Source organism: Acinetobacter genomosp. 33YU (assembly GCF_001990725.1).
Classification (GTDB): Bacteria; Pseudomonadota; Gammaproteobacteria; order Pseudomonadales; family Moraxellaceae; genus Acinetobacter; species Acinetobacter seifertii.
In genome coordinates, this window is the sequence record NZ_LFZQ01000010.1 from 2,902 (window position 1) to 118,244 (window position 115,343).

Here is a 115,343-nt window from a genome sequence, read left to right on the forward strand (position 1 = left end):
CACCGACTGCACCGACTGCACTAGAGCGTCCTGTAACGGTTAGTGAAGTTCAGAACAATGAAGTTAAAAAGCAAAGTAGTACTGTTAAAGAACAAAGTACTCCAGTTAAAACTCCTCCATCTGTAGCAAGTACTTCACAACCTATTTCTACTCAAAACTCATCAAATGATCCATCTAAGTTTACGACTGTTGATGGCGTAGAGTATGTAAATAATGAGTATTTAGAAGATCAAGAATTTAATCTTGAAGGAAAAAAACGCTTTTATGTGATGCCCGATGGTTTAGGGCGAACAGAGTTTATTGAACGGAAAAAGGGGGTGAGTAAATCCACCTTAGAACAACTCTTCAATAAACAATCTCAAGATGATCAAGCAGCAATTATTTTAGCGCCAACTTATATACGACTATCTCAAAAAGACCTAGAAACGACTTTTGAACAAGATAAGTGTTTTGTTCAAGGCTACAAAAAGTCAATCAAAGTACTTGGTGATAAAAAAGACGTAAATTTATGGCCTCGAAAGCCATTAAAAGAAAAGTTTGAATATGAGTTGGTAAAATTAGATCCATCTGTACAACATTTACAGCTGATGTCTTTTGCAGCGAGTAATTCGACACCTCTATATTATTGGCCTTTAGCTATATTTTTAGATGAAAAAGGTTGCATTTTAGAGGGAGCAAGTGGTTTTAAGAGTAAGTCTTATCCTTCTACAATATTACAACATGCATCAATTCAGGGTACTTTAAAAGTACCACCTCATGCACGTTATATGATGTTAACTCCTTTATCTTCCTCTGTAGATGTAGAGGAACATGAATTATCTAATCAGGGACAGATTCAAATTTCGGTATTACGCTAAAAATTAAGTAAGAATGGGTAGAGTATCTAATGAATAAAAAAATATTATGGCCTTTTGCATTAACTACATTAGCAATCATGCTGAATGGGTGTGGTGGCGGTAGTTCAACAATTAATGAAGATCCTACAACTGGGTCTGGTAGTTCAAATGCAAATGGAAGTTGTGATGTATCAAATAGTGACTGCTTACAGTTTTCACTCGATTATCCGGTTGCTGGCCTGAATTTTACCTGTAGTAGTGTTGCAAATCAGAGTTTTGTCACTAAAGCTTCAGGCAATAGTGTTGTGGGTACATGTAAACTTGGTGATACAGCAAACTTCTTTTTACAAGGTACTCAAACAAAAACTAAAATTGACTTGGGCTCTGTCAGCTTAGATAACATTTCAAAAATTAAGGTAGTTGTTCCACCACGTTTGAAAATTATGGATATGGCAACAGCTTTAACGGGTGTTGCACCAGTTTCATTAAGTCAAGATGATCCAACCATCGGTGTAGCCATGGCTTTGGTTAAACTTTTTCAAAGCGTTGGTTTAGAACGTGGTGATAATGTAATTGGGGATATACAGCCAACTCAAGTTACAGAAGATAAGAAAAACACATTAAATGTTGTACTTCAAAATATTACTGCTACTGAATGGAAAAGTGGAGCATATGCCAGTATTTTGAAACCTTGGTTAGATGTTAGTCAGATTGATAATAATCAAGCTTTTGCTCTAGTAACGCAATTGGCTCATTTAAGTTTAGTTGGTTTATATCAGTCGGATTACTTGACCTTAGCTCAACCAAACTTAATTTCAGAAAATTTTTATGGATGTAATTTAGCTAATTTAGCCGATTGTCCAAAAAATGCTGCTAATACGCAGCATGTTATAGGTAATTTATTCTTACTTTCAGATCGTCAAGGCTATACATTTGGTTATGGCTTACAGTGGAAAGGTACGAGCACGACTACAAATAATTCAACAGTTACGGCTGTAATGGAAGTATTAACTAAATCTAAGCCAGCTCAACTTACAGCAAATGCTCAAACCACATGGCTTGATCCATTACAAGCTGAGATTAAGTCAACACAACCATTCCATTTAAAAGCTTCAGCTAATAGCAGTGAAGATTTACTGATTTATCAAGGTAAATTATTAAATGATTCATTTATTGCTGGTCGTGAAAGTTTGTATTTAGGCGCAATAAATAGTAAAACACCAAATCCTCAGCACTATGCGCTTTGGCGTCAAAGTATTGGGAATCAAAACTATAATGGTTCTCTAGATATCTATAAAGTGACTCCAGCAAGTTATCTTGCAAAAGATATCTTTAGAACTTCTAAAAATGTGAGCGCTGGGCAAACTTATATTTTCCCGTTATATGGTACTTTAAATATTAAATTTGATACCGCTGGAATTTCACCAATCGATTTAGGTATTGTGATTGATGAAAATGGTGATATTCGTACTGATATTAAACCTAATGCAACAGCAACGGATATGTCTGGTCAGTGCGGTGTGGTTTCAGATAATACTTTAATTGATAACAATGGCGTTCAACAGTACCGCATAGGAACAACGGGTGGTACTGAGTCTGCTTCAAATGATAAATCAATTACAGTAAAAATGATTTTTGCTGAACCGAAGCTAGGCAATCTCAATGGTATTTTGGCGGGGTTAAACTCGAACGTTGTTCAAGGTACTACTGCAACTGGTAGTCAAACCTTAATTGTAAGTGGGGCAAAAATTAACGTTGCTAACTTATTACAAGGGCAGGTAAATGGGATTAACCTTACAACTTATGATAACAAGACAGTTTCGTGGTTAAATCCATATGCCTTCTATCAACGAGTCTATAATAATATTAAGGATGTGAGCCCTGCTCCTACAGAAGATGATAAAGCTTTAGCTCAGAGAATGAGTGGGACGATAACGATTCGGACGGCTGATTGTTATCAAATTAAGACAAAATAAGAGCCTGCAAAAAAAGACCGCAAATGCGGTCTTTTTATTATCGAATTTATTAACCTGTATGGTCTAAACGAGTTCCTAACGTTTCTAAATGGGTTGGAAAAACTTGTTTTTTACGATCTTCAAAATAATGTTTGAGTGTGTGCTCGACACTCGGGAAAGCTAGCTCTCCCCATGGAATTTCATGCTCCTCAAACAGACGACTTTCTATACTTTCTTCACCTGCACCAAAAATTCCATCTTTTAACTGTGCTTTAAAAAGTACATAAATTTGCCCAATACGAGGAATATTGTACATACAATAGAGTTGTTCTATTTCTATCTCAGCTTCTGCTTCTTCACGAGTTTCGCGTGCTGCACCTTGTTCCATGGTTTCGAACAATTCCATATAGCCAGCAGGCAAAGTCCATAAACCATAACGAGGTTCAATCGCACGACGACAGAGTAATACTTTGTCTTCCCATAACGCTAAGGCACCGCAGATTACTTTGGGGTTTTCATAGTGAATATTTCCACAATGAGTACAAACACGGCGTACTTTATGATCACCTAAAGGAATTTTTTGTTCGGTTTTATGCCCACACGCTACACAGAAACTCATAATTATCATCGAGTATAGAGATGACTCAGCATAACTGAATTTTTAGACTTACGCATCAACTCTATTCCCTAAGTTTGATTTTCAGATATGATGCAAAGAGAGATAGAATAATAGGTGAATGGTATGGAAGAGCACTTGCTAACACAAAAGTTACAGCAAAGATTGCGCTTTTCCACCCGCATACAAGAAGCACAAGCAGCAGTACTGATTGCAATTACTAATGAAAATGATCCAAAGGTACTGCTTACACGCCGTTCAATACATATGAACAACCATGCGGGGGAAGTTTCTTTTCCGGGTGGAAAGCGTGATCCTAGTGATACCAGCAATATTGTTGTAGCGTTAAGAGAAGCTCAGGAAGAGACAGCTTTAAATCCGTTCGATGTGCAGTTGCTCGGTGATTTGCCGATGCAGCGTGCAAGAAGCGGTTTGTCTGTAAAACCGATCGTTGGGCTTATTCCTCCAGAGGTGACTTTAATACCTCAGCCTACCGAAATTGATCGAATTTTCTTTGTCCCGTTACAGCAACTTATTGAGACGCGTCCAACACCCTATGAAGTTCGATATGCCCATCAGTCTTTATATTTTCCAAGCTTACAGATTGATAATGAAATCATTTGGGGTTTAACTGCTCGTATGTTGGTGGCTCTGTTTAAATATGGATTGGGTTATCAAAAAGATTGGCCATTTTTACTCAACTCGCCAACCTTTGGAATGCCAAAGTTTTCTCATAAAAAATAAAGATCAGGATTGATAAATTATGATGTATAGCTATCAAGGACAGCATCCAAAAGCATTACATGAACCATGGGATGGCTGGATTGCTCCAACGGCAACGCTCATTGGACAAGTAGAATTAGGCCGTCAGGTCAGTATTTGGTTTGGTGCGGTAGTACGTGCTGATAACTGTGTTGTTCGGATTGGTAATTTTTCTAATATTCAAGAAAACTCGGTATTACATACCGATGCAGGCCTTGAGTTGAACATTGGTGAATATGTCACGGTCGGACATAAAGTCATGCTGCATGGTTGTACGATTGGTGATAATAGCCTGATTGGTATGAACGCTGTCATTTTAAATCGAGCTGTAATTGGTAAAAACTGTATTATTGGTGCGAATGCTTTAATTCCTGAAGGGAAGGTGATTCCAGATAATTCAGTGGTGATGGGTTCGCCTGGTAAAATTGTCAAAAGTCTAGATGAAGAAGGCGCTGCAAAAATACGCTTGAGTGCCCTACATTATGCTGAACACTTTAAAAGCTATACAGATTTAAAAGAATTTCACTTTTAAATTTTCAGTAAGATATTTTCAATGCCAAGCACTCGCTTGGCGTTTTTATTTAGACAGGAACAACTCGCCTATCAGCGCCGAGTGGGGTATCATAACTTCCGTTTTTAATCTGATTGAATACTAAGGTTGTGCATGAAACTGCTGGCGTTGGAAACTGCAAATGAGCAATGTTCCATTTCATTAATTGATGAAACCCAAGAACTATTTTTCCAACTCGATACGCGAGCGAAAGCACAAACCCAGACCATTTTGCCAATGATTGAGCAGGGCTTACAGCAAACTGGACTAGAAATTGCTGGTTTAGATGCAATTGCCTTTAGCCGGGGGCCAGGTTCTTTTAGCGGTGTTCGAATTAATGCTGCCGTTACTCAGGCTTTAGCTTGGTCACAAGATTTACCTGTGGTTCCAGTTTCTACCTTGCAAGCTCTCGCGCAAGCAGCTTACCGACTTGAAGGCTTAGAGCAGGTAACTGCAGTACTCGATGCCCGTATGAATGAAGTTTACATTGCAAGTTTTGTTCTAAATGAACAAGGCATAATGGATTGCATTGATGAAGAGAAATTAATGAATTACGAGCAAGCCGCCGCTTATGCAAAGCATTGCTTAATCGGTTCAGGTGCTAAGCTTCTTCAAGCCGATGCAGAGCATCAAACTATCACTGCTACTGCACAAGACATTGCTTCGATTGCACGTGTTTATGCTGCTCAAAAACAGTGGGTTGATGCAGAACATGCTTTACCGGTTTACTTGCGTGATGATGCCTGGAAAAAAATAGCAGATCAGGGTAAAGCAAAGTAAAGTAAAGGCAGTACTCATGCATATATATTTTGAAGTAGATTTTCAGGGGCAAGCACAGCACTACCAAGCTGTGCTTTGTTCTAGAGGCGTGACTACCGACTTACAGCCCATTGAAAAGCTCAATGCTCGTTTTTTACGTTTAAACCCTGACTTAGCACTTTGTGTAAATGAAAATGGGCTTTGGTTGTCTGCAAATGGTATGAAAATGCAGCCTGACTGGAAAGCGGAAATTCCGCGTTTAAAACGTGCCAGTCTTAAATCTGAGATGATTGCTCGAGCTTGTCAGTTGGGCGAAAAACCAGTAATTGTAGATGCTACTGCAGGTTTGGGTCACGACAGCTTACTTATGGCGTATTTAGGTGCTCAAATTCAGCTTGTTGAACGCCATCCGATTTTATTTACTTTACTTGAAGATTCAAAAGCTCAAGCACAGCGTGATCCATTTTTAAATCAGTTTATAGATCGTATTCAACTGGTGTTTGCTGACTCTGCAAGCTATTTACAGCAATTAGATCAAGAAGCAAAAACGGTTGATGTGGTTTATTTAGACCCGATGTTTCCACAGCGTGACCAGAACCAACAAGCGATTAAAAAACAAGCCCAAGTCAAAAAGCAGATGCAGCTTTTGCATTTACTTTTACCAGAAGATGGTGAAATGGATTTAGGTGATAATTTGCTTGAGTTAGCTAAGAAAGTTGCCAAGCGTGTGATTGTGAAACGCCCACGACATGCGATTTTTTTAGCAAATCAAGAGCCAGCCCATCAGTGGCAGGGAGATGCTTGTCGTTTTGATGCTTACTTTCAGTAAGCTTATGTAAGGTTAAGTTTTATTGCTTGAATAATGCACAAATATATGTGATATAGTTCAAAAGCATGATTGCTAAAATTCTTAGCAGGCATACACTTATGGTGCCTGACAAAAACGAAATTTTTGAAACCTTTTTATGATTGATCTCAAACCTTCCATTAACTTTTGGCATGATTTTAAAAGTAACCAGCTTGCCGGAATGTGGTTATTTTTGGGGTCAAGACGTTCCTTACAGATCGTACATCCTTCTATTCTTCAGCTTATTGTTTGGGGAATATTAGGTGGATGTACCAACTCGCTTTATAGCTGGCTTGTTGCTGGTCAAACGGGTGATTTCAACTCGCAAGGTTTAATTGGGTACGCACTTTGGCCTTTTATCGCACTTATTGTTGGTATTTTTCTATCACAGCGTATTAATCAGCCACGTTTGATGTTAGTTCCAGCTTTGCTCTGGCTGGTTTTAGATACCAATATTTTATTAATTCAATGTTTAATTCAATATTTGGGTTCTAACGGTTATCTAAACTTCATTCCCGATGCCATTTATAACGGTATTCTACCGAGTTTGTTCGTGGCACTTTTTGTATGGCAAAGTTTAGCTGTCATTTGGGTTTTCTCACGTGAGTTGAAATGGCCTTGGTGGGAGCGGGCATTGGTTATGGTTGCAACTATTGCGACCATGGTCGTCTGGCAGCTTTCTGTAAAAGATCAGCCTATTTGGAAAGTAGAAGACTCTCCACCTACGTTTGCCGAAGATGCTTTTTATGCACAAAGTAAGTTACTTCATGATGCTTTAGAGCAAGTCCAATATGGTGAGATAGCCAAAAGTCATTGGTATTTCTTGGGTGTTGCGGGCGATAGTTACCAAGACGTTTTTAAATCGGAAGTGGTTCGTATTAAAGAACAATTCGATACGCGTTTTGGTACAGTTGGGCGTTCAATGATGCTGGTCAATAACCCAGATACCCGAACCGAAATCCCGATAGCATCTAAAACCAGTATAGAGTTGGCTCTACGCCGTATGGGCCAACAAATGAACCGCGATAGTGATGTACTATTTTTATATATGACATCGCATGGTGAGCAAAACCATTTTGAAATTGAAAATGCGCCTCTAGATTTGGGACAGGTCGATCCGAAATGGTTACGTGAAACGCTCGATAAAGCTGGTATTCGTTGGCGCGTGATTGTCATTTCTGCTTGTTATTCAGGAAGTTTCATTCCTGCTTTGCAGTCACCAGATACTTTAATTATTACGGCATCTGCGGCAGACAAAACTTCTTTTGGTTGTAATAACGAAGCTGATTACACCTATTTTGGACGAGCTTTCTTTGACTTGGCGATGCGAGAGCAGTCTTCTATGAAAGATTCGTTTAATGCTGCCAAGCAAACTGTGACCAAATGGGAAGTGGCTCAAGGTGTAGACCCTTCAGAACCGCAATGGGTGATTGGTAAGAATATGGAACTTATGCTACCTCAGTTGGAAAAATATCTTTTCCCACAGCAAAGTACAGGTAGTGTAAATATTGCTCAAACACAAACAGAGGCTAAAAACGATGCAACTCCTGCAAAAAAACCGTTGCTTTGAGGGTGAGCAGCGCATTTACCAGTTTGATTCTCAATTATTAAAAGGCTCTACTAAGTTTGGTGTTTATTTACCACCAGCAGCTTTGGAAGGGAAAGCCTGTTCAACTTTGTTTTATCTTGCTGGGTTAACGTGTACTGAGGAAACCTTTGCCATTAAAGCACATGCGCAGCATATGGCAGCCCATCTTGGTCTGATATTGATTACCCCAGACACTTCTCCTCGTGGCGAACAGGTTGCAGTAGGTGACAATTGGGATATAGGACAAGGTGCGGGCTTTTATATTAATGCAACGCAAGCACCTTGGTCTGAACATTATCAGATGGAAAGTTATTTAATTGATGAGTTATATCCACTCATTTTGAAAAGTTTTCCAGTAAATGCTCAACAAGTTGGTATCTTTGGGCATTCTATGGGTGGCCACGGCGCATTAACTTTGGCTTTTAAATATCCTAAAAAGTTTAAGTCAGTTTCTGCTTTTGCACCGATCTGTGCACCAAGCGAATGTGCATGGGGCGAAAAAGCATTTAACCATTATTTAGGCGCAGATCGTGAGAGCTGGTTGGCTCATGATGCCACAGCTTTAGTCTTAAAAAATGGTGCAGTTTTTAGCGAAATTTTGGTTGATCAGGGATTAGATGATCAATTTTATGAACAACTTCACCCTGAAAAATTTAAGCAAGCATGTTTAAAAGTAGGACAGCCTTTAACTTTAAGACAACATGCTGGCTATGATCATGGTTATTACTTTATCCAGACCTTTATGGATGAGCACTTACAGTTCCATGCGATCCAATTAGAAAAGGTCGCTGGCTAATTAGTGTTGCCATTCCACCTCAAATTCTTGTTGAGCCATACGGTTTAGATGATCAAGGACAACTTTTTCCAAGTGGTCGTGGTCATCTAACTGACTATCAATAGCAACATTTAACTGCTCTGTTTGAGGTGCAAGTGTAATGGTTGCTGTAGGCATTAAGATTTTAAAGTCTTGCTCAGTTTCTTGTACTTCAAACTTATGTTTCCAATGATTAACTAGACGTTTTGCAATGCGTTTTCCATCATTTGTTAATAGATGAGTTGTGCTTTTCATTATCAATCCTCACATTGGTTTAATGTACCTTAACAAATTCGTTTCGCCGTTAGCATTCTATTGTTGCAACGTTACGTTGCAAGTTTGAAATGTTATCATTTAAGCAAGGAAGGGCAGGCCAAGTAGGTTCTTTTTTGTTATAATTTTCAGCCTCTCCTTAAATTTTCAGCCAGGTCATCCACCTATGTCCAAGCCTTACTTGATTGCTCCTTCTATTTTATCTGCCGATTTTGCTCGTTTAGGCGAAGATGTAGACAAAGTGTTAGCCGCAGGTGCCGATGTAGTACATTTTGACGTGATGGATAATCACTATGTTCCAAACTTAACTTTTGGTGCTGGTGTATGTAAGGCTCTAAAAAACTATGGTGTTAAAGCTCCAATTGATGTGCATTTAATGGTGTCTCCAGTTGACCGTATTATTGGTGATTTCCTAGAGGCTGGCGCTGATATTATTACTTTCCACCCAGAAGCATCTCACCACATTGATCGTTCATTACAACTTATTAAGTCTGGTGGTGCTAAAGCAGGTTTAGTCTTTAACCCAGCAACGCCGTTACACCATTTAGATTATGTGCTTGATAAAGTTGATCAAATTTTAATAATGAGTGTAAACCCTGGCTTTGGTGGACAAAAGTTCATTCCAATGACTTTAGAGAAATTACGTGCAGCGCGCAAAATTATCGATGCAAGTGGCCGTGATATCCGTTTAGAAGTTGATGGTGGTGTTGGCCCAGCAAATATTCGTGAAATTGCAGAAGCGGGTGCAGATATGTTTGTTGCTGGTTCAGCTATTTTTGGTCAACCAGATTATAAAGTTGTGATTGATCAAATGCGTGCAGAGCTTGCTAAAGTAGGGACGAAAGAGGTTTAACAGCTTTTTTGTGCTTGGATAAGGTGAGAAGTGCTTTTCGCCACTCACAGCATAGCTGTTCGTCTTGCACTCGGGTAGCGATACTTAATCGCTGCTACCCCTCGTTCATGTGGATAACTTTGTTTATAACTGTATGGATAACTGTGTTGATAACCGTATGGATAAGATGTTGGTAAAATAAACAAAACTAGATCAACCGTTTACTCTCTAAACAAAATGTACGAAAAAAGAACGCTTTGGCGTTCTTTTTTTATGCGTATTGAATATTTTATTGTCCGGTTTTTTATTAAGCTTTGCTAAAAAATAACCTGTGCAAAAAACGAAATGAGGCTGTATAAAACTTTTAAAAACTTATAGAGAGAAAACTGTAAAAGTGTCATGAAAAGTAAAGCTAAATTTGCTTTAATAAGATTTTAGTAAGAGACCTAGATCATTAATGACAGTAAAAATTTTAGCGGTAGATATGGATGGGACTTTTCTTAATTCTAAGAAGCAGTACAACAAAGCACGTTTTTTAAAACAGTATGAACAATTAAAACAAAATAATATTCATTTTGTGGTGGCCAGCGGTAACCAACTCGCAAAGCTTGTGACCTATTTTCCAGAAATTAATCATGAAATAGCTTTTATTGCAGAAAATGGCGCACATGTTGTAGATGCTGGACAAGAACTCGCTTTTGCCCATTTAAGCAAAGAACAATTTAGTAATATTATAAAAGCGATTGACTCTGCGTATACCTCGACTATGGTGATCTGTGGGAAACAGAGTGCTTATGTACATAGGAGTATGAATGCAGAGGACTACGCTAAAGTCGCTCGATATTTTGAGAAGCTGACAGTTATTGATGATTTTTATGCACTAGATGACTTGGTGTGTAAAATTACTTTTACTGCTCAGGAAAACGAAAGCTTTGCAATTTTTGAGCATTTTCAGAAGCAAAGTTTTGTAGCAGATAAAGTTTTAGTGCCTGTTTCTAGTGGTTTTGGTTTTATCGATTTAATTCTTCCTGATCAGCATAAAGCGCATGGTTTGAAGCTATTACTACAAAAATGGCAGATTGAGCCTAATCAGGTGGTGGCGATAGGTGATAACAATAATGATATTCAGATGATTAAAGCAGTCGGTTATGGTTTTGCTGTTGAAAATGCTGTTCAAGCTTTAAAAGCAGTGGCACCTTATGCAACTGTAAGTAATGAACAAGAAGGTGCACTAGATGTGATTGATTTAGTCCTTCAGCATCAACCTCCGTTTGCTTAATGACCGTAAAAACAATCAATTAAGATGTAAAATTGTATCTGATTTAAAACTTGGTTATGCTAATACACCATAGATAAATGGATTGCTCAAGGCAATAAATGATGACACTGCAACACTTACGCAAGTATGCTTGGTTTGTGTTCCTAATGACTTTGGTCGTTGGGTGGAGTGGTGTGTCTGTTGCTCAGATGCCTATGCAGCATGATCTTCATACGATGCCATGTCATAATAAGCAAATGACACATCATACTATGCAGGGTCAAGCTGATGATCAGGCGATGTGCCATCAATCTATGGTGAAAGTTTCTCAACATGGTGAACACTGCCAAGACTGTAACCCAGTCCATTGTCAGATGCTGAATCTGGCTTTGCAGCAAGCTGTACCAGACGTTGAAACATCATTTATTCCTATTTCATCTCAATTTAGTAGTGTTTATCAGGCTCAGCATTTAGCCGGATACTGGCAAGAAATTTTACGTCCTCCAAAAGCTTAATCCTTTCTTACTTATTTTTTTAGTTCAAAGGATTACAGCAATGTCTCATAAAACAATTAGCAGCCTCGTCGCTGTATTTGGTCTATTGGTTTCACCATGGACTCTCGCGGCAATTAAGGAATATCACCTTAATATTAATGAACAACAGGTCAATGTTACGGGTCAGCCGCTCAAACGAATTACCGTAAATGGAAAATTTACAGCCCCACTTCTTGAGTTTGAGGAAGGAGATGAGGCTGTTATTCATGTTCATAACCAATTAAAGAATCAAGATACCTCTTTACACTGGCATGGCTTATTGCTGCCAGGGTTAATGGATGGTGTACCGGGTTTCAATGGTTTTAAAGGAATCGCGCCAAACGGAGATTTTGTTTACCGTTTTAAGGTGAAACAAAATGGCACATATTGGTATCACGCCCATAGTAAAGGCCAAGAGCAAGATGGTTTATATGGCCCGCTCGTGATTTATCCAAAAGGAAAAATACCCGTAGCGGCGCATGAAAAAGCTGACCGTGATTATGTGGTGATGCTTTCAGATTTTCATAACTCTTCTAGCGATAGTATTTTAAAGAATTTAAAGAAATCTGCTGAGTATTATCAAAACCGCCGTGAAACCGTATCTGATGTGTGGAAGCAAGTTAAAGCACAAGGCTTAAAGGCAACTTGGCAAGATCGTTCGATGTGGAATCAGATGCGGATGTTAAAAACCGATATGTCTGATGTGACGGGTTATACCTTCTTAGTTAACGGCAAGACACCACAGCAAAACTGGACAGGTAATTTTAAAGCTGGAGATAAGGTCCGATTACGATTTATTAATGCATCAGCAATGTCATTTTTTGATGTCAGAATTCCAAATTTGAAAATGACTGTTGTGAGTGCAGACGGACAGCCAGTTAAGCCTGTAGCAATTGATGAGTTTCGTATTGGTACAGCGGAAACCTACGATGTCATTGTAGAACCTAAACAAGCAAATTATCAGATTGAAGCAGAGTCTATTGACCGTAGTGGTTTCGCTATCGGCACTTTGCACAATGAAAATACAGAGGCTGTGGGGCCAGTCCAAATGCCAACACCACGCCCACTTGCTTTGTTAACCATGGACGATATGGGCATGAGTCATGGTGATGGAAGTGATGATCATGCTGGTCATCAAATGAATATGAAACATGACATGTCATCAATGCCTGAAATGAAAAAAGAAGAGAGCCAGACTAATCATGATCACACAATGATGAGCATGAGCAATGACATGAAAAATATGTCATCTGAAGAACATGATCACTCTATGAGGCAAATGAAGCATCACATGTCAGCGATGCCTGAAATGAAACATGATATGCAGGCAATGTCGTCTAGCGAGCATGACCACGCTATGATGAATATGAAGCATGAGATGCCTGAAATGCCTGCGCAATCTGAAAATAAAACTAAAAATAATGAGCCCGTTTATGGCTGGGCAAATGCTTCGACACCAGCGGGAATGAAAGCGCTGCAATATAGTGATTTGCAATCTTTGACACCTCAGCCAGACACGCGTGCGCCAGAACGAGAGCTTGTTATTCGTTTAGGTGGCAACATGGAGCGTTATATCTGGACCATTAATGGCAAGAAATTTAGCGAAGCTGAGCCATTACAAGTTAAGTATGGCGAACGTATTCGCTTGAAGTTCGTGAATGACAGCATGATGGCTCACCCAATGCATTTACATGGCATGTTCATGCAATTGGAAAATGGTCAGCAAGCTGAAAACTTACCAAATAAACATACCGTTATTGTTCCACCTGGAAAGACAGTTACTGCGTTACTGACAGCCGATGCCTTAGGAGAATGGGCGATTCATTGTCATTTGCTTTATCACATGAGTGCAGGGATGATGAATAAGTTGATTGTGGCTCAAGTGAATGATGGAGTAGTAGATGCATCTCAAGCACCTGTTCAATCTGAAAATGAAAAAGGAGCTAGTCATGCGCATCACTAAGTTGTTTTCTCAAATGATATGTTGCGGTGTTTTCTCTGGTGTATCGGTTCTTGCTTTTGCCCAAGAACCCTTAACCCATGATCATTTACGCGAACATGGTGGACAGGTTTATCAAGCAACAAAAATTGATACTGGCTGGACGCAAAATGAAGAGGGGGAAGGACGTTTTTCGTCTGAATTAGAAACTTGGATGGGGACTGATGAAAATAAATTATTCATCAAAGCCCACGTTGAAAAAGCCGAGTCGGAAGATGCCAATTATGGCGGTTCAGTACTTTATAGCCGAAATATCGCCGACTATTGGGATGTACAGGCAGGGGTAAACTACGAGCGTTTACAGCAGGAAGATGAAAAGCAAGATCGCTGGGCTGGTGTAGTGGGCTTACACGGCATGGCACCTTACTTTTTTGAAACCGATGCATATCTTTATGCAGGTGAAGATCAACTATGGAAGTTAAGTTTAGAAACGGAAAGGGACTTACTCTTTACCCAAAAGTTGATTGGTAAACCCTATTTAAAAGCAGATGTTGTTTTACAAGATGAATCTCGCTATGCCAGTAAAACGGGATTATCGAGTTTGCAGGCAGGTTTTCAAACCCGTTATGAAATCAATAAAAAGGTCATGCCATTTGTTGATGTCGGTTATGGTTATGAAAAAGGCTTAAAACAAACTGCTTGGCAAACTGGAACTGACTCTGAACATGGTTGGTATTATGGAGCTGGGTTAACACTTAAGTTTTAATTGCCGAACAAAAATTAAGCTTAATGACATGCCATTGGTTTATACTGATGGCATTGTTTTTTGTGTCAGTTATGGTGCAAAGATGGCTTTAGAAAAACAAGAGAATCAAATAAATGTCAATAAAAGCTGTTCAAGCTGTGGGTGCTCAAGCGTAGCAACTCAAGACTATTCTATGCCGAGTGAACCTATGACTAATAAAATCCAATGGGTGAGTTATTACCATATTCCTCACATGGATTGCGCAGCAGAAGAGCAAATGGTGCGAATGGCTTTGGTACCTTATGCTGAACATATTCAAGAACTTGAATTTGATTTACCTACTCGTCATTTAGCGGTATATCACAGTAAAGAAGCTGAAAAAATTACTCAAAGCCTGCAACGCCTAGGTTTAGGGGCAGAGTTACAGCAAACCCAGCCTCACTATGAACCCGTTGAAAAGCCTAAAAAGGTACGTGCTAGCTCTTCAAACCATGCAGCACAAAAACAGGTTTTACAATGGTTGTTACTCATTAATGCTGTGATGTTTTTCATCGAATTTATGGCGGGCATCATTGCGTCATCAACAGGATTAATTGCTGACTCACTCGATATGTTTGCCGATGCGGCAATTTATGGCATTGCTTTATTTGTGGTAGGTAAAAACCTCAATGCTCAATTAAAGGCTGCACATATTTCCGGATGGTTTCAATTTGGCTTAGCCATGATTGTGTTAGTTGATGTACTACGTCGTTTTATATACGGCAGTGAACCTGTTTCAATTCTCATGATTTTAATTGGCGGATTAGCGCTTGCAGCCAATATTAGTTGCATTTATTTAATGAGAGACCATAAGGAGAGTGGGGCACATATGAAGGCGAGTTATATATTCTCTGCAAATGATGTCATCGTAAACTTAGGTGTCATTATTGCGGGAATATTGGTTGCAATTACTGGCTCTCGTTATCCTGATCTCATAATTGGGTTAATTATTGTTTTGTTTGTTTTAAATGGTGCTCGGAAAATCTTACAACTCAAAAATGAATAAGATTTATAGATTAAAGGTGAACTTGAGTTCGGGTTTGCCTAGATTTTTTATTTTAAAGTAAACTGAGTCTTCACATAAGGAGGAACGACCTCCCCCATAATGGGTAATCATGTCAGGACGACCTGACACTATAAAAATTAGTGAATGTTATGGCTTGGGCTATTTTAATTTTAGCAGGTGTATTTGAAATCATTTGGGCATATTCTATGAAAATGTCTGAAGGTTTTACACGTTTAACCCCTAGTATTATTACCGTAGTTTTTATGATTTTGAGTGTAGTTCTGCTTTCAATATCAATGAAAACTCTACCCCTTGGTACTGCTTATACGGTTTGGACAGGCATAGGTGCAATTGGATCATTTTTAGTGGGTATATTTTTTCTTCATGAACCTATTGGTGCGATGAGAATGATTGCCGCTGTACTGATTGTATCGGGACTGGTTCTAATGAAAATTTCGTCTCCATCTTAAAAGGATAAAGTATGTTGCTGTCTTATAAGTATATCAATTCGCCTGTTGGGCAATTAAAGCTAGTTGCGAATGAAAATGCTTTGGTGGCAGTACTTTGGGACAATAAAAATCCAAAACGTGTTCGACTAGCAGAGCTGGTCGAACAAACTGAGCATCCAATTTTATTAAAAACTGAGCAACAGTTAAAAGAATACTTTGACGGTACGCGCCGCGAGTTTAGCTTGCCATTAGATTTTGAAGGTACAGCATTTCAAAAGCAGGTGTGGGCGACATTACTCAGTATTCCCTATGGTGAAACAAGAAGTTATAAAGAGATTGCTGTTCAAATTGGCAATGAAAAAGCCGTGCGTGCAGTAGGTGCTGCCAACGGTAAAAACCCGATTTCAATTATTGCACCTTGTCACCGAGTCATTGGGGCAGGCGGCGCCTTGGTCGGTTTTGCGGGTGGTCTTGATAAGAAAGATATTTTATTAAAATTAGAGCAACAATAAGCTATTTTTAGCGCTCGATTTTTTCAGGCTTTTCTAATAAGCTGTCAACAATGATATTTCATGTAAAGCATGTTTTATTACATCGCTATTTTCTGAAATATTAATCTTTTCATAACAAACTCTGGATGTTCTAAAAATGGCTGTCGGCGACGTAACAATGCCACAAATGCATGTGGTAAAAGGTGTAAAAATTGGCTCAACTGAAGCATATGTACGTTACCAAAACCGACGAGATTTAGTCATTTTTGAGTTTGCAGAAGGTTCAAACGTCGCTGGGGTATTTACCCAAAATGCATTCTGTGCAGCACCTGTTCATGTATCGAAAGCTCATCTTGCTCAAGGTAATCCTCGTTATTTAGTAATTAATACAGGTAATGCCAATGCGGGTACTGGACCTACAGGCTTAAAAAATGCCCAAGACACTTGCGCGAAGTTAGCTGAGCTTGCTGGTGTGAACAGTTTTGAAGTACTTCCGTTTTCTACAGGTGTGATTGGTGAGCAGCTTCCAATGGAGCGTTTACTTGCTGGTCTTCAGCCTGCATTAAATAGCGTACAAGAGGCTGCTTGGAATGATGCTGCAACTGGCATTATGACGACAGACACTGTGCCTAAAGGTGCATCTGAAAAATTTGAACTTGATGGCATTACTTATACCATGACAGGTATTAGTAAAGGCGCAGGCATGATCCGTCCAAACATGGCAACCATGCTGAGCTTTGTTGCTACAGATGCGCCTATTAGCCGTGATTTAGTACAAAAGCTATTAAAGACAACAGTTGAGCATTCATTTAACCGTATTACGATTGATGGTGATACTTCAACAAATGACTCTTGTATTTTTGTGGCGACTGGTCAGGCAGGTGGCACTGAAATTACATCAGACAGTGATCCACGCTACGCAAAAGTATTAGAAGTGCTTGCTCGTGTCATGAACCGTTTAGCGCAGTTAATTATTCGTGATGGCGAAGGTGCAACTAAGTTTATTACTGTTGCTGTAGAGGGTGGCGGTAACATTCAGGAGTGTTGTGACATTGCTTATAGCATTGCGCATTCTCCACTCGTTAAAACCGCACTTTTTGCATCAGACCCGAACTGGGGACGTATTTTAGCGGCAATTGGCTATGCTGGAGTGAAAGAATTAGACGTGTCTAAAATTCAGGTATGGCTAGACGACGTACAAATCTGTAAAGATGGTGGTGCAGCCGAGGACTATACCGAAGAAGCTGGTGCGCGCGTTATGGCACAAACCGAAATTACCATTCGTGTTGACTTAGGTCGCGGACAAGCCAAAGATACAGTCTACACATGCGATTTATCTTACGACTACGTCAAGATTAATGCAGATTACCGTTCGTAAATATTCAGTTATAATCAAGCCTCGACAAAGAGGCTTTTTTATTAGCCCCAACTTTTGATATTAAATGATTCAATCTATTAAATCATTTAAGCAGTAACGTTATATGCGAGCAGGTATGCCAGCATAAAGGATAGAGAAGACGTTTTATGAGTGATGCGACTTTAATTGCCAACGATGCAAAAAACATTGTACAAGCGCATTTAGACCGTTTAGGTGAGCCAAAAGACAATCGCTTAAGTGAAGAAGCAAAACAACAAAAGTTTGCACAGATCGAAGCAGAGCTCAAAAAACGTGATGCTGTCCTTGTTGCTCATTACTATTGCGACCCTGAAGTACAAGAGCTTGCTGAAAAAACAGGTGGATGTGTTTCTGATTCTTTAGAAATGGCCCGTTTTGGACGCGATCATGCTGCCTCAACATTAGTCGTTGCTGGTGTTAAATTTATGGGGGAGACAGCTAAAATTCTGTCTCCTGAAAAAACAATTTTAATGCCGACACTTGAAGCAACTTGTTCACTCGACTTGGGCTGTCCAGTTGATGAGTTCACAGCATTTTGTGATCAACACCCTGACCATACTGTAGTTGTTTATGCCAATACATCTGCTGCTGTTAAAGCACGTGCAGATTGGGTCGTAACTTCAAGCTGTGCTGTCGAAATTGTTGAGCATCTAGACAGCTTAGGTGAAAAAATTATTTGGGCACCAGATCAGCATTTAGGTCGCTATATCCAAAAGAAAACCGGTGCAGATATGTTGCTTTGGGATGGTGCATGTATTGTGCATGAAGAATTCCGTGCACGTGGTATTGCCAGCATGAAAGCACTGTATCCAGACGCTGCTGTATTGGTACATCCAGAGTCGCCAGAATCAGTTGTAGAAATTGCAGATGCGGTAGGTAGTACTTCTCAACTCATTAAAGCTGCGCAGACTTTGCCAAATGAAAGACTCATTGTGGCAACAGACCGCGGTATTTTCTACAAAATGCAGCAAGCAGTACCCAATAAGATTTTAGTTGAGGCGCCAACAGCGGGTGAGGGGGCAACTTGTCGTTCATGTGCTCACTGTCCGTGGATGGCAATGAATGAACTTGACGGAATTTTAGAAGTTTTACAAAAAGGTGATCAGGAAATACACGTTGATCCAGCGCTGGCTGAACGTGCCAAAATGCCTTTAGATCGAATGTTAGCCTTTAGTGCATCGTTAAAACGTTAAAAAACCTCAAAATGCTTGTTAAATATACATTTGATAAGGATTTTTAACTTTTTTTTAGAATAGGTGTTGACGTCTGAGGGCGTCGCGCCTAGAATGCACACCGTACCGCACGATGTGCGATACAGCAAAAGCTGAGATAGATCGGAGCATAGCACAGCCTGGTAGTGCACCTGGTTTGGGACCAGGGGGTCGTAGGTTCGAATCCTACTGCTCCGACCACTTAAAATAATATTTTAAGATCGGCGAAGTATCGCATGATAAGCATCATCGGTTAAGCGCCTGTAGCTCAGTTGGATAGAGCATCCGCCTTCTAAGCGGATGGTCACAGGTTCGAATCCTGTCAGGCGCGCCATTTGGTAGCTTGGTACATAGAACTTATTTGATGGTGGATGTAGCTCAGTTGGTAGAGCCCTGGATTGTGATTCCAGTTGTCGCGGGTTCGAATCCCGTCATTCACCCCAATTTCGGAGCATAGCACAGCCTGGTAGTGCACCTGGTTTGGGACCAGGGGGTCGTAGGTTCGAATCCTACTGCTCCGACCATATTTTAAAAGCGTTCAAGCTTTGAAAATATCCCAAATATTGAAAAGAATTTCTTCTAGTCTTAAAGATAGAAGGAATTTTTTTGTTTTTATATATTTAAATTTTAATTCATACATACTCCAATATTTGAACGTATTTATATAAGCTCTGTTCTCTGTTCTCTGTTCTCTGTTATTGATATTTCTGTCTTAACTCATCCTTTTCTTGATCTGACAAAAATGCGATTTTAAGACCATTTTCTTGAGCTGTATAAATTTGCTCAGGGCTTAAACCAGCTAAAGGGGCAGCAGTTAAATATTCATGTTGTATCTCAATACCTTCTACCGCAGGGTCATCCGTATTAATGGTGGCAAGTACGCCATGTTCTAAAAAAGTCTTTAATGGGTGCTCTGCTAAAGAAGGCACTGTGTTGGTTTGAATGTTTGAGGTGAGACAAGACTCAATACCAATCTCATGTTTTGTCAAATAATCTAAAAGTTTTAAATCTTGAACTGCTTTAACACCATGTCCAATTCGTTCAGCACCTAATTCTTCAATAGCTTGCCAAATACTTTCTGGGCCGGCAGCTTCGCCTGCATGTACCGTAATATGCCAACCTGCATCACGCGCTTTTTTAAAGTGATCAATAAATAAATTGCCCGGAAAACCAAGCTCATCACCAGCAAGATCCAGTGCTTTAATATCATTTTTATGGGCGAGTAGGGCATTTAATTCTTTTTCGCAGGCTTCTTGACCAAAAGTACGACTCATAATGCCAATTAGGTTCGCTTTTACACCGTACGCCTGACTGCCTTCTTTGACTCCAGCAATAACCGCTTCAACTACGCCTTCAAGTGGAAGTTGATGTGTCATTCCCATATAACCTGGTGAAAAACGTAGTTCTACATAATCTAGGCCTTGTTGGGCAGCATCCTGTATGTTTTCAAAAGCAATACGTTTGCAGGCATCTAAACTCGCTAATACTTTTACGCCCCAGTCGAGCTTTGATAAAAAACTTAATAAGTCAGGTTGGTTATCCATCACTTGTACGTGTGGTCGTAAAGATTCAATGTCGTAAGCAGGTAAAACTAAATTGTATTGTTGGCCCAATTCTAAAATGGTTTGAATGCGGATGTTGCCATCAAGGTGGCGGTGTATATCTGTAAGCGGGAGCGTTTTTGTAATCATAGATTTCTTCTTATCTGTTCGTCTTAATTCATCATGCCTGTTTAGAGCCACTGATAAAAGTTTGGTTTTGCTATGTTTTTGTGAAAAGCGTTGAGTTGAGTTTTTTGAACTTACTATATTTGTATAAGTTTTAATTTTGATGACATTGTTCTGGCCTAAGAAGATAACGCAGTCTGTGTAAGATACAAGCACCAAGATTTTTATTGTTTTTAATTTCGCTGAGCCTGTTTTTTGTTGACTCTTCAATAGTGGATTGGCTGAAGAATGGTCATTGGTATTTTGCCTTTTAGTTGTAAAGATGAATAAAGGCTTGCTAAAGACCAAACTGATAAAGCGATTAATTTATCTGTAAAAATCTATTTCTGGCAAGTAAATGAAAAAGAAGAAATAGGAAGCACTCAAATGAAGTCGGTACTTTGTCATCAAGCAAAATTACAAGTGGTGGACCAACCGAACTTAACACCTGCAAAAGGGCAGGTTTTATTAGAAGTGGTGCGATGTGGGATCTGTGGTTCAGATTTACATATGCAGCACCACTGCGACCACATGCATGATTTGGCTGCACGTGTCGGGTTTAATGGTTTAGCCAAATCTACAGACCCATTTGTACTTGGACATGAGTTTTGTGGCAAGGTCTTAGACTACGGCCCAAAAACACGTCATAAATTTAAAGCGGACACACTCGTTTGTGCAATGCCGCTTTTAAATGTAGATCAGCATGGTTATTTGTCTACAGGACTTTCCCCAAATGCTTCGGGCGGTTATGCCGAGCAAGTATTGGCTCAATCAAGCTTGATGTTTGAAGTACCCAACGGTCTAGATGCCGATAGTGCTGCTATGACTGAACCTATGGCGGTTGCATTACATGCTGTTCGCCGTAGTCGTGTAAAAACTGGTGAACCTGCGATTGTGATTGGCTGCGGCCCTGTCGGGTTAGGTGTCATATTAATGCTTAAAGCGGCTGGGGTTAAAACTGTAGTTGCCAGCGACTTTTCACCAAACCGCCGTAAGCTTGCCGAGCAATGCGGTGCCGATATTGTGGTAGACCCTAAAGAGACATCGCCATTTGCCAACTGGAAAGAGTTTGGTTTGCTTGGCAATGTTTCTGATGCGATTAATATGGGCATGGGATTGTTTGATAAGTTACAAGCGACACGCTTACCATGGTGGCATGGATGGCGCATGATTGATAAGTTAGGTGCTTTACCAAAACGTCCTGTTATTTTTGAGTGTGTGGGCGTACCGGGTGTCTTGCAGCAAATTATTGAGGGTGCGCCTTTGTTTTCCCGAATTGTCGGGGTGGGTGTGTGCATGCAAAGTGACAAAATAGAACCCGCACTTGCGATTAATAAAGAGTTAGAAATTCAGTTTGTACTAGGATACACGCCGCTTGAGTTCCGAGATGCTCTACACATGATTGCAGAAGGTAAAGTGAACTGCTCACCATTGATTACCGGTGTTGTTGGTCTAGAAGGTGTTACCAGTGCATTTGAGGCATTACGCGACCCTGAACAGCATGCCAAAATCTTGATTGACCCGAAACGTAGTGGTTCAAATATTCAATTGATGAATCATTAATTTCAAAGACATTTATGCTTAACTAAAAGGTTGTGATCTCATTAATCACAATCTTTTTTTATGCGTATAGATCGCACAAAGTGGCTCAGCTAATTTGTACTGCTCTTTAGTTGTTCTAGCTCTTGGTAAATCCACTCAACAAATTTCTGAATGGTTGGGGTTATGTCTTGGCTTGAGTGAATGAGATAGTACTTTCGGCTGCCTTTTAGTTTTTTATTGGAAACAATCACCAGTTCCTTTTTTTGTAGTTCAGACTCAATCAACATTTGTGGAATTAAAGCCATTCCCATGTCATGACTGGCGGCAACCGCAAGCATTGAAAATAACTCATGGCGTTGTCCATCAAAAGGTTTCGGGTGCTGCATCTGATGAGTTAGAAACCATTCTTGCCAAATGCTAGGCCGAGTGGTTTGTTGTAGGAGAGGGATTTTTAATAAATCTTCTGGGCTTAAATCATAGGTATTTTCATTAATTATCACAGCATCTGGAAAATACTTTTCGATTAGCCTTGATGAGCATACAGGTACAATTTCTTCATCCATTAAATAATGTGCTTGTATGCCGGGCCAGTGGTCAATTTGCTGCTGCGTACCTGCAAAAATCGCAGCATCAAAAATGTTATCATTAAATAAAAAAGGTTTAGTACTGGTTTCTAAATGAACGGTAATTTCAGGGTGTTTTTGATTTAAAAGATGGAGCTTGGGTAATAGCCAGCGTGTTGCAAAGGTAGGAACTACGCCTAACTTTAATGTTCCACCTAAACCCTTATGAGAAATCACATCGGCCGTACATTTCTCTAAGCCTAATAAATAGGGCTTAATACTTTTAAAATACTGCTGACCAGCAATCGTGAGTTCAACACCATGCCGAGTACGTATAAAGAGTTCAACGCCCAAGAAATCTTCTAACTGCTGAATTTGGCGAGAGACTGCACTTTGGGTAATACATAACTCTTGTGCAGCATAGGTATAACTTAGATGTTTTGCTGCACTTTCAAAGCAAATCAGGCCCTGAATGGACGGGATACTTCGTCGCATAAATAAATCCTTTTATTTGTCGTCATATTTCAAAACAGCATATGACCTAAATGCAGATATCCGAGTTTAGTATAAAAATAAGCCATTTTTAATGAAATACAACCAATTAAATATCTAAATTTAAACTTTCTTATTTTAAATATGCGTAAGTCGCATATCTGCATGAACATTTATCGTTTGATTACTGCATTTTTCACGCATAACATCGAGTTAAATAAAGAAGATCAAATCAAGCAGAGGATGCGATGAATCACATGGTGACAACAAAAAAAGCAAAAGTTCAATTTAACTGGCAAGACCCATTTTTAATTGAGCAACAGCTTAGTCCAGATGAGCGCATGATTCGTGATGCGGCTTATGCCTATTGCCAAGAACGCTTGCAACCACGTGTACTTGAACAATTTCGTCATGAAACAACAGATCCATCTATTTTTCGTGAAATGGGAGAGCTTGGCTTACTGGGTCCAACTATTCCTGAGCAATATGGTGGCGCGGGTTTGAACTATGTGAGTTATGGCTTGGTTGCGCGTGAAATTGAATATGTCGACTCGGGCTACCGCTCCATGGCGAGTGTGCAAAGCTCATTGGTGATGGTGCCGATTCATGAATTTGGTACTGAAGAACAAAAGCAGAAGTATTTACCTAAACTAGCTACGGGTGAATACATTGGTTGTTTTGGTTTGACTGAACCTGATCATGGCTCAGACCCGGGCAGTATGATTACTCGTGCTAAAAAAGTTGACGGTGGTTACCGTTTAAGTGGCGCAAAAATGTGGATTACCAACAGCCCAATTGCTGATGTATTTGTAGTCTGGGCAAAAGAAGTTTCTGCTGAAGGTAATGTGGGTGATATTCGCGGCTTTATTTTGGAAAAGGGCTGGGAAGGTTTATCTGCGCCTGCCATTCATGGCAAGGTCGGTTTACGTGCATCCATTACGGGTGAAATTGTGATGGATAACGTTTTTGTACCTGAAGAAAATGCATTCCCTGAAATTCGAGGCTTAAAAGGCCCATTTACCTGTCTAAACAGTGCTCGTTATGGCATTGCATGGGGCGCAATGGGTGCTGCCGAGTTCTGCTGGCATACTGCACATCAATACACCATGGACCGTAAACAATTTGGTCGTCCGTTGGCGGCAAATCAATTGATTCAAAAGAAACTCGCAGATATGCAAACTGAAATTGCTTTGGGTTTACAGGCAGCTTTACGTTTTGGTCGTATGAAAGATGAAGGTATTGCCTCAGTTGAAGGCACATCTCTCATTAAGCGTAATAACTGTGGGAAAGCGCTTGATATTGCTCGTATGGCACGAGACATGATGGGTGGAAACGGCATTAGTGACGAGTTTGGTGTGGCACGTCATTTGGTCAATCTTGAAGTCGTAAATACCTATGAAGGAACACATGATGTTCATGCCTTGATTTTAGGTCGTGCACAAACAGGCATTGCCGCATTTAGTAACTAACTCATTAATTTTTTAAAAGATAGAGGTGTTCTTTCGAGAGCACCTTTAGGGATTTTTACGCAAAAATTTATGGAAAATGACAAGATTCATCGTAAGGATACTCATGTAAAGATACGCGTCTGTGTACTTAAAACCAAATGTAAGATGATGAAAATATAGAAGATTAAGTCATACAGAAAACATAAGTAAGCTATCGATGACTCATTTGGGAAAATGAGGAACTAAAGATGAACAATGACGTTCAAGTAATATCGAAAGAATTAAGAAATACATTTCCAAGTAACCTTGGAACATATGAAAAGATTGGCCCTCATACATGGAAATGGGCGTTGTTATTTGCCTATTTTGCGATGGTGGTCGATGGCATTGATATTATGCTGCTGTCTTATAGCTTGACCAGCTTAAAGGCAGAGTTTGGTTTAAGTACCTTTCAGGCAGGCGCATTAGGTAGTGCTTCTTTGGCAGGTATGGGTATTGGCGGTATTTTGGGTGGCTGGGCATGTGACAAGTTTGGTCGCGTAAGAACTATTGCCAACTCTGTAACCTTCTTTTCGGTAGCGACCTGTTTATTAGGCTTTACGCAAAGCTTCGAGCAATTTATGGCTTTACGTTTTATTGGTGCTTTGGGTATTGGAGCACTCTATATGGCCTGTAATACTCTTATGGCTGAATATGTGCCAACCACTTACCGTACAACGGTCTTGGGCACGTTACAGACGGGTCAGACTGTAGGTTATATTGCTGCGACGCTATTAGCAGGGGCAATTATTCCAGATCATGGCTGGCGTGTTTTATTCTTCCTGACCGTAGTGCCTGCTTTTGTTAATATTTTCCTACAACGATTTGTGCCAGAACCAAAATCTTGGCAGCTCACTAAAATTGAAAGCTTGCAAGGCAACAGACAACCTAAAGAAATGGTTGTGGCTGAAAAGCCTAAAAGTGGCAGTATTTATAAGCAAATATTTAATAACTTTAAGCACCGTAAAATGTTTTTGTTGTGGATGACGACAGCATTTTTCTTACAGTTTGGTTATTACGGCATTAACAACTGGATGCCAAGTTATTTAGAAACAGAAGTACATATGAACTTTAAAAATTTAACCAGTTATATGGTGGGTTCATATACAGCAATGATTCTAGGCAAAATTTTAGCGGGTTATCTTGCTGACAAATTTAACCGCCGTGCTGTTTTTGTGTTTGGAACAATAGCCAGCGCCGTGTTCTTGCCAATCATTATTTTCTTTAACACCCCTGACAATATTTTATATTTATTAATTACTTTTGGCTTCTTATATGGCATTCCATATGGTGTGAACGCGACTTATATGGCTGAAAGTTTTTCAACCGATGTACGCGGAACAGCCATTGGCGGTGCCTATAACATTGGTCGTGTTGGGGCTGCGATTGCACCAGCCACGATTGGTTTCTTGGCATCGGGCGGTACGTTTACCATGGCCTTTATTGTGATGGGCGCTGCGTATTTTGTTGCGGGTGTATTGCCGGGATTATTTATTAAAGATCGTCAATACGATCCACAAAAACAATCATAAACAATGACAAGAAGGTGCTTTGAGCACCTTCTAAAAAGATAAGGGTATCGTTATGGGTGCATTACAAGGAATTCGAGTTTTAGATTTAAGCCGTGTGCTTGCAGGGCCGTGGTGCGGACAGATCTTGGCAGATCTTGGCGCGGAAGTGATTAAAATTGAACGTCCTCGAGTAGGTGATGACACCCGTATGTGGGGGCCACCATGGATGCCCGATCAAGATGGAAACATGACTCGTGAATCTGGTTATTTCCAGTGTACCAACCGCAATAAATATTCAGTTGCGGTGGACATTACCACGCCAGAAGGTCAGGCCTTAATTTATGAAATTGCCATGACTGCCGACGTGGTCATTGAAAATTATAAAACAGGGTCTTTGGCTAAATATGGTTTGGACTATGCTTCCTTAAGTGAGCTGAACCCGAACATTGTTTATTGCTCGATTACCGGTTTTGGGCAAGATGGCCCACGTGCAGAAGAACCCGGCTATGATTTTATTATTCAGGGTATGTCAGGTCTGATGAGCATTACTGGCGAGCCTGATGATGTGGCAGGTGGTGGTGCGCAAAAGGTTGGCGTGGCTGTTGTAGATATTCAAACTGGATTGTATTCCACCATCGCGATTCAGGCGGCTTTGATTGCACGCTCGCACACAGGCCGCGGTCAGTATATTGATATGTCGCTCCTTGATGTACAGGTCGCGGCACTGGCAAATCAGGGAATGAACTATTTAGCTTCTGGTAAGGCCCCACAGCGCATGGGTAATCAACACCCGAGTATTGTGCCGTATCAAACTTTTAAGGCCAAAGATAAAGAATTTATTATTGCTTGTGGTAACGATAAACAGTTTAAAGATTTATGTATTGCAATTGGTTATCCAGAGTTACTCGAAAATGAAAAGTTTGTCCGTAACCAAGACCGCGTCAAATATCGAGATGAACTGATTCCTTTATTGTCCGAGCACTTTTTGCAAAAAACTGCCAAAGAATGGGTCGACATGATTCATGCGCTTAAAGTTCCAGTAGGTGTAATCAACTCTATTGAAGATGCCTTGGCTGAACCACAAATTGTGTATCGTAATTTGGTGGTGAATATTCCTCATCGTTTAAATGAAAACTTCCAAACCATTGGCTCACCAATCAAGTTATCTGATACTCCAGTTGAATATCATCATGCACCGCCAGAGTTAGGTGAACATACCGCTCAAATTTTATCGAGATTTAAAACAGCAGAAGAACTGGCTGCGCTAAAAGAGAAAGGCATTATTGATGGAAAAATTGCTTAAGCTATTGCCGTTTTTAATGTGATTCAATTTAAATAAAACTGTGATTTGCCATAAATCACAGTTTTTTATCAAAAAAAGTAAGCGCTTTAATATTTAAAAATAAGTGGCAGCTCTGGTCTAAAATCATGAATCATTCCTTGAGGTTCATGATCAAAACTAATTTCCATTAAATGCTCCGATCCATCAGTCACTTCAAAATTATCAACTGTATTGAACAGTAATGAAGTCGGGTGCTGTTCAAGGTTTGGAACAGAAACTTTAATCGCAGTGATTTCTGATAAATCTTTGCTATGTACAAGCGGTTGTTGTTTTTCTTTTGCAGCAAGGTCTGGTCGTGAAGCAAATGAAAGGAAGAACCACATCGGTTCAGATACAACAGAGTCTTTGGCAACATTTACTTCTAAGCTGGCTGGTAAATAGCTTGGCCTATAAACCCAATTAGGAAATTTTGCGCTGTTATCATCTTTATTTTTAGGGCGAAAACAAATACCAAAAGGGGACACAATATTATTTTGAGTATTTAGTCGCTCAAAAAGCAGAGTAGGTTTGGTGAGATCACTTGAGGCTTCTTCTGGGTTATTTAAAAAGATTAATTCGATAAAGCTATTTTTAAAGAAAAAGCGTCTGTTTTCGGTACCTTGACCCGGGTGCTTGTTGGATGAACCTTCTGTTAGACCGAATTTTTTTAAAGTTTCAGCTTCGGGAGCGCCTGATTGTACACAAATAAAAATATGGTCCACTTCCATTTTAAGCTCTCATACTAATGTTGATGAATATTAAATAATTGATTAATAGAATTTTTCATGTTTATCGCAAGTGTTTCATCGAAACCGTCGACTAAAAAGCGGCTAATTAAGCCTTCAATCACCGTATAGATCAGTTCAGATAAAGCTTCACCATTGGGTATATTGCAGTTTTCCGCAATCAACACTTTAATCCATTGTTTATGGGCTTTAGAAATAGAAATAATGTCTTGATCATCTTGGTTAGATTCAGCGACTGCTCTTACAAATAAACAGCCTTTAAAAAAATCTTGTCTAAACCAATTGGTGTGCCAATCCAGAATCTTATTGATGGCCTCTAACCCTGTTGCATCTCCAACATAACCCAAAAGGCTTTGCTTAAACCGTTCATCACGTGCAACGAGCACAGACTTAACCAGTTGGTTTTTATTTTTATAGTATGTGTACATAGTGGTTTTAGAGCAGCCAGATTCATCGCGAATCAGGTCGACACCCACCCCGACAAAACTATTTTCGTTAAATAACTTCTCGGCTGTATCTAATATTTTTAAGGCAGATTTTGACATAAAACTTTTCCAAAAAATAAAATAGTACAGATCTGTACTATTTGAAATTTTATCTATATGCTTTTTAAAAAGCAATGTCTGTTTGAGGAAAAAACCATGTTCTCGATCTTTTATGGCAAAGAAAAACTGGCTCCATCGCCCAATAAAATTGATATTTTAAGAAGCCTTGTTGGGGGGACGCTCAGTATTTTTATACTTCTGTGGTTGAGTAAGCTCACACATAATATCTTTATCATGGCGCCATTTGGTGCGACCTGTGTATTGCTATATACCGTGTCGCAGTCACCTTTGGCGCAGCCGAGAAATATTATATTTGGGCATCTTATCTCGGCTTTTGTGGGTTTGTTTTTTCTAAAATTTGTCGGTGTTTCTATTTTTACAATTGCTTTATCAGTGGGCTGTGCTATTGCACTCATGCAAGTGTTTAAGTGTGTTCATCCACCTGCTGGGGCCAATCCTTTAGTTATTTTGTTGACCGCGAGTAGCATACACTACCAGTGGAGTTTCTTAATTTTTCCTGTTTTGGTCGGTGCAGTGTCTTTAGTTTTGGTGGCGATGCTGATTAATAATATTAAAGCGAGTACCAAGTGGCCAATTTATGGCTTGGGAATTTTAAATAGTAAAAAGTAGGCAAGCTATGAAGTATTTTGAGCTTAAAAAAATGAAAGTATTCACTACGCCAAGATAGTGAATACTTTTGAATGAAATTATGACTTCTTCGAAATACGTTCTTCGATGGCAAATTTGAGTAGAGAAGCGCTACGGTAAAAACCATGTGCGAACTTTCCAAATGGCATGGTAATAAAGAACGTCATGACTGTAGCTAAATGGAAAATCAGTAAAAGTGCCATGTAAGGGGTATTGCGAAATGCCATAAGTGCTAGCCCTGAAGCACTAACGATAAGTAGAAGGAAGATAAAGCCTCGATCTACTGGTTTTTGCTCGCGGTCACCATGCAACGGATGACGTTTAAGATTTAAATAAAGCAAGCCAGATGGTCCAACAACTAAGCCGATTCCACCCAAAGTTCCTAAAATGACAGGCAAGCTTAGGTAAGGATAAGGTGCATGTAGGTCAAGAAAATAATGATATAAAGTCGCTACACCTGTAGCTGCAAAGCAGAGCATAAAGCCATAAAACGTCAGGTGATGGAACACACGGCGGATTTGTGTGTAACGGTCATCTTGCTCATTACAGCCTTTGCCATGACCGCCATCTAAATATTTAAGTGTTAATACGTTTTGGGTAGCTTGAACTAGGTCTGGTTTCTCAACTTTGCCGTGAATGACTTTAGAGGTTTGTCGCCAGAATTTGCTAATTCCAATACCGAGTAAAACAATCGCAACTGTAAAGGTCGCTCCAAACAATACTGCTAAAAAGTTATGCGGGAAAATCGCATAGAAATTACCTTGGTAACCTGCAAATAAGTCAGTGCCTTTCCACCACACTACGGCTAACATGCAAAAAAAGAAAATAAGTGTTAAAGCTGAGACAAAAGGAATACCCACCGATTTATAAAGTCGACCTAAAGGCTGAGGGGTCGCAAATTCTTGGTAAGTTTCTAAACGTACTTGTGCCATCGCTTTTGGAATATTTACACCAAACTCATGCGGCGGGGCATATTGGCAAGCATGTAAACATGCACCACAGTTATGGCACAGGTTTGCGAGGTAATGAATATCGGCTTGATTAAACTCAAGACGCTTGGTCATAGCCGCAAATACAGCACAAAATGACTCGCAGTAGCGACAAGCATTACAAATTTGTAGCGCTCTTTGAACTTCCTGCTCATGGTCAGAGAGCTGAACAACTGGAATCAGGGCTTTAGTACTAGCATTCATGTTCAACTCCTTGTGAAAGTGCATAGTGGGCTGCATTTTTTCCGGCAATGCGTCCAAACGTTGTGCCAATCGACATGCCGACCCCTGCGGTATAACCCTGACCGAGTACGTTACCTGCCATCATTTCACCAGCGACAAACAGGTTGCGGCTGGCTTTATTGTTAAAACGCACAGCAGCATCGTCTTCGACTTTTAAGCCTAAATAGGTAAAGGTAATGCCGGGTTTAAGCGCATAGGCATAGAACGGTGGTTGATCGAGAGGAACGGCCCAATGGGTTTTGTTGGGAACAATATTTTTGGTGGTGCAGTCATCTAAAACTGTGTGGTTAAAGGTGCCTTGCACACAAGCTTGATTAAACTCTTCTACGGTGTGGCATAAGGTTTTTGCATCTAGTCCGATTTTTTCGGCCAGTTCTTGAATGCTATTTGCTTTCACACCCGCAAACACAGGTGGCATAAAGCGACCAATGGCTTTTGAGTCGATAATCGAATAGGCAATTTGCTGCGGCTGTTTAGCTACAAGACGCCCCCAAATCGCATAACGTTTTGGCCAGAAGTCTTCGCCTTCATCGTAAAAACGTTCGGCTTTGTTATTGACCACAATACCCAAAGAAACGCAGTCAATACGAGTGCAGATGCCGCCGTCATATAATGGTGCGCGTGCATCTACAGCGACGCAATGCGATTGCGACGGGTCGCCAATAATATCGGCGCCTTGATCTATCATAAATTTGAGCAAGTTGCCCTGATTAAAGCGGGTTCCACGAATAATGAAATTATCGGCAGGCCATTCGCCGTTTTCATTTTGTCCCCATGCTTCTCTTAACCATTCCAGATTTGACTCAAAACCACCTGCGGCCAATACACAGCTTTTCGCTTTAAACACACGGCCATCCTCAGCAATTGCAGCTTCAAAATGTCCTTGGTTTAACTTTAGATCTTTAATTTTTGTGTTGTATAAAATCTCAATGCCAAGTTCTTGGGCACTACGGTAATACGCATTAATGAGGGCTTTACCGCCACCCATAAAAAAGGCATTGGTACGTGCAACATGCAAAGCACCCGATAGTGGCGGCTGAAAATTCACACCATGTTTACGCATCCAGTCACGACATGTTGCCGTGCTACGAATGACCAGACGAGCTAAGTGTTCATTGGTTTTTCCAGCAGTGACTTTAAGTAGGTCTTGCCAATATTCTTCTTCCGGATAGGCATCGACCAATACATCTTGAGGAGCATCATGCATGCAACGAAGGTTACGAGTGTGTTGTGAGTTACCACCACGCCATTCTTTAGGCGCTGCTTCTATGACAAGCACAGAAGCTCCGCTTTCTTTTGCTGTGAGTGCGGCACACAGTGCGGCATTCCCACCACCAATTACAATCACATCATGCATGGATTTCTCCCTTTCTCAGCTATGGCTAATTTAGCTTTAAAAGGGAAGATGCAGTGAGAGGCTAAACTTGAATGGGTGTTTAGTAAAAATAAACACTAAACGCTTAAGTGTTTATGAGTTTCGCACCGGGCCAACGCTTTTCATTAATTAGGTTGGTCACACAAGCACGAATCACTACTTTAGTGGCTAAGGTGGCAGGCGAGAGTTCTTCTTCAGACAGACTAATCAAATAGTTAATACGCTCAATAGCAGGTTCTACAACACGCAGTAAACATAGGTCTTGCCTTGAGTTTAACGATGCGCCCGCAGGTTGGATGGTTGCCATTTCGAGTTGGCTAATGCTTTCCATTAACAAATGCAGCCCATCAATTTCATAGGCCACTTTAAGCTGATGAATTTTCTGTTCGAGCAACAAGCGCAGACCATGTCGTTGACTTGGTAAAATTAGCGGAAGTTCTTTAAGCTGTGAATGAGTAATGGTTTGAGTGTCTATGCAGCTTTCAAGGTGGTACTGACTCAGCACTTCTTTAGGCGAGATTAAAAACATCTGTTCTTTGACTAAAGGTTGTATGGCCCACTGTGGGTCGACATCGTCACTAAAGATGATGGCAACATCGAGCTGCCTCGCATTAACTAATGCCTTGAGGTCACCCGATAAGCCTTCAATGAGACGGACTTTAATGTCGGGATAGCGGTTTCTCATGAGTTTTAAAAAGTGCGTGCCAATAACAGACGCAACACTCGGCGAAAAACCGACGGTGACGTGGCCACTTAAACGTGAAGAATGCGCAGAGTCTATGGCATGGTCTAGGTGTCTAAGTGCCAGTTGCACTTGTTGAAAAAAAGCTAAGCCCGCAGGGGTGGGAACCGTACCCAAAGCGGTGCGTTGTAAAAGGCGAATAGAAAGCTCGCTTTCTAATTTTGAGATTTGCTGACTTAATGCAGAAGTTCCAATATCGAGATTTTTTGCAGCTTTACCTAAGCTTCCTGACTCGATCACTGCAATAAAATACTTTAATTGTTTGAGTTCCACGGCAAATACTACATTGTCCTTTGTTCATTATTCTACACTGGTTTATTGCTCTACATTTTGTTCTATTGTGCTGTGTAAACCGCTCAAAGAGTAAAGGCAACATCCTCTCAAAATGCTGCCTTTTAGAGCTTTTATTGTTTAACCTGCTCAAGACCCTGTTCTTCAATAATTTGTGTCGCTTGAGGCGATTTCACGAATTGAATAAGTTCTTTTGCGACTTTTGCATGTTCAGAGTTTTTACCAATGCCTGCCGCAAATACCGTCACTTTTTGATACGGTGCAGGGATTGGGCCGACTAATTCAACTTGACCATATTGGCCGGTAAAAGGTTTGATTTCACTAATTTGCTGGAAACCAATATCAAACTGACCTTCAGCAATACGTTTTGCCACGCGGTCACCGACTACTTTTTCTGCTTTACCAGCAATCACTTTGTACTCGACAGGTGGAAAGCTTGGGAAAACATCTTTTTCAAGATGCGTACCGCTCGCACTTGCCGAATAGCCGATGTGTTTAGCATTTAATAAAACTTTTTCAAACTTTGCCGCAGAGCTAATGTCTGGCTTTGGTACACCTTTAGGTACAGCCATACCAATGCTTGAATTGACTAAAGCACTTTGTGAATTTGGGTCGACATAACCTTTTTCTGCAAGCTTACTGAGTTCAGGAGCAGCCAAGACCACCATGTCAAAACGTTCACCACGATCGAGACGGTTTGGAATTGCAGTTGGCGATGCACCCATTGATGAACCAGACGAGAGATGCACGGTATGACCAGTTTGCTTTTCAAATATTGGAATGAGTTTTTCCATAGATGAATAGAAACCGCCAGAGCTAATCACTTCGAGGGTATCTGCGTTAGCAAGCGTTGAACCTAAGCCTGCACTAGCTAGGCAGATGGTCATGAAGATAGGGGACTTTTTCATAGTATCTCACTTTTAATGACAGGAGAGCACAGTACGGCTGCAACATGCGCCGTACTGTTCATTAAAATTTCAGGTTAAGTAGTTAGTTGTTTTAAGCGCTAACCTTTGCAGGTTCAGCAATCGCGTCAGATTTGTTCTGCTTAGAACCGCGACATAAATACAAGCTTGAGATGAGACTACATACCGCAGCAAGCATGAGCCAGAACGCTGGTGTGCTTGCATTGCCTGTGTTTTCCACAAGGTAAGTACATGCCATTGGCGTCATACCACCAAATATAGCGGCTGCAAGACTGAACGCTAAAGAGAAGCCAACGGTACGAACACGTTTTGGCATTACTTCGGCAAGCGTTGCCACCATAGTCCCGTTGTACATACCAAAGAAGAACGAGAAGTAAGCAAGCGTGATCAGTAAGTTTGAAAAACTAATATCGCTCACCAACCAGCTTAAAACTGGATAACTGGTAAAGATCGCAAGTGTGGTAATACCCACTAACACTGGACGGCGACCAATTTTGTCTGAAAGTAGGCCACCCATTGGTAACCAGAAGAAATTCGATAAACCCACAAACACGGTTGCTAACAGGCTGTCTGTGACCGACATTTCTAAAGTACGTTTTGCATATACTGTGGTGTAAACCGTAATAAAGTAGAACGTGGTGGTGGTCATGGCACTCATCATCATACCTGCAAGTACAATGCGCCAGTTACTCGCCAGTGTGCTAAAAATTTCTTTGGTTGAAGGGTGAGTTTTTTGCGCTTTAAATGCTTCAGTTTCCTCTAAAGTACGACGGAATAAGAAGATTAAAGGAATAATCAAACAACCAATTAAGAAAGGAATACGCCAGCCCCATTCACTCACTTGTGCATGAGTTAAAACGGTGTTGAGCCAATAACCAAATAACGCTGCAAACACGACCGCAATTTGTTGGCTACCAGACTGCCAGCTAGTAATAAAACCACGGTTTTTATCGGTTGCAATTTCTGCAAGGTAAATCGACACGCCGCCAGATTCAACACCTGCCGAGAAGCCCTGTAACAGACGGCCAATAACCACTAAAATAGGGGCCATAATACCGATGGTGTCATAACCCGGTACAAAGGTAATTAAAATCGTACCGATAGCCATCAGGCTTAAAGTCACAATCAAACCCTTACGGCGACCGATTCTGTCGACATAAGCGCCCAAGAAAATAGCGCCGAGAGGACGCATAAGAAAGCCCGCAGCAAACACGGTAAATGTCATCATTAAAGAGACATATTCATTTTCAGAGTGGAAAAATTTTGCTGCGATATAAGTGGCATAGAAACCAAAAAGAAAAAAATCGTACTGTTCTAAAAAGTTGCCACTTGTTACATTTAATATTTTTTTAAAAGTAGCCCTACGGTTATTAACGACATCCATTGGAGACCTCCTTGGCCTGACAAAATGGAAACATTCACGATCTTCAAAGTTTGGACGTAAATTGATTCAATCAATAAACCTAAATAGGAAATGGGTTAGAGATGAGATTTAAAGGTGTCCTTGGTAGAAAATGTGATGCCTTGTTTCCAGTTAAAACTACACATCTATATTTCGATAAACAGAAAACCACTTATCATTCAGATGAAAATGTAATCTTAAAAAGCAGGAAGGAGTGAGAGGCGAAAATTAATTAGGTATTTAGAAAAATTAATGACCCTTTAAACAATAATTTCAGAACATGGCCAAATTTGGTTTTGAATCAACTCTTTCACACATGCCTTAATGGCTGACTTGGCAGCAAGTGCAGCGGGTGATAATTCTTCTTCGGCAAGGCTCACTAAGTAGTTAATTCGTTCCACTTCTGGGTCAATCACCTTAAGCAATTGCAGCTTATGTTTGTACTCTTGCAAGCAAGCACTTCCGGGGCGAACACTAGCAAGGTCAAGGTGAATCAGACTGTCCATAAGTAAGTGTAAGCCATCAATTTCATAGACGACATTAAGCTGTCCAATCTTGTGTTCAAGCAGCTTTCGTAAGCTATGACGCTGACGTGGCAACACTAACGGAATATCGCCAATTTGCTGAGACTGAATAATGCCGCTTTTAATGCAATCTGCTAGACCGTATTTTTCGAGCACTTCTTTGCGCGCCATTAAATACATTTGCTCGCGTACCAAGGGCTGTATCGACCATTGCTTATCAATCTCATTAGTAAAAATAATGGCAATATCAAGCTGACGCGAGTTAATGTACTGAATGAGATTACCTGACAGGGTTTCCACAATCTCTAAGCGAATGTCTGGATAGCGTTCAGACATCAGTTTCATTAAAGGGATACCAATCAAAGCGGTAATGGTCGGTGGAAAACCAAGGCTGACATGACCTGACAAGCGTGCCGAATGCGCAGCATCTATGGCAAAATTTACCTGACGCAAAATAAGTTGCGAGTGCTTTAAAAAGGCAAGGCCAGCAGGTGTTGGGGTCACGCCAAAAGCATTACGCTGTAATAAGCGAATGCTTAGCTCTTGTTCGAGCTTACTAATTTGCTGACTAATCGCCGAAGCACCGACATCGAGTTTTTGGGCAGCTTTACCAATACTGCCCGATTCAACGACTGTCAAAAAATACTTTATTTGCTTGATTTCCATAATAAATGTATTCGCTCATCATCCTTGATTTATAGAGATATGAAGGATTGGAAAATCTATCATGTATTTTTATATTAACAGCAATGCATTAAAAAGGTTCTGAAAAATTAAGCGGCTTTACTGAAACTTAGTAAAAAGCAGAACTACACCCAATACACATAAAATAGAGCCAATCACCTTATTAATCTGTACTTGCTTGGCTAACATTTTTTGTCTCAACAGTATTGAAGAGAAAAGCACTGCCACCAGTGAAAACCATACAAAATGGGCAAAAGACATAAAAAAGCCATAAGCCAAAAGAACGCTTTCAGGTGTGGTTAAACTCACGATTTGCGTATAGGTACTAATTACAAATAGCGTGGTTTTAGGGTTCAGAGCGTTGGTAAAAAAGCCGTATTTTATGGCTTGCAAAGTACCTATAGCGTTTAAAGCAACAGCGTCTAAAACTGGTTTTTGAGTAAAAGTTTTATAGCCAATATAGATCAGGTAAAGCGCGCCAATATACTTAACAATAGTCAAAATTTGTGGCGTATAAGCCATCACAAAGGCAACCGCTATTAGCGTATAAGACACATGTACTAACACGCCAAGCGATATGCCTAGTGAAGTGAACACACCTATTTTTCTGCCATACAGATAACTATTTTTAGTCACAATCGCGAAGTCTGCGCCGGGGCTTACCACTGCCAAAATCGTGATTAAAATAACTGCAATAAACTCTGCCATTATCTTATATCCTCACAGAAAACGAGGGAGTTCATCTGTACTTTTTGGAATGTATGTAAGAGAGCGAAAACACTACTTAAAATTGCTATTCTTTTTGTAAGAGATGCTGGGGCTTCAGGTTTTCGAAGATAGATATCGATATTCAATATGTTTTTCATCATCTAAAATGGGGTTTAACCAAGATGATTTTTATTTTTGAACAGAAACCTACAAATAAAAATCGATAAAAACGACTACATATCTATGAGTTTTTGGAATGATCGAAAGAATATCGCTGAATTCACTAAAATTTTTCTACTTTGTGGCGAAGTATGGCAGCGTGACTTTAGCTGCAAAGAAATTATTTGTGACGCAAAGTGCGGTCAGTAAACAGATTTATAATTTGGAAGAAGCTTTAAATACCACTTTGTTTGACCGTAAAAATAAAACACTTGTGATGACTGAGCAGGGCGAAATTTTATTGAGTTGTTGCCATCAAGTTTTTGGTCAACTCGATGAATGTTTAATAGAACTCAGCCAACCCAAAACTTACAACAAACAACTGGTTTTGTCGTGCGAACCGACTCTTTCCATGAAATGGCTCATACCACGGCTCTCAAAATTTAAAAAGCTCGGTCATGATTTTGAGGTTGTGTTACTTACCGCAGGCGGTGTGGTCGACTTTGAAAAAGATAATATTGATATCGCGATTCGCCGAAATGACTTTGATTGGGGAGCGCATATTTATAGCGAAAAGATTGCCGATGAATATATCGCTTTAGTTCAACCAACTAAACCATCGGAAACCAACGACTTACTCATTTCGACTTCTAGACCAAATTTTTTCAAAAACATGAGTCGTATTGCTGAGTTAAAGCAGAGCTTAAAAGGCTACACCAAAGTTGAGCTTGAACATTTTTATCTATGTTTAGAAGGTTGCTTGGCGGGACTCGGAGCTACAGTCATCTCAATTTATATGATTGAAAAAGAGCTTGAGTGGAACTTACTGCAAAAAATTTCACCTGTTGTGCAAGATAATTCAGCCTATTTTTTACTTTCTCATCGTGCTTTTGAGGAAGACCTACGCAAAACCATATTTTTAGAATGGTTAAAAGCAGAGATGAGAGAGATTCAACATAAATTACTTTAGGTTGAGCAGTTTTATTTAAAGATAAATGGTTAAGTAATTGAAAATAATTATAAATTATAGAAAATGCAGGCATTAAAACGAGAGCGACGTATGTCTCGTTTGTGCTGTCTCAAAACCCCTAAGATGAAAAATATTTAACTTCCTACTTATTTATTAAACCCTAAACATGAATTTCACTCAGTTTTGAATGAGACTAAATCATTTTTATTCATGTTCTGATTGCGGTATAAATCTATCCATGCTCTGAAGCGCTCCAGTAATTCACTTTTGATAAGACCACAAGGCACAAATCTGACAAGTCTGGAAAGTTTAAAAAGAGCAAAAAGTTTTTATTTAGGTTTATCTCAGAAATTAGGGTACTGATCAAAATGAGTAAAGAATTTACATTTACGATTAAGAGTATTTGTTTCGATGAGAACTATCGTCCAGCAGACAATACACGTATTACAACCAACTTTGCTAACTTGGCAAGAGGGATGAGCCGCGAAGAGAATTTGCGCAATACATTGCAGATGATCGACAATCGTTTCAATGCCTTAGCTCATTGGGACAACCCTAAAGGCGACCGCTATGGCGTTGAACTTGAAATCATTTCAGTTGAAATGAATATTGATGCCGAAAACCGTACTAGTGGACTTCCTCTCATCGAAATATTGAAAACCAATATTGTTGATAAGAAAACCAATGAACGCATTGAAGGTATTGTAGGTAACAACTTCTCGTCTTATGTACGTGACTATGACTTTAGTGTGCTTTTGTTAGATCACAACAAAAACAAATCTACGTTTAGTACGCCAGAAAAGTTTGGTGAATTGCACGGCAACTTGTTTAAGAGCTTTATTAACTCTGAAACTTACAAAGCCAACTTTAAAAAGGCACCTGTGATTTGCTTAAGCGTTTCGACGACTAAAGAGTACCACCGTACTGAAAATGAACATCCTGTTTTGGGTGTGGAATATAAGCAAGAAGACTATTCATTAACCGATGAATATTTCCAAAAAATGGGCTTAAAAGTTCGCTACTTCATGCCGCCAAATAGCGTTGCGCCGTTAGCGTTCTATTTTACTGGTGATTTGTTGAGTGATTACACCAACCTTGAGTTGATTAGTACCATCAGTACCATGGAAACATTCCAAAAGATTTACCGTCCTGAAATTTACAACGCAAATTCAGTGGCTGGAAAATCTTATCAACCAAGCTTGAAACACGAAGATTATTCACTTACTCGAATTGTGTATGACCGTGAAGAACGTAGCCGTTTGGCTATAGAGCAGGGGAAGTTTGTTGAAGAGCAATTTATCAAACCATACCAAGCGATTCTTGAGCAGTGGTCTGCTAATTACGCTCCTAATTAATCAACATACGGGTCATTTAACATGAAAAAATTATTACCGACTTCAACTGCTGGCAGCTTACCTAAACCGTCTTGGCTTGCAGAACCTGAAAAGCTTTGGTCGCCGTGGAAACTCGAAAACGAAGGTCTGCTTGAAGGTAAAAAAGATGCGCTACGTTTAGCGTTGCACGAACAGCGTCTTGCTGGCATCGACATTGTCAGCGATGGTGAACAAACTCGCCAACACTTTGTGACTACATTTATTGAACACTTAAATGGCGTAGATTTTGAGAAGCGCGAAACTGTTCGTATTCGTGACCGTTACGATGCAAGTGTACCGTCTGTAGTAGGTGCGGTGTCTCGTCAAAAGCCTGTGTTTGTTGAAGATGCGAAGTTTTTACGTCAGCAAACTGATCAACCAATTAAGTGGGCATTACCTGGCCCAATGACCATGATTGATACACTTTACGATGGTCATTACAAGAGCCGTGAAAAACTTGCTTGGGAATTTGCTAAAATTTTGAACCAAGAAGCGCGTGAGTTAGAAGCTGCTGGTGTAGACATTATTCAGTTTGACGAACCTGCATTTAACGTCTTCTTTGACGAAGTAAATGACTGGGGCGTTGCGACTTTAGAGCGTGCAATTGAAGGTCTAAAATGTGAAACTGCGGTGCACATTTGCTATGGTTACGGCATTAAAGCCAACACTGACTGGAAAAAGACATTAGGTTCGGAATGGCGCCAGTACGAAGAAGCTTTCCCGAAACTGCAAAAATCTAACATCGATATTATCTCGTTAGAATGTCACAACTCACATGTGCCTATCGATTTACTCGAACTCATTCGCGGTAAAAAAGTCATGGTTGGCGCGATTGATGTTGCATCTAACCAAATTGAAACACCAGAAGAAGTGGCGAATACACTTCGTAAAGCGCTTCAGTTTGTAGATGCTGACAAGCTTTACCCTTGCACAAACTGTGGTATGGCACCTCTTTCACGTGAAGTGGCACGTGGCAAGTTAAATGCGTTAACGGCAGGTGCAGAAATCGTTCGCCGAGAACTCACTGGTTTTGAACTTACTGCTTAATACTTACCAATAAGTGGTATAAAGGGTTACTTTTTTGATGGCAGTTGATAATCAAACAAGTAACCCTCATTTTACTTACTACATGTCGCTCTAATCAGAACGCATGTCGATAGTACCTTCCTGATGGAGTTGGGCGGTATAGCAAACACACAGGACAAGGTACGGTTCAATTTAGGAATAATGTCATGGTTCAAGCAACAGACTTTAGAAATGCAATGTCTTTACTCACAAGTGCGGTTAGTGTTGTGACTACGGCAGGCATGTCTGGCCGTTTTGGATTTACTGCCTCTGCTGTTTGTAGTGTGACTGACACACCGCCGACATTATTGGTGTGTATGAACCAATCTGCGAGCTCACATGCACATTTCCTAGATAACAAAATCTTAACTGTGAATGTTTTAGGCGCACACCACGAACATATTTCAAAAGCATTTTCATCTAAACTCACACCAGAAGAGCGCTTTAAACATGGCGCATGGATTGAGTTAGAAACGGGTTCACCTGTGTTAGATGATGCTTTGGTCAGTTTCGATTGTGAGATTGAACAAATTCAACAAGTCGGTACACATACGATTTTTATATGTCCGATTGTGGCGATTAAACAAAGCCAGCATGATCAAAGTTTGGTTTACTTTAACCGCGCTTATCACCAAGTGGGGCAGACCGAGATTGTCTAATCCTACTCGTTTTGTTGTTTCTGAAATAGCGAAATGAGGGCCTAGGAACAAACCTATTTACAAGTTGTTTCACCGGGTTCAGGCTCTCGGATTTCTAGCTTATTGTTCTGTTCTACTACACAAATACGTGTATCGAAAGTTTTGTATATGTCTAAAGTAATGTCATAAGCCACATTCTTTTCAAATGTCTTTAGAGGAATTTTTACACAATCTTTCTCTTCTATTGGCAAAGGAACATTTGAATATTCTTTCTCATAGGTGCTTTTGTAGCCGTTTGTATAGTCAGCTTTCGCCACAAAAATCAAAAATTTATTATCAAAAGAATAATGCGTTTTTTTAGGGTTGTTGGTAAATGCACATACATAATCTTGATGTAGCGTAACTTCTAATGGAAGAGGGCCTTGGCTACAACCATTCAATAAATACCCAGTTGTTAATATTAAAATGGACTTTGAAGATAGTCTTCTCATTTATGTTCTCGTAAAGTTCTAAAAAATATTCAAAATCAAAAAGTAAAATTCATGCGGTTTAGCTTACCGTATCTGGCTCTTTTTAAAAAATGAATAAATACAATTAAATATAATATATAAAATAATAATTAAGTTAATCTAATGAAAAACAATAAGAAATTTAAATACTTGTCATAAAAGCTACATTGACACTTCTAAACTCTCAGATTATGCTTTGCGTGCTGGCCACATTGCCAGCCGGTTTTAGCAGACCGTGCTCAAGAACATTGAAAAAATTCATTTTTTTGATGTAGACTCACTCGTCCCCCTTTTTGTAGCGGTAGGACGGAAGGGGGACACCTTCGGGTGTGCTGGGTCTTGAGCCAGTCTGCTAACCCCCTTTCGTTCTGCCACCATAAGTCCAAAAAAATGCTCTGGCAGAACTCCAATAATCAGGAGTTGGCTATGCACATCCATTATTTTTTGGCACTCCGCGCCAAAAGTTATAACAACACAGCTTAAAAAATTACAGCAGCTTGAACGCCATAGGGTTTTCAGGCTTTAAGTCATTTTTACTTAAAACTTAGCAACAACAAAACTTGAGATGTGCCAAGCACCGTCTTGCGGCTTTGCTGTGCCTTTTTTTCTCCCAAAAAGGGCACAGGCTTTTTATCTCATTTAGACACAACAAGAATTTAAAACGGTAAAACTATGCGAAATTACTTAGAAACCTCTTCCAAAAAATTACTGGCTGTTCAAACCACCATACAACTCATTACGATGCATGGGTTCCACAATGCAGGCATCGACCTGATTGCTAAAGAAACCAAAATCGCCAAAGGTACGCTTTATAACTATTTCCACTCGAAAGAACGCTTAATTGAAATGTGCATCGCCTTTCAAAAGAGTCTGCTGAAAGAAGCAGTGCTCTCCATCATTTACTCAAGCCGTTACTACACTTCAAAAGACAAACTCAAAGCAATTATTGTCTTACATACCAATTTGAGCAGCCTGTATAACCTTTTACTTAAAGCTATTTTTGAAATAAAACTGCTTTATCCGAAGGCTTACTGTATGGCGGTTGAATACCGAAAGTGGCTGCGCCATGAAATTTTTGACTTGATTTTTAGCGGGGAAACTCGTGAGCCAAAATTCGATGCCAATATGGTGGTAAACCTGATCGATGGTTTGCTGTTACAGGTTTTAAGCTCTAACAGTTTGGATGAACGGGATGAGGTGTTGGAGTGGTTTTGGGGGAGGGCTTTTAAAAAGAACGCTTTTGAGTTTTAACTTCTATAAATAATCTAAATTTACTCAGTAAATTAAAAATAGGAAATATAAAAGATGAATTTTATATTCCCTATTTTTCACTATAAAATTTATAAGATAATTATAAATAATTAAAACTCAAATATCTTTTAATAATTTTAACGAATGTGAAAGAATACTAAATTGGGATGTCCTTGTGAGGTACAGCCAGCCAGATAAACATCTACAGTTTTTTTTGCTAAAAAAGCAGATAATAATGAAGCATATGCACGTTTACCATGAGGTGTCTCAACATTTTCAAATCTAAATTCATTTGTTTTAGAAACAGCACAACCTAATGTTTCACCGAAAGGATTACCTGATAAACTAACATAGCATATACTAGAGTCTGCATGGCAGCCAATATCTACGATTCTTCTACCCACTACGCTTTCAGCTGCAAATAAAGTAGTATTAAAACATAATGTTAGAAATACAAAAAATAATAGTTTTTTCATAATTATAAAGGCTCTACTTGTTGTACGGTACAAAAACTAGGATTATTAGAATAATCTCTATCAACATAAACAGTTACACTTCTTTTTTTTTGATACCATTGAGATAGTGTTACGGCAATTATAGTCTTACGGGCCTGAGGAATAAGCATCCAACCATAAGCAGTTTTATTCTTACAAACATCTGGAAGGTTTCCCGGTTCTAATTTTATTAAAAGCCCAGCTGTTACACTTGTTATTCTAGTTATAGTTCCGCTCACGTAATCTTGTTCTGCATTAGCAGTCTGAATACTAGTGAATACAATCGTTAAATATAGTAAAAATTTTTTCATTTAGTTTTCCATTACATTACTAGATGTTTAACTATGCAAAATTTACTGTCTTGTTTTTGTACTATATATTTGAATTTTAATATAAAAACGTTAACTAAAAAACAGACAGTAATAAAGCATTGATTCTAACTCTATTTAGTTGATCTTGAAATTTTGTACTCATTGGTCAATAAAAAAACTATAAAATTATTTAGAGCCTACAATCGTCTTAAATAAATTTATAAGCCAATTTTATCAACGTTAAGAACTCCTATATCTACAGTTGCTTACTCGTTTCCTTTTCGCTTGGATATGTTGATGTACTAAAAGTTATTAGCGAAAAAACTAAAATTTCTATTCCATCATTTTTAAATCCTTAAGTGTGAGTAAATAATGTGGATATTGTAATTTTATTTAATGGAATGTATTTTATGTGTAATTTTAACAAAAAGTAAAGAATTGGAATGAAAAAAATATTTCTAATTATGGTTTTTTTTACTCAAATTTTATTTGTAACTAATGCATTTTCAAGTACCTATATGGGGAAAGTTTCCTCTATTAACATTCGTGAAGTGGATGGTCTAGTCTGGGTAGACATCATAGGTAGTCGTTCTGGCGATTTACCAAGTTGTGCAAAAGACCGCAATTATATGATGATTAAAAATGAAAATAGTACAACGGGTAAAAGACAGTTGGCATTATTAATGATGGCTCAAGCATCAAATAAAACAGTGAAAATTGATGGGATGAATACTTGTACTCGTTGGGGAGATGGCGAGGATATAGGTACGGTTCAGATCCAGAAAAATTAATAAAAAATAAAAGGATATTTTTATGCAATTCGTCATATGCTTTTTTTTAGCGATAATTTGTACAATTACTTATGCTGCACCCATTAATTGGACGATCGCAACCACTTCATTTCCATCTGATCAAAGTATGGGAGATACAGGACAAGAAAAAGTTCCTAATGGTCATATTGATTTAATGAGTGGGCAAATTGTTTTTGATATTCCAGAAGTAACTCTAAAAGGTCATCGTGGTCTTGATTTTACTTTATCTCGCTCTTATGGAAAGGTAAATAATGGGTTTAGGTCTATAGCTAACTGGGAGTTGGAAGTACCACGTTTAGTCATGATGACCGGTGCTTCGACTAGGTTACAGGGGGATTATAATGGACAAGGTATTTGCCAAAGTAATGGTGATTACTCAAATGGAAACAGTAGTATAGGTTCTCCTATTTATCAAACCTCTATTATTGATGCAGGTTATAAAAATGAAACTACTACCTCTTATATCGAATTAACAAATGCTAATTATCTAAGAAATCTTGCTTATGCTTTACAATCAGCTCCGTTAAGTAGAATTGATAATGTTATATCTTCAAGTGATTACGATTATAATAGAACTCAGACACAGAATATTAATAATGGTATAGCCAGTTCTAGTGGTTATATTGCAAAGGTCGCGGCAGATTTTAGAAATTTTACTGATGGCTTAATTGCTAGAAATCAAAATAATATAAATTTACTAACTACTCATTTAGATATTGTAAGTAGGGCCCTTTCTTATCATATAGATAATAATAAAATCACCAGAGTGGACATTACTTATTTTGGTGGAACAAGAACTTATAGTAAGGGATCATATAATACATCAGAATTTGTTAGTAAAATTTTATTGCCAAATTTTAATTATGAAGTTTTACAATCAAACAGTGCTAAAATTAAGTTTTATAATGCTGCTGGAGTTGAAATTCTTCTGAAGAATGCTAATAACCAAGTGGTTGATATGATGCCTCTAGTTTATACGTCTTCATATGCAAATACTTTATTAGCATTATTGCAATTAAAGTGGAATGGACAGTTGTTTTCAGCACCAGAAACTGAGAAATGGAGTCTGAATACTAAACCATCATCTACCACAGATTTTTCTCTTTTTTCTAATGTAGATACACGACAAAGACCAATTAGCCTTTATTTACCAGGTCAAAAAAATATTATTTTTTATCCTATCCAAAATGGTGTAACTGGGTATCCTGCAAGTACGCGATATATCTCACAGGATAACTGGATTATTTCTTGTGAGAATGGCGGAAATAACTTTAGAGTTAGAGCACCTAATGGAGTGAATTATTTATTTCCTATTGAAAACAGAGAAAATCAAACAGGTTTTCCTACAATATTTTCAAGTCAATATATTGCTGGTCGTGTAAGCTTATATGCCTCAAAAATTGAGAACCAGTTTGGTGAATCATATTTAATGAATTATTCTCGAAATGAGAATACTAACCTAACCTATCAGGGATATAATAACTCTTCCAAATTATTCTTAGAAAATGTGCGACATCAGCTAAATGGTAGGGATGTTCTATCCACTCCAGAACTAACTTTAAGTTATGCAAAATATAAAGATGGGGCTGTCATTAGTGAAAATAAAGATGAATTTTCGAATATTAATGGCGACATTATTTTAACTAATATTAAAAGATATATAAATGGAAGGTATGTGGTATGGAAAGCCTATACGTATTACACAGGGGATAAAAGTAATTATTTAAATAATGACCCTATACCGGGAAGTACTAATACGGTTGCTCAAGTTCAAAATAAACAGGCAGCTAGTGTTTATTTAAGAACTGTAGGAGACGTAAGTGGTGATGCTATTGCTTACGAATATGGGGGGCCTTATCGTATTATTGGTAACCATCCAAAGTCGAATAACGGTGTTACTTCACAGGGGTATATGTGGTTTTACAGTGATTTGATGGGAGTTAAATTTTTTAAAGCGTCTTCCAATGGTTTAATTAATGTCAAATCTGTGAATTGGTCATATTCATTAATCAATGCTCCACGCCCGGGATTTGATGAAGCACAGTCTTTCAAAATTACTTACTCAAATTATACGGGTATAAATGCGAACAGTTTGCAAATTAATTATGGATATAGTCGTAATAAAGAGAGCAATGAACTGACGACTACAGTCACGACCAAAGATATGGTAACAGGTTTGAGCAAAGCCTATACCTATGTAATGAATGCATTTGATGGTGGTGTTGCAGAGAGTTTTTTACATGGTTTACTGAAAAAAGTAACTATTGGTGATCGACAAGAAAATTATTCATGGACCACACTTTCTTTAATTGGACAAAATCCTGCAACAGCGAATGATAATTATACAGGGTATAATTCTGTGTATTTAGTTCGACCTAGTAGCAAAACAATCAACCATTTTGGCGAATATAAGACAACTTATAGTAATTTTGACCAATATGGTAATGCGCAAACAGTACAACAAACTGGTTTAAATGGTGGGAGTACAATTCAATTACCAAGCACAACCACGACATATTTTAATGCAAATGTTGGAAGTGAAGCTGTAAATAGCGGAAGTTTACCTTGGATTATTGGATTACCAAAGCAAAAAACATCTGGTAATTTTACAGTACAAACGACTGAATATGACGAGTTAGGTGCTATTCAAAGCCAGACTCAGGCAGGCCGAATTACAAAATATAAATATGAAACCCTTTCATTTTCAACATGTCTTGGCAATTTAGTTGATTTTCAGTGGTCAACTTTTGTAGGGTGTTTTTCTAACTATGTATCAGGAGATCGACATACAGGCTTACCTATTGAAGTAGATGTGGGGAATGGAAAGCAAATTACTCAATTTGCTGCATATCAAAACGGTATTCCAACCCAAATCAAACTTGCAAATGGCGGGCAGGAGTCAAATGTAGTTGATGATTTTGGACATATTCTAAGACATACAGATGCTGATGGCGTTCGTTCTGAAAATCAATATGATGATGCAGGTCGTTTAATTGTCGAAACTCCAATCGCTGGCTTGAGCTATACCACGATAAGTTATGATGGTTTAAATATTCTAAAGACAGCACAAAACGGTGGAAATTATAGTAAAGCTGAAAAATATAATGGTGATGGCCTTCTGATCCATTCTACTGAAAATACAACAAATAAATCCGTTGTGATGACAAATAGTTATGATGCTTTTGGAAATATAACGTTTAGTTCTAATCCATCTTCTAATGGTACGACAACCGGTATTTCTACTGACTATGATGTATTTGATCGTCCGAAAACCGTGAATAATAATGGTGTGACAATTTCTTACTGTTATCAGTCGTGTGCTGGTCGTTCAGGTGCAATTGCTTTAGTGAGCGATGCTTATGGTGTTACTGAATCCAATTATCTGTCAGCTGGTGATTTTAGGCCGGAGTTAAAAACGAGTGTAATTCGAAAAGGTAATGATGGATCAGTTTTTGAAACATTTACAGATTACGATTTAGCATTATTACAACCTGTCACAGCAACATCTGGGGCATCTACACAACGTTATACCTATAACAGCAATGGTTCATTAGCAACTGAAAAAGATAATAGTATTAATGGACAAAAAACCTATGGCTATGATGCTACGGGTAAAATTAATACGATTACTCATCAAGATGGTTCCGTCGAGACAATTGAATATTATCCAATCAATGATTTAATTGCCTCACGTAACTGGCGTGGTGTAACAACAAGTTATGGTTATACTGCTGCAGGCCGTTTAACCTCTACAAGTAATGCCAACACGGCACAAAGTTATGGTCGTGATAGTTTGGGCCGAGTTATTTCACTGACCCAGAGTATTAATTCGCATGATGCAAATTATGCATTTACCCTTAGATTTGGTTATAACAACCTTAATCAGATTGTATCTATTAATTATCCAAATGGAAAAGCTGTCGATTTGTCCAATCAAAATGCATTTGGCGAAATTGGTTCAATACCAAATGTTATTCAGTCACTTAACTATAACGCATTGCATCAACTGATTTTTGTACAGGCAAATTCTGATGTTGCATGGGATTATTCTTATTCAAATAATGGTTTACCTACAGGCGTAAGTTCAACCAGCCTGAATAAATGTGCTGTAAGTATTAGTTATGGCTATGATGCATTAAACCGTATCAATCGAATGGTGGATAACTGCGGTGCAACGTATAACGCTTCAATTGACCGTTATGGTACAGGGTTAATGAAGCAGGTCGAACAAGATCACGCGCGTTATCAATATAGCTATAACAATGATGACATTAATACAGTCAATGTGACTGCAAAAAGTCAATTAGTTGCACCTGCTTCGTATGTCTACCAATATGTAAATGGAACTTCACGTTTGGGTAGCGTGAGTGGCTCTCCTTATCAGTTTAGTTACGATGGAATGGGAAATGTAACTAATGATGGCATTCGAGCAATTGATTATGATGCTTATTACCGTATAAGCAAAAATGGTAATGAAAGCTACATTTACAATGCAGATGGCCTAAGAGTTAGGGCTGTACGGGAAAATGGAATCACTGATTATATTTATGATTTAGCAGGGCGTTTAATTTACGAGATCAACCATAGAGCAGGCTATAGTCAAGCTTATGTTTATGTTGGAGATAAACTGGTTGCAACGCTGGAGAATTATCCAGATGCAAATGATGGCTATGATTTTATCAATAATTTTGAAGCAGCAGAGTTTGGATTACTCAGCTTATTAGATAGCTATCTAGATAGTGATGATGATGGTTTACCAGACTATTTAGAACGTTTTATTGGTTCGGACCCTAATAATCCTGATACAGATGGTGATGGTTATAAAGATGGTTATGAATATAAGCAGTTAGGAGCTAAAGGAGTATTAGACGCAGGAATTCATCCGAGTGAACCTGATCCAGATGAAGATATGGCTGCGTGGTTACCAACTGTTTTAGATCTTATTCTTGAAGATGACTAAGGAGGGTAGCCATGAAAACAATAATGACAAGTGAAATGAAAAATAACGATATGTACTCAAAGAAAATATGGTCATCTGCTGTTCAGCTGGTGCTGTTAAGCTTAATTTTACTTCTTAGTCAGCTCACGCTGGCTAAGGATAGGATTCAATACCATATACAGAACTTTGATGGATCAACCTTAAAGGTAATAAATGAACAAGGTATTGTTAGTCAATCATACCAATATGCACCCTTTGGCCAACAGTTACAGCTAAAGAAACCGAATAACCTAAAAAATCCACAAGCATTTGTAGGGGGAGTACAAGATGCAAATGATCTGGTTTACTTAAAACAAAGGCACTATAACCCAATATTAGGAAGATTTTATCAGCCCGATCCTGTAACGTTTATCAGTGGTGGGCATGGACAAACCAACCGTTATCAGTATGGGTGGAATGATAGTTATACTTTCAGTGATTCGTCAGGTGCTACAGTTACAGAAGCCTTTGGAGGGTTACTAGCAGAAACATGGTATGCTGCAACAGGACAGCCTTATGATTATTCAAATCTAAAAGGTGCATTATTTAATGGCTATAATGGAACAGGTTGGGAATTTACAACTTCATTCCTTTCAGATTGTTTAAATTTCTGTACATTGGGTGCTGGTGGTGCGGCATTTAATGGGATTAAATTAGGGATAAATGAAGCTAAAATATTTGCTGCTTCATCTAAATTTACTTTACCTGCGGTAGAGTTATCTAACAAGTCTGCGTATACATATGCATTAGTAGCTGAACGGAGTGGTTTTTATCCGGTGATGAAATGGGGTTTTAAAGAACCACAAGCAGGAGTTTGGTTGGATGCTGGAGAATTATGGAAAATAGGTGAAACAGTAAACCTATCTAAGAGATATTCAGCATCTTATTTAGTAAACACTGGAAAGGGATTAGAGATGAAAGTTATTACTAAAGAGTTTTCTTCTGCTGATGCTAAAAGGTTGCAAAATCAATGGATTAATAATTACAGAGAAGTATTTGGAAAACTACCACCTGGTAATAAGGGCGTAAAATAAAAATGTTTAAATTTCATTTAATAACAGATACAGATTCATATTCTGGTGTTTTAGAAGCTAAACAACAAATTACTTCTAATAAGTTTTATAAATTAATGGAGTCTGAATTTTATGGTAGTAGTGTTAGTGGTATTGTAATTGTTTTGATGTGCCGTGAGCCAGATATTATTTTTAAACAACGATTACGGTTCTCTAAAAAAGAACAGGTTTTATATATGGATATAATGCTGGATTATCATGAGTTTGTCGCAATGACGCACGAACAACGTGTTACAGCATTGTGTGAAAAATTATTGCAAGAAATGCCACCCATTGTTAAAAAGTATAAGTTTGATGATTTTGATTTAGATAAATTGGTGAGTAATCTTACGACTTGGTTTGTTGAACATGGGTTTATAAGAGCGATTTAAAAGTAATTATGTAAACTAATATGACTATATAATTTTCTAATAAGTGAGTTTTAGTTTTGAAAAAGATATTAATATTATTTATTTTAAATCTATTAATTTGTAGCTCAGTTTCTGCAAATAGTGGTTTTTATAATACAAAAATATCTGCAATTACTGTTCATGATAATTGGAATGTTTTAATTATAGAATTAAAAAGTCCGGTAGCAACAGGCGAAAATTGTGGAATCTCGAATGCAGTTATTTTGCGTAAAGATCACTATATGTTTAAAGAAATGTATGCTGCACTTTTATCCGCATTTCATGCGCAAACAGTGATCAGTGGTTGGGCTAATGGTTGTTTTGGGCAATATCCTGTTATAACTAGGCTAGACTTAAGAAAATGATATGAGTTGATATAAATGGAAATAGCTTATGAATAAAATAATTTTTACTCTATTTTTGAGCCTAATATTTTGCAACTCTGTATTTGCAAATAGCCCTTTCCCACAAACTAAGGTTGGAAAATTAGTTGTTCATGACAGTGGCTCATATGTAATTGTTGTGCTTAAAAGTCCAGTAGCAACTGGTGAGGGGTGTGCATCTTCAAATGAAATAAAACTAAATGCAAACCATCCGCTATTTAAAATTATGTATGCAACGCTTTTATCAGCACTCCATAGTCAAACACTTATAGAGGGATGGGTGAATGGTTGCGATGGTAGAGAACCAATCTTAACTCGTTTAGATATATCCAAATAACAGATCAATAAAATTTGTTTAAAAATATCTTTAGGCATAAAATTTAGTTTCAGCTATCTCAAGCTAAAACCACTTAAAATAATTTTCGGTTAGTTATTTCTTTTGATTTAAAGAGTTTGGTGATTACGACCAGAATAGCTACTGGTCGTGTAACTTAGAGATCATTTATGACTTCTATAAAGAATTTTCATACTCCACATACCCATCTTCAATAGCAGGAATAATCTCTACAAACTCAAAGTAGGGCACCGTACACAACTCAGAGTCTCGAATCGCATCAATCACAAAATAATAATCTTGCAGAGATGTGGCCTCAAACACAGCAATATCACTCGCTTTAGTGCTAAAAGCTTCAACGTCATACCAGCGAACTTTTACAGTCGGGTACTTCTCAAAAATAGGTTCGAGCTTCTGTGCACTAAACTCAGCCCGCTTTTCACGAGCCAAAGCCAACCAAGCAGGCAAAGCTCTTAAATGAATAAAAAAAGTATAGGTTCTAGACATAACCACTCCATGACTGAGGCGAGTTGTAGTTCAACTGAAAAGACAGCATTTGCTTGTCATATCAATATGACTCAGTCAGTATATGAGTGATTGCTCACATTAAATACTCGCATTTCGGCCCATGTCAGAAACACTCCCAGACCCACGCAAACGCCCGCGTCAAACACGCTCAGTGGCTACCTTTGAAGCCATTTTAGAGGCGGCTGCTCGCATTTTAGAGTCTTTAGGCTTTGCTGGATTTAACACAAATGCCGTGGCTGAACTTGCTGGCGTAAGCATTGGTAGCCTATATCAATACTTTCCATCTAAAGATGCTTTAATCGTCGAGTTAATTCGGCGTGAGCGTTCCAAGCTTTCAAATCATATTGTTGAGGCTATACAGCAACATGAAGCCGCAGATTTAAAAGAAAAATTAAAACTCGTGATACATGCCGCTGTGCAACATCAATTGAGCCGTCCGCAGTTAGCACGAACTCTAGAGTTTGCTTCTGAACTTATTGGAAAAGACACCGAGGAAAGTGAACTTCAACACGAACTTGAAGCCATAATTTCTGATCTGTTTATACGCTCTGGCATTTCACATGCGCAGACAGCCGCACAAGATGTGATTGCGTTAAGTAAAGGAATGATTAACGTGGCAGGCATAGCAGGGGAAAGTGATTTAAATCATTTACAACAGCGAGTTGAAAAGGCTGTATTTGGTTATTTAGATTTGAGCTAGCGTATATAAGCTAATGTTACAGAAGAATTTTAGACATTCTTTATCTCTGCGTAATGTTTTTTAACTATGCTATATTTTTGATGCACTTAGAATAATTTAGGAGAAAAAATATGTTTGAAAAAAACTTCTATGGTATTTTTGCTTATGTAGTTATTTCACTAATAAACTCAATTTTTTTTCTCTTAATAGAAGATTTTTTTGATAATATTTTGGAGTTATATAAAATAAACAGTGGTTTAAATAAGTTTCTTATATACATGGTAAGTAATTTTTTAACAAATTTTTGGTTTCAAGATCTATTTAAAGAAAGAATTAGAGAAGCCTGTTTAATAAATTTTCTAACATATAAATTGAATTTTGAAATTTATAGATTTAAGTGATTTCTCTTTAAAATATTTTATAAAAAATAAAAAAGCCCAAGTACTATGAGTTGGGCTTTTTAAAAATAAGACTATGATTTATATCAGATAAAATTAAATTTAATAATCTATAGTATAACTGAGCACAAAAGTACGACCTTCGGCTGGGATTGCTAACAATGAGTTAGCATTGGTTACTGCTGCTTGTTGAGCAAATACAGTTTTATATTGATTTCCCCATAGATTATAGACACCAAAGTCCACACGACCTTTCGCCACAGGGAAATGTGCTAATACATCCATGGTTGTATAACCTTTAATCTCTGCTGCGCTATTACTATCATTCAGTCCAGCTGATTTTAACTCTAGATCGTCTTTATAAGCTTTATCAGTTCCTTTGATTGCAAGCATTTGAGCACGTACACCATAGCCTTCCGTATTATTCCATTCAGCAAACAACGTACCTTTCATTGGTGAAACTGCAAAAGCATTTAACTCATGCCAATTATTGGCCTCATCCTTGTACTGACCTCTTGTATAACCTAAAGTCCCACCTACCTTATAATTTTCCATGAATGGGTAACTTACTGTTGCTTCAGCCCCATAAACTCGCTGGTCGGTATCAACAACATTTACAGAGCGATCCGAGTTAAATTGAACGACTTTATCAGAAGTATTATAAAAACCTGTTAGGCCCAAATTTAAACCTTTATCTTGGTTCAAGCGCCAGCCTAGTTCATAGCTATTCACTGTGATCGGAGCAATACCAGACGTAGTTAAGGTATATGCTGCAACATCACGTAATACACGTTGCACATCTGGATAACTGTAGCCTTGTGAAAAGTTAGCATAGACTTGCTGAGCATCATTGAGTTTATAGACAGCACCTAGGTTAAACAGGAATTTATCTGAATCTGTAGAGTCTGCAGCCATTAATGTATATGGCTTGCGTGCAGTTAAATAGCTGTCTGTGTCAGCTTGAACATATTGGTAACGCACTCCAGCTTGAATATTAAGCTGATCTGTTACTGCATAGTCCCCTTGTATAAAGGTACCAATATTCTGAATTTCAGTATCTGGTCCTGAACCTTGTTTTTCTCCAGTTGGGGTATAAACTAAACCATTATTGCTTGGCATGTAGTAGTCCGCCCACTGATGATCTTTTTCCCAGTCATAGTCTAAGCCATAAGTTAGTTTTAAATCACGGTCAGCAACCACAAGATCAGACTGTAAAGTTGAACGAATACCTGCATAATCCACATTTGATTGACTTTGCTTTACACTAACACCGTCAGCTGAATAACCATAAGGTACAAAGCGTGACTTCTCCTTTCGATAGTAAGCTTCCACATTCAGAACTTGACCTAAGAAATCCTGATTTTGGTACTGTGTATTAAAAGCATAACGTTCAGTAAACGGCTGATTATCTAAGCTCCAACCTTTGACAGCTTTGTAAGAGGGATCTGTTTTTGTGAGTAAATAAGAATAATCAGGCCCATATTCTGTATCTTGCTCATCTTTATAGTACTGAGCACCAAAACTAAGAGTCTGATTATCTGTTAAATTAAAGTTTACACGACCATTCACATCAATGGTGTCAGTATCCATAGTGCTACCCTGCCAAGGGCTTAATGAAATACGATCCCCATTACCATCAAATTGAGAGCCTCGATTGGTATAGTCTATGCCAAGAAAACCGTCGACTTTATCATTTGCAAATGAAGCCGTTTGGCCAACTTGATAAGCTAGGCTGTCACCGCGGAAATTATCGGCCGATGTCACACCTAATTTTGTTTGAAAGCTAACAGGCTTAGACTTGTCAGCACGTTTGGTAATAATATTAATAATTCCGCCAGTCGCACCTGAACCATAGATACTGGTCGCACCTGAAACTACCTCAATATGATCAATCATATTTGGGCTAATACTATTCAACTGACGTGCTACATCACGTGAACCCGTTTGTGATACGCCATCAATCATCACCAGTACATTACGTCCACGCATAGTTTGACCATAATTACTACTCGTTCCACTGCTTGGTGCTAAAGATGGAACTAGTTGTGCCAAAACATCTGCAACTTTACGACTTGGACCAGCCTGTTGCGCAATTTCATCAGCAGAAATGGTTTGGACTGTTCCTGCAATTTCAGCAATGCTTTTGGGTGTACGTGTCGCTGTTATCACAATTGTCGGAAGTTTAGCTTCAGCATTTTGTGATTCGGTAGTTGTTTTAATTGAACCATCGGCATAGAGATGGGTACAAATTGCTGTTGTAAGTAAGCAAAGACTGAAGGGTAACAAGCGCATTTTTACTCCCAATTAGTAAACGTTAATATTAATGCAAATAGTAGTTATTATCATTATGAATGTAAAATCTTTATTGGTTATTTAATATAATGGGTGTTATCTGAAACTATATTTAAAAAGATTTTAAAAATCAAAAGATTAAGAGTTTTTATTTACTAAAAAATTCCGTTTTTGACACAAGTTAGATTTTTTATGAGCAGATTTGATAGTTCTCGGACAAGCCGTTTTAGTTGGCTCAGTTTTGTACTCTGGAAAAGATTGATTATATTTAAGAAATCATGAGATTTTGAGTAATAAAAAATCCGAAATAGAATCGGATTTTTTATAGCTTTAAGTTGCTTTAAAATTAATGTACCACCAGTTTGGGAGTTAGATACTGCATTTTAATTAATATTGAATTTAATTAGGATTTTATTAGTTTTACTAATTAATTGCATGTGTGTTACTCATTTAATTAAAATAAATAATGATTATTTAGCAGAAGTAATACAATTGTAGTATTTCGTATTGCCATACCCATTACTATGATTAAGAAATATAACTTTAATTAATATAGATAACATTTAAAAATGCTAGACAAAACTAAATGCGATGCCTTTTCGGCCGTTGTTGAAACAGGAAGTTTCGAAAAAGCTGGTAAAAAATTATGTGTATCTCAGTCAGCGATTTCTCAAAGAGTTCGATTACTAGAGGAGAGATTAGGAAATGTATTATTAGTGAGAGAAAGACCATGTAAACCAACACCATTTGGAGCTGAGTTATTTGCTTATCTTCAGCGAGTGTCTTTATTAGAGAATGTTTTTTTAAAATCGGTCATCGATAATAATAAATTTAAGCCGTTACCCATTGCTGCGAGTATCGGTACATTTGAGTCATTGCTTTTCCCAATATTGGCCAAATACTGTCTTTCTGAGGCTATTACAATAGATGTAAAGATTGATACACTTTGTAATACCATCGAACTCTTAAAAAGAGGAGAGGTTCAGGCCTGCATTACTTCGGAGTCTGAGATAATTAGAGGGTGTACAAGTGTATATTTAGGTAATATGGTTTATTGCCTAGTTGCCTCAGAAAATTTTATTAATAAATGGTTTAAAAATGGAATTAATAGAGAGAGTCTGCGTTTAGCTCCTTTAGTTTTATTTAATGAAAATGAAAGAATATATTTCGATTTTTTAGAATCTAACTTCGGACTCAAAAAATCAATGATTCCTTTTCATATTATTCCTTCAACTGACTCTTATATTTCTGGGCTTGCTTGTGATATGGGCTATGGAATAATGCCTATATGCAAGATAAATCAGGATTTATCGAATCAGGGCATAAAGGAAATTTCAAAAGAATATAGGATTAAGATTCCATTATACTGGCATCAGCTTTCTTATCTTTCTCCAGCAGTTTCAATAATGAATGATATTATTATTAAGCACTCAACAACAATCTTGGCTACCGTAGGGAATGAAGATGCTTAAGCATGAGGGTCAAAGTCCACTCGAGATATACAACTCTATGATTGATAATGGCGTTGTTCTTGCAGATCCGTCTCAGCGACAAGCTATTGAAACATTAAATGAGATTTGGAATAAAATTGAAAACCAGTCTAGTCATTTCTTTAGTCCCCAGATTAAAGGTCTGTACATGTGGGGAAGTGTAGGAACAGGCAAGACATGGATTATGGATTTATTCTATAACTCTCTTAATTTTAAAAAGAAAATGAGAGTGCATTTTCATCATTTCCTAAAAGATGTTCACAAGCAACTTATTGCCTATCGGGGAAACAAAGATCCTTTAAAGCTGATTGCTAATGACATAGCAAGCAACTATAAGCTCATTTGCTTTGATGAGTTTTTTGTATCAAATGTTGCCGACGCAATGATACTTTCAAATCTATTTAATCTGCTATTTTCAAAGAAAGTGATATTGGTTGCTACCTCGAATATTGATCCGGAAGATCTTTATAAAGATGGTTTAAATCGCGATAGATTTTTAGAGACCATAGATCATATCAATAAGAATTGCACAGTCTTGAAAATCGGTAATCAACTCGATTACAGAACCATCAAAGAAAGCAACGCCAATGACCATTTCTATAGATTTCCATTAAATCAAGAATCAGAACAATGGCTTCATTCGGTTTACCAGCAGCTTACAAATAACCAGAAAGAACTCAAGACGAGCATCATGATCAACCATAGATCAGTCGAGGTTAAATCTTGCTATAAGAATGTGATCTGGTTTGACTTTGAAAACCTTTGCCGAGAAGCCAGAAGCCCAGCTGATTACATTGAGATAGCAACGCAATATGACTATGTGCTCATCAGTGGAATTGGTGATCTAACAGATAGAATTTATGATACCGTGAGACGTTTTATTTATTTGATTGATGAACTTTATGATCAAAAAATCAAACTATACTTTGCTGCTTCACAACCATTAAATCAATTATATAAAGGCGAGAGGCTTAAATTTGAATTTCAAAGAACGTATTCACGATTACAGGAAATGCAAAGCATAAGTTATAACAAGGAACTTCAAGAGCCTGCTTGAATATATAACGATGCTTTGCATGACTAACACGCAGGTGGATTAAGCAAAAAAGTACGATTTTTCTGGAAATTTTGACTTATATCCATTCTGCAAAAATACTTCTAGTGCTTGAATAATGTCTGCTTGTTCCTCGGTACTAATTTCCTTTTTTCTATTGTTTTTAAAGTCTTCAATAATATATTGAATGTCAGCGTTATAGTCTTTAATAAAAATATCTGAACTCAGTCGAGTTTTAGGTTCAATATTGGCAAGTAGTGGTTCTATTTCTTCAATATTTTTAAAAAATTCAATACTAAATTCTCCAATTTGAAGAATGATATAACGGCTTTCAACCTCAATATCTTTATTTGCAAATCTGTGTCTAACATTGGGGGGAATTTGAAAAAAGTCACCCTGATTAACAATATATTTCTGCTTCAAATCTGGTAACTCAACCTGAATAGCGCCTTTTGAGCAGTACACAAGATCTGGGATATGAGTATGCTTATGAAACGGAAACAGGCTATCTTTTAAATTACACAGCACTATCCTAATATCGCGGTCATAACAAAACTGATGCATTTCCATTGATCATTTTCCTCGTCCGATTAACTAATTTTATAAAGTTGTTCTGGCGTAAATATGGGTTCACTGAGATGCTTTTGAAACAATTCAACCCAATCAGTCGAGACAGAATCAGCAGCATCAACAATCGCTTTGGAAAAGTTACGTTCATTCTGCCAGTAGCGGGTAAGCACACCAAAAGAGTAAAAATACTCCGAGGGCTTTATAGTCCCTCTACGGTTTTCCATCAGTTTGTAGGTCTCGAAACCATCCAGCATTAAACCTCCAGTGTTATATTCATCCTCCATATTCGGGACAATATTCTTTTGCTCTAACAATGATTTAACCAATACTGAGGGATGTTTATAGATATCAAAGTCTTGACTAATCGTATTCACCACAAGATCAAAATCAAATGAATGTCCTAGATGATCAATAAGCTGTACATGGCTATCCATTATTTTTAGAGGTTTACTGTTATAGCCAAGTTTGAGTGATTGAAGTAGGCCGGCTTCAAATAGGCATTTCAGCTTTTGTGCATTTTCCAGTGGAATTGGTACGGCAAGACGAATGAATAAGTGATCAAATTCTTGGTCGTAGCGTTTTTTATCATGACTGCTTAAATAGCGATAAAACTTCATTCTTCGTACTTTAAGAATGATCATATTAATTAAGTCATTAAGCTCTTGGTGCTCCAGATCGTATTTCAACTTTTCATAAGCATTGGCAAATTTCAAGTTGCACAAATCATTGAATGACACTTCACCATTAGTTGCATTTTTAAGCTCAAGGTCAAGCAGATGCAGAATATCATCTAGTGATAAAACCTGATTTAAGTGCTGCTGCAACTCAGGGAACGATTCATGAGTGAAATACTTAAAGTCATAGTTAGGTTTATTGCCTCGTACCGCTGGAAAGTATCCTGAACGACTGACAACATAGGCTTTGAAGTTTTTATCTGTCACGGCCTTCTGATAGCTTGAGAAGGCTCCATTTTCATTTACAAACGATCCTTCGCTAAATAGAGTGATGACCGTATCAACACCACTAGGGCCCATACCGCGAACAAGAACATTTGGCTTATGATCTTGTCTCATAATGTCATTAAGTCTGATTAAGACTTTTTGAAAAGGATATGGTTTTACGAATAAACTGTGTTCGGAGTCTAAACGACTTGCAGTCCAGTGTCCGATAGTCAGCAACAGCTTAGAAAACCCTTTTAATTCAATTGTTCGATTTAAGTTTTGATTCTTGATAACTAAATTATAACCGCCTTTAGCCTCGTAGCCATCGATAGCTTCATAGCCATTGTAAACTTCAACTTTTATACGATTTAATTTGGCTAATTCTAGGTATTTTTTGAATCTATCATTGAGATAGATACCAAACAAAGCTCTAGGATAAAAGGCATTAGGATCGGGGAATACTTGCGATTCACCAGCCAAAGATTTCTTATAAACTAGGTGGGGGTAATGAGTCATCAGATGGTTTTTATTTTCTGCCATCCAATCCACAAAGTCGTTATCCCAAAGCGACATTGAATGGGCTGGGTTATTACACAAATGGCCAGCCAATAATTCGTCTTTGTCGTATGGATTCCCATGTCCCATAGATTCACGCATTTCAACAAGAGTAATAGAGCATGACTTATGATCAATCTCTTGATTTAGTAATTTTTTTACAAAGCTGATGAAGGTACACGTACCTGAGAATCCCATTCCAATGATACAGAACTTTTTCAAAGTAATATCGTCCATAAAAATGTAAATTCAGGAAGTTAAAAATTAACTTCCTGAATAATATGAGTTAGTTCAATTTCTGAAGGGCTTCTTTAATACGTGCTGCGGCTGCTTTTAGAGTCACTGGATCACGTCCGCAATTCATGCGTATGTAATGTCGGAGGCTATCGATGTTTTCACCAAAATGCATGCCTCCAATAGAAGCAACTTTTGCTGTTTCCAAAAGATATTGATCGGCTGAATCAAATCCTAGCTTTTGGATTTTGTCGCCATACTTTGACAAGTCTAAGAATAAGAAAAATCCACCTTCAGGCTCAGTCACTTCTAAACCAGTGCAGCTTTTCAAGTCTTCAATGAAGGTCTGCATGTTCTGTCTGGCAACTACCGCACGTTTCTTTGCAACGTCATCCATGTATTCTTGCATTGCTTCATGTGTCGCAATTTGGGCATAAGTCGAAGCAAATGAGTTTAAATTCACCTGTACCTTTTCCATAACTTTAATCAGTTTGTCCGAAGCACAAATATATCCAGATCGGTCGCCGTGCATTCCATAGGTTTTACCGGGACCAGTAATATAAATGGTGTAGTCCCACATAGAGTGTGTTTGGTCTTTAAACTGCTGCGTAATATTTGAAATGTTTGCAGGTTTAGTATTCAAAATATGTGATTCATATGGACAATCAAAAAGCACATAGATTGGGCTTAGACCTTTTGACAAACGTTCTGCATTGGCAGTCAAAATTACTTTTGAAATCGACTCTAATTCATCACGAGTATAAATTTTGCCAGAAGGGTTTAGGCAGTCACCAAGAATGATAATTTTGGTCTTATCTGTAATGGTTTTTTCTAACTCAACTACATCAATCGCTTGGTTATAAAAGTCTTTGACATAGATTGGTTTAGCTTTACCTAAGTGCAATTCAATCATGTCTGCGTAATGAGGCCAATTTGGTACTGGGTAAATCACTTCATCGTCTGGATTTATAAGAGTATGAAATACCACGGTGATAGCACCTTTAATACCACCAGGAGTGACCATGATTTCAGTATCTGGATTGAAACTGATATCACGTAAACGCTTCACACGTTCAGCAATAGACTTTCGTAAGAAAGGGAAGCCTTTAACTGGGGCAAACTCATGGATAATTGCAGCATTATTTGAAATATAACTCTTAACTGCATCATCAATACCGCTATTGGTTTTTTCATCCAAAGTACCAATACTTAAATCAATAACCTGATCATCTGCGCTAGACTTTTTATTTAATTCTAAAATTTTCGCCTTAGTTCCGTGTGTAATTGATTCACGTAAATTCAAGGCTGCTTGTGAAATACCTAAGTTTTGCATTATGAAATCTCAAAATCCGTTTTAATTAAAGTGATACAGCTTGATCAAACATTGCATTCCACATCTTAAGCTGGGCTTTCAATGTTTCATTTGCACCAAACTTAATCTCATCAAGGTCTTCTTGGTTATTACAGTTGTTATGTACACACTGTTTAGCATCTTGAGCGTGACGATCTTCGACGCCATTTTCGATATGGGCGTTAAAATAGACCTCAACTTTCTTAATGAATTCACTTGGATCAAGGTTTTTGTTATTGAATCGGAACGCTTCACGGAATACGGTAAGCATCTTATCAGCATGGTTTTCTAGGGCCATGACTGCCCCCAACATGCGAGGATAACTACCCGTAATCAAACCTTGGATAGTATCTCGATACTGCAATGTCTCTGCGATGATTCGATCACTATTCTTAGCTTGTTGAACCTTCATCTCTGGAAGATTGTATTCTGCGGCGCCAAATACATTCAGCGCATTCTCCATAAAGATTTCATGGCACTTGGCTTTTTCACCCATACCAGTTTCTTCACTTAAGATGTGGGTGAATAGGACTAGAGTGTCCATATCGTTTTCAAAAGCAGATCGCGAACATACATGAGCAATCCCTTTTACGGTTAGCTCGGTACGATAGAAGAAGTTGTCACGAAATAAGATATATGATTCTGGCGTCCATGAAGTAGAAGTCAAATGCTTGAAATAATTGTTTTGGAAAATTTCATGATCATCCATTTTAGTAATGAATTCATCTAACTCAGCACTAATCGTTTCTTTACAATCAACATTTCCATTGATGATTACTTTAGAGTTCATTCTTGAATTATCCTTTTATAATGAAATTTATTTTTTACAGCGAAATTTTTATAACAAAGAAATAATCAAAAAAAATGAGTATTAAATATTTTAATGTTTGATAAAATTATCTAATATTTATGTGATAATTTATATTTTAGTGTAGTTTGGCTTGGTTAAAAATCAAAAATGGAATTTTAAATGTATCTTTTAGAAGATTTTTCAGTACTGCAACTTTCAATAATGTTAATAACAATAGTATGCTCTTATATTATTTTTGGAATGGTGGGTTTTGGAACTGCATTAATTGCGAGTCCTGTATTACTTAACTTTTTACCCCTCTCACAAATTATTCCACTGTTAGCCTTACTAGATATGTTCGCTGCCATTTCAAATGTCATTAAAGATGGTAAGAAGGCAGACTTTTCTGAATTAAAATTTCTAATACCACTTATGTTTGTCGGTAGTTTTCTTGGCTTTATACTGCTGATGAGAGTTAATGCAAGTTACGCACTGTTAGCATTTGGTATATTTACTCTTTTATATGCGATTTACTCATTAAGTGGCTTTAAGCCACAGAAAAAACTAGAGAAAAAATTTGTTTTTCCTTTTGGATTATCTGGTGGTTTCTTAGGGGCCATGTTTGGTAGCGGTGGGTTTTTATATGCAATTTACCTCAATGGACGAATCGAAACTCCAGAAAAAATCCGTGTCACTCAAACAACATTAATTGGATGCAGTACGGTTTTTCGAGTCATTCTATTTACTACAGCAGGTGTGTATTTTTCTGATAATTTATTGTCACTTGCACTTCTGTTTATCCCATCGATGTTGATAGGTGCATTCATTGGCAAGCGAATTACACTTAAATTGTCTAAGCAGCAATTCTTGAAAATTATTAATTTTATTGTACTGCTATCTGGAATATCTATTATTGTTAAATACGCTTTAACAGTATAGATCCATTATTATGGGTACCTAAACTAATTGATTTGGATATTAATAATTTTACTCTTGAATTTATTTTATTTTTTAATAATGAAGGATGAAATACATATACTGCTTTATAGAAAATATTAATCAATACATTGATGTCTGTAGTGGAATAAAATCAATTAATATCAATTTATAAAATTTAATAGAGTGATAGTGGATTCTGAAAAAAGTAACTATAGAATCAGTAAAGTTTTCATTAAACTCATTTAAAATTAATTTGAGTGAAAACGTGGTAAGGAATACATATAGAAGCTGGCAATTTAATAAGATTGCTGAAATTCTGCATATATATGATCAAGATTTAGCATCTTGAAAAAAGTTTAATAAATATAAGCCAAGAAAAAACCGCTAATAGATAGCGGTTTTTTCTTAATTAACTAAGTCGAAACTTACCAGCTTAACGCACCACCAGTTTGGTAGTCAGTTACGCGAGTTTCAAAGAAGTTCTTCTCTTTACGTAAGTCCATCATCTCAGACATCCATGCAAATGGATTCGTTACGCCAGCAAATTGCTCTGGTAAACCTAACTGAGATAAACGACGGTTACAGATGAATTTCAAGTATTCTTCCATCATGCTTGCATTCATACCCAATACACCGCGTGGCATTGTGTCACGTGCATATTCGATTTCAAGCATGGTACCTTCAAGAATCATTTGAATCACTTCTTGTTGGAACTCGGCAGTCCAAAGGTGAGGGTTCTCAATCTTGATTTGGTTAATCATGTCGATACCAAAGTTCAAGTGCATAGACTCATCACGCAAGATGTATTGGAACTGCTCAGCAACACCGTTCATCTTGTTACGACGGCCCATACTCAAAATTTGAGTAAAGCCACAGTAGAAGAAGATACCTTCAAGTACACAGTAGAATGCGATCAAGTTACGAAGTAAACGTTGGTCGTTTTCAGGAGTACCAGTGTGGAAAGTAGGGTCACTTAAAGATTGAGTGTACTTAAGACCCCAAGATGCTTTACGTGCAACAGATGGAATCTCACGGTACATGTTGAAGACTTCGCCTTCGTCCATACCTAAAGATTCGATACAGTATTGGTAAGCGTGAGTGTGAATTGCTTCTTCAAACGCTTGACGCAAGATGTACTGACGGCATTCAGGGTTAGTAATGTGACGGTAAATCGCCAATACTAGGTTGTTTGCAACCAAAGAGTCCGCAGTCGAGAAGAAACCTAAAGAACGCATAACAATAGTACGCTCATCTTCGGTTAAGCCATTTTCAGACTTCCAAAGCGCGATGTCATGGTTCATGTTAACTTCTTGTGGCATCCAGTGGTTTGCACACCCGTCTAGATACTTCTGCCAAGCCCATTCGTATTTAAATGGAACAAGCTGGTTCAAGTCAGCACGACAGTTAATCATGGCTTTATCGTCAACCTGAACGCGTTGCGCGCCCATTTCTAGCTCTTCAAGGCCAGGGGCAACGTCTAAATGTTCTAAGGCTGCAGAGGCTCTAGCCATTGTATCGGAGGCAACTGTTGGTCGCACGGAATGGGTTCCAGTGGATTGTGGAGCTGCCACGCTCGGCGATGATGGCTGCGCAGTAGATACATTCTGCGAATCTGGCGTTTTTTCCGGTTGGATGGCCGCAGACTTGTGTTCAGGTGCAGCCGGTTTTTGCGAATCATCTTCAAAATCGTCCCAACTAAGGATAGACATTTTTGTTCTCTCTTCGTTGTATATATCTATATTTGACATCTCTTAAACGAAGATGTCCCTACTATACGCTTTTAATGTGTAAACAAAATTAAGTTTTATTAATGTATGACCAAATTTTGGGCCTTTGGTCTCTACTCACTACAACTTATTTTGCTTACGCTGTTGCTTACGTATCGTAATGAATGCGTAAACCATCGGCATATAAAAGAAAATAAAGGCAAAGATTAATACTCCAACACCAAGCATATAATTATGGCTGAGATGAGAAAGCATAATCTTTACCTCTTTTAAAATTGCTCTTTAGTGAAAAAGAGCAATTTTATTGAATGTTATTGGCAAGCTTCACAATCAGGGTTGTCGATTGAACAAGCCATTGGTACAGGAGCTGCTTGGGTAAAGCCTTCTTCTTCAACCGCTGCTTCTGGTTTCTTCGCTTCTACAACAGGTGCAGCAACTGGAGCTGCTTCAACAGTCGCAGGTTTAACTGCGTTTAAAGCACCTGTGTTAATTGTAGATTTTTCAGCAGAAGTCGCACCTAAAGCTCGGAGGTAATAAGTTGTCTTAAGACCACGTAACCATGCCATCTTGTATGTGATGTCAAGTTTCTTACCGTTTGCACCAGAGATGTAAAGGTTAAGTGACTGAGCTTGATCAATCCATTTTTGACGACGTGATGCAGCATCAACGATCCAACGTGTATCTACTTCAAACGCAGTAGCAAAGATTGCTTTTAATTCTTCAGGAATACGAGCAATTTTTTGTACTGAACCTTCAAAGTGTTTAAGGTCGTTAACCATTACTGTGTCCCAAAGACCACGATCTTTTAATGCACGAACGAGGTAAGGGTTAATAACAGTGAACTCACCAGACAAGTTAGATTTCACATATAAGTTTTGGAATGTTGGCTCAATAGACTGAGAAACACCACAAATGTTCGAGATGGTTGCAGTAGGAGCAATCGCCATCACGTTTGAGTTACGCATACCGTCTTTTTGAACTTTGGCACGTAAAGTGTCCCAGTCTAAACGTTGAGTACGGTCAACTTCGAACATGCGCTCTGGACGAGATTTCGCAACAATTTCTAAAGAGTCGATTGGAAGGATACCTTGATCCCACAATGAACCTTCAAATGTTGAGTAAGAACCACGTTCAACAGCCAAGTTGCTTGAAGTTTCAATTGCGTAGTAGCTAATCACTTCCATTGATTCATCTGCAAAATCAACAGCAGCGTCTGAACCGTAAGCAATACCCATTTCGTATAGTGCATCTTGGAAGCCCATGATACCCATACCCACAGGACGGTGTTTCAAGTTAGAGTTTTTCGCTTGTGGTACAGCATAGTAGTTAATGTCGATCACGTTATCGAGCATACGTACTGCTGTTTTAATTGTGCGAGCTAACTTCTCACGGTCTAACACACCACCTTGAACGTGTTGTACAAGGTTAATCGAACCCAAGTTACATACTGCAATTTCGTCTTGATTTGTATTCAAGGTAATTTCAGTACATAGGTTAGATGAGTGAACTACACCAACGTGTTGTTGTGGTGAACGTAAGTTACATACATCTTTGAACGTGATCCAAGGGTGACCAGTTTCAAACAACATAGAAAGCATTTTGCGCCATAAATCTTTAGCACGTACTTTCTTGTGTAGCATGTTAGTTTCTTTCGCTACAGACTCATAGTAAGCATAACGCTCAGCAAATTCAGCACCAGTTAAGTCGTGCAAGTCTGGAGTTTCAGAAGGGGTAAAGAGTGTCCATTCACCATCTTCAAATACACGTTGCATAAACAAGTCTGGAACCCAGTTCGCAGTGTTCATGTCGTGTGTACGGCGACGGTCATCACCAGTGTTTTTACGAAGCTCTAAGAACTCTTCGATGTCTAAGTGCCAAGTTTCTAGGTATGCACATACAGCACCTTTACGCTTACCACCTTGGTTTACGGCAACAGCAGTATCGTTCGCAACTTTCAAGAATGGAACAACACCCTGAGACTTACCATTTGTACCTTTAATATAAGAGTTCAAGGCACGTACAGGTGTCCAGTCATTACCTAAACCGCCAGCCCATTTAGAAAGCATCGCGTTATCACGCATCGCGCCATAAATGTCATAAAGGTCATCGCCAATCGTTGTTAAGTAACAACTTGAAAGCTGTGGACGTAATGTACCTGAGTTAAACAGGGTAGGCGTAGAAGCCATATAGTCGAAGCTAGACAATAAGTTATAGAACTCGATTGCACGCTCTTCTTTATCTTGCTCATTGAGTGCAAGACCCATTGACACACGCATGAAGAATAATTGTGGTAATTCGAAGCGAACGCCGTTTGAGTGAATGAAGTAACGGTCAAATAGAGTTTGTAAACCTAAGTAGGTAAACTGATTAGAGCGTTCTGGTTGAATTGCTGCTGCTAGTTTTTCTAGGTCGAAGTCAAGCAAGTCAGGTGAAAGCAAATCAAGCTCTACACCTTTTTTCAAGAATGCTTCGAGTGCATTGTTTTCAGCAGTATCAGTTGGTAGGCCTAAGAAAGCTAAACCTGTGCCCACTAATTCATTACAGAGCAAACGTGCAGTTACGTAAGTATAGTTTGGTTCTTGTTCAATACGGGTACGTGTTGCCATCATCATGGTCGTAGCAATATCGCTTTCTTTTACGCCGTTATATAAGTTTTTAACGGTTTCATCCACGATCGCTTGAACGTCAATACCTTCCAAACCTTCAGCTGCTTTCGCTACAGTTGCTTGTAATGCACTTAAATCAAGTGGCTGAAGCTGACCGTTCGCGTCAGTAACTTGTAAAGTAGGGTGATGGTTTGAGTTTGTTTGCTGACGAGCGTTAGCGCGTTGTTCACGGTAAATCACATAAGCACGGGCAACTTTTTGTTCCCCAGTACGCATTAAAGCAAGTTCTACTTGATCTTGAATTTCTTCAATGTGGATCGTACCGCCCGATGGTAAACGGCGAGTAAATGTATTTAAAACCATTTCCGTCAACTGGGTAATACGGTCGTGAATACGGCTAGAATCCGAACTCTGTTGACCTTCCACAGCAAGAAAAGCTTTACCAATCGCAACAGAAATTTTATCTGCATCAAATGCAGCAACATCTCCAGTGCGTTTAATCACCTGAATTTGACCGGGAGTCGAAGTAATTACGCTCATGCCAGCATAGCTCCATTGTCACTTTTGTTATGTTCATAGACCGTTTGAACCGAGCAAAAAACATGCCACGATATTTGAGGGATAAACACAAGACTTAGTAGTTAAAGTTTATTTTCAACACAAGATACGGGATTTTTTAAGCTAGATCAATCTTGACTTTTTAGTAATTTTTTATCTGTATGATTTGTCGGGAGATAGCATAGCAAAGCTATTAAAAAACGCTTATAGATAACTTTGTGGATAACTCAAAAAACAAGCACTTGAATGAATTTAAATTCCGACAAGAAATAATTTGTTTAATATTCATACATAGGAAATATGAATAGATTATGACTTTTAATAACAATAAACAGATATTAAAAATACTTGGAAATTCAAAGATTAATAAAATGCAACAAAACATGGTTGTCATGTATCAGTTTGGTGAACGCCTACTTGTTTACAATGTAAACGTGTGTATATTGCAAATGATAAACGAATGTATCTGCAAGATTTTTAAGATGCATGTAATGAGATTTATAGGGGCAATGATATGAGCCAAGAAGAAAAGTTACCAAAGATTCTGATCGTTGAAGATGACGAGCGTTTAGCACGATTAACTCAAGAATACTTAATCCGCAACGGCTTGGAAGTTGGTGTGGAAACTGATGGTAACCGTGCAATTCGTCGTATTATTAGTGAACAACCAGATCTTGTGGTCTTGGATGTCATGTTGCCGGGTGCCGATGGTTTAACCGTTTGTCGTGAAGTTCGTCCACATTACCATCAACCTATTTTAATGTTGACTGCACGTACTGAAGACATGGACCAAGTACTTGGTCTGGAAATGGGTGCTGACGATTATGTCGCTAAACCAGTTCAGCCACGTGTATTGTTAGCGCGCATTCGTGCACTATTACGTCGCACAGATAAAACTGTTGAAGATGAAGTTGCACAACGTATTGAGTTTGACGACCTTGTCATCGACAATGGCGGCCGCTCTGTAACGTTAAACGGTGAACTTGTTGACTTTACAAGTGCTGAATATGACTTGTTATGGTTGCTTGCATCAAACGCTGGTCGTATCTTATCGCGCGAAGATATCTTCGAACGTTTACGTGGTATCGAATACGATGGTCAAGACCGTTCAATCGATGTACGTATTTCGCGTATTCGTCCAAAAATTGGCGATGATCCTGAAAATCCAAAACGTATTAAAACTGTACGTAGTAAAGGTTACTTGTTTGTTAAAGAAACCAATGGATTGTAAAATCTGATTAAACTTCCTATAAGGTTGGTCGAGTGTTTAAACACAGTATATTCCTGCGAATATATGCGGGGCTGGTAATTCTTGTTGTTTTGGTGGCTGTTTTTGGGTATTTACTGGTACAAATTATCAACTACCAACGCGCACAAGAATACCGAGAATCTTTAACTGATGGTATTTCTTATGTCATTAGTGAAGGGGTCGCTCGACAACCTGGGAAGCAGCAAAAGATAGATTGGATTTCTGACGCATCTGATTTGCTCGAACTTCCAATTTACTATACCGATGCAAGTAAGGTTGAACTGTCTCGAACCGAGAAAAAGCGGATCGAAGCACAAAAATCTGTAGTTCGTTACGATGCAAGCAATAGTATTGCTTATGTGATTATTGGCTTGCGTGACGACCCGCAGCATTATCTATCTATAAAAGTCGACAAAATTAGTGAACGCCAAATGAAGGCTCTTCCTATTTTTGTACTTGACTATCTCATGTTTTATCCGGGGCAGGAACAAGAGTACCTTGCCAAGATTCAAAAACATTTCTCATATCCAATCAATATTCAAAACATTCAAGATATAAATCTGGATTCTGAACAGATTGGACGTTTACGCCAAGATCAAAGCGTGATGTTGTACAAAGATAGTGCAACAGTTCGTGGTACAACTATTTCGATTGTCTCTCCAATTCCGAACCATCCTACGCAAGTTTTGGTGTTAGGCCCTGTTCCAATGTTTAACTGGATGCCTTTACAGCTTTCCGCGGGTATTACCTTATTTAGCTTGTTCTTATTAAGTTTAGGTGTTTATGGTTTGATTTTGCCGTTAGAGCGCAAAATTCGACAAGTGCGTTATGCATTAAACCGTATGAAATCGGGTGATTTGTCATTGCGTGTTCCTATTGAAGGAAGTGACGAAATGGCAAACTTGGCTTCAAGCTATAACAATATGTCTGATCATATTCAGCGTTTAATTGAAGCTCAACGTGAGTTAATGAGAGCTGTATCTCATGAACTAAGAACGCCAGTAGCACGTATACGCTTTGGTACCGAAATGTTGGCCGAAGAAGATGACTACAATCATCGTATGCATCAGGTCGACATGATTGATAAAGATATTGAAGCACTCAATACCTTGATTGATGAAATCATGACTTATGCAAAACTAGAGCAGGGCACACCTTCGTTAGATTTTGCAGAAATTGTGCTGTTTGAAGTGTTGGATCAGGTTGCTGTTGAAACTGAAGCTTTAAAAACGCAGAAAGAGATTGAACTCGTTCCACCACCTTTATATGTCAAGGTGGATGCAGAGCGTCGTTACCTTCACCGTGTTGTACAAAACTTGGTCGGAAATGCGGTTCGTTATTGTGATAACAAGGTACGTATTACTGGTGGGATTCACAGTGATGGTATGGCTTTTGTTTGTGTTGAAGATGATGGGCCGGGTATTCCTGAACAAGACCGTAAGCGTGTATTTGAAGCCTTTGCGCGTTTAGATGACAGCCGGACGCGTGCCTCTGGTGGTTACGGTTTGGGTCTTTCAATTGTAAGTCGTATTGCTTACTGGTTTGGTGGTGAAATTAAAGTTGATGAAAGCCCAAGTTTGGGTGGGGCACGTTTTATTATGACTTGGCCAGCACATCGATTTAAACAACCCCCATTAAAAGCCAATAAAAAAGCACCTGCATAAGGTGCTTTTTTTATTGGTTGATTTATAGTTGAGTCGCGTCAGGCTCCAAAATCGGTTTACCGCTTCTTAGACTGCTAAGAGCATCTGTATTAAAGTCAATTAACAGCGAATTATTTTTAGCATCAATTTGATATTTTTGAATAAGAGGTTGGTCTCCATTCAAAGTTTCAACTTTATATGAATCCGCAATATGTAAAATGCCTTCTAGGTTTGTCGTGGTTGACGCGAAATCTTGTCTAAAAATTTCATAGACATCTCTCAAGTCAAAAATGGCATTATCTGCATCTGGATGTTTTTGAATATAGCTTTCTATATGTCGCACGAGTAATTGCGCGAACAAGTAATAGTCTGGTTTATGCGTATATTCTAGATTCATACATTTTTCTCCTTATTATCTGTTATTAGCATACATGGCAAAAACAGAAGTTATTGTATAAAATTCATTACACTAGATGATGACTTTAAAATATTACAAAGAAATAAAAACTCGATTACGTCCTTGGCGTTTAGCTTGATAGAGTGCGTCATCGGCTTCTTTAAACAGGCTTTCAATAGACCGATGGTGATTTGGTGAATATAGACTTATACCAATACTGACCTGTACAAAAATAGGTAATTTCCCATAAACATAAATCGGTTGTTGGCTAATCTTGGTACGTATTCTTTCAGCGAGTTCAAAAGCGGCTTCTTTATTAGTATCAGGAATAAAAATTGCGAACTCTTCGCCACCAAAACGTCCTAATAAATCATGAGGGTGCAAAATATTTTGTATAGTGGTTACACAGGTTTGTAAGGCTCTATCTCCAATTAAGTGGCCATAACTATCATTTACTTTTTTAAAATGATCGACATCCAGCATAAAAAAAGCAGATGTTTTATTTTCTTTTTGAACTTTTTCTTGAAGTATACGAACTGATTGTAAAAATTGGCGTCGAGTTAAACTGGATGTGAGCTCATCATGGGCAATAGCATGTTGTAGTTTTTGAATTAAATCAGAATGAAGCGCACTAATACTAGAAACAGTCAGAGGTGCAAGCGTCATCATAATTAAGCCAATACGAATTGAAATGGTATTGCTCAGGTAATTCTCTGGATAAAGTAATAAATAATGACCAGAGACATGGTAAATAATATAAGCACTGGTAAATGAGGTAATTAGGGCGACTACAATAGGTTTGTAGCGTATAGCACACCAAACTAAAGCAGCGATTGGGTAGAGTAAAGAACCTGGCCCAGAGTCGTAATAACTTACTGTAATTGAAATTAATACAGCTAAAAAAGGCAATAAGTCGATAATGCTTATATGTTCCCGATGACCATTAAAGTAACGTTTTATTTGGGAGTAAGCAGGGATGTTGAGCAGTATAGGAAGTAAGAGTAGGGCATTTTGTAGTTCTGATGTCATCCAATAACCAAACTCGGCCCAAAAGCTGCCAAGCATAAATTTGGTATTAAACATAGGCACAAAAGTTGCTGCAAATAAAGCGCCAACTAAACTGCCTATGCCACATAACCCGAATAAAAAAAGGTAGGAATAACCACGATGAGCAGATCTAATGTGTTGACTTAAACATAGATACAGCAATAAAGAAGTAACAACATAAATAAAGTTAGATGTTGTTAGGATAATAGTCAGTAAAAATGGTGTGCCTTGAATAAGGTCGGCAATAACATATCCAGTATATGCGCCAAGAAAAGTACCGAGTTTACGTGTTTGAGGATAGCGAACCAGTAATCCTAATAAAACTGAATTGGCCGGCCAGAAAAAAGCCAGAAAACTAAGGGGCCGAGATGCAATTCCAATAAAGCAGCATATCGAAATAATGATCGTAAATAGAATGAAAAATTTCAGGAAGGAAGAAAATGAAAGTTCACGAAGTGAGTATGGCATCAGCTGCCCTTAATGATAAATACCCTTATCCAAGAGTAATAAATATTATGCATGATTAAACATTCATCATAATTCAGAGCAGAAGATGAATACAATAAAAAACCGCTTAATATTATAAAAAAGTAAGTTGTTTAATTTGACCAAATGAGCGATTGTTCAAATAATATTAAAAATCAAAAAATGAAAAAAATCATCACAAGCATAAAAACTATCAAATAAACCGATTATGAACGGTGAAACCCCCTCTACAAGACATAGATGAATACTTTTGATTAGAAAATCATCCAAAAGACTAAGACGCTTCAACTAGCATGCGAAATTAGAAATCAGGTACAATTGGCGGGATTAATTTTGTGTTTGGTGTATTCAAAGGCCAATACATACATTCTTTGTTAAATAATAGGCCTGCCAGGAGTTATCCCCGCATGAGTGCCATTACTCCATACGACTGGGCGATTATCGCCTTCGTGATCGGCGTTACATTTCTTTGCGTCTTTATGCTCACAGTTCCCTTACTCCTCGGGGGAAAATCGTGGGGACGTGCTAAGCAAGAGCAGTTTGAATCAGGTGTCGTGAGTGCTGGTGGCGCTCGCATTCGCCTGTCTGCAAAGTTCTATTTAGTTGCAATTTTCTTTGTTGTATTCGACTTAGAGGCACTTTACCTCTATGCATGGTCTACTTCTGTGCGTGAAGTAGGGTGGTTGGGATATACCACTGTTGTGATCTTTGTCGTTGATCTATTGATTGCGCTTGTTTATGCCTTCTCTGTAGGTGCCTTAAGTTGGTCACCAGCAGATCGTCGTAAATCAGCAGGTGAAAAGATCAAAGTTGGTTCACCAACAATGAATATTGCTGAAATTACACGCTTTAACTCTATTGAAGAGCTCGTAACTGACCCTACAGGCCAGATTCCAGCCCAATCATCAGGTCGTGTTAAGTCAAAAACTACACCTGCATTGTCATCTGAAAAGGAGTAAGTCGGGATGAAATATACTCTGACCCGCGCGAATCCGGATGCTGATCAATACCCATTGCAAGAACGTCAAATTGTGACTGATCCGCTTGAAGAGGAAGTGAATAAGAATGTATTCATGACTCGTTTAGAGGATGTCTTGCATACAGCAGTAAACTGGGGACGTAAAAACTCTTTGTGGCCATTTAACTTTGGTACCTCATGTTGTTACGTTGAATATGCAACGACTTTAACAGGCGTGCATGACTTGTCCCGTTTCGGTGCAGAGGTTATTCGTGCTTCACCTCGTCAGGCTGACTTGATGATTGTTGCAGGTACCTGCTTTGTCAAAATGGCTCCGGTTATTCAACGTTTGTACGAACAAATGTTAGAACCTAAGTGGGTTATTTCAATGGGTGCTTGTGCAAACTCTGGAGGTATGTACGACATCTATTCAGTAGTACAAGGTGTAGACAAAATTATTCCTGTTGACGTGTACGTCCCAGGTTGTCCACCTCGTCCTGAAGCATTAATTCAAGCATTAATGCTTTTGCAAGACCAGATTCAATTAGAGCGACGCCCGCTTTCTGCCGTGATTGGTGATGATCTTCAGCCAGTGTATAAGCCAAAGATGATGCCAGAACGTGATCGTAAGAATGCGCAGCGTATTGCCGTTAAAAACTTACGCTCTATGGATGAGATTAAATAATTTTTGACGGTGTTTTGACATGTCTGACCGATATGTTCATCGAGAAAATTGACAGAATTTGTATTAAATAGGAAGCCAAGCCAATGGCTGAAACTGACATTGCTATGCCAGAGTCAACACCAGTTGATTCACGCCCAGCATTTGCAATCGTAGAAGAGCTCAAAACCAAATTTGGTGAGAACTTCTATGTGCAGGCGACTTTTGAAGAGTTTCCAACAGTCTGGGTTGAGCGCGCACGCGTGCAAGAAGTCCTCATGTTCCTGCGTAAAGTGGAACGTCCTTATGTAATGCTGTTTGACTTATCAGCGATGGATGAGCGTTTACGTCAACATCGTGATGGTTTACCAGCATCTGACTTCACTGTGTTCTATCATTTATTATCGCTTGAGCGTAATAGTGACATTCGTATCAAGGTTGCCTTGAACGAAAATGATCTTAACCTCCCGACAGCGACAAATATCTGGCCAAATGCCAACTGGTATGAACGTGAAGCTTACGATATGTTCGGTATCAATTTCGAAGGGCATCCAATGCTCCGTCGTATTTTGTTGCCAACTTATTGGGAAGGTCACCCGCTTCGTAAAGAATATTCAGCACGTGCGACAGAATATACGCCGTACATGCAAGACAAAGCGAAGCAAGATTTCGAACAGGAACACTTACGCTTTGTACCTGAAGATTGGGGTCTTAAGCGTGGTAACGCTGACGAAGACTTCATGTTCTTGAACTTGGGTCCTAACCATCCATCTGCGCACGGTGCGTTCCGTGTTGTATTGCAGTTAGATGGCGAAGAAGTGAAGGACTGTGTACCTGATATCGGTTATCACCACCGTGGTGTGGAAAAGATGGCTGAACGTCAAACATGGCATTCTTTCATTCCTTATACTGACCGTGTTGACTACTTAGGTGGTTGTGCTCAAAACATGCCGTATGTCATGGCTGTAGAGCAAATGGCAGGTATTAAAGTTCCTGAACGTGCGCAAGTGATTCGTGTCATGTTGAACGAATTGTTCCGTATTAATAACCACTTGTTATTCTGTGGTACGGCAATTCAGGATGCCGGTGGTATGACACCAGTATTCTATATGTTCGCAGACCGTCAAAAAGTTTACGACATTGTTGAGGCAATCACGGGTTACCGTATGCACCCAGCATGGTTCCGTATTGGTGGTACAGCACACGACCTTCCAAACAACTGGCAAAAACTTGTTAAAGAATTGCTAGAGTGGATGCCTAAACGTTTGAACGAATACTACACGGCTGCACTTAAAAACTCTGTGTTTATTGGTCGTACACGTAATGTTGCTCAATACGATGCAAAATCTGCGCTTGCATGGGGTGTAACTGGTACTGGTTTACGTGCAACAGGTATTGATTTCGACGTACGTAAATATCGTCCATACAGTGGCTATGAAAACTTTGATTTTGATGTGCCAGTTGAGTATGAAGGCGATGCATACGCTCGTGTACTTGTTCACTTCCGTGAAATTACTGAGTCACTCAAAATTATCAAACAGTGTTTGGATAACATGCCTTCTGGTCCATATAAAGCGGATCACCCATTGGCTGTTCCACCACCAAAAGATAAGACATTACAAGACATTGAAACCTTGATTACGCACTTCTTGAGCGTGTCATGGGGTCCTGTTATGCCTGCTGGTGAATCATCATTCATGACCGAAGTTGTGAAAGGTGCAAGTACTTATTACTTGACTTCAGATAAAGCGACCATGAGTTATCGTACTCGTATTCGTACACCGACGTTTACTCACTTACAGCAAATGCCTTCAGTGATTAACGGAAGTTTAGTATCTGACTTAATCATTTATCTGGCGACCATTGACGTGGTTATGGCTGACGTGGATCGCTAAGAGGTAACACATAATGATGATTTTGACTGATAAAAAACCACGTGTGAATGTTGAAGGAATTTTGACTGCGGAAGAAATTCACGACATCGAACATCACATTGGTCACTATCCGTACCCACGTGCAGCCTCTTTGGATGCTTTGAAGTGCGTACAGCGCCGTAATGGTTGGGTAGATGACGCTCAAATGAATGCCATCGCACAGTTGTTGTCGATGAGTGTTGCTGATTTGGAAGGTGTTGCAACATTTTACAACCGTATCTATCGCCATCCGGTAGGTCGTCATGTAATTTTGCTTTGTGACTCAATTGCTTGCTTCTTAATGGGTGCTGAAACACTTGCTGAAGCATTCCAACGTGAATTGGGTATTCAGTATGGTCAGACGACACCAGATGGTCGTTTTACACTGCTACCAATTTGCTGCCTAGGCAACTGTGACAAAGGCCCAACGTTAATGATTGATGAAGATACTCACGGTTTAGTGGAAGTGACATCAATCAAACAGTTATTGGAGAAGTATGTATGAATACCGAACCAAAACCAATTTATGGCGACGGTAATCCGGAAACTCATCCACTGACTTGGCGTTTAAGCAAACAAGAAGCAGTACGTAGCGCTGACGATTACGAAGCACTTGAAGGTTATGCAGGCTTTAAAAAAGCATTAGGTATGAAACCTGCTGAAGTGTTAGATGTCATTAAAGCTGCAACTGTAAAAGGTCGTGGTGGTGCAGGCTTCCCAGCAGGGATCAAATGGTCTCTTATGGCACCAAATGATGGTGGCCCACGTTACTTAATCTGTAACGCCGATGAGATGGAACCGGGTACCTTTAAAGACCGTTTGTTGATGGAAAAACTTCCTCACCAATTGATCGAAGGTATGTTGATTGCAGGTTATACCTTAGAAGCAACTCAAGGTTATATCTTTATTCGTGGCGAATACATCGAGGCTGCACAATACCTAAATGAAGCGCTTGAGCAAATTCGCGCTAAAGGTTACTTAGGTGACAACATTTTAGGTTCTGGCTGGAACTTCGAGTTACACGTGCATACAGGTGCAGGTCGTTATATCTGCGGTGAAGAAACTGCATTGATTAACTCACTTGAAGGCCGCCGTGCTAACCCACGTACGAAACCACCATTCCCGCAAGTTGCTGGTGCATGGGGTCGTCCTACGATTGTGAACAACGTTGAAACTTATAACAACTTGCCAGCAATCATGCTTCGTGGTCCAGAGTGGTATATCGGTTTATCAGCTGGTAAATCAAAAGATCCAGGCACTAAGATTTATGGTGCGTCAGGTAAAGTTAAATTCCCTGGTCTTTGGGAACTTCCATTTGGTACGACTGCTCGTGAAGTAATTGAAGATCATGCCGGCGGTATGCGTGAAGGCTTAAAGCTTAAAGCATGGTTACCAGGTGGTGCGTCTACTGACTTTTTACCTGCAGATACTATTGATTTACCAATGGATGCAGACACTATTATGAAAGCAGGTTCTCGTTTGGGAACATGTTTGTTGATGGTGGTAGATGAAACTCAATGTATGGTATCGCTCACTCGTAACTTAGAAGAGTTCTTTGCGCGCGAATCATGCGGTTTCTGTACACCATGCCGTGATGGTTTGCCATGGGCTGTTAAAGCGCTTAAAGCACTTGAGACAGGTGAAGGTAAGAAAGAAGACATCGATCATTTACAAGAGTTAACTCGTAAATTGTGGATTGGTAAAACTTTCTGTGCCCACGCACCAGGTGCGATGGAGCCGCTTATGGGCGCACTCAAACATTTCCGTGGTGAGTTTGAAGCGAAAGTGACGAATCGTCCTGTCGTGCAAACCAGCAACGTAGAACAAGCTTAAGGAATTCGACTATGGCTACAATTCATGTCGATGGAAAATCGTATGAAGTCAACGGCTCGGAAAACTTGCTACAAGCATGTTTGAGTCTGGGCATCGACATCCCATATTTTTGTTGGCATCCATCCTTAGGTTCGGTTGGTTCTTGCCGTCAATGTGCCGTAACTCAGTATGCAAATCCTGAAGATACGCGCGGACGTCTTGTGATGTCATGCATGACGCCAGCATCTGACAATACCTATATCTCGATTGAAGACAAAGAAGCTACGGATTTCCGTGCGTCTATTGTTGAATTCTTAATGACGAATCACCCACACGACTGTCCAGTATGTGAAGAGGGTGGTCACTGTCATTTACAAGATATGACTGTAATGACAGGTCACGACCGTCGTCGTTATCGTTTTACAAAACGTACACACTACAATCAAGAACTCGGCTCATTCATCGCTCATGAAATGAACCGTTGTATTGCTTGTTACCGTTGTGTTCGTTACTACAAAGACTATGCTGGCGGTACGGACTTTGGTGTATATGCCAATGCGTCACGCGTTTACTTTGGTCGCCCAGAATCAGGTACTTTAGAGTCTGAATTCTCAGGTAACTTGACTGAAGTATGTCCAACAGGTGTATTTACCGATAAGACTCACTCAGAACGCTATAACCGTAAATGGGATATGCAATATGCACCAAGCGTGTGTCATGGCTGTTCTTCGGGTTGTAACATTTCTCCGGGTGAGCGTTATGGTGAAATCCGTCGTGTAGAAAACCGCTTCAATGGTTCGGTTAACCAATATTTCCTTTGTGACAAAGGTCGTTTTGGCACAGGTTATGTCAACCGTGCAGATCGTCCGCGTCAACCTCAATTCCGCAATGGTGAAACAGTAGCAACTGTTTCAGTTGACCAAGCTTTAGATCAGGCAATTGCGAAACTTGAAGGTAAGAAAGTTTTAGGTATTGGTTCACCACGTGCAAGTTTAGAATCAAACTACGCATTACGTGAACTTGTAGGTCAGGCAAACTATTCAACAGGTGTTGCACAAAAAGAGCAAAATCTTGTTGAGCTTGCAGCTTCAATCATGCAAACAGAGGGTATTTACAACCCGAACATGCGTGAAATTGAAGGCTATGATGCAGTATTAATTTTGGGTGAAGATTTAACTCAAACTGCACCTCGTATGGCATTGTCTGTTCGCCAAGCTGCGAAAAACAAAGCTCGCGAAATGGCTGCAAAAACACGTACGCCAGATTGGTTGGCTGAGCCTGTACAACGTATTGGTCAGGAAGCGAAGTCTCCGATCTATATCTTGGCTGCAACTCAAACTCGTCTTGCTGATGTTGCGACTGGTGAAGTGGTTGCATCGCCAAATGACATCGCGCGTTTAGGTTTTGCAGTTGCTGCAGCAGTTAAAGGTGAAGTTGTAAGTGGTTTAGATGACGATGCAAAAGCATTTGCACAAACTATTGCCGATACTTTAAAAGCAGCAAACAAACCGTTAATTATTGCGGGTACGAGCTTGCAAGATGCTTCAATTATGGAAGCTGCGGCAGAGTTAACGCAAAACCTTGGTTCAAAAGCTGGTTTAAGCCTTGTTGTTCCTGAAGTGAACTCTATGGGCTTGGCATTGTTTGGCGGTTTAAGCCTTGAACAAGCATTTGCTCAAGACTACGACACACTTGTTATTGTTGAAAATGACTTGTTCCGTCGCTTACCGGCTGCTCAAGTTAAAGCAGCACTTGATAAAGCTGAAACAGTAATCGTGCTTGATCACAGTGAAACAGAAACTGTGAAACAGGCGGATATTGTACTTTCAGCATCAAGCTTTGCTGAAGGTGATGGTACTGTTGTAAGCCAAGAAGGTCGTGCACAGCGCTTCTACCAAGTTTACGATCCAAGCTACTACAAGCCTGAATACGCGATTAAAGAATCTTGGCGTTGGTTGCATGCCATTGAAACTGGTCTTAAAGGTAAGCCAGTTGATTGGACATTGCTTGATGACGTTATCGAAACTATCGTTAAAAATGTTCCTGTGCTTGAAGCAATTCAAGACGTTGCACCAGATGCAGGCTACCGTGTACATGGTTTGAAAATTGCGCGTGAACCACGTCGTTATTCTGGTCGTACAGCAATTCGTGCACCTTTATCGGTTCATGAACCTAAACAGCCAACAGATCCAGACTCAGCATTAACATTCTCTATGGAAGGTTATGTTGGTCCACAAAATGCATCTTCACTTGTACCATTTGCGTGGGCTCCGGGTTGGAACTCTCCACAATCTTGGAACAAATACCAAGATGAAGTGGGCGGTCACTTAAAAGGTGGTGATTCGGGCGTTCGTTTATTCGATCGTTTAGCAAAACGTCCAGCACGTAGCTATGTTGCTCCAACTGCTGTAGTTGCAAACCCTGAAAGCTTCCGTCTTGTACCAATGCACCACATCTTTGGTTCTGGTGAATTCACGATTAAAACACCTGCAATGGAAACTCGTATTCCAGAAGCTATGTTTGCAGTTGGTGAGCAAGATGCAACGCGTTTGAATTTGCAAGAAGGCCAACGTATTACAGTTAAAGCAGGCGAAACTACAGTGAGTTTGCCTGTACAAGTAATTGAATACTTACCTACAGGTTATATCGGTTACCCAGTTGGTTTAGCACCAACAGTATCGTTAGCTGAGCCTGTTTCAGTGGCTTTAGGAGTGTAATTCATGAATCAAGAAATTATACGTCAAACGCCACTTTGGGCTGAGAACTGGCCAATTGCTTATGCAGTTGTTCAAGCAGTTGTGATTTTGCTTGTTGTTGTTCTTGTTGCTGCGTTGATGTCTTTTATTGAGCGTCGTTTACTTGCTTGGTGGCAAGACCGTTATGGTCCAAACCGTGTTGGTCCTGGTGGTATGTTCCAGATCGTTGCCGACATGCTCAAGATCATGTTCAAAGAAGACTGGACACCAAAATTTGCTGATAAATTAACTTTCCGTTTAGCTCCAGCAGTTGCGATGGCAACTGCGGTGCTTTCGTTCATGGTTATCCCGGTGAGTCCTTCACTGGGTGTTGCCGACATGAGCATTGGTTTGTTGTTCTTTATGGCAATGGCTGGTATTGCAGTCTATGCAGTTTTATTTGGTGGCTGGGCTTCAAATAACAAATACTCATTGCTTGGTGGCTTACGTTCAGCTGCTCAAACCATTTCTTATGAAGTGTTCTTGGGTATCTCGTTAATGGGTGTGGTTGCAATTGCAGGTTCATTCAACCTTCGTGAAATTGTTGAAGCACAACGCGATGTTTGGTTCGTTATTCCACAATTCTTAGGTTTCTTGATTTTTGTGGTTGCTGGTGTTGCGGTAACTCACCGTCATCCATTTGACCAACCAGAAGCAGAACAAGAATTGGCTGAAGGTTACCATGTTGAATATGGCGGTATGAAATGGGGTATGTTCTTCGTTGCTGAATATGTCAACGTTGTACTTATCTCTGCATTAATCGTGACTTTATTCTTTGGTGGCTGGTTAGCGCCATTCAATTTAGAAATTCCATTTGTTCCACCAGTATTCTGGTTTGTGATTAAAACAGCATTCTTTGTAATGATGTTTGTATTGGCACGTGGTTCTTTAATGCGTCCACGTTATGACCAAGTCATGAACTTTGGTTGGAAAATTTGTTTGCCATTGGCGTTGGTCAACTTGTTAGTGACTGGTGCTGTGATTCTGATGAATCAGGCCTAGGACAGCAGGGAGTACAAAATGTATAAATTTCTAGCTGGATTCGGATCAATTGTACGTTCGTTGTTTATGGTATTTAGCCATGCAACGCGTAAACGTGACACGATTTTATATCCAGAAGTACCGGCTGAACAAATTGTGCCGCCACGCTTTCGTGGTCGTATCGTATTAACGCGTGACCCAGATGGGGAAGAACGTTGTGTGGCATGTAACCTTTGTGCGGTTGCATGTCCAGTTGGCTGTATTTCACTACAAAAAGCAGAAAAAGAAGATGGGCGTTGGTATCCGGAGTTTTTCCGTATCAACTTCTCTCGTTGTATTTTCTGCGGTATGTGTGAAGAAGCATGTCCAACGACAGCGATTCAAATGACTCCAGATTTCGAGTTAGGCGAATACGTACGTCAAGACCTTGTATATGAGAAAGAAAACTTACTCATTTCAGGTCCAGGTAAATACCCAGACTACAACTTCTACCGTGTAACTGGTATGGCTGTTAGCGGTAAAGAGAAAGGTCAAGCACAAAAAGAAAGTGCACCAATCGATGTACGGAGTCTATTACCATGATGTGGCCGTTTTACTTGATGGCGCTCGTGGCCATCGTTTCTACGGTTCGTGTAGTTACTAACACGAACCCTGTACATGCATTGCTTAGTCTGATTGTTTCATTACTTGCAGTTGCTGGTATTTTCATGATCGTAGGTGCGCCGTTTGCTGGCGCCCTCGAAATCATTGTTTATGCTGGTGCAATTATGGTCTTGTTCGTATTCGTGGTGATGATGCTTAACTTAGGGCAACACACTGTAGAACAAGAGCGTAAATGGCTTTCTTCAGATGCTTGGGCATATCCAGCACTCATGAGCTTTTTACTTGGCTTACTTTTAGTTTGGATGCTTGGGGGTGAATATACAACCATCTCTGCACCACTTGGAGCACAAGTAATTGGACCAAAAGTTGTTGGTCAAGCGCTCTTTACTCACTACTTATTATTGGTTGAAGTTGCCGCGATGTTATTGCTAGCAGCACTTGTTGCAGCATATCACTTAGGTAAACGTGAACCAGGTGCAGAAGAGGAAAAAGAATAATGGGCCAGATCCCTTTAGAACATGGTTTGATTGTTGCAACCATTCTTTTTGCACTCGGTTTTTACGGTGTAATGGTGCGACGCAACCTACTATTTATGTTAATGAGCCTTGAAATCATGATGAATGCTGCTGCGTTAGCATTCGTTCTTGCGGGTAGCGTATGGGCACAACCAGATGGACAAGTGATGTTCATTCTGATTTTAACCCTTGCTGCGGCAGAGGCGTGTATCGGTCTTGCGATTGTCCTTCAGTTCTATCATCGCTTCCATCATTTGGATGTGGATGCTGCTAGTGAGATGCGCGGATGAGTTATTTATATCTAACAGTATTATTTCCGCTAATCGGTTTTATTTTATTGGCGGCAGGGCGTGATAAGCTCTCTGAAAATGTTGCAGCAATTATTGGTGTGGGTTCTGTAGGTTTATCTGCATTATTTGCATTGATTGCTGGTATGGCATTTACCAACAGCGGCCAACAGGTTTTTGTTCAAAACCTTTGGACATGGTTCAATGTTGGTGGTTTCGCTCCTGGCATTAGCTTACATTTAGATGGCTTATCTTTACTTATGATGGGCATGATCACTGGTGTTGGTTTCCTAATCCACATCTTTGCATCATGGTACATGCGTGGTGAAGAAGGTTATGCGCGTTTCTTTTCTTATTTCAACCTATTCGTTGCAAGCATGCTTGTACTTGTATTGGGTGACAACTTAGCGTTGTTATTCTTAGGTTGGGAAGGCGTAGGTCTTTGCTCTTACTTGCTCATCGGTTTCTATTATGCAAACCCTGCAAATGGTTGGGCAGCGATCAAAGCATTTACAGTTACCCGCGTAGGTGACGTATTCTTACTTATCGCTTTATTCTTGCTTTACCAACAATTTGGTACGCTGAATACTCAGTACATCGTTGAACACGCAGCAGAAGTAATGACGAAGAGTTCGTCACTTACCATCTGGACTGCTTTAATGTTGTTCTTGGGTGCTGCTGGTAAATCTGCTCAAATTCCATTGCAAACATGGTTGGCAGATGCGATGGCAGGTCCAACACCTGTTTCTGCATTAATCCACGCAGCAACAATGGTAACGGCTGGTGTGTACTTATGCTGCCGTTTATTCAGCGTATTTGAGCTTGCACCTGAAGTGATGCAATTCATTTCGGTAACAGGTGCTGTAACTTTATTAGTTGCAGGCTTTGCTGCTCTTGTGCAAACAGACATCAAACGTATTTTGGCTTACTCAACAATGAGTCAGCTTGGTTATATGTTTATGGCTGTTGGTGCAGAAGCTTACCAAGCTGGCTTGTTCCACATGTTGGCTCACGCATTCTTCAAAGCATTATTATTCTTGTCTTCTGGTGCAGTTATTCTTGCTTACCATCACGAACAAAATATTTTCAAAATGGGCGGTTTGTTCTACAAAAACAAATTCCTATTTGCATGTTTCGCGATTGGTGGCGGTGCATTAGCAGCGATTCCATTCTTAACAATCGGCTTCTTCTCAAAAGATGCGATTCTTGGTGAAGTTTGGGTACAAGGTCAATCAGTTGCTCTATACCACACCTTATATTGGGCTGGTGTAGCGGGTGCGTTCCTGACTTCAATCTATACTTTCCGTTTAATTTGGGTTGTATTCTTCGGTAAAGAAAATACACATTACCATGAGATTAAAGGTGCAACTTACTGGGCGCCATTAGGTATCTTGGCTGTATTGTCTACTTTTGTGGGCGCTGCACTAAAAGGTCCTGTAGCTGGTATTTTAAATACAGCGAAAATTCCTGAATTCCACGTTGCTGAACAGTTTGTAGAAGGCATGCATGGAGCAGAGCATTTAGCTGTAGGTATCGCGCTTGTTGGTTTAGCGGTTGGTATTGGTTTGTTTGCATTTGCTTACGGTGCAGTGAAATCGTTTGCTCAAACAAGTCTTGGTGCTGGCTTAGCTCATATCTGTCGTACTGCATTTGGTTTCGATGCGTTGTATGACATCGTTTTTGTTAAACCTTATTTATTCTTCGCCAAACTATTTGGTCGTGATCCAATTGATAGCTTGTGGCTTGTGCTTCCTGCGCTTGTTAAAGGCGGAAACAGTTTTACAAGCTCACGTCAAACAGGTTCATTGCGTGAATACGCATCAAGCATGTCACTCGGTGTAGTGGTGTTATTGATGATCTTGATCGTTATTCAGGTAGTGGGGAAATAAAATGGAAAACAATTTAATTTTACCCGCGCTGATCCTTGTTCCGTTCATTGCAGGTTTTGCTTGTTGGTTAGTCGATAAACTCGACAAAACTTTGCCACGCTGGATTGCCTTAATTGGTATGCTCATTACTTTGGGCTTAGGTCTTGCACTTTGGCAAAGTGGTACTTATACATACGAGTTGGGCTCAAAAGTCCCAACTTGGTCAGCTGAGTTCTATTTACCGTGGATTAAATCTCTCGGTATTGGCATTCACTTAGCAGTGGATGGCTTGTCTTTACTCATGGTGTTGTTAACAGCTTTATTGGGTGTACTTGCTGTTGGTTGTTCATGGGGCGAGATTCAAAAGAACGTTGGTTTCTTCCACTTAAACTTATTATGGAGTTTAGGTGGCGTTATTGGCGTGTTCTTGGCAATTGATTTGTTCCTATTCTTCTTCTTCTGGGAGATGATGCTTGTACCAATCTACTTCTTGATTGCGTTATGGGGTCATAAAGGTTCAAACGGCCGTTCACGTGTTTACGCTGCAACTAAGTTCTTCTTATATACGCAAATCGCTGGTTTAGTGATGTTAATCGGTATCCTTGGCCTTGTGGTCTATGGCTACATGATGACTGGTATGATCGGTTTTGATTACAACTATTTATTAGCTGTAGCGAATCGTTTACCTGCTGGCTTCGCGTATGGTTTCATGATCTGCTTCTTTATTGGTTTTGCAGTGAAGTTACCAGTTTTCCCATTGCACGGCTGGTTACCAGATGCGCATGCTCAAGCTCCTACAGCGGGTTCTGTAGACTTGGCTGGTATCTTGATTAAGACAGCAGCGTACGGTTTGCTCCGTTTTGTAATTCCATTCTTCCCAGCAGCTTCTGCACAGTTTGCAGATATTGCGATTATTTTCGGTTTGATTGGTATTTTCTACGGCGCTTGGTGTGCTTACCAGCAAACTGACATGAAACGTTTACTTGCGTATACGTCGATTTCACACATGGGCTTCATTTTACTTGCAATCTATGCAGGTAATATTTTGACATTCCAAGGTCTAATGATCATGATGTTAGCACATGGTTTGTCATCTGCTGCATTGTTCATTATGTCTGGTCAAATCTACGAGCGCTTGCATACACGTGATTTGCGTTTGATGGGTGGTCTTCGTGGTCAACTCCAATACTTACCATTCTTCTTAATGTTCTTCGTAGCTGCTCTTGTTGGTGTGCCAGGTTTAGGTAACTTTATTGGTGAATTCCTGATTTTGATGGGTTCATTTAATAAATATCCTGCCTTCACGATTCTTGCTTCTATCAGCCTTGTATTTGCAGGTTTATATGGCTTGATCTTGATTCACCGTGCTTTATTTGGTGAGCCAAACCCTGAACAAAAGCAACACTACACTAGTCCATTAAAAGACTTATCTGCTCGTGAAGTTGTTATTTTGATGATTTGTGCGATTGGTCTCGTTTGGCTTGGTATCTTCCCACAAACATTCTTGGATGTATCTCATTCAAGTATGCAGTGGTTGGTCAATAGTTATGTGCCAGTACAAGAAGTCGTTGAAACTGTTCAGCAAACAGCTACTCAACTTGACCATGTGGAGATCCAATAATCATGAACTTCACAGTATCATTCTCTACGATTATGCCATTAGCGCCTGTGATGATTGTTGCGTTGACAACAGTCGTCGTCATGTTGCTTATTTCAATTAAGCGTAACCATAATTTAATCGCAACAACTTCTGTTGTCGGTTTAAACCTTGCTGCACTTTATATCTTGCTAGAACTATTTGGCGGTAAATTTGTACCGGCAAATGTTATGGGCATGTTTATGGTTGATCCATTTACTTTGTTCTATCAGTTCATGATTTTAGTTGCATCATTGGCTTGTTGTACTCTGTCTCATGCTTATATAGAGACTTATAAAGACAACCGTGAAGAACTCTATCTTTTGTTGCTTGCTTCTGTAGCAGGTGCAATGTTGATGGTTGCAAGTTCTCACTATGCATCTTTCTTCATTAGCCTTGAGTTAATGTCGATTCCTGTATACGGCTTACTTGCGTATACATATCAACGTAGCCAATCGCTTGAAGCGGGTATTAAGTACCTTGTACTTTCTGCAACAGCTTCTGCAATGTTGTTGATGGGTATGGCGTATATCTACGCTTACACTGGTTCGCTTTCATTCTATGATTCTGTTCAAGCTTTATTTGGCGCAATCAAACAGCCAATGGTGTTATTAGGTTTAGCACTTATTATCTTTGCTGTTGCATTCAAATTATCGCTTGCACCGTTCCACAAATGGACACCAGACGTATATGCGGGCGCTCCAGCTCCAATGGCAACTTTCTTAGCTACTGCTGCTAAGGTTGCAACTATTGGTTTGTTCGTACGTTATTTGCTAGCTTCTGGCGCAATCATGGTGAACTCGCTAGTGACTGTTTTGACAATCATTGCTGTATTGTCAATTTTAGTCGGTAACTTGCTTGCTGTACGTCAAGTGAACTTAAAACGTATTTTGGGTTATTCATCTATTGCTCACTTTGGTTATTTGTTAATTGCTTTAATTAGCATGACATATGCGAGCTTAGGTAGCGTAACTGTGTATGTGGTGACTTATGTATTAACCACTATTGGTGCCTTTGGTGCGGTAGCGTTAATGTCTAGCCCATATAACAACGTAGATGAAGCTCAAAGCCTTGCAGACTACCGTGGTTTATTCTGGCGCCGTCCAGTACTTACAGCAACATTAACAGTCATGATGTTATCTTTGGCTGGTATTCCATTAACAGCAGGCTTCATTGGTAAGTTCTTGGTTGTTATGGCTGCTGTAACGACTCAACACTGGTTCTTAGCTGCAATGATTATTGTGGGTAGTGGTATTGGTTTGTATTACTACTTACGTGTGATGGTTGTGATGTATATGACTCCACCTGAAACTCCTCGTATTGATGCTGATGCACATTGGGGACAAAAAGTGGGTGGTTTGATGGTATTAGCTGCTGCTGCATTAGTGATTATTTTGGGTGTATATCCAGATCCAATGATTAATTTGGCATTAAAAGCAGAAATTTTATCTCCATTACATTTCATGCTTTCGCAACAACAATAATTCTTGTGTACAAAAAAGCCTCCAAATATGGAGGCTTTTTTTTATTGATAGTTAAAAAAAGATTATAATAAATACGTTTTTATATTTTTAGGTAACATCTGTGGCCATTCAAGAAATTCGTCACCCACTTATTCGTCATAAATTAGGTTTATTACGTCGTGCTGACATCAGTACTAAGAATTTCCGTGAGCTTGCTCAAGAAGTGACTATGTTATTGACATATGAAGCAACGAAAGATTTACCAGTTGTGGATTGCGAAATTGATGGATGGGCTGGAACTGTTACTACTCAGCGTATTGCTGGTAAAAAAATAACGATTGTACCGATTTTACGTGCTGGTATCGGTATGCTTGATGGTGTGCTTAATCTGATTCCAAGTGCAAAAGTAAGTGTGTTAGGTCTTGAGCGTGATGAAGCCACTCTAGAAGTACGTACTTACTATAAAAAACTGGTTCCAGATGTTGCTAACCGTATTGCCATGATTATCGATCCAATGCTTGCAACAGGTAACTCTTTGGTTGCTGCAATTGATGTGTTAAAGGCAAGTGGATGTAAAGATATCCGTGTTATGGTATTGGTTGCAGCTCCTGAAGGAATTGCAAAGGTAGAAGCAGCGCATCCTGATATTGAGCTTTATACTGCATCTATTGATGATGGCTTAAATGAACAAGGTTATATTGTTCCAGGTTTAGGCGATGCTGGTGACAAGATTTTTGGTAGTGTTCAAAAAGATTAATTTTTGACATAACGATAAAAAGAGACTTCATCAAACCGTATGCTTTTAAGGGCGGAATTGAAAGTCTCTTTTTATTTAGTGTGATGATTGGATTGGAAAAGTAGGGGAAAGATCATGAAACAAGAGTTTTATATTGGAAGGGTAAAACAATATAACCCCGATAAGGGTTTTGGTTTTATTTCAACCACTGAAGGAGATATTTTCTTTCATATTTCTGATTTCCCTGCATCAGAAGGTGAACCGAAAAGAAATGAAAAAGTGAGATTTCTTGCGGCAGACAATCAGGGGAAATTTAAAGCGATCAAAATTGAGCGTGTTGACACGAATCCTGCGAAAACCAAAAAAAATAAAATTGCGGATCACAATAAAGCGATCACAAGTGAGTTATTGTCAAATTTCCGACGTTAATAATGAGCTAAATGTAATATATTAAAATACTTAATTAATGAATGTATTAGACAAGTGTTTTGATGCGTTCAGAAAGATTAAGTGATTTAGAATTAAGGGAGATATTAATTTCCCTTAATTTTCTTAAAAATGAATAATAAGATTAAAAAAATGGGGAAGTATGATTCAACGGGGAAAAATTAAACGCAGCAAATTCAAGCTGAGTTCAAGTGAATACATCAGTATATTTATCGTTGGCATGTTGGTTATAGTTGCATGTGTGAGTTTCACCGTATTGCACTATCGTCAGCAGGCTCAGCAACGTGCATCACATGAAAAAGTGCATTTATTAATACAACAACAGAAGACGATTATCGAAGCACAGCGCGCAGCTTTGGGTAATTTACCGGATGTTCAGCTTTCTGAAAAAACGAAAAAGGCTTTAGCACTTACATCTGAAAGAGCCCCAGAACGGGTAAATGATGAAACATCGGCTTTTCATTGTGATGGGCGTGAGCATTGTTCGCAAATGCATTCTTTAGAAGAGGCACGTTGGTTTGTAAGAAATTGCCCGAACACTAAAATGGATGGAGATCATGACGGTGAGCCATGTGAAAATGATTCACGATGGCATTAGAAGATCAGGCTTTAAGCCTGATCTTCATCGCAGAATTTTAAAAATGCTTTAAGACCTGGGCCTTGATATTTTTGGCGATGTACCAGCATATAAAGTGGACGGGTCAGTTGCCAAAATGGTGTATCTAAAATAACGAGTTGACCTTTCTCACTTAAAGGTTCAATCGCTAATCTAGAAATACAAGACATTCCTAAGCCACCTGCCACTATTTTCAAGATTGCTTCATTATGACCAAGCGTTAAGCGAATGTTGGCATCTGGTAGATCTTGCAAAATTGCATTATCAAAGACTTCACGCGTACCAGATCCTTCTTCACGTAAAATCCATTCTACATCATGAAAATCTTGAGGCGTAAGTGGACGATTTAAACGAGTTAAAGGATGATCTGGTGAACAGCATACTGCTAACTCATCATCACGCCAATGAATACACTGGAGTTGAGGTAAGTGACAAGAACCTTCAATTAAAGCTAAATCTAATTGGAACTGATTTACTGCTTCAATCATTTGGCGTGTATTACCCACTTGAAGTTGTAAATGTGCTTGCGGATGACGTTGTAAAAAGTTAGCCATTAAATCAGGCATTAAATAGTCGCTAATGGTTAAAGTCGCACCGATACGTAAATCGATACTTTGTAATTCACCCTTGGCAGCTTGTTCAAATGCTTCACAACGTCCTAATATTTCTAATGCTTGAGGAAGTAAAAAACGTCCAAGATCATTAAGCTGTAAGCGCTTACCTAAACGATCAAATAAAGGAGCACCTAAGCCGTCTTCTAAATCGGCTAAAGCCATACTAGCTGCACTTTGCGTCAGTCTGACCGCATCACTGGCTTTAGTAACGGTTCCTTCTTGGGCGACTGCTACAAAAACAGCCAACTGGCGTAATGTCATCCGCATGTTTAAAAAGCCTTAACGTTTAAAAGTATTCATTATTTCGGCTGTCATGCTAACATGAGCGCACTATTTCATGCCACGTTGAAATCATGTCAATTGAAAAATTTAGCGTAGAAAAAGTTTTATCAGTTCATCGTTGGACCCCAACACTTTTCAGCTTTACCATGACTCGTCCTTCGCATTTTAAATTTACCGCAGGTCAGTTTGCGCGTATAGGTTTAAAGGTAGGTGACGAACTGGTTGTCCGTGCTTATTCGGTGGTGTCTTCTCCATTTGATGAAACGCTAGAGTTCTTCTCAATTGTTGTACCAGACGGTGCTTTCACTTCGAATCTACAGCATTTGAAAGTCGGTGATGAGCTATATTTAGAAAAAATTCCCTATGGATACCTGACTTTGGCGCGTTATCAGCAACCTTTGCCGCATGATTTATGGTTATTAGCAACAGGTACAGGTTTGGCTCCATTTTTGTCGATGCTACAAGACTTTGAGACTTGGTCTAATTATCAAAAGATTAATTTGGTTTATAGCGTCCGTACTGCAGATGAATTGGCATATGTCGATCGTATTCAAGAGATTGCTGAAACGTTTGGGGAAGGGCATAACGGCTTTAAATTTATTCCTATTATTACCCGAGACTCATCAGCGCCGTTGCATGAGCGCTTACCGGTTTTAATCGAAAATGGTGAGTTAGAAAAAGCAGCAGGTCTGGAACTTAATTCAGCAACCAGTCACGTTATGTTATGTGGAAACCCACAAATGGTAGATGATACCAAAGAGGCTTTAAAACGCCGTGGTTTGACAATGAATCGTCGTGGTGAAGGAAATATTGCGGTAGAAAATTATTGGTAAAAACCGAAAATAAAATATTTTAAGAAAACTTTTATGGATATGTTTATTAATGGACAAACATATCCATAAATTCACGAATTTCTGAAATCGCGCTGTCGACATCTGTTGAAAGCCAAGTTGGTTCAAACAGACCTGCATAATATTCAAGACGATCTTGAGGAACAACCAAGCGAACAGGGCAGTCTTCTTCAAGTAAACGCCACGGTAAAATCGGGACTTCATTGTCCAGAAATACATTGATATTACGAATATCAACAATCATCGCATTAACACATTCTGGGAATGGCATGACCGAGAACTCTTCGGTACGGCGACGGAAATACTCAAGATCACCCCATTTTAACTGGAAGCTTGGTTTATTAAATTCAATAATACCAATGAGATGCTCATCTCTTGTTTGATGTAAATAACATTGATGTGTGACGTCAGTGTCGAGGTCAAGAGTTACGCTTTGCTGACGATACATCATAAAATTGAGTAGCTTTAAAACAAGGGGGCTTATTATAGCCTATTTTATAAAAAGTAAGCGCTAAAACATATTGTATTACAAATCGAGTTTTGAAGAAGGTAATGAATAAAATGAGATTATATTTTTAATAGTCAAAATTAATGTGGCTAAATTTTATACTAAATTTATTATTTTAAAAGTAGAGTTTTGCAAACCTAGTCACCTACGCATAATGCTTTTTCACACAATGCAACAAATCAAATTGTTATGATGATTATAAAGTTAATGATAATAGAAGAGGGGAAAGAAGATGCATGATTTTTCAAAACCACCTCATGTGACGAGTCCTGAAGAAACTGCGAAAAAAAGAAGATTGCCAGTTTATATTTTAATTATTGTTGGGCTTTTTCTTATTGCACTCATCGTCTACATGGTTGCTGATCATAGCAAAACGCCTAAAGAAGAAGGAGCTTTTCAACATGAGACCACACCACATGTCATGATGGGTAGTTCTGATTTGAAAAGTTACAAAGGATAGTAAGCCCAACAGTATATCTTGATAGAAAGCCTTTAGGATGTGCCCTGAAGGCTTTTTTTGCAATCTTTTGCATCAATTTGTTGTATTTATGCAGAAGGTTGTTGATTGAAAAATATTCAAAACATAAGGTGACATAGACCGCATTTATCGTCATTTTTTACAACTAACTGGTGTTTTTCATTTATTGATAACGCTGAAAAGAACATAACAATTGAGGACATAACAATATGAATGAATTTTTTAATGGGCCTCGCGGCGCTCAGTTTGATGCAATGTATTACTGGGATCAGTTTCATCCTATTTTGGCTGCAATTGTCATCTTACTGGTTGGCTGGATAATCGCTTTAGTGGTAGCAGCAGGGGTAAAAAAACTTCTGCAAAAATTAAATACCAATGCCAAATTATCTTCAGCTACAGGGCGTACTCCCAATATAGAAGGTCTGGTCTCCAAAGTCATATTTTGGTTTATTTTGATTCTTGCTGTTGTTGCTGCTTTAAATGTACTCAACATTAGTGGAGTAAGTGGTCCATTTAGCAATATGGTGAATCAGGTACTTGTTTACATTCCAAATATTATTGCTGCTGTGGTGGTTGGCTTTATTGGCTGGATAGTTGCTCGACTGGTGCGAGCAGGGATCACCAATGTGCTATCTAGAACGCAACTTGATGATAAATTAAGTAGTGAAGTGGGTGTAGGAGGAATCAGTCAGAATATCGGTGAAATTCTTTACTGGCTTGTACTATTACTTTTCCTTCCTATTGTTCTCTCAATCTTGGGATTAACAGGTTTACTTATTCCTGTTCAAAACATGGTGAATGAGGCGATTGCTTTCTTACCAAATATCTTCATTGCTGGTGTCATCGTTTTTGTTGGTTATATCTTGGCAAAAATTGTGCGTGGTATTGTTGAAGGTCTAATCAATAGCTTAGGTGTTCAAGCTCAAGCTGAAAAAATTGGTCTTTTCAAAAATTCAAATGTAGGCAAATTCTTAGGTTCATTTGTTTTTGCCATTATTATCATTACGACATTGATTGTGGCATTTGAAGCTTTGGGTATTCAGACCATTTCTCAACCAGCGACAGCAATGCTGAATGAAATCTTGCAAGCGATTCCAAACATTATTGCTGCTGGTTTAATTCTACTTGTTGCTTATATTGTTTCTCGTTTTGTTGGACGCTTGGTAGCTGAACTTATTGCAGGAACTGGTGTTGATGAAATTCCAGCAAAATTAGATGTACAACGCTTTTTAGGTCAAACTAAAGTCTCTGGTGCTGTTGGCTGGTTAATTGTGTTCTTTACCATGTTGTTTGCAGTTTCTGAAGCTGCTGACCGTCTTGGTTTTGAACAGATTAGTGGTCTAATCGCAATGTTTATCCATTTCGGTGCAAACATTCTATTGGGCGCTGTAATTTTGGTGATTGGTTTCTGGCTTGCAAATGTTGTGGCGAACGTAGTTCAACGTGGTGAATATAATAGTTCGCGTTGGTTAGGTAGTTTGGTTCGTGTCTTGATTATCGGCTTAGTTCTTGCGCTTGGTTTAAAAGCGATGGGTATTGCTGATTCGATTGTGAACCTTGCATTTGGTTTAACTCTAGGCGCAGTTGCAGTTGCTTTCGCACTTGCATTTGGTCTGGGTGGTCGCCAACCAGCAGAAAGATTGCTATCTGATTTGCTTGATAAAGCGAAAAAAGAAGCAAATCATCCAAATCCTTTATATCAACCACCTACTACAACAACAGCGAGTACGTCTTCAACTCCAACTTCATCAACTACGACAACTCCACCGTCAGCGGTTCCATCTGATGCAAAACCCGCAGATTCTGCACAGGTAAACCCAGCACAACCACCTGTAAATAAACCATTTGGCTCTACTGGTGAAAATGATGAAATTTAGTGAATGAACTAATTTTCAGATAAACCGTACAAAAAATCTTTGATTTTTGTGATAAGTTCGACCACTCTATATGAGTGGTCCTTCTGTCTTTGACAGCTATAAAAACAAATAAGTGAGGAAAATACGATGAAAAAACCTGGTCGTTTTTTAGCACCTGTTGTAATTGCTGGGATTACCGTTGGTTTTTTAGCAAGTGCTTATAAATTTGTATTTAGCAAATCTGACTCATCAAAACAGGCAACAACGCATACACGTGATGCTGAAAAATCATCAAGTGAGTCTAAAGCAGCAAATTAGCTTATTCCGCATTTAAACATATTGTGCTGCTGCATAAGCAGAAGACCAAGCCCATTGGAAGTTATAACCTCCTAAATGGCCGGTTACATCAAGTACTTCTCCAATAAAGAACAGTCCTTTCTGCTTTTTGCTTTCGAGTGTTTTAGATGAAACTTCGGTTGTATCAATTCCACCTAAGGTCACTTCGGCAGTACGGTATCCTTCAGTGCCTGATGGTTTAACCGAAAAACCATGTAACTGCTCGGCAATATACTCTAGCTGTGCATCACTAATATTACCAATCGCCGTTTCGCTATGCTCTGGCCATATGAGTTGTTGTAGCTCTTGTACAATACTTTTCGCGGTAAATTCGTTCAGAAGGGTACGCAATAAAACTTTCGGCTGTGCTTTCTTTTTGTCTTTTAAATAACTTGTTAAGTCTTGGCTTGGGAAAAAGTCAATTTTAAAACTTTCACCAGTATTCCAATAGTTAGAAAGCTGTAAGGAACTTGGTCCACTTAAGCCACGATGGGTAAATAATAACGCTTCAGTAAAGCTATTTTTTGAGTTGCTTAACGTAACATCTAAAGCATTGCCACTTAAGCGTGTGGTGACTTCTTTAATATGATCTGAAAAAGTAAATGGAACTAAACCAGCACGGGTTGGGAAAACTGTATGTCCAAATTTTTGTGCCAGTTCATAGCCAAAACCAGAACCGCCCAAAGTCGGAATGGATAAGCCGCCTGTAGCAACAACTAATGACTCACAGCTAAATCGACCTTGGTTGGTGTGTACAGAAAAACCGCCTTGTTCTAATGGGGCGATCTGTCCAACTTCACAATGGGTTTGAATTTCAACATTGTTGGTTTTATTACACTCACTCACCAACATCTCTAAAATTTCTTTAGCGCCGTTTAACGTAAATAATTGCCCGTGTTTTCGTTCTTCATAGGCAATTTTGTAGTCACATACCAAACCGATAAAGTCCCAGTTACTATAGCGTGACAGGGCAGAAATGACAAAGTGCGGATTATGAGAAATATAGTTGTCAGGCTCTACATAGAGGTTGGTAAAGTTACATTTCCCACCGCCCGACATTAAAATCTTTTTACCAATTTTGTTGGCTTTTTCTAAAATTAAAACCGAGCGCCCTCGTTTAGCAGCATGTGCAGCCAACATGAGTCCAGAAGCGCCTGCACCTAAGACAATGACATCGACATGACTGTTAGACATAAGAGATTCTCGATTAATCGTGAAAATTAAAAAGGGGCATATACTACCATGTCAGCACTTACTCGTGCTAAAGACATTTATTGCCGTAGAGAAAACCTTAACTAAAATGAGTAAATTATTGGTGCGATTTATTTCTTATATCTGCCTGTAAACCACCAGAATGAATAGCCAGAATACGAGTTCCTTCAGGAAAGTAATGATTCTTTATAAGGTCAAACAGACCGAACATCATTTTTCCCGTATAGATCGGTTCAAGAGGCACGGCATATTTCGCTTCAAAACTCTCAATAAATGCAAATAGTTCAGGTGACGTTTTGGCATAACCTCCGCAGCAATAAGCATCTGTCAGAGACCAATTCTGTTTTTTAGTCCACTGTTGAATTTCTTGTTGTAAAAAGTCACCTTTTAAAGCCGAAAACCCCATAACTTTTTGATGTGCTGAACTTCTTTCAATAAGACCTGAAATCGTTCCACCAGTTCCGACTGCACAGCAAATCACATCATATTGATCTAAGTCATATTGGCTGAGGATTTCCTGACAACCTTGAACTGCCAGTTCATTGGTGCCACCTTCAGGAATAATGAAAGTTTCAGGAAATTGAAGATGCAAATGTTGAAGATAGTTTTCATCATTTCTCAAATGATATTCATTGCGTGAGACAAAATGTAGCTGCATTCCCAAACTTTGTGCTTTTTCCAAAGTAGGGTTAAGAGGCTTATTCGCTAACTCTTCACCGCGAATGATTCCAATACTATGTAAGCCAAAAAGATGAGCTGCATAAGCAGTTGCAGCAATATGATTTGAGTAAGCCCCACCAAAAGTCAAAATAGTTGATAAGCCTTGTTGTTTTGCGGCAAGCAGATTGTATTTTAGTTTGAAAAATTTATTGCCCGAAATTTGAGGATGAATTAGATCTATCCTTTTAATGTCGAGATGAACAGATGAGGGGAGTTCAATGTGCTGGTAGGAAATCGGTTGGGCAATGTGATCAAACATTAGAAATTGAGAAAAATAATGAATGATCACATTGTAGCTTTTTAAAGAGAACTTTAAAAAGCTGATTAAGAACTTGTGTCGACAGAAGTAATTACTGACATACCAGGACGTAAGTGTTCCATTCCTTCCTGATTTGGGTCGATGGTGATGCGTACAGCTATGCGTTGCACAACTTTAGTAAAGTTGCCTGTCGCATTGTCTGGTTTTAACACACTGAACTCTGAACCTGCAGCAGGTGAGATTTGCTCAACATGGCCTGTAAATTTTTTGTGGTTCATGGCATCGACAGTAAACCATGCTTTTTGACCAATTCGCATATTGGCAATTTGGGTTTCTTTAAAGTTAGCAATCACCCAAGTTTGCTGTGGAATTAAGTAGAGTAACTGTGAGCCTGCCGCGACATATTGTCCAACACGAGGGTTTACTTCACCCAGTTGACCATCCATTGGAGCAACAATAACGCTATAGTCTTTGGTGGTCTGTGCTTGGTCTAACTGTGCTTTAGCACTTGAAACTTGTGCTTCTAAGCCAGCTTCTGCGACCTGTGCGGTTTTCAAAGCCTCTTTAGCAACTAAAACATTCGCTTCTGCTTGTTTCAGTGCTGCAAGGTTATTTTCAGCATCGGCCGCGGCTTTATCTTGCTCAGATTTAGAGGCTGCACCACTATTTCCTAGCTGTTGGTAACGTCTAAGCTGTGCTAAAGAGAGTTCGTATTGAGCTTTTGCTTGATCGACTTTAGCTTGCGCCGCCACAATATCAGCTTGTTTCTGAGCAATGGATTGGGTTTGGTTGGCTAAAGTATTTTTAGCTTGTTCAACCCCAGAAGCTGCCTGAGTTACTTTTTGGTCATAAGTGGTTGCATCAATGTGCATGAGCACTTGACCCTTTTTAACGTGATCAAAGTCTTTGACTAATACATCTTTAACGTAGCCATTAATTTGTGAAGATAAAATCGTAGTTTTACCTTTGACATAACTATTGTCAGTTTGCTGGACACTCGTTGCAAAAGGACCAATCCTCCATGCCCATAAAATTACTAAAATACCGATAATAAGGACTCCCAACATCCAGAACAGAGTTGAGCTTTTTGTCGGAATCAATTTACTTGCAGGTGCAGGTGCAGGTGCAGGTGCAGGTGCAGGTGTTGGCTCGTTGGCAGGAACCTGAGCAGGTGATTGTTCCGGTTTGTTTTGATCATCTGACATATATCAATCTCAATTTCTATTTCATCAATAACAAAAGCCTTTAAGGACGGCTAATTCCTCTACGTTGTAGATATTTACTACGCGCAATGTTAAATCCACCCCATAAGAGCAGTGCGATAGCAAAAATACCGTTTAACGCAATAACATCATTGTAGGCGCGCACTTGGGCTTCACGGGTGACTACTTGATTGAGTGTGCGCATGGCCTGAGTCGTTTGTAATGCCGGGTCATTTGTTGTGATGGCTGCACTACGTTGATAGGTGGAGAGCCTTTGAGAAACTAACGGATCTGATTGTTCTAAATCTTTAATAATCTCGACTTGATAGTTTTGTGTGCGGTGTTGTTGATAGGTCGAGAAGAAAGAAGACCCGACAAGGCCACCAAAGGTTTGAGTTGCAGAAAACAAGACAATAAAAGTCACCACATACGAAGGGCCTTTAGCCAAAGTTTGTGCGAAACCAATGAGCAGTAAAGGTCCAATAAACAAACCACCTGCGAAGCCTACTAAGAACTGACTTGCAAAGAAGTTCACAGGCCGAACATCACTGGTTAAGTGGTAATCTAGTCCGCATGCAACCAGAATTAAGAACTCTGCGAAAAGTAAGTGGAAGATAATTCGTTCACGTGAAAAAGTCAGTGCACTAAACAGCGTTCCGCTTAAAATCCCGATGAATATCACTACATAAAGCGGTACAAACTGATCAGGCCCCATTCCCATAGCTTTTAAGAAATTAACCGCAGCATAGCTTTGCTCTGACATTAGAAGTCGAATAGCAAAAGCACCAAAAATAAAGCGTAAGGTCGAAGCAGTACCTAGCCAACGTGTCATAATTAATGGATTGGCTCGATAGTGTTCATAGAGCAAACCAAGAACAACCAAACTAAAGCCAGCAATTAAAACGTAAGCAAGCCATTCACTGTTAAACCACCATAAAATTGGGCCTTGTGTAAGCACAATACATAAGCATGCAAAACCAGGAGCCAGTAAAGCAAAGGTAAAGAAATCCTGCTTCTCAAATACATAAATACGTAAGCTTCGTGGTAGTTTCAATGAAACAACCATGGCTAAACAACAAAGTGCTAAACCTAGCTCAAAGGTGTAAAGAACAGACCAACTGTCTGTACTCACAAGAAATGGAGAAATAATCCAAGCGACGGGAACCCCTAACTGCTGAAAACCGAAGGCAATATATATACCTTTTGCCATGTCTGCTTTTTTAAAAGCTTGCATGGTGTAATACATACCTAAAGAGCTGAGAGGTGCACCCGCTAAACCCGCTACAACTCGAGCAAACAGAGCCATTTCGTAGGTATGCACAAAAATATGTAAAACCAGCACGGCAATAAAAATAACCAGTCCTATTTCCGAAAATACTCTCAGACCATACTGTTGCCGGGCTTTAAACAAAATCAGGTTTGAGCTGACATTTGCCATGACATAAGCAGCAGGTAGCCAAGCAGCTTCGGAAGGCGTCAGTCCATATTCACCTTGAATTAAAGGTAAATTTGCCGTAATAAAACCATTACTTAAACTTGCCGAAAGGGCTATAAATAAACCAATAAAAAAGTAAATAAACCGCTTAGGTACAGAGTGTGCAATTGCTGCTGGTGAACCAGGCAAAGTCGGTTGCTCGTCTGGTGTCCAGTCGGGTGGTGTTTCTAAATAACGAGGCGTTTTACTCATTCTATCCCTCGAATTTTTGTACTTGAATACCATTAAATAGTAATTCAATTGCTCGTTTTGCTAAGCGAGTCTGTTCTTCTGGCTCATGTCCTTGAAATGAAGAACCTAACATTGCAGTGACCATTGCATAGTCATTGGCAGTGAGATCAGCTCGGCACAGTTTTTGTTCTATCGCATTTTCAATCAGTGGGTTAAGTGCATTATTTCGCCGTTCATAAATTTTTAACATAATTGGATCTTGTCGATCAATCACTCTCCAAAAATCTTGCAAAATTGCAAGTTTAGGAAGTTGTGCAATATGTCCTTCAATTAAACGAAATAAACCATCTTCGAATTGTTGAAAATGAGCAGCTTTTTGCTCTAGCTGTGTAATTGCACGCTCTAAAAGGGCGCTAATTAAAGCCTTACGATCACAAAAGTTGCGGTAAAAAGTTGCTCTACCTACACCTGCATGGTCAATCACAACCTGTAAGGGGACATTAATGCCATGAATACGAAAACATTCTTCGGCAGCATTGAGTAATTCATCCCGATTATGGGCAGCAATTTTTTGGCGGGTACTCATGTTCTTGGTTTGAGAGTTTAAAGACCGATATATTTAACGGACATTTTTGTCCGTTGTGAAGATATAAATTGTAAAAACATGAAAATTCAATTTTCACCATTTATATGTTTTCCATTTTTATATGTGACATAAAAAGCTGTTAGAATACCGCGCAATTGCGTAATGCTAGGTCAATACAATGTTTGAGTCCCTTATTCCTCTTTTTTCAATTGCGATGGCATTGATGCTTGGAGCAATAAGTCCTGGGCCAAGCTTTATTTACGTAGCACAAAATTCAATTTCTAAATCACGTAAACATGGTTTGTTTACAGCTTTAGGTACAGGTACAGGCGCAGCTCTTTTTGGTTTTCTAGCTGTTATGGGGTTGCAGGCAGTTTTATTAGCAGTGCCTTCCGCTTATTTAATCTTAAAAATTGGTGGTGGGCTGTATTTGCTTTGGCTGGCTTTTAAAATTATTAAACACGCTAAAGAACCAATTGCCATGGAAAATGATGGCAAATCAAAAATGACCTATAAACAGGCATATCGTTATGGCCTGATTACTCAGTTAAGCAACCCGAAAATTGCAGTCGTTCTAGCGAGTGTATTTACTGCTTTATTGCCAAAAGAAATTCCAAATTACTACTACGTTGCATTGCCAGTGATTTGTTTTATGATTGATGCAGGGTGGTATTCATGTGTTGCAATGCTGCTCTCTTCAGAGAAGCCTAGAACAATGTACTTAAAAGCAAAAACTGGCGTTGACCGAGTGGCTGGAAGCATTGTGAGTTTGTTGGGTTTAAAATTAATTTTCTTCAAATGATAAGCTTTAATTAAAATATCTAAAAAAATACAAAGCCAGCTATTTAAAGTCTGGCTTTATTTTTGAGTAAAATATATACAAATTAAAATATCTTTTTTTATACTTAAATATTTAAAAAGTGGTAACTTAATAAATAAAACAAAAAGAAATGAGGATCACGTTATGAAAAAACTAATGGTGAGCATTTCTGTAGTTTTTCTCATCTTAACTACAGGGTGTGAGATGAAAACAATGAGTAAGCCACAACCAGCAAATGAGCGGACCATGAGCATTGTTGGTACACCTGTCCATGAAAAAGATTACAAAATTTCTGATTTACAAGCCAATAATCATGAGCAATCCAACTATTAAGTTACTCACGGCTTGCATCACTTACTGCATTTTAAATGTAGTAAGTGCATGTGAGCCTGCATCTTTGGATTGGAAGCTTTTTCAGGAAAAATATGATTTAAATCATGATGGAATGTACAGCTTAAAAGAATTTGAACGTGTCCAAGATTTCTACCCATATAACTGGCCTACGGATAAGCGTTTTCAGGGAGAGAATAAGCAAACAGAGCTATTTCATTATTTAGATGAAAATAAGAATGGCTATTTAACAAATGAAGAGTTGGGCAATATACACGTTTTATTTAGTAACCCTTGCGAAGGGCGGCCTTGGTTATAATTTAAGCCTTCTTATAGATGTCTCTAGAAAATTTATAGTTAAAAAAAGCTCCCAAGTTAGGGAGCTTTTTTATTAAGGCAAATTAAGAAACTTTATCGCCAGGTTTCGCACCGCTATCTGGTGAAATAATGAAAATACCTTCACCATTTCCGGCAGCAAGTACCATACCATTTGAAATACCAAAACGCATTTTACGTGGTGCAAGATTCGCAACCATAACAACCAATTTACCTTTTAGGTCTTCTGGTGCATATTGACTACGAATACCACTAAATACGTTACGTGGTTCAGCTTCACCTACGTCTAACGTCAATTGAAGTAATTTATCTGAACCTTCAACTGTACCTGCTTCAAGTACTTGAGCAACACGTAAGTCAACTTTTAAGAAATCTTCAATACCGATAATTTCAGCTTCACCCACTGCCGGAGTAGGCACTGCTTTTTTCTCGGCAGATTTCTCTTTTTTCGTTGCCGCTTTTGTTGCTTCTGGAGCAGGAGCACCTAAAGACTCTTTAGAAGCATCAACCATAGCTGCAACAGCTTTTGGATCAACACGTTGCATAAGTGGCTGGAACTGCGCAATCTCATGGCTTACAAGAATTTGTTTGCGTGACTCGAAATCGAAGCTTTCAAGTTTTAAGAAATCTTGAACTTGTTGAGCTAAAGTTGGCAGAACTGGAGCCAAGTACACCGCGAGTTGACGGAATAAGTTGATACCCACAGAACATACATCAAGAACTTGTTGCTTTTGACCTTCTTGTTTCGCAAGTGCCCAAGGTTTTTTCTCATCAATATATTGGTTTGCACGGTCAGCAAGCGCCATAATTTCACGGATCGCCGTAGAGAATTCACGTGCTTCATATGCTTTAGCAATTGAATCGCCCGCATCAATAAAGCTTTGTACTAACTCAGATTCTGTACATTCAGCAGATAACATATTGTTAAAGCTACTATTGACGAATTTTGCACAGCGGCTAGCAATATTAACGACTTTACCGACTAAGTCTGAATTTACTTTTTGAACAAAGTCATCAAGGTTCAAGTCAGAATCTTCAACCTTATCTGAAAGTTTAGAGGCAAAGTAGTAACGTAAATATTCTGGGTTTAAATGCTGTAAATATGTCTCGGCCTTAATGAAAGTACCACGTGACTTAGACATTTTTTGTCCATTTACAGTCAAGAAACCATTTACGAACAAGCCTGTTGGAGTGCGATAGTTTGCACCTTCAAGCATTGCAGGCCAGAATAAAGCATGGAAATAAACAATGTCTTTACCAATAAAATGATAAACATCGTTTTGGCTGTCTTTTTTCCAGAAATCATCAAAGTTTAAATCTGGGCGTTTAGTTTTGATGTAGTTTTCAAAACTAGACATATAACCAATTGGGGCATCTACCCACACATAGAAATATTTATTTGGTGCGTCTGGAATTTCAAAACCAAAATATGGTGCATCACGAGAAATATCCCAGTCTGCTAAACCAGCTTCAAACCACTCATCTAACTTGTTCGCAATTGAAAGTGGTAAGCGACCTTCATCACGCGTCCATTTTTGTAAATATTCAGAGAAGTTTGGAAGTTTGAAGAAATAATGGTCTGATGATTTTTCAACTGGTGTTGCACCACTTAAAGTTGAACGCGGGTTAAGTAACTCTGTTGCATTATAAGTTGTACCGCAGACTTCACATGAGTCGCCGTATTGATCTTCTGACTTACATTTCGGGCAGGTACCCTTAATGAAACGGTCAGATAAGAACATCCCTTTTTCTGGGTCAAATAATTGAGTTACAGGGCGAACTGCAATATTTCCAGCTTCACGGTTTTTAATGTAGATATCTGTTGAGCGTGCTTTGTTTGCATCGCTATGTGTTGAATCGTAATGATCGAAATGAACGCCAAAACCGTCAAAATCACGAATGTGTTCTTTTTGAACATTCGCAATTTGCTCTTCTGGGCTAATACCATTCGCTTCGGCACGTAGCATAATCGCTGTACCATGAGCATCGTCCGCACACACATAAGTCACATCATGACCCATTGCCCGCATGGCACGAACCCAGATATCTGCCTGGATGTAACCGAGTAAATGACCCATATGAATTGGACCATTCGCATAAGGGAGGGCATTAGTGACTAAAATTTTACGCACGGATCTCATTCTCTCATTCGTATTTATAAGGTGGAAGATTTTAACTGATGAGTGAAGAAAAACAAAGCATGAGAAGGATTGCTTCATAAGGGGGGCGAGTGCAAGACAAGAGCTAAGCTTGAGTAGTTGGATAAGCAAAGATTAATAATCTTTGGCTACAAGCAAGGGGAAGCAAAACATATTTTAAGTTAAAAGTTATTTCTCTTTAGAAAAGATAAACAAATCAAAAAATATTTGAATCTTCCTGTATTGTCTTTGTTTCAAATTGCAGTTACGGTCAGAAAATAAGTCATAACGATGTATAACTATTAACTTACTTCAGGTAATTTTTTTAATTAACGATGAGGATAACAACGATGACTACTGAAAATAAATTAGATGAATTAAAGGCAAAAGCGGCAGATGCAAAAGTAAAGGGTGAGAAAGCTTTGGACGACCTAAAGGAAAATGTTAAAGAGAAACAGGCCGCTGCAAAAGATGCTGTTGAAGATAAAGTAGATGAATTAAAGTCAAAGGCAGCAGATGCAAAAGCACAAGGTGAAAAAGCCTTGGATGATTTGAAGGACAATGTAAAAGAAAAACAGGCTTCTGCAAAAGATGCTGTTGAAGATAAAGCCACTGATTTGAAAGGCAAACTTGATGATGCTCAGCATAGTCTGCAAGATAAGTTTGATCATTTACGTACTGAAGCGGCCCATAAGCTTGATGATGCTAAAGCCAAAGCCGCAGAATTGAAGGAAGAAGCTGCATCAAAACTTGATGAGTTAAAAACCCAAGCAACTGCAAAGTTTGATGAATTGAAGAAAACAGCAACAGATAAACTGAATAAGTTAAAAAATCACGATTCTGCTGAATAAGCTGATTTAAACTAAAATCCGTGCTGCTCACTCAAATGTTGAGGCTTTAAAATTAGCAATTATTCATTTCGAGTTGAGCGAGTACGGACCAATACTGTTACACTAGCTCCAATAAGCTGTAATGATCTGTTTTTGGAGTAAACAATATGTCTTGGCTTTCTTCATTAAAGTCTGTTTTTTCACCGGCACAAGAAGTGAAAGAAGATGAAATCCAAACCGTACTCCAAAATTATTTGCTACCCCATTCCAAAGATGCCTTAAAAGAGCGCATTAGTCAGCTTCAGGTGCAAGGTCGAGTTCTACAACTCACCATTAATACATTTCCTGATGAAAAAGAGCATCTGCAGCAAATTCATGATGAATTAGCCGATGCCTTAGAAAAGTGTGGTATTGAAGAACTTAATTTGCATGTAGTTCAGCAAAAGCGCCCAGCACAAGAAAGCGCAGGTCAAGGTTGTTCATCTAAAGTATCGAAAGAAAATTCGAACTTACCACCAGTAGTTGATGCTTCAACTAAATCTGCACCTGATCCAAACAATCCACCGATTCAAAAAGCTGCTCCTCAACAAAGAGATGTTCCAGCTCATCCTCGAATTAAGAACGTTATTTTGGTTTCATCTGGTAAAGGTGGTGTTGGTAAATCGACCACTACGGTCAATTTAGCGCTTGCCTTACAAAAAATGGGTCTCAAGGTTGGGGTATTAGATGCCGATATCTATGGCCCAAGTATTCCAACCATGTTAGGTAATGCTGGCAAAACACCTCTTATTGAAAGTGAAAATTTTGTACCTTTAGATGCATACGGTATGGCTGTACTTTCTATTGGACATCTCACTGGTGATAACAATACACCTGTCGCATGGCGTGGACCGAAGGCAACAGGTGCTCTAATGCAATTGTTTAATCAAACACTTTGGCCAGATTTAGATGTATTGATGATTGATATGCCGCCGGGTACAGGTGATATCCAACTCACACTTGCACAGCGTATTCCTGTGACTGGCTCAATTATTGTGACGACTCCGCAAAATGTTGCTTTATTGGATGCCACCAAAGGAATTGAGTTGTTTAATAAAGTTGGTATACCAGTATTAGGCGTCGTCGAGAACATGTCGACTCATATTTGCTCGAATTGTGGCCATGAAGAACAAATTTTTGGTATTGGTGGCGGTGATAAGCTTTCCGAGCAATACCATATTCCATTATTAGGTCGTTTACCTTTAAATGCTCAAATCCGTGAGCATGCTGATGAAGGTAAACCGAGTGTCGTAGCAATGGATGATGCAGCTGATAGTTATATTGAGATTGCTAAAGCAGTCTGGCAACAGATTGAGAAAATCCCTCAACGCACACGTGATGATAAGCGAATCTTTTGATTCATTTGACCCGACTTTAAGTCGGGTTTTTTTATTGTTCGGTTAAAAGTAAAATTTAAATTACTGAATCTAAATAACAAAGCTAATCTTGAAATTGGCATGTAGATTGCTAGTTTATGCTTTTAAAAAGAAATAGGTGAAAAATGCAATTTAAATATACTTTGGGCGTCATCAGTTTATGTAGTGCGGTATTTTTAATGGGATGTAATGATGACAACTCAACTGTTTCACAAACATCGACAGTTGAAGAGCAGAAACAGAAACTACAGCCGATTATTATTCAAGGTGCTCTACCTGTAGAATCGCAACAGATGGCAGCTAAATTACAGAATGTGACTGTTGAAAATGTTGGTGGATGGACCTTTTGGAAAGGAACACACAATGGTTATCCAATGATTATATCCAAAACACGTATGGGTATGAGTAACTCTGCTGCTGCAACAGCTTTAGCCATTGAGCGTTATAAGCCGATTGCAATTATTAATCAGGGGACATCAGGTGGACATGACCCAGATCTACATGTCTACGATATTGTTTTAGGAAAGTACGCAACTAATATTGGTGCATTTAGAACACCTAAACAACCCTTAGGAGCTGGATCAAATTCACTCACTTGGGTTGAAGCATTTGATGTTTTACCAACCGATGAGTCTGATCCCGAACCGATTGCAATTCGCAAATTTGAAGGCGATAAAGAGTTATTAATGGCGGCCCATAAAGTTCGTTATGACAAAGGTCAAGTAGTTGAAGGAACGATTGGATCAGCAGATGTTTGGAATAATGAATTGGATCGTATTCAATTTTTCCATCAACGTTATGGTACCTCTGTTGAGGAAATGGAAGCAGCATCAGTTGCACAAATTGCAAGTCAGTTTAATGTTCCTTTCTTAGGAATTCGAATTTTATCTAATAATATTACCAATAATGGCGCATATGACCCAGGTACTGGAGAGGCTTGCCAAGACTATGTGCTTAATGTGGCAGAAGAATATATGAAATCTAAACTACCAAAATAATAATTTAACTCTATGCAAGAAGATGGGTTCTTAAAGGGCATCTTCTTGTTTTTTATAACCAGGTCGACTTTTCCAATTTCGAATGACCATCCAACGCCAAAAAACTTCAGTCACTATATAAAGTATGATTGCAAATACAAATGCTTCAACTACAAGCCCTGACATTAAGATTTTGGCGAGACTGAAATCTATATGACCATGACCAAAGTGAGTAATCCACCTAGAAATTTGATGCAGTACACCTAAAAGCATCTTTTTATTGATCATATGTACATGATAAATATGTGAACCAAACCAGAACCCAGTATATAAAATGGGAACTAATGTGAGAGGGTTGCTGAGCCAAGCGAGCATTAAGCTAATAGGCAAATTCACTTCAAATAGCAATACTGCCATCACAATAAAGACACTATGAAATGGAATAGGCAGTAAACCGAAAAATGTTCCTACAAAAACGGCTCTTGTAATTGATTTACGGTTGACATACCAAAGCACAGGATTAAGGGTTTTTTTCCCAAAAATCCTTAAAAATTTCATATTTGAAACTTTCTCTGGAGAAGGAAGCCAAGACTGAAAAAATTGCTTTGCCATAATCATAGGATAGTAGAGTCTGGTGACTCATATAAACACAAAAAAACAATATATTAATTGAAACTTATTGAAAGCTTAAAAATTAAACTTACTGCAGTAATAATTCATTATAGATCTTTTCTAGGTAAAAATAGATTTTAAATAAAAATACTTATATTACTTAATACAATTTGGTACGCAAAGTTCAACAACTGACTGCTAAGTTTTTTAGATTAAAATTTTTAAAAATTACCTATCCTATTGTTTAATATTGATTTTAAAATATGGAATGTTAACTTTTTAAAAAATTGTCTTACAATTAGATTTTGCCTTGGCGAGAAATATCTATTAATCTGAAATGACTACATTGTGAGGTCATTCAATGATTTCATGGCTATTTATTGGCTTAGTTGCCACAATTTTACTTACCCCAGGCCCAACCAATACTTTACTCGCATCGTCAGGAATACAAGTAGGTCTTAAGAAGTCTGCGAAATTAATTCCGGCAGAAGTTCTTGGATATGTAATTTCTATTTCAGCTTGGGGAATGTTAATTGGGAAGGTATCCGCAACGCTTCCTTTCTTACCTCCTATGCTTAAATTGCTAAGTGCTTGTTACATCATTTTTTTAGCTATTAAATTATGGCATACAGCCAATCAGCAATTTGAATTAGATCAACCAACTATTCGCCCGCGTGAATTGTTCTGTGCAACTTTACTCAACCCTAAAGCATTACTTTTTGCTTCAGCGATTTTTCCTGTTACCGCATGGACTGATTTTCATATTTATTTCATTCATATGCTGGCTTATTTAGCGTTAATTACACCGATTGCATTGTTCTGGATTTTCTTGGGATCAATTTTGACAGGCAATAAAGTACGTTGGTTAAATCAATCGAATTTACAAAAAACAGCCTCGCTGATCTTAGTGAGTTTCTCAATTCCGATTAGCTATTCTGCTTTATTAAACCTTTAAAAGTCTTACTGAGCTATTCTTATCGAGAAGAGTAGCTCAAGCATTGTTTTCATAATTGCTTTTTTACGTTAAAGTACGTCGCAATCAATGAAATTACCTTTTGGATAGAAAATACATGGCTATTAAGTCTGATCGTTGGATTCGCGAAATGAGCGAAAAACACGGCATGATTGAACCTTATGCAGAGAATCAAGTCCGTTTTGATAAGAATGGCGAAAAATTGATTTCTTACGGGGTCTCTAGCTATGGTTATGACGTACGCTGTGCCCGCGAATTTAAAGTTTTCACTAACGTACATTCTGCAATTGTTGATCCGAAAAATTTTGATGATAAAAGTTTTATCGACATTGAGTCTGATGTTTGTATTATTCCACCAAACTCATTTGCTTTAGCACGTACAATTGAATATTTCCGTATTCCGCGTAATGTTTTGACTGTATGTCTTGGTAAATCGACTTATGCACGCTGCGGTATTATTGTCAATGTGACGCCTTTAGAACCAGAATGGGAAGGTCACGTGACTTTAGAATTTTCAAATACTACGAATTTACCTGCACGTATTTATGCAGGTGAAGGTGTAGCACAAATGTTGTTCTTTGAGAGTGATGAAGTTTGTGAAACGTCTTATAAAGACCGTGGTGGTAAGTACCAAGGTCAAACTGGCGTGACACTTCCTAAAACCTAAGTTGTTTTTAATTTAGATTAAATTCTAAAAATGGGTCACTTTAAGTGGCCTATTTTTGTTGAAAAGTAAAGAAACTGGCATTCATCGGAATATTAATAAATGAACGTTTTCTTTTGTAAAAAATGATATAAAATGATCAATAATTGATTTGTTTCTTTGAGTTGTATCACACAAATTAAAAGAAACTAGATCGTAAATATCGGCGTTTTCTTCATGTATTTAATTTAAGGTTAAAGCAAGAGAAGCCAAATAAAAAGAAATCAAATTAGATTATGCCCCCAAGGATACGGAGGTCGGTCATGCGACAGTTTAAGTCCCTTCATGTAGCTATTCTAGCACTTGGAAGTTTATGCTTTTCTTCTGCTTATGCTGGTTCTACCTTAGTTCCAATGTCAGATGCTGAGTTGTCAGCTACTCGTGGCCAAGCCTTGATGAGTATGTCTTATATTGCGCCTACCGATGCTGCAAGTAATTCAAGTACTAATGGAAACATGGGATTCTATCGACTTGCTCTAGATGCTCAATTAGAACTGAATGCCAACATTAAAAAATTACAATTAGGTTGTGGTGGTGTCAATGGAGCAGGGGCATGCGATATCGATATTGATTACTTGAGCTTAAGTGGTGGCACTGTCGATAGTACTAGTGCAGAGCGAGCTGCGTCATCTGCTGTTATTACCAACCCATTTTTAGAGTTTGCGGTTAAAAACCCAAATTCAGCTTCTACACGTGAAATACAGGGTTTCCGATTAAGTGCTAAATCTCTTTCTGGACTACTTACTTTTGGTTTACAAAATGGTGATGCTGCAAGTGGTATTAATTCTTTAAGTGGGTATATGGTAACTAAACCAACAGGCGGAACTGTAACCACAAATCCTTATTATGGTATTACCCAAGATGAGACAAATACGGCAATTACTGGCCAGGCAACAGTCTTAGGTAAACTATATACAGTTCCATTTACATCTACTGGTTATAATCTGAACTTGGGTGGGGGGAGTGGAACCCTATCTATGGGACAGCAAATTATTACAGGTAAACGTATTAATACTGCAAACTTAAATGCAACTGCAACTGTTGGTGGTATAGCTATTACTGGAACTCTAGATGCAACCGCTTCTGTATTAGGACTTCCTATTCCAATTTCAGGTAATGTAACTGGGACAGTAAATAATTTAGATGTAAATGTAGCTATTAAACAAAGTTTGGGTTATTTCCATGCCGCGCAATTAAATGGATCGGCTGGTTATTTATCTGTGCAAGGTGTGAATATTTTGTGGCCAGAGGCAGCCTCTACTGCTCAAACAGGATGGTGGTTAGAGCTTACTAATCCAATTGATATTGGTCAAATTACTCCTGCTGGCAGTGTTGATATTGCGCTTTCCACCATCGTGGATGCGTTAGGGCAGGTAAGCAAGTATTTAGATAAAAATCCTGTAGATTGTGGATTTTTAGCAAGCAGTTGTTTAATTGCAGGAAATCTTCCTGTTGGAACGGTTGATTTGACTGGTAAAACACCTGCTTCTATGACATTAACTAATGTTGTTTTACAAAAACAGACTTTTTCTTCTAACTGTTATGGTTCTTTAAAATTCTGTTAATTGCGGTAATTCCATTTGTTATTTTTCATTCATCGGAAAAATGTATTTTTGTTCATTTCATTTTGCATTTGAGTAAATATTCAGCATAATGGAAATGTGGAAAGGTTGGCAATTTTTTAGAGTTTGCCCCCTGTGAGATGAAAAAGGAAATAATTTCATCTCACATCAAGGACTGTTAAAGAAAAAGAAATATGGTGCACGGCATCGTATAAAACAGGAAGGTCACGATGACTACACTTAATTATACGGTCAGTTTTCAAAAAACCGTTTTAGCAAGTTTAATTGGACTTTGTTTAAGTCAATCAAGTTTTGCTCTTGAAGAACTTTCTGATGCTGGTTTAAGTGAAACTACGGGTGAGGGTATTGCAATATTACCCCAAAATGCATTTATGGTATTCCGTGGTGCTGGCCCCAATGAATCTGTAAATCAAATTATTACCGACCGTAGTAAAGATACAGGCTATATTAACTATGTACCTGTTGGGCCCTTAAGTGTTGCAGCTGCTGATACCAGTGGTAATGGCTCTGTTGGACCTGAAGATAAAGCTGTCGGAAAAGCAGATATCTTTCTTTATGGCTTAGCCCTTTCTAAGTCAGATGGTGATGCAAACTCGCGTATTGCCAATACTGCAACCGCAGCAGCGATTTCAAGTTGGGGAACAGGTGCTAACCCTTGGGTATTTAAAGTAAAAACTGCAAATAATATTCCTAACTTTAGCACTACAGATAGTGGTGGTTATCCTGTTACATATTTATCTTTGGAGGCTCCTTTATATCAACCTACGATTGATGGTGCAGCGGGAGCAGATGCATATAATTTAAAATTAGGTTTATGGGCTGATGCATTTGTACGAAACCCTAATATTGTGGCAACTACAAATGGTTCTTTAGCACAATTTCAATATGGCGATAGTAATGGATTAATTGGTACCAGCATTGATACAAGTCGTGCGAACCGTTTACGGTTACAAGGTATTCTAAATGGCTTTAGTCTAAATGGTAGCCAGATTAGTATGTTCCAAACGCTAGGGGGAGCAACTACTGCAGGTGGAATGAGTCCTTTTTATAATAATACTTTGGGAATGTCTGGCTTAGTACGCTTAAATACGGGTGATAGTAAGAATACAAGTATTGTGACTGAAAATATTACGAGTCAAAGCCAAACCTATGCAACGAGCGCCAATAATGGTTGGCAAACAGTACATGCTGGTGCAAATTCAACTTTAAGTACAAGCAGTAGTGGGGACTGTGGTAATAGTGGTACAGGAAGCTTTAGTACACTACGTGGCTGTCGCTACTATGTAGAAAACCGCACCAGAACAGATACAAAAACCTCAAGTAAAACTCGAAGCGCTTTTAATGATACTAGTAAAGTCTTACGCTTGAGCACCCGTGAAACATCAGATTCACCAAACGCATCAAATAATTTATATACACCAGCGTTAGACTCTAGTGGCGCTATAGCACCAAAGTTTGCAGATACTGAAGGTTTATATTTATACAATCCAAATATTAACTTGGTCTTAGGTAATTTATATCAACCCCTTATTTTAGGTTCTGATGGTAAAAACTTTAGTATAGAAATTGCACGAATTGCCAATAAGCCGGAAATATATAAACAGATTTACACCGATTACACTGGCGCTGATGCCACATATAAAGGCTCTACTTGTAACGTTTATTCTTGTGCAAACCCAACGCACAGTAGTATCGCAATTGGGACAGTTTACAGCCCTGATAATGGGAAAACATTATTAGCAGATACAAGTGAAGGTGCAATTGGAGTTTCATTTGGGCGCTTAATTTCAACAGGTACACAGGTTTCAGGAACTTCTGCTGGTAGTCTAGTGTCATTGACTAATTCTGTGTCTGGAACGACCTCTGCAACTATGACAGAAGTTCGATATAAGCAAAGACAACAAAATACTCAAATATGGAATCAAACCTATAGTTGTGGTTTGTTTAATACAAATTGTGGTTATAAAACAGCTGGTTATTTATATCAATGGGAATATAATCAAGGAACAGGTTCTTGGGTCATTACAAACCCAACTGCTAAACCAGCTGATGCAGCGAAATGTTCTGGTGCATTAGGATGTACGAGTACATCAGGTTCAACCCCAATGTATGGTACTACTTCAAACCGTGACTGGAGTAACGCGTCTATTCCTTGGTTGACTTCACGAAATGCTGTAGTCAACGATTTAATTGGAAGTAGTAATGGTACGACTGGCTATGTAATTCCAACTGCGAATCAGGCCCCTGCATTAAACAACATTACTCCTCTGAACAATTTAGGTTCTGCTGTGGTAGATGGCTTACTCATTCAGCATTTAAAACTCACCACAAAAGGTCTATAAGAGGAGGATAATGCGATGAAAAAAATAACTGCTTTACTCCTTACTCTGTGTGCAACGGCGACTCATGCGGAGTTACAAACCTTGGATAATGATGCTTTACAGGCGATTAATGGCCAAGCTGGTGCTGATTTATCTTTAATGCTCAATTTAAACCAAACCAGTAACGGTATATTTGATAATGGTAGCGGTGGTGTTTGTGAAAACGTTGAGTTCTGCCATATTGGATTAGCAATTAATAAACGTTTTGTGCAAGCAGATGCGACTAAACCAAGTGGTTGGGCCGAAAATAGTGATAGTGGTAATAAACTTTGGTTAGTATTTAAAGGTGTACAAGGAACTTTAAATATTCAAAAAATGGGTTTGGATGGTGCTGATTTAAAGTATCTTGATAAAACCAATACCGAAATTATAAAACCTGCGATTCAACTTAGTTTTAGTGCAGCACAGCCGATTTTAATCCGTAACTTTGGTTTTAACGCGTTATCTATTGAGCAAGATAACTTTACAAGCTCAACCACGACTCAAGGCTCAAGTACCAATATGTATGATTATGCATATTTCAAAAAGCCAACGTATGCGGCAACTGCAAATAGTGCAAATCAGCAAGTTGCAACGGCTACGCCTTCAGCCTATGACTATGGACGTGAAACAGGCTTTATGGGCTTAATGATGAACGGAAATTTGGCAATTCAAGGAAAAGTCATGGTGTTTAGCTGTGATGGTAGCCATCCCCGTTGTTAACGCTTAATGTAGATTTCAAAGGAACTGAAGTGATGAACAAAAATAAAGAAAGTCACAGCTCAAAGTTTATTTTAAATACATTAGCAACCAGCATGTTGTTAGTGAGTGGGCAAGTGTTTGCTTTA

110 protein-coding genes and 4 tRNA genes (1 of these 114 running past the window's edge) are annotated in these 115,343 nt (G+C 38.9%); 78 read left to right on the plus strand and 36 right to left on the minus strand.

Going from position 1 to position 115,343, the window contains the following annotated elements; all coding sequences use genetic code 11:
- Both filE and AC056_RS12655 read left to right on the plus strand, forming a co-directional pair.
- Nucleotides 1–857 (plus strand): putative pilus assembly protein FilE (gene filE, locus AC056_RS12650; RefSeq protein ID WP_228144364.1); only part of this gene is annotated, 857 nt, incomplete at its 5' end.
- Nucleotides 858–886: 29 nt separating this feature from the next.
- Nucleotides 887–2,812 carry a protein FilF gene (locus AC056_RS12655; protein WP_077163809.1) on the plus strand — a complete coding sequence of 642 codons (1,926 nt, stop codon included), beginning with the start codon at nucleotides 887–889 and terminating at the stop codon, nucleotides 2,810–2,812.
- Nucleotides 2,813–2,861: 49 nt separating this feature from the next.
- On the opposite strand, the gene AC056_RS12660 is transcribed toward AC056_RS12655, so the two are convergent.
- Complete coding sequence (locus AC056_RS12660; protein WP_044102885.1) at nucleotides 2,862–3,410, minus strand: NUDIX hydrolase; 549 nt, start codon at nucleotides 3,408–3,410, stop codon at nucleotides 2,862–2,864.
- Between the two features lie 114 nt (nucleotides 3,411–3,524).
- Here AC056_RS12660 and AC056_RS12665 point away from each other — a divergent pair, with 114 nt between their 5' ends.
- From AC056_RS12665 to fghA, 6 genes are all read left to right on the plus strand, one after another.
- Nucleotides 3,525–4,151: a CoA pyrophosphatase gene (locus AC056_RS12665; protein ID WP_014208431.1), complete on the plus strand. Its 627-nt coding sequence runs from the start codon at nucleotides 3,525–3,527 to the stop codon at nucleotides 4,149–4,151.
- A 22-nt stretch (nucleotides 4,152–4,173) separates the two neighbouring features.
- Entirely contained in the window at nucleotides 4,174–4,701 is a 528-nt protein-coding gene (locus AC056_RS12670; protein ID WP_077163890.1) for a gamma carbonic anhydrase family protein, read from the plus strand.
- A gap of 132 nt (nucleotides 4,702–4,833) precedes the next feature.
- Nucleotides 4,834–5,499, plus strand: a complete 666-nt coding sequence (tsaB, locus tag AC056_RS12675) for a tRNA (adenosine(37)-N6)-threonylcarbamoyltransferase complex dimerization subunit type 1 TsaB (RefSeq protein ID WP_049065996.1) — start codon at nucleotides 4,834–4,836, stop codon at nucleotides 5,497–5,499.
- Between the two features lie 16 nt (nucleotides 5,500–5,515).
- A complete protein-coding gene (locus AC056_RS12680; RefSeq protein ID WP_077163810.1) occupies nucleotides 5,516–6,307 on the plus strand; it encodes a class I SAM-dependent methyltransferase in 792 nt (263 codons plus the stop codon).
- A 136-nt stretch (nucleotides 6,308–6,443) separates the two neighbouring features.
- Complete coding sequence (locus tag AC056_RS12685; RefSeq protein ID WP_004703777.1) at nucleotides 6,444–7,895, plus strand: C13 family peptidase; 1,452 nt, start codon at nucleotides 6,444–6,446, stop codon at nucleotides 7,893–7,895.
- On the plus strand, nucleotides 7,864–8,709 hold the full coding sequence (fghA, locus tag AC056_RS12690) for an S-formylglutathione hydrolase (RefSeq protein ID WP_077163811.1): 846 nt from the start codon (nucleotides 7,864–7,866) through the stop codon (nucleotides 8,707–8,709). The genes AC056_RS12685 and fghA overlap by 32 nt, the downstream gene beginning before the upstream one ends.
- Here fghA and AC056_RS12695 read toward each other — a convergent pair whose 3' ends face one another.
- Entirely contained in the window at nucleotides 8,710–8,982 is a 273-nt protein-coding gene (locus tag AC056_RS12695; protein ID WP_004703774.1) for a DUF2218 domain-containing protein, read from the minus strand. It abuts the gene before it with no gap.
- Nucleotides 8,983–9,166: 184 nt separating this feature from the next.
- On the opposite strand from AC056_RS12695, the gene rpe reads away from it, so the two are divergent.
- From rpe to AC056_RS12765, 14 genes are all read left to right on the plus strand, one after another.
- The gene (gene rpe / locus AC056_RS12700) at nucleotides 9,167–9,853 is read left to right on the plus strand and encodes a ribulose-phosphate 3-epimerase (protein ID WP_019456697.1); all 687 of its coding nucleotides are present in this window, start codon (nucleotides 9,167–9,169) and stop codon (nucleotides 9,851–9,853) included.
- Between the two features lie 436 nt (nucleotides 9,854–10,289).
- The gene (locus AC056_RS12705) at nucleotides 10,290–11,111 is read left to right on the plus strand and encodes a Cof-type HAD-IIB family hydrolase (RefSeq protein ID WP_077163812.1); all 822 of its coding nucleotides are present in this window, start codon (nucleotides 10,290–10,292) and stop codon (nucleotides 11,109–11,111) included.
- Between the two features lie 101 nt (nucleotides 11,112–11,212).
- A complete protein-coding gene (locus AC056_RS12710) occupies nucleotides 11,213–11,605 on the plus strand; it encodes a hypothetical protein (RefSeq protein ID WP_077163813.1) in 393 nt (130 codons plus the stop codon).
- 40 nt (nucleotides 11,606–11,645) lie between these two features.
- Complete coding sequence (locus AC056_RS12715) at nucleotides 11,646–13,586, plus strand: copper resistance system multicopper oxidase (protein ID WP_077163814.1); 1,941 nt, start codon at nucleotides 11,646–11,648, stop codon at nucleotides 13,584–13,586.
- Complete coding sequence (locus AC056_RS12720) at nucleotides 13,573–14,328, plus strand: copper resistance protein B (RefSeq protein WP_213033492.1); 756 nt, start codon at nucleotides 13,573–13,575, stop codon at nucleotides 14,326–14,328. Before AC056_RS12715 ends, AC056_RS12720 begins: the two co-directional genes overlap by 14 nt.
- A 28-nt stretch (nucleotides 14,329–14,356) precedes the next feature.
- A complete protein-coding gene (locus tag AC056_RS12725) occupies nucleotides 14,357–15,352 on the plus strand; it encodes a cation transporter (RefSeq protein WP_191036703.1) in 996 nt (331 codons plus the stop codon).
- Nucleotides 15,353–15,501: 149 nt separating this feature from the next.
- Nucleotides 15,502–15,822 carry a DMT family transporter gene (locus tag AC056_RS12730; protein WP_004703760.1) on the plus strand — a complete coding sequence of 107 codons (321 nt, stop codon included), beginning with the start codon at nucleotides 15,502–15,504 and terminating at the stop codon, nucleotides 15,820–15,822.
- A gap of 11 nt (nucleotides 15,823–15,833) precedes the next feature.
- Complete coding sequence (locus AC056_RS12735) at nucleotides 15,834–16,313, plus strand: methylated-DNA--[protein]-cysteine S-methyltransferase (protein WP_077163815.1); 480 nt, start codon at nucleotides 15,834–15,836, stop codon at nucleotides 16,311–16,313.
- Between the two features lie 136 nt (nucleotides 16,314–16,449).
- Nucleotides 16,450–17,670 (plus strand): bifunctional glutamate N-acetyltransferase/amino-acid acetyltransferase ArgJ, encoded by a 1,221-nt coding sequence (argJ, locus tag AC056_RS12740; RefSeq protein ID WP_077163816.1) that lies wholly within the window; start codon nucleotides 16,450–16,452, stop codon nucleotides 17,668–17,670.
- Nucleotides 17,671–17,816: 146 nt separating this feature from the next.
- Complete coding sequence (nadA, locus tag AC056_RS12745; RefSeq protein ID WP_004703754.1) at nucleotides 17,817–18,881, plus strand: quinolinate synthase NadA; 1,065 nt, start codon at nucleotides 17,817–17,819, stop codon at nucleotides 18,879–18,881.
- A gap of 142 nt (nucleotides 18,882–19,023) precedes the next feature.
- Nucleotides 19,024–19,100, plus strand: a tRNA-Pro gene (locus AC056_RS12750).
- Nucleotides 19,101–19,156: 56 nt separating this feature from the next.
- Nucleotides 19,157–19,233: transfer RNA gene (locus AC056_RS12755), tRNA-Arg, on the plus strand.
- Between the two features lie 33 nt (nucleotides 19,234–19,266).
- Nucleotides 19,267–19,342: transfer RNA gene (locus tag AC056_RS12760), tRNA-His, on the plus strand.
- Nucleotides 19,343–19,346: 4 nt separating this feature from the next.
- Nucleotides 19,347–19,423, plus strand: a tRNA-Pro gene (locus AC056_RS12765).
- A gap of 171 nt (nucleotides 19,424–19,594) precedes the next feature.
- Here the strand turns inward: AC056_RS12765 and add are convergent.
- Entirely contained in the window at nucleotides 19,595–20,590 is a 996-nt protein-coding gene (gene add, locus AC056_RS12770) for an adenosine deaminase (protein WP_077163817.1), read from the minus strand.
- Between the two features lie 402 nt (nucleotides 20,591–20,992).
- Between add and AC056_RS12775 the strand changes: the two genes are divergently transcribed.
- Nucleotides 20,993–22,168: a zinc-binding dehydrogenase gene (locus tag AC056_RS12775; RefSeq protein ID WP_077163818.1), complete on the plus strand. Its 1,176-nt coding sequence runs from the start codon at nucleotides 20,993–20,995 to the stop codon at nucleotides 22,166–22,168.
- Nucleotides 22,169–22,257: 89 nt separating this feature from the next.
- Here the strand turns inward: AC056_RS12775 and AC056_RS12780 are convergent, their stop codons facing one another.
- On the minus strand, nucleotides 22,258–23,205 hold the full coding sequence (locus AC056_RS12780; RefSeq protein ID WP_077163819.1) for a LysR substrate-binding domain-containing protein: 948 nt from the start codon (nucleotides 23,203–23,205) through the stop codon (nucleotides 22,258–22,260).
- Nucleotides 23,206–23,450: 245 nt separating this feature from the next.
- Between AC056_RS12780 and AC056_RS12785 the strand changes: the two genes are divergently transcribed.
- From AC056_RS12785 to AC056_RS12795, 3 genes are all read left to right on the plus strand, one after another.
- Nucleotides 23,451–24,671: an acyl-CoA dehydrogenase gene (locus AC056_RS12785; RefSeq protein ID WP_077163820.1), complete on the plus strand. Its 1,221-nt coding sequence runs from the start codon at nucleotides 23,451–23,453 to the stop codon at nucleotides 24,669–24,671.
- Between the two features lie 227 nt (nucleotides 24,672–24,898).
- Complete coding sequence (locus tag AC056_RS12790; RefSeq protein ID WP_077163821.1) at nucleotides 24,899–26,221, plus strand: MFS transporter; 1,323 nt, start codon at nucleotides 24,899–24,901, stop codon at nucleotides 26,219–26,221.
- A 52-nt stretch (nucleotides 26,222–26,273) separates the two neighbouring features.
- On the plus strand, nucleotides 26,274–27,503 hold the full coding sequence (locus AC056_RS12795; protein WP_077163822.1) for a CaiB/BaiF CoA transferase family protein: 1,230 nt from the start codon (nucleotides 26,274–26,276) through the stop codon (nucleotides 27,501–27,503).
- Nucleotides 27,504–27,589: 86 nt separating this feature from the next.
- Here the strand turns inward: AC056_RS12795 and AC056_RS12800 are convergent, their stop codons facing one another.
- Both AC056_RS12800 and AC056_RS12805 read right to left on the minus strand, forming a co-directional pair.
- Nucleotides 27,590–28,249, minus strand: coding sequence for a VOC family protein (locus AC056_RS12800; protein ID WP_077163823.1), 660 nt, complete (start codon nucleotides 28,247–28,249; stop codon nucleotides 27,590–27,592).
- A 14-nt stretch (nucleotides 28,250–28,263) separates the two neighbouring features.
- Nucleotides 28,264–28,812 carry a TetR/AcrR family transcriptional regulator gene (locus tag AC056_RS12805; RefSeq protein ID WP_014208449.1) on the minus strand — a complete coding sequence of 183 codons (549 nt, stop codon included), beginning with the start codon at nucleotides 28,810–28,812 and terminating at the stop codon, nucleotides 28,264–28,266.
- A 96-nt stretch (nucleotides 28,813–28,908) separates the two neighbouring features.
- On the opposite strand from AC056_RS12805, the gene AC056_RS12810 reads away from it, so the two are divergent.
- The gene (locus tag AC056_RS12810; RefSeq protein WP_139344657.1) at nucleotides 28,909–29,442 is read left to right on the plus strand and encodes an HPP family protein; all 534 of its coding nucleotides are present in this window, start codon (nucleotides 28,909–28,911) and stop codon (nucleotides 29,440–29,442) included.
- A 77-nt stretch (nucleotides 29,443–29,519) separates the two neighbouring features.
- On the opposite strand, the gene tcuB is transcribed toward AC056_RS12810, so the two are convergent.
- The 7 genes from tcuB to AC056_RS12850 all read right to left on the minus strand — a co-directional run bounded on the left by tcuB (nucleotide 29,520) and on the right by AC056_RS12850 (nucleotide 37,344).
- A complete protein-coding gene (gene tcuB, locus AC056_RS12815) occupies nucleotides 29,520–30,653 on the minus strand; it encodes a tricarballylate utilization 4Fe-4S protein TcuB (protein WP_077163824.1) in 1,134 nt (377 codons plus the stop codon).
- Nucleotides 30,643–32,049, minus strand: coding sequence for an FAD-dependent tricarballylate dehydrogenase TcuA (tcuA, locus tag AC056_RS12820; RefSeq protein ID WP_077163825.1), 1,407 nt, complete (start codon nucleotides 32,047–32,049; stop codon nucleotides 30,643–30,645). The genes tcuB and tcuA overlap by 11 nt, the downstream gene beginning before the upstream one ends.
- A gap of 103 nt (nucleotides 32,050–32,152) precedes the next feature.
- Nucleotides 32,153–33,082, minus strand: coding sequence for a LysR family transcriptional regulator (locus AC056_RS12825; protein WP_077163826.1), 930 nt, complete (start codon nucleotides 33,080–33,082; stop codon nucleotides 32,153–32,155).
- A 131-nt stretch (nucleotides 33,083–33,213) separates the two neighbouring features.
- Nucleotides 33,214–34,008 (minus strand): substrate-binding domain-containing protein, encoded by a 795-nt coding sequence (locus AC056_RS12830; protein ID WP_213033493.1) that lies wholly within the window; start codon nucleotides 34,006–34,008, stop codon nucleotides 33,214–33,216.
- Nucleotides 34,009–34,099: 91 nt separating this feature from the next.
- Entirely contained in the window at nucleotides 34,100–35,410 is a 1,311-nt protein-coding gene (locus tag AC056_RS12835) for an MFS transporter (RefSeq protein ID WP_004703623.1), read from the minus strand.
- A 278-nt stretch (nucleotides 35,411–35,688) separates the two neighbouring features.
- Nucleotides 35,689–36,618: a LysR family transcriptional regulator gene (locus AC056_RS12845; RefSeq protein ID WP_004703620.1), complete on the minus strand. Its 930-nt coding sequence runs from the start codon at nucleotides 36,616–36,618 to the stop codon at nucleotides 35,689–35,691.
- Between the two features lie 117 nt (nucleotides 36,619–36,735).
- Complete coding sequence (locus AC056_RS12850; RefSeq protein ID WP_077163828.1) at nucleotides 36,736–37,344, minus strand: LysE family translocator; 609 nt, start codon at nucleotides 37,342–37,344, stop codon at nucleotides 36,736–36,738.
- Nucleotides 37,345–37,600: 256 nt separating this feature from the next.
- On the opposite strand from AC056_RS12850, the gene AC056_RS12855 reads away from it, so the two are divergent.
- The 4 genes from AC056_RS12855 to AC056_RS12870 all read left to right on the plus strand — a co-directional run bounded on the left by AC056_RS12855 (nucleotide 37,601) and on the right by AC056_RS12870 (nucleotide 41,570).
- The gene (locus AC056_RS12855; RefSeq protein WP_077163829.1) at nucleotides 37,601–38,473 is read left to right on the plus strand and encodes a LysR family transcriptional regulator; all 873 of its coding nucleotides are present in this window, start codon (nucleotides 37,601–37,603) and stop codon (nucleotides 38,471–38,473) included.
- 368 nt (nucleotides 38,474–38,841) lie between these two features.
- The gene (locus tag AC056_RS12860) at nucleotides 38,842–39,828 is read left to right on the plus strand and encodes a DUF1852 domain-containing protein (protein WP_000031350.1); all 987 of its coding nucleotides are present in this window, start codon (nucleotides 38,842–38,844) and stop codon (nucleotides 39,826–39,828) included.
- A gap of 21 nt (nucleotides 39,829–39,849) precedes the next feature.
- Entirely contained in the window at nucleotides 39,850–40,893 is a 1,044-nt protein-coding gene (locus AC056_RS12865; RefSeq protein WP_077163830.1) for a methionine synthase, read from the plus strand.
- 185 nt (nucleotides 40,894–41,078) lie between these two features.
- On the plus strand, nucleotides 41,079–41,570 hold the full coding sequence (locus tag AC056_RS12870; protein ID WP_000249487.1) for a flavin reductase: 492 nt from the start codon (nucleotides 41,079–41,081) through the stop codon (nucleotides 41,568–41,570).
- 53 nt (nucleotides 41,571–41,623) lie between these two features.
- On the opposite strand, the gene AC056_RS20080 is transcribed toward AC056_RS12870, so the two are convergent.
- Nucleotides 41,624–42,040 carry an NF045616 family extracytoplasmic (lipo)protein gene (locus tag AC056_RS20080; RefSeq protein ID WP_139344658.1) on the minus strand — a complete coding sequence of 139 codons (417 nt, stop codon included), beginning with the start codon at nucleotides 42,038–42,040 and terminating at the stop codon, nucleotides 41,624–41,626.
- 690 nt (nucleotides 42,041–42,730) lie between these two features.
- Between AC056_RS20080 and AC056_RS12885 the strand changes: the two genes are divergently transcribed.
- Entirely contained in the window at nucleotides 42,731–43,309 is a 579-nt protein-coding gene (locus tag AC056_RS12885; RefSeq protein WP_077163895.1) for a TetR/AcrR family transcriptional regulator, read from the plus strand.
- Nucleotides 43,310–43,446: 137 nt separating this feature from the next.
- Here the strand turns inward: AC056_RS12885 and AC056_RS12890 are convergent, their stop codons facing one another.
- On the minus strand, nucleotides 43,447–43,785 hold the full coding sequence (locus tag AC056_RS12890; RefSeq protein ID WP_077163831.1) for a hypothetical protein: 339 nt from the start codon (nucleotides 43,783–43,785) through the stop codon (nucleotides 43,447–43,449).
- A 2-nt stretch (nucleotides 43,786–43,787) separates the two neighbouring features.
- The gene (locus AC056_RS12895; protein WP_031982499.1) at nucleotides 43,788–44,114 is read right to left on the minus strand and encodes a hypothetical protein; all 327 of its coding nucleotides are present in this window, start codon (nucleotides 44,112–44,114) and stop codon (nucleotides 43,788–43,790) included.
- Nucleotides 44,115–44,632: 518 nt separating this feature from the next.
- Here AC056_RS12895 and AC056_RS12900 point away from each other — a divergent pair.
- The 6 genes from AC056_RS12900 to AC056_RS12925 are packed head-to-tail and all read left to right on the plus strand — an operon-like array spanning nucleotide 44,633 to nucleotide 52,086.
- Nucleotides 44,633–44,905, plus strand: coding sequence for a hypothetical protein (locus AC056_RS12900; RefSeq protein WP_213033497.1), 273 nt, complete (start codon nucleotides 44,633–44,635; stop codon nucleotides 44,903–44,905).
- A gap of 22 nt (nucleotides 44,906–44,927) precedes the next feature.
- A complete protein-coding gene (locus AC056_RS12905) occupies nucleotides 44,928–49,886 on the plus strand; it encodes an RHS repeat protein (protein WP_077163833.1) in 4,959 nt (1,652 codons plus the stop codon).
- A gap of 11 nt (nucleotides 49,887–49,897) precedes the next feature.
- Nucleotides 49,898–50,938: an RHS repeat domain-containing protein gene (locus AC056_RS19890; RefSeq protein WP_416224618.1), complete on the plus strand. Its 1,041-nt coding sequence runs from the start codon at nucleotides 49,898–49,900 to the stop codon at nucleotides 50,936–50,938.
- Nucleotides 50,939–50,940: 2 nt separating this feature from the next.
- Nucleotides 50,941–51,348, plus strand: coding sequence for a hypothetical protein (locus AC056_RS12915; protein WP_077163834.1), 408 nt, complete (start codon nucleotides 50,941–50,943; stop codon nucleotides 51,346–51,348).
- Nucleotides 51,349–51,404: 56 nt separating this feature from the next.
- A complete protein-coding gene (locus tag AC056_RS12920; RefSeq protein WP_077163835.1) occupies nucleotides 51,405–51,731 on the plus strand; it encodes a hypothetical protein in 327 nt (108 codons plus the stop codon).
- Nucleotides 51,732–51,759: 28 nt separating this feature from the next.
- Nucleotides 51,760–52,086, plus strand: coding sequence for a hypothetical protein (locus tag AC056_RS12925; RefSeq protein ID WP_077163836.1), 327 nt, complete (start codon nucleotides 51,760–51,762; stop codon nucleotides 52,084–52,086).
- A 174-nt stretch (nucleotides 52,087–52,260) separates the two neighbouring features.
- Here the strand turns inward: AC056_RS12925 and AC056_RS12930 are convergent, their stop codons facing one another.
- Nucleotides 52,261–52,590, minus strand: a complete 330-nt coding sequence (locus tag AC056_RS12930) for a darcynin family protein (RefSeq protein WP_077163837.1) — start codon at nucleotides 52,588–52,590, stop codon at nucleotides 52,261–52,263.
- A 121-nt stretch (nucleotides 52,591–52,711) separates the two neighbouring features.
- Between AC056_RS12930 and AC056_RS12935 the strand changes: the two genes are divergently transcribed.
- Nucleotides 52,712–53,311, plus strand: a complete 600-nt coding sequence (locus AC056_RS12935) for a TetR/AcrR family transcriptional regulator (protein WP_077163838.1) — start codon at nucleotides 52,712–52,714, stop codon at nucleotides 53,309–53,311.
- Between the two features lie 110 nt (nucleotides 53,312–53,421).
- On the plus strand, nucleotides 53,422–53,691 hold the full coding sequence (locus tag AC056_RS19895; RefSeq protein WP_077163839.1) for a hypothetical protein: 270 nt from the start codon (nucleotides 53,422–53,424) through the stop codon (nucleotides 53,689–53,691).
- Between the two features lie 99 nt (nucleotides 53,692–53,790).
- Here AC056_RS19895 and AC056_RS12945 read toward each other — a convergent pair whose 3' ends face one another.
- Nucleotides 53,791–55,980, minus strand: coding sequence for a TonB-dependent receptor (locus tag AC056_RS12945; protein WP_077163840.1), 2,190 nt, complete (start codon nucleotides 55,978–55,980; stop codon nucleotides 53,791–53,793).
- A 569-nt stretch (nucleotides 55,981–56,549) separates the two neighbouring features.
- Here AC056_RS12945 and AC056_RS12950 point away from each other — a divergent pair.
- Together AC056_RS12950 and zapE are read left to right on the plus strand one after the other, a co-directional pair.
- Nucleotides 56,550–57,452 (plus strand): ArgP/LysG family DNA-binding transcriptional regulator, encoded by a 903-nt coding sequence (locus AC056_RS12950; protein ID WP_019457091.1) that lies wholly within the window; start codon nucleotides 56,550–56,552, stop codon nucleotides 57,450–57,452.
- Nucleotides 57,445–58,527 (plus strand): cell division protein ZapE, encoded by a 1,083-nt coding sequence (gene zapE / locus AC056_RS12955; protein ID WP_077163841.1) that lies wholly within the window; start codon nucleotides 57,445–57,447, stop codon nucleotides 58,525–58,527. Before AC056_RS12950 ends, zapE begins: the two co-directional genes overlap by 8 nt.
- A 39-nt stretch (nucleotides 58,528–58,566) precedes the next feature.
- On the opposite strand, the gene AC056_RS12960 is transcribed toward zapE, so the two are convergent.
- The 4 genes from AC056_RS12960 to AC056_RS12975 are packed head-to-tail and all read right to left on the minus strand — an operon-like array spanning nucleotide 58,567 to nucleotide 62,965.
- Nucleotides 58,567–59,094 carry a cupin domain-containing protein gene (locus AC056_RS12960; RefSeq protein WP_068936176.1) on the minus strand — a complete coding sequence of 176 codons (528 nt, stop codon included), beginning with the start codon at nucleotides 59,092–59,094 and terminating at the stop codon, nucleotides 58,567–58,569.
- A 20-nt stretch (nucleotides 59,095–59,114) separates the two neighbouring features.
- Entirely contained in the window at nucleotides 59,115–60,827 is a 1,713-nt protein-coding gene (locus AC056_RS12965) for an FAD/NAD(P)-binding protein (protein WP_077163842.1), read from the minus strand.
- Nucleotides 60,828–60,876: 49 nt separating this feature from the next.
- Nucleotides 60,877–62,157 carry a pyridoxal phosphate-dependent aminotransferase gene (locus AC056_RS12970; protein WP_039253896.1) on the minus strand — a complete coding sequence of 427 codons (1,281 nt, stop codon included), beginning with the start codon at nucleotides 62,155–62,157 and terminating at the stop codon, nucleotides 60,877–60,879.
- A gap of 25 nt (nucleotides 62,158–62,182) precedes the next feature.
- On the minus strand, nucleotides 62,183–62,965 hold the full coding sequence (locus tag AC056_RS12975) for an iron-containing redox enzyme family protein (RefSeq protein WP_004703554.1): 783 nt from the start codon (nucleotides 62,963–62,965) through the stop codon (nucleotides 62,183–62,185).
- A gap of 180 nt (nucleotides 62,966–63,145) precedes the next feature.
- Between AC056_RS12975 and AC056_RS12980 the strand changes: the two genes are divergently transcribed.
- The gene (locus tag AC056_RS12980) at nucleotides 63,146–63,904 is read left to right on the plus strand and encodes a sulfite exporter TauE/SafE family protein (RefSeq protein WP_004703552.1); all 759 of its coding nucleotides are present in this window, start codon (nucleotides 63,146–63,148) and stop codon (nucleotides 63,902–63,904) included.
- Between the two features lie 425 nt (nucleotides 63,905–64,329).
- On the opposite strand, the gene AC056_RS12985 is transcribed toward AC056_RS12980, so the two are convergent.
- The 3 genes from AC056_RS12985 to AC056_RS12995 all read right to left on the minus strand — a co-directional run bounded on the left by AC056_RS12985 (nucleotide 64,330) and on the right by AC056_RS12995 (nucleotide 68,777).
- A complete protein-coding gene (locus AC056_RS12985; RefSeq protein ID WP_077163843.1) occupies nucleotides 64,330–65,613 on the minus strand; it encodes a ribonucleotide-diphosphate reductase subunit beta in 1,284 nt (427 codons plus the stop codon).
- A 138-nt stretch (nucleotides 65,614–65,751) separates the two neighbouring features.
- The gene (locus AC056_RS12990; RefSeq protein WP_002120013.1) at nucleotides 65,752–65,886 is read right to left on the minus strand and encodes a hypothetical protein; all 135 of its coding nucleotides are present in this window, start codon (nucleotides 65,884–65,886) and stop codon (nucleotides 65,752–65,754) included.
- Nucleotides 65,887–65,942: 56 nt separating this feature from the next.
- Nucleotides 65,943–68,777, minus strand: a complete 2,835-nt coding sequence (locus AC056_RS12995; RefSeq protein WP_077163844.1) for a ribonucleoside-diphosphate reductase subunit alpha — start codon at nucleotides 68,775–68,777, stop codon at nucleotides 65,943–65,945.
- 329 nt (nucleotides 68,778–69,106) lie between these two features.
- On the opposite strand from AC056_RS12995, the gene AC056_RS13000 reads away from it, so the two are divergent.
- Genes AC056_RS13000 through bfmS form a run of 3 tightly spaced genes read left to right on the plus strand, consistent with a single transcriptional unit; the run spans nucleotide 69,107 to nucleotide 71,708 of the window.
- On the plus strand, nucleotides 69,107–69,313 hold the full coding sequence (locus AC056_RS13000) for a hypothetical protein (RefSeq protein WP_019457085.1): 207 nt from the start codon (nucleotides 69,107–69,109) through the stop codon (nucleotides 69,311–69,313).
- Entirely contained in the window at nucleotides 69,310–70,026 is a 717-nt protein-coding gene (gene bfmR, locus AC056_RS13005) for a response regulator transcription factor BfmR (protein ID WP_000076440.1), read from the plus strand. The genes AC056_RS13000 and bfmR overlap by 4 nt, the downstream gene beginning before the upstream one ends.
- A gap of 32 nt (nucleotides 70,027–70,058) precedes the next feature.
- The gene (gene bfmS, locus AC056_RS13010) at nucleotides 70,059–71,708 is read left to right on the plus strand and encodes a sensor histidine kinase BfmS (RefSeq protein WP_019457084.1); all 1,650 of its coding nucleotides are present in this window, start codon (nucleotides 70,059–70,061) and stop codon (nucleotides 71,706–71,708) included.
- 22 nt (nucleotides 71,709–71,730) lie between these two features.
- On the opposite strand, the gene AC056_RS13015 is transcribed toward bfmS, so the two are convergent.
- Nucleotides 71,731–72,084, minus strand: a complete 354-nt coding sequence (locus AC056_RS13015; protein ID WP_077163845.1) for a hypothetical protein — start codon at nucleotides 72,082–72,084, stop codon at nucleotides 71,731–71,733.
- Nucleotides 72,085–72,177: 93 nt separating this feature from the next.
- A complete protein-coding gene (locus AC056_RS13020; RefSeq protein ID WP_139344659.1) occupies nucleotides 72,178–73,599 on the minus strand; it encodes a sensor domain-containing diguanylate cyclase in 1,422 nt (473 codons plus the stop codon).
- Nucleotides 73,600–74,024: 425 nt separating this feature from the next.
- On the opposite strand from AC056_RS13020, the gene ndhC reads away from it, so the two are divergent.
- The 16 genes from ndhC to AC056_RS13100 all read left to right on the plus strand — a co-directional run bounded on the left by ndhC (nucleotide 74,025) and on the right by AC056_RS13100 (nucleotide 90,830).
- The gene (ndhC, locus tag AC056_RS13025; RefSeq protein ID WP_004703510.1) at nucleotides 74,025–74,576 is read left to right on the plus strand and encodes an NADH-quinone oxidoreductase subunit A; all 552 of its coding nucleotides are present in this window, start codon (nucleotides 74,025–74,027) and stop codon (nucleotides 74,574–74,576) included.
- Between the two features lie 6 nt (nucleotides 74,577–74,582).
- Nucleotides 74,583–75,260: a NuoB/complex I 20 kDa subunit family protein gene (locus AC056_RS13030; RefSeq protein WP_002050353.1), complete on the plus strand. Its 678-nt coding sequence runs from the start codon at nucleotides 74,583–74,585 to the stop codon at nucleotides 75,258–75,260.
- An 83-nt stretch (nucleotides 75,261–75,343) separates the two neighbouring features.
- Entirely contained in the window at nucleotides 75,344–77,131 is a 1,788-nt protein-coding gene (gene nuoC, locus AC056_RS13035; RefSeq protein WP_004703507.1) for an NADH-quinone oxidoreductase subunit C/D, read from the plus strand.
- 13 nt (nucleotides 77,132–77,144) lie between these two features.
- Nucleotides 77,145–77,654 (plus strand): NADH-quinone oxidoreductase subunit NuoE, encoded by a 510-nt coding sequence (gene nuoE / locus AC056_RS13040; RefSeq protein WP_003653477.1) that lies wholly within the window; start codon nucleotides 77,145–77,147, stop codon nucleotides 77,652–77,654.
- Nucleotides 77,651–78,982: an NADH-quinone oxidoreductase subunit NuoF gene (gene nuoF / locus AC056_RS13045; RefSeq protein WP_004703505.1), complete on the plus strand. Its 1,332-nt coding sequence runs from the start codon at nucleotides 77,651–77,653 to the stop codon at nucleotides 78,980–78,982. Before nuoE ends, nuoF begins: the two co-directional genes overlap by 4 nt.
- Before the next feature lie 11 nt (nucleotides 78,983–78,993).
- Nucleotides 78,994–81,678 (plus strand): NADH-quinone oxidoreductase subunit NuoG, encoded by a 2,685-nt coding sequence (nuoG, locus tag AC056_RS13050; RefSeq protein WP_004703501.1) that lies wholly within the window; start codon nucleotides 78,994–78,996, stop codon nucleotides 81,676–81,678.
- Nucleotides 81,679–81,681: 3 nt separating this feature from the next.
- Nucleotides 81,682–82,698 (plus strand): NADH-quinone oxidoreductase subunit NuoH, encoded by a 1,017-nt coding sequence (gene nuoH / locus AC056_RS13055; RefSeq protein ID WP_004703499.1) that lies wholly within the window; start codon nucleotides 81,682–81,684, stop codon nucleotides 82,696–82,698.
- 18 nt (nucleotides 82,699–82,716) lie between these two features.
- Nucleotides 82,717–83,259: an NADH-quinone oxidoreductase subunit NuoI gene (gene nuoI / locus AC056_RS13060; RefSeq protein ID WP_004703498.1), complete on the plus strand. Its 543-nt coding sequence runs from the start codon at nucleotides 82,717–82,719 to the stop codon at nucleotides 83,257–83,259.
- Nucleotides 83,259–83,777: an NADH-quinone oxidoreductase subunit J gene (gene nuoJ / locus AC056_RS13065; protein ID WP_014205902.1), complete on the plus strand. Its 519-nt coding sequence runs from the start codon at nucleotides 83,259–83,261 to the stop codon at nucleotides 83,775–83,777. The genes nuoI and nuoJ overlap by 1 nt, the downstream gene beginning before the upstream one ends.
- Nucleotides 83,777–84,085 carry an NADH-quinone oxidoreductase subunit NuoK gene (gene nuoK, locus AC056_RS13070; RefSeq protein WP_000529822.1) on the plus strand — a complete coding sequence of 103 codons (309 nt, stop codon included), beginning with the start codon at nucleotides 83,777–83,779 and terminating at the stop codon, nucleotides 84,083–84,085. The genes nuoJ and nuoK overlap by 1 nt, the downstream gene beginning before the upstream one ends.
- Nucleotides 84,082–85,971 carry an NADH-quinone oxidoreductase subunit L gene (gene nuoL / locus AC056_RS13075; protein WP_077163846.1) on the plus strand — a complete coding sequence of 630 codons (1,890 nt, stop codon included), beginning with the start codon at nucleotides 84,082–84,084 and terminating at the stop codon, nucleotides 85,969–85,971. The genes nuoK and nuoL overlap by 4 nt, the downstream gene beginning before the upstream one ends.
- Nucleotide 85,972: 1 nt before the next feature.
- Nucleotides 85,973–87,571 carry an NADH-quinone oxidoreductase subunit M gene (nuoM, locus tag AC056_RS13080; RefSeq protein ID WP_039251650.1) on the plus strand — a complete coding sequence of 533 codons (1,599 nt, stop codon included), beginning with the start codon at nucleotides 85,973–85,975 and terminating at the stop codon, nucleotides 87,569–87,571.
- A gap of 2 nt (nucleotides 87,572–87,573) precedes the next feature.
- Nucleotides 87,574–89,070 (plus strand): NADH-quinone oxidoreductase subunit NuoN, encoded by a 1,497-nt coding sequence (nuoN, locus tag AC056_RS13085; RefSeq protein ID WP_019457079.1) that lies wholly within the window; start codon nucleotides 87,574–87,576, stop codon nucleotides 89,068–89,070.
- Nucleotides 89,071–89,170: 100 nt separating this feature from the next.
- Nucleotides 89,171–89,806 (plus strand): uracil phosphoribosyltransferase, encoded by a 636-nt coding sequence (gene upp, locus AC056_RS13090; protein ID WP_019457078.1) that lies wholly within the window; start codon nucleotides 89,171–89,173, stop codon nucleotides 89,804–89,806.
- Nucleotides 89,807–89,920: 114 nt separating this feature from the next.
- On the plus strand, nucleotides 89,921–90,214 hold the full coding sequence (locus AC056_RS13095) for a cold shock domain-containing protein (protein WP_049066968.1): 294 nt from the start codon (nucleotides 89,921–89,923) through the stop codon (nucleotides 90,212–90,214).
- Between the two features lie 160 nt (nucleotides 90,215–90,374).
- The gene (locus AC056_RS13100; RefSeq protein ID WP_077163847.1) at nucleotides 90,375–90,830 is read left to right on the plus strand and encodes an excalibur calcium-binding domain-containing protein; all 456 of its coding nucleotides are present in this window, start codon (nucleotides 90,375–90,377) and stop codon (nucleotides 90,828–90,830) included.
- An 11-nt stretch (nucleotides 90,831–90,841) separates the two neighbouring features.
- Here AC056_RS13100 and gigC read toward each other — a convergent pair whose 3' ends face one another.
- Nucleotides 90,842–91,729 (minus strand): LysR family transcriptional regulator GigC, encoded by an 888-nt coding sequence (gigC, locus tag AC056_RS13105; protein WP_004703480.1) that lies wholly within the window; start codon nucleotides 91,727–91,729, stop codon nucleotides 90,842–90,844.
- Nucleotides 91,730–91,815: 86 nt separating this feature from the next.
- Between gigC and AC056_RS13110 the strand changes: the two genes are divergently transcribed.
- Nucleotides 91,816–92,577, plus strand: coding sequence for a ferredoxin--NADP reductase (locus AC056_RS13110; RefSeq protein WP_039251647.1), 762 nt, complete (start codon nucleotides 91,816–91,818; stop codon nucleotides 92,575–92,577).
- Between the two features lie 46 nt (nucleotides 92,578–92,623).
- Here AC056_RS13110 and AC056_RS13115 read toward each other — a convergent pair whose 3' ends face one another.
- Nucleotides 92,624–93,043: a hypothetical protein gene (locus AC056_RS13115; RefSeq protein WP_171057774.1), complete on the minus strand. Its 420-nt coding sequence runs from the start codon at nucleotides 93,041–93,043 to the stop codon at nucleotides 92,624–92,626.
- 292 nt (nucleotides 93,044–93,335) lie between these two features.
- Between AC056_RS13115 and AC056_RS13120 the strand changes: the two genes are divergently transcribed.
- From AC056_RS13120 to AC056_RS13130, 3 genes are all read left to right on the plus strand, one after another.
- Complete coding sequence (locus tag AC056_RS13120; protein ID WP_077163848.1) at nucleotides 93,336–93,563, plus strand: hypothetical protein; 228 nt, start codon at nucleotides 93,336–93,338, stop codon at nucleotides 93,561–93,563.
- Between the two features lie 227 nt (nucleotides 93,564–93,790).
- The gene (locus tag AC056_RS13125) at nucleotides 93,791–95,458 is read left to right on the plus strand and encodes a mechanosensitive ion channel (RefSeq protein ID WP_019457075.1); all 1,668 of its coding nucleotides are present in this window, start codon (nucleotides 93,791–93,793) and stop codon (nucleotides 95,456–95,458) included.
- 126 nt (nucleotides 95,459–95,584) lie between these two features.
- Nucleotides 95,585–95,755, plus strand: coding sequence for a hypothetical protein (locus AC056_RS13130; RefSeq protein WP_004703471.1), 171 nt, complete (start codon nucleotides 95,585–95,587; stop codon nucleotides 95,753–95,755).
- Nucleotides 95,756–95,767: 12 nt separating this feature from the next.
- Here AC056_RS13130 and AC056_RS13135 read toward each other — a convergent pair whose 3' ends face one another.
- From AC056_RS13135 to AC056_RS13155, 5 genes are all read right to left on the minus strand, one after another.
- Nucleotides 95,768–96,967, minus strand: a complete 1,200-nt coding sequence (locus tag AC056_RS13135) for an NAD(P)/FAD-dependent oxidoreductase (protein WP_077163849.1) — start codon at nucleotides 96,965–96,967, stop codon at nucleotides 95,768–95,770.
- Nucleotides 96,968–97,082: 115 nt separating this feature from the next.
- The gene (locus AC056_RS13140) at nucleotides 97,083–97,964 is read right to left on the minus strand and encodes a 1-aminocyclopropane-1-carboxylate deaminase/D-cysteine desulfhydrase (protein WP_077163850.1); all 882 of its coding nucleotides are present in this window, start codon (nucleotides 97,962–97,964) and stop codon (nucleotides 97,083–97,085) included.
- A 65-nt stretch (nucleotides 97,965–98,029) separates the two neighbouring features.
- Nucleotides 98,030–99,169, minus strand: coding sequence for an HlyD family secretion protein (locus AC056_RS13145; RefSeq protein ID WP_077163851.1), 1,140 nt, complete (start codon nucleotides 99,167–99,169; stop codon nucleotides 98,030–98,032).
- A gap of 40 nt (nucleotides 99,170–99,209) precedes the next feature.
- Complete coding sequence (locus tag AC056_RS13150; RefSeq protein ID WP_004703464.1) at nucleotides 99,210–100,853, minus strand: MFS transporter; 1,644 nt, start codon at nucleotides 100,851–100,853, stop codon at nucleotides 99,210–99,212.
- Nucleotide 100,854: 1 nt separating this feature from the next.
- Nucleotides 100,855–101,418, minus strand: a complete 564-nt coding sequence (locus AC056_RS13155; RefSeq protein ID WP_077163852.1) for a TetR/AcrR family transcriptional regulator — start codon at nucleotides 101,416–101,418, stop codon at nucleotides 100,855–100,857.
- Nucleotides 101,419–101,596: 178 nt separating this feature from the next.
- Here AC056_RS13155 and AC056_RS13160 point away from each other — a divergent pair, with 178 nt between their 5' ends.
- From AC056_RS13160 to AC056_RS13170, 3 genes are all read left to right on the plus strand, one after another.
- Nucleotides 101,597–102,220 (plus strand): LysE family translocator, encoded by a 624-nt coding sequence (locus AC056_RS13160; RefSeq protein WP_049066979.1) that lies wholly within the window; start codon nucleotides 101,597–101,599, stop codon nucleotides 102,218–102,220.
- 162 nt (nucleotides 102,221–102,382) lie between these two features.
- Entirely contained in the window at nucleotides 102,383–102,571 is a 189-nt protein-coding gene (locus AC056_RS19690) for an NF038215 family lipoprotein (RefSeq protein ID WP_019457069.1), read from the plus strand.
- A complete protein-coding gene (locus tag AC056_RS13170; protein ID WP_077163853.1) occupies nucleotides 102,552–102,887 on the plus strand; it encodes a calcium-binding protein in 336 nt (111 codons plus the stop codon). The genes AC056_RS19690 and AC056_RS13170 overlap by 20 nt, the downstream gene beginning before the upstream one ends.
- A gap of 82 nt (nucleotides 102,888–102,969) precedes the next feature.
- Here AC056_RS13170 and metG read toward each other — a convergent pair whose 3' ends face one another.
- Nucleotides 102,970–105,036 (minus strand): methionine--tRNA ligase, encoded by a 2,067-nt coding sequence (gene metG, locus AC056_RS13175; RefSeq protein ID WP_077163854.1) that lies wholly within the window; start codon nucleotides 105,034–105,036, stop codon nucleotides 102,970–102,972.
- Nucleotides 105,037–105,392: 356 nt separating this feature from the next.
- Between metG and AC056_RS13180 the strand changes: the two genes are divergently transcribed.
- From AC056_RS13180 to AC056_RS13190, 3 genes are all read left to right on the plus strand, one after another.
- Nucleotides 105,393–105,893 (plus strand): hypothetical protein, encoded by a 501-nt coding sequence (locus AC056_RS13180; RefSeq protein WP_004703453.1) that lies wholly within the window; start codon nucleotides 105,393–105,395, stop codon nucleotides 105,891–105,893.
- Nucleotides 105,894–106,039: 146 nt separating this feature from the next.
- Entirely contained in the window at nucleotides 106,040–107,269 is a 1,230-nt protein-coding gene (gene apbC / locus AC056_RS13185) for an iron-sulfur cluster carrier protein ApbC (protein WP_077163855.1), read from the plus strand.
- Between the two features lie 143 nt (nucleotides 107,270–107,412).
- Nucleotides 107,413–108,285, plus strand: coding sequence for a 5'-methylthioadenosine/S-adenosylhomocysteine nucleosidase (locus AC056_RS13190; RefSeq protein WP_049066146.1), 873 nt, complete (start codon nucleotides 107,413–107,415; stop codon nucleotides 108,283–108,285).
- A gap of 30 nt (nucleotides 108,286–108,315) precedes the next feature.
- On the opposite strand, the gene AC056_RS13195 is transcribed toward AC056_RS13190, so the two are convergent.
- On the minus strand, nucleotides 108,316–108,882 hold the full coding sequence (locus tag AC056_RS13195; protein ID WP_039251625.1) for a DUF2062 domain-containing protein: 567 nt from the start codon (nucleotides 108,880–108,882) through the stop codon (nucleotides 108,316–108,318).
- 355 nt (nucleotides 108,883–109,237) lie between these two features.
- On the opposite strand from AC056_RS13195, the gene AC056_RS13200 reads away from it, so the two are divergent.
- The 6 genes from AC056_RS13200 to AC056_RS13230 form a co-directional block, all read left to right on the plus strand.
- A complete protein-coding gene (locus AC056_RS13200; protein ID WP_077163856.1) occupies nucleotides 109,238–109,831 on the plus strand; it encodes a LysE family translocator in 594 nt (197 codons plus the stop codon).
- A gap of 115 nt (nucleotides 109,832–109,946) precedes the next feature.
- Complete coding sequence (dcd, locus tag AC056_RS13205) at nucleotides 109,947–110,516, plus strand: dCTP deaminase (protein WP_002120290.1); 570 nt, start codon at nucleotides 109,947–109,949, stop codon at nucleotides 110,514–110,516.
- A gap of 299 nt (nucleotides 110,517–110,815) precedes the next feature.
- Complete coding sequence (locus tag AC056_RS13215; protein WP_077163857.1) at nucleotides 110,816–112,117, plus strand: hypothetical protein; 1,302 nt, start codon at nucleotides 110,816–110,818, stop codon at nucleotides 112,115–112,117.
- A gap of 227 nt (nucleotides 112,118–112,344) precedes the next feature.
- Complete coding sequence (locus tag AC056_RS13220; protein WP_077163858.1) at nucleotides 112,345–114,477, plus strand: hypothetical protein; 2,133 nt, start codon at nucleotides 112,345–112,347, stop codon at nucleotides 114,475–114,477.
- A 15-nt stretch (nucleotides 114,478–114,492) separates the two neighbouring features.
- Nucleotides 114,493–115,218 carry a DUF6160 family protein gene (locus tag AC056_RS13225; protein ID WP_077163859.1) on the plus strand — a complete coding sequence of 242 codons (726 nt, stop codon included), beginning with the start codon at nucleotides 114,493–114,495 and terminating at the stop codon, nucleotides 115,216–115,218.
- 32 nt (nucleotides 115,219–115,250) lie between these two features.
- A protein-coding gene (locus tag AC056_RS13230) for a DUF6160 family protein (protein WP_213033494.1) crosses the window boundary here: on the plus strand, nucleotides 115,251–115,343 show its 5' portion. Its footprint extends 2,319 nt past the window's final position; the window shows 93 of its 2,412 coding nt (coding positions 1–93); its start codon is at nucleotides 115,251–115,253; the stop codon falls past the right edge of the window.

Bases quoted from the DNA above. Each gene is read 5' to 3' on its own strand.
- AC056_RS12655 (WP_077163809.1), top strand. From the start codon at position 887: ATGAATAAAAAAATATTATGGCCTTTTGCATTAACTACATTAGCAATC.
- AC056_RS12660 (WP_044102885.1), bottom strand. From the start codon at position 3,410: ATGAGTTTCTGTGTAGCGTGTGGGCATAAAACCGAACAAAAAATTCCT.
- AC056_RS12670 (WP_077163890.1), top strand. From the start codon at position 4,174: ATGTATAGCTATCAAGGACAGCATCCAAAAGCATTACATGAACCATGG.
- tsaB (WP_049065996.1), top strand. From the start codon at position 4,834: ATGAAACTGCTGGCGTTGGAAACTGCAAATGAGCAATGTTCCATTTCA.
- AC056_RS12680 (WP_077163810.1), top strand. From the start codon at position 5,516: ATGCATATATATTTTGAAGTAGATTTTCAGGGGCAAGCACAGCACTAC.
- AC056_RS12685 (WP_004703777.1), top strand. From the start codon at position 6,444: ATGATTGATCTCAAACCTTCCATTAACTTTTGGCATGATTTTAAAAGT.
- fghA (WP_077163811.1), top strand. From the start codon at position 7,864: ATGCAACTCCTGCAAAAAAACCGTTGCTTTGAGGGTGAGCAGCGCATT.
- AC056_RS12695 (WP_004703774.1), bottom strand. From the start codon at position 8,982: ATGAAAAGCACAACTCATCTATTAACAAATGATGGAAAACGCATTGCA.
- rpe (WP_019456697.1), top strand. From the start codon at position 9,167: ATGTCCAAGCCTTACTTGATTGCTCCTTCTATTTTATCTGCCGATTTT.
- AC056_RS12705 (WP_077163812.1), top strand. From the start codon at position 10,290: ATGACAGTAAAAATTTTAGCGGTAGATATGGATGGGACTTTTCTTAAT.
- AC056_RS12710 (WP_077163813.1), top strand. From the start codon at position 11,213: ATGACACTGCAACACTTACGCAAGTATGCTTGGTTTGTGTTCCTAATG.
- AC056_RS12715 (WP_077163814.1), top strand. From the start codon at position 11,646: ATGTCTCATAAAACAATTAGCAGCCTCGTCGCTGTATTTGGTCTATTG.
- AC056_RS12720 (WP_213033492.1), top strand. From the start codon at position 13,573: ATGCGCATCACTAAGTTGTTTTCTCAAATGATATGTTGCGGTGTTTTC.
- AC056_RS12725 (WP_191036703.1), top strand. From the start codon at position 14,357: ATGCCATTGGTTTATACTGATGGCATTGTTTTTTGTGTCAGTTATGGT.
- AC056_RS12730 (WP_004703760.1), top strand. From the start codon at position 15,502: ATGGCTTGGGCTATTTTAATTTTAGCAGGTGTATTTGAAATCATTTGG.
- AC056_RS12735 (WP_077163815.1), top strand. From the start codon at position 15,834: ATGTTGCTGTCTTATAAGTATATCAATTCGCCTGTTGGGCAATTAAAG.
- argJ (WP_077163816.1), top strand. From the start codon at position 16,450: ATGGCTGTCGGCGACGTAACAATGCCACAAATGCATGTGGTAAAAGGT.
- nadA (WP_004703754.1), top strand. From the start codon at position 17,817: ATGAGTGATGCGACTTTAATTGCCAACGATGCAAAAAACATTGTACAA.
- add (WP_077163817.1), bottom strand. From the start codon at position 20,590: ATGATTACAAAAACGCTCCCGCTTACAGATATACACCGCCACCTTGAT.
- AC056_RS12775 (WP_077163818.1), top strand. From the start codon at position 20,993: ATGAAGTCGGTACTTTGTCATCAAGCAAAATTACAAGTGGTGGACCAA.
- AC056_RS12780 (WP_077163819.1), bottom strand. From the start codon at position 23,205: ATGCGACGAAGTATCCCGTCCATTCAGGGCCTGATTTGCTTTGAAAGT.
- AC056_RS12785 (WP_077163820.1), top strand. From the start codon at position 23,451: ATGAATCACATGGTGACAACAAAAAAAGCAAAAGTTCAATTTAACTGG.
- AC056_RS12790 (WP_077163821.1), top strand. From the start codon at position 24,899: ATGAACAATGACGTTCAAGTAATATCGAAAGAATTAAGAAATACATTT.
- AC056_RS12795 (WP_077163822.1), top strand. From the start codon at position 26,274: ATGGGTGCATTACAAGGAATTCGAGTTTTAGATTTAAGCCGTGTGCTT.
- AC056_RS12800 (WP_077163823.1), bottom strand. From the start codon at position 28,249: ATGGAAGTGGACCATATTTTTATTTGTGTACAATCAGGCGCTCCCGAA.
- AC056_RS12805 (WP_014208449.1), bottom strand. From the start codon at position 28,812: ATGTCAAAATCTGCCTTAAAAATATTAGATACAGCCGAGAAGTTATTT.
- AC056_RS12810 (WP_139344657.1), top strand. From the start codon at position 28,909: ATGTTCTCGATCTTTTATGGCAAAGAAAAACTGGCTCCATCGCCCAAT.
- tcuB (WP_077163824.1), bottom strand. From the start codon at position 30,653: ATGAATGCTAGTACTAAAGCCCTGATTCCAGTTGTTCAGCTCTCTGAC.
- tcuA (WP_077163825.1), bottom strand. From the start codon at position 32,049: ATGCATGATGTGATTGTAATTGGTGGTGGGAATGCCGCACTGTGTGCC.
- AC056_RS12830 (WP_213033493.1), bottom strand. From the start codon at position 34,008: ATGAAAAAGTCCCCTATCTTCATGACCATCTGCCTAGCTAGTGCAGGC.
- AC056_RS12835 (WP_004703623.1), bottom strand. From the start codon at position 35,410: ATGGATGTCGTTAATAACCGTAGGGCTACTTTTAAAAAAATATTAAAT.
- AC056_RS12845 (WP_004703620.1), bottom strand. From the start codon at position 36,618: ATGGAAATCAAGCAAATAAAGTATTTTTTGACAGTCGTTGAATCGGGC.
- AC056_RS12850 (WP_077163828.1), bottom strand. From the start codon at position 37,344: ATGGCAGAGTTTATTGCAGTTATTTTAATCACGATTTTGGCAGTGGTA.
- AC056_RS12855 (WP_077163829.1), top strand. From the start codon at position 37,601: ATGATCGAAAGAATATCGCTGAATTCACTAAAATTTTTCTACTTTGTG.
- AC056_RS12860 (WP_000031350.1), top strand. From the start codon at position 38,842: ATGAGTAAAGAATTTACATTTACGATTAAGAGTATTTGTTTCGATGAG.
- AC056_RS12865 (WP_077163830.1), top strand. From the start codon at position 39,850: ATGAAAAAATTATTACCGACTTCAACTGCTGGCAGCTTACCTAAACCG.
- AC056_RS12870 (WP_000249487.1), top strand. From the start codon at position 41,079: ATGGTTCAAGCAACAGACTTTAGAAATGCAATGTCTTTACTCACAAGT.
- AC056_RS20080 (WP_139344658.1), bottom strand. From the start codon at position 42,040: ATGAGAAGACTATCTTCAAAGTCCATTTTAATATTAACAACTGGGTAT.
- AC056_RS12885 (WP_077163895.1), top strand. From the start codon at position 42,731: ATGCGAAATTACTTAGAAACCTCTTCCAAAAAATTACTGGCTGTTCAA.
- AC056_RS12890 (WP_077163831.1), bottom strand. From the start codon at position 43,785: ATGAAAAAACTATTATTTTTTGTATTTCTAACATTATGTTTTAATACT.
- AC056_RS12895 (WP_031982499.1), bottom strand. From the start codon at position 44,114: ATGAAAAAATTTTTACTATATTTAACGATTGTATTCACTAGTATTCAG.
- AC056_RS12900 (WP_213033497.1), top strand. From the start codon at position 44,633: ATGGGGAAAGTTTCCTCTATTAACATTCGTGAAGTGGATGGTCTAGTC.
- AC056_RS12905 (WP_077163833.1), top strand. From the start codon at position 44,928: ATGCAATTCGTCATATGCTTTTTTTTAGCGATAATTTGTACAATTACT.
- AC056_RS19890 (WP_416224618.1), top strand. From the start codon at position 49,898: ATGAAAACAATAATGACAAGTGAAATGAAAAATAACGATATGTACTCA.
- AC056_RS12915 (WP_077163834.1), top strand. From the start codon at position 50,941: ATGTTTAAATTTCATTTAATAACAGATACAGATTCATATTCTGGTGTT.
- AC056_RS12925 (WP_077163836.1), top strand. From the start codon at position 51,760: ATGAATAAAATAATTTTTACTCTATTTTTGAGCCTAATATTTTGCAAC.
- AC056_RS12930 (WP_077163837.1), bottom strand. From the start codon at position 52,590: ATGTCTAGAACCTATACTTTTTTTATTCATTTAAGAGCTTTGCCTGCT.
- AC056_RS12935 (WP_077163838.1), top strand. From the start codon at position 52,712: ATGTCAGAAACACTCCCAGACCCACGCAAACGCCCGCGTCAAACACGC.
- AC056_RS19895 (WP_077163839.1), top strand. From the start codon at position 53,422: ATGTTTGAAAAAAACTTCTATGGTATTTTTGCTTATGTAGTTATTTCA.
- AC056_RS12945 (WP_077163840.1), bottom strand. From the start codon at position 55,980: ATGCGCTTGTTACCCTTCAGTCTTTGCTTACTTACAACAGCAATTTGT.
- AC056_RS12950 (WP_019457091.1), top strand. From the start codon at position 56,550: ATGCTAGACAAAACTAAATGCGATGCCTTTTCGGCCGTTGTTGAAACA.
- zapE (WP_077163841.1), top strand. From the start codon at position 57,445: ATGCTTAAGCATGAGGGTCAAAGTCCACTCGAGATATACAACTCTATG.
- AC056_RS12960 (WP_068936176.1), bottom strand. From the start codon at position 59,094: ATGGAAATGCATCAGTTTTGTTATGACCGCGATATTAGGATAGTGCTG.
- AC056_RS12965 (WP_077163842.1), bottom strand. From the start codon at position 60,827: ATGGACGATATTACTTTGAAAAAGTTCTGTATCATTGGAATGGGATTC.
- AC056_RS12970 (WP_039253896.1), bottom strand. From the start codon at position 62,157: ATGCAAAACTTAGGTATTTCACAAGCAGCCTTGAATTTACGTGAATCA.
- AC056_RS12975 (WP_004703554.1), bottom strand. From the start codon at position 62,965: ATGAACTCTAAAGTAATCATCAATGGAAATGTTGATTGTAAAGAAACG.
- AC056_RS12980 (WP_004703552.1), top strand. From the start codon at position 63,146: ATGTATCTTTTAGAAGATTTTTCAGTACTGCAACTTTCAATAATGTTA.
- AC056_RS12985 (WP_077163843.1), bottom strand. From the start codon at position 65,613: ATGTCTATCCTTAGTTGGGACGATTTTGAAGATGATTCGCAAAAACCG.
- AC056_RS12990 (WP_002120013.1), bottom strand. From the start codon at position 65,886: ATGCTTTCTCATCTCAGCCATAATTATATGCTTGGTGTTGGAGTATTA.
- AC056_RS12995 (WP_077163844.1), bottom strand. From the start codon at position 68,777: ATGAGCGTAATTACTTCGACTCCCGGTCAAATTCAGGTGATTAAACGC.
- AC056_RS13000 (WP_019457085.1), top strand. From the start codon at position 69,107: ATGACTTTTAATAACAATAAACAGATATTAAAAATACTTGGAAATTCA.
- bfmR (WP_000076440.1), top strand. From the start codon at position 69,310: ATGAGCCAAGAAGAAAAGTTACCAAAGATTCTGATCGTTGAAGATGAC.
- AC056_RS13015 (WP_077163845.1), bottom strand. From the start codon at position 72,084: ATGAATCTAGAATATACGCATAAACCAGACTATTACTTGTTCGCGCAA.
- AC056_RS13020 (WP_139344659.1), bottom strand. From the start codon at position 73,599: ATGCCATACTCACTTCGTGAACTTTCATTTTCTTCCTTCCTGAAATTT.
- ndhC (WP_004703510.1), top strand. From the start codon at position 74,025: ATGAGTGCCATTACTCCATACGACTGGGCGATTATCGCCTTCGTGATC.
- AC056_RS13030 (WP_002050353.1), top strand. From the start codon at position 74,583: ATGAAATATACTCTGACCCGCGCGAATCCGGATGCTGATCAATACCCA.
- nuoC (WP_004703507.1), top strand. From the start codon at position 75,344: ATGGCTGAAACTGACATTGCTATGCCAGAGTCAACACCAGTTGATTCA.
- nuoE (WP_003653477.1), top strand. From the start codon at position 77,145: ATGATGATTTTGACTGATAAAAAACCACGTGTGAATGTTGAAGGAATT.
- nuoF (WP_004703505.1), top strand. From the start codon at position 77,651: ATGAATACCGAACCAAAACCAATTTATGGCGACGGTAATCCGGAAACT.
- nuoG (WP_004703501.1), top strand. From the start codon at position 78,994: ATGGCTACAATTCATGTCGATGGAAAATCGTATGAAGTCAACGGCTCG.
- nuoH (WP_004703499.1), top strand. From the start codon at position 81,682: ATGAATCAAGAAATTATACGTCAAACGCCACTTTGGGCTGAGAACTGG.
- nuoI (WP_004703498.1), top strand. From the start codon at position 82,717: ATGTATAAATTTCTAGCTGGATTCGGATCAATTGTACGTTCGTTGTTT.
- nuoJ (WP_014205902.1), top strand. From the start codon at position 83,259: ATGTGGCCGTTTTACTTGATGGCGCTCGTGGCCATCGTTTCTACGGTT.
- nuoK (WP_000529822.1), top strand. From the start codon at position 83,777: ATGGGCCAGATCCCTTTAGAACATGGTTTGATTGTTGCAACCATTCTT.
- nuoL (WP_077163846.1), top strand. From the start codon at position 84,082: ATGAGTTATTTATATCTAACAGTATTATTTCCGCTAATCGGTTTTATT.
- nuoM (WP_039251650.1), top strand. From the start codon at position 85,973: ATGGAAAACAATTTAATTTTACCCGCGCTGATCCTTGTTCCGTTCATT.
- nuoN (WP_019457079.1), top strand. From the start codon at position 87,574: ATGAACTTCACAGTATCATTCTCTACGATTATGCCATTAGCGCCTGTG.
- AC056_RS13095 (WP_049066968.1), top strand. From the start codon at position 89,921: ATGAAACAAGAGTTTTATATTGGAAGGGTAAAACAATATAACCCCGAT.
- AC056_RS13100 (WP_077163847.1), top strand. From the start codon at position 90,375: ATGATTCAACGGGGAAAAATTAAACGCAGCAAATTCAAGCTGAGTTCA.
- gigC (WP_004703480.1), bottom strand. From the start codon at position 91,729: ATGCGGATGACATTACGCCAGTTGGCTGTTTTTGTAGCAGTCGCCCAA.
- AC056_RS13110 (WP_039251647.1), top strand. From the start codon at position 91,816: ATGTCAATTGAAAAATTTAGCGTAGAAAAAGTTTTATCAGTTCATCGT.
- AC056_RS13115 (WP_171057774.1), bottom strand. From the start codon at position 93,043: ATGTATCGTCAGCAAAGCGTAACTCTTGACCTCGACACTGACGTCACA.
- AC056_RS13120 (WP_077163848.1), top strand. From the start codon at position 93,336: ATGCATGATTTTTCAAAACCACCTCATGTGACGAGTCCTGAAGAAACT.
- AC056_RS13125 (WP_019457075.1), top strand. From the start codon at position 93,791: ATGAATGAATTTTTTAATGGGCCTCGCGGCGCTCAGTTTGATGCAATG.
- AC056_RS13130 (WP_004703471.1), top strand. From the start codon at position 95,585: ATGAAAAAACCTGGTCGTTTTTTAGCACCTGTTGTAATTGCTGGGATT.
- AC056_RS13135 (WP_077163849.1), bottom strand. From the start codon at position 96,967: ATGTCTAACAGTCATGTCGATGTCATTGTCTTAGGTGCAGGCGCTTCT.
- AC056_RS13140 (WP_077163850.1), bottom strand. From the start codon at position 97,964: ATGTTTGATCACATTGCCCAACCGATTTCCTACCAGCACATTGAACTC.
- AC056_RS13145 (WP_077163851.1), bottom strand. From the start codon at position 99,169: ATGTCAGATGATCAAAACAAACCGGAACAATCACCTGCTCAGGTTCCT.
- AC056_RS13150 (WP_004703464.1), bottom strand. From the start codon at position 100,853: ATGAGTAAAACGCCTCGTTATTTAGAAACACCACCCGACTGGACACCA.
- AC056_RS13155 (WP_077163852.1), bottom strand. From the start codon at position 101,418: ATGAGTACCCGCCAAAAAATTGCTGCCCATAATCGGGATGAATTACTC.
- AC056_RS13160 (WP_049066979.1), top strand. From the start codon at position 101,597: ATGTTTGAGTCCCTTATTCCTCTTTTTTCAATTGCGATGGCATTGATG.
- AC056_RS19690 (WP_019457069.1), top strand. From the start codon at position 102,383: ATGAAAAAACTAATGGTGAGCATTTCTGTAGTTTTTCTCATCTTAACT.
- AC056_RS13170 (WP_077163853.1), top strand. From the start codon at position 102,552: ATGAGCAATCCAACTATTAAGTTACTCACGGCTTGCATCACTTACTGC.
- AC056_RS13180 (WP_004703453.1), top strand. From the start codon at position 105,393: ATGACTACTGAAAATAAATTAGATGAATTAAAGGCAAAAGCGGCAGAT.
- apbC (WP_077163855.1), top strand. From the start codon at position 106,040: ATGTCTTGGCTTTCTTCATTAAAGTCTGTTTTTTCACCGGCACAAGAA.
- AC056_RS13190 (WP_049066146.1), top strand. From the start codon at position 107,413: ATGCAATTTAAATATACTTTGGGCGTCATCAGTTTATGTAGTGCGGTA.
- AC056_RS13195 (WP_039251625.1), bottom strand. From the start codon at position 108,882: ATGATTATGGCAAAGCAATTTTTTCAGTCTTGGCTTCCTTCTCCAGAG.
- AC056_RS13200 (WP_077163856.1), top strand. From the start codon at position 109,238: ATGATTTCATGGCTATTTATTGGCTTAGTTGCCACAATTTTACTTACC.
- dcd (WP_002120290.1), top strand. From the start codon at position 109,947: ATGGCTATTAAGTCTGATCGTTGGATTCGCGAAATGAGCGAAAAACAC.
- AC056_RS13215 (WP_077163857.1), top strand. From the start codon at position 110,816: ATGCGACAGTTTAAGTCCCTTCATGTAGCTATTCTAGCACTTGGAAGT.
- AC056_RS13220 (WP_077163858.1), top strand. From the start codon at position 112,345: ATGACTACACTTAATTATACGGTCAGTTTTCAAAAAACCGTTTTAGCA.
- AC056_RS13225 (WP_077163859.1), top strand. From the start codon at position 114,493: ATGAAAAAAATAACTGCTTTACTCCTTACTCTGTGTGCAACGGCGACT.